Here is a 115343-nt window from a genome sequence, read left to right as displayed (position 1 = left end):
CTCTCCAACATCCATTAAGCCAACCCCTTGATCCCATTTACATTTTGTAAACATGCGCCCATTTGCATGCAAGAATCAAATCTATATATAGGCGCTACAGATAAGCGCGCCCCTATATATAGTTTTCAAGCAATCTGTGATGCCTTGGTTTCTGCGGCTTTTCCCATCAATTTGCGTTGACCTCCCATCAAATCCCATGGTATCCCATATTATCCCATCGAATAATAAGGGCGTCCCATCTCTTTGACATAGGTGCGCCTTGACCGCTTCGTTTTTTTAACGAGGGTGTCTCTTTTACTCAATGGGAATTGGTTTGGAACTCTTATTTTATAGGCAAAAGCCACCATGGCACTGTTTGTCGGAAGGCATCTAAATAAAATAGATAAAAAGGGACGCACCAGTGTTCCCAAGCCCTTCCGCGCGTCTTTTGACGGCCAATCTTTCCGCGGGATGTATGCCTATCCTTCCTTTAAATTCCCCGCTATCGCCGCTTGTGGTGAAGAGTTCATGACCCTTTTGTCAGACAGCCTGACAGCTGAAACCGACTTTTTCTCTGATGATCAGGACGATTTGGCCACTGTCATCCTTGAAAATGCAACGCAAGTAAGCTTTGACGGCGAAGGCCGTGTGATCCTGCCACAGGAATTGCTCGATCATGCAGGCATTACCGATCAGGCCCTGTTTGTAGGCCGTGGTCGTGAAATGTTCATCTGGGAACCTGCCGCATACGAAGCCCACGCAAAATCTGCGTTTGATCGGGCAAAAGCTGCAAAACGTACGCTAAAGCTAAAAGTAACGGGGGACGATTCATGAGCGGTCATATCCCTGTCCTGTTAAACGAAATCGTTGAAGCCATTGATCCACAGGATGGCGACATCATTGTGGACGGCACCTTCGGCGGTGGCGGATACACCAAAGCAATCCTCGATAAGGCGCGCTGCCGCGTCTTTGGCATTGACCGCGATCCTGATGCAATTGATCGCGGAAAAGAACTCTCCAGCCAACTGGATGAGCGTCTGACAATGTTGAAGGGCTGCTATGGTGACATGGCGGCCCTTGTGAATCAAAAGGTGAACGCTGTCGTGCTGGATATAGGAGTCTCTTCCTTCCAGATCGACGAAGCTGATCGCGGGTTCTCTTTCCGCGAAGATGGCCCGCTGGATATGCGCATGGCCCAAAGCGGGGAAAGCGCAGCCGACGTGGTCAACACATACGCTGAAAAAGACATCGCCGACATCATCTATAAATACGGGGAAGAACGCCGTTCGCGCCAGGTCGCCCGTGCGATTATTGAGGCGCGCAAAGAAGGCGACATCACCACAACCAACCAGTTGGCAAAGATCGTCCGTTCCGTCGTCTGGCAGGCCAAAGACAAGATCGACCCGGCCACCCGTACTTTTCAGGGCTTACGCATCTATGTAAATGATGAGCTGGGCGAGTTGGAACGCGGCCTTGCAGCGGCCGAAGAAATTCTGAAGCCAGGCGGGCGTCTGGTGGTTGTGACCTTCCATTCTCTGGAAGATCGCATCGTCAAAAAATTCTTTAAAGAACGTTCCGGTTCCATGCCACGGGGCAATAAATACGCACCGGATCTGGGTGATACAGGTCCGAAAGCCAGCTTCAAGCTGATCAACCGCAAACCCATCGCCCCAAGTGATCAGGAAAACCGGGCAAACCCGCGTGCGCGTTCCAGCAAGTTGCGCGCAGGGCTGCGCACTGAGGCACCCGCCTGGACAGGGGGTGATCAATGACCCGCCTGACCATTGCGCTGACCGCTTTCCTTGCCCTTGCCCTGTCCATCGGGGTGTTTCGCATCACCTATCAGGTGGATGAACTGGAAAAAGAACTGCACAGCCTGAACAAAGAGATTTTGAACGAACAGGAAACCATCCACATCCTGAAAGCGGAATGGAGCTACCTGAACGATCCTAACCGACTGGAAGCATTGGCGAAACGCTACCTCACCGATCTGGGGGAAATGGGCGGTGGTCAGCTGATCAATCTGGATGAATTCGATAAAAACTGGCAGAGCCCGGAAAATTCCGCTGCCAAACCTGTGAAGTTGGAGCAATAATCCATGGAACTTCGCGGGGCAAAAATCAAACAAGAGCGTAACAAACGCGCCATCGAAACTGGACATAACCGCACCATGGTGGCAGGTGCCGTTTTTGCTGTTCTGTTTCTAGTACTGGCCGGACGCGTGATCGATCTTTCCATGCTGAGCGGCAATCAGGAACCCAAGCTGGTCAAGACCCCACCCAGCGAAGCCATTGAAACAACGCGCGCCAATATCACGGATCGCAACGGCACATTGATCGCCACTTCACTTCCAACTGACTCCCTGTTTGTGGATTCAAAAGCCTTTCTGGATGCGGGTGAAGATGCGACCATGGCAGCGCGTAAACTCTCACGTATCCTGCCGGAACTCAGCCTGAATAAAGCCTCTAAAAAGCTATCTTCGGGCAAACGGTTTGAGTATCTCGTGCGCAACCTGACACCGGAACAGAAATATCAGGTGAACCTGCTGGGCATTCCCGGTCTGCATTTCCAACGCGAAGAACGCCGCACCTATCCGCACGGCCCGCTGGCTGCTCATGTTCTGGGCTACACCGATGTAGATGGCCGCGGCATTTCTGGTGTGGAAAAAAGCTTTGATCAGCAACTGCTCAGCCGTGATGGCGGCTTGCAGCTGTCCATCGACGTGCGTGTACAAGCCGTTATGCGTTCTGCCCTTTTAGATGCCATCGAAGAATTTAAAGCTATTGGCGCTGCAGGCGTGGTGATGGATATCAAGACGGGGGAACTTCTCTCCCTTGTCTCCCTGCCTGATTTTGACCCGAATGACACCAACACCATCAAGGGGGATGCCGGATTTAACCGTGCTTCCAAAGGTGTTTATGAGATGGGGTCCATCTTCAAACTGTTTAATACCGCCATGGCTCTGGACAGTGGTGTTGTTAACATCAAAGACAAGTTTGATGCGACTAAGCCGTTGAAAATCGGTCGCTTCCGCATCAATGATTTCCACGCCAAAAATCGCGTGTTGAGCGTGCCGGAAATTCTGGTTTTCTCTTCCAACATCGGCTCTGCCCAAATCGCACTGGAAGCAGGCACTAATCTGCAGCGTGAATATCTGGGCCGTTTTGGTCTTTTAAACACCGCTTCCATCGAAATCCCGGAAGTGGGTGCGCCGCTCATCCCGGCAAGATGGCAAAAAGCCAGCACTATGACCATTTCCTACGGTCACGGCATTGCCATTTCCCCATTGCAACTGACCAGTGCGGTCGCGGCGGTTGCCAATGGTGGGACCTTGACGCAGCCAACCTTGCTGAAAACACAGGAAGACGACCATCTTCTGCCCGGCCACCGCGTCATTAGCGAAGCCACATCGGCACAGATGCGCAAACTGATGCGCCTTGTTGTGCTTCAAGGGTCCGGCAAAAAAGCCAATTCTGAATTCTACCGTGTCGGTGGCAAGACGGGCACAGCCGATAAACAGCAAAATGGCCGTTATAACCGTCGCGCGCGGATTTCTTCCTTCGCAGGTGTCTTCCCCATAGAAGCCCCCAAATATGCCATCCTCGCTATGGTTGACGAGCCTGTGGGCAATAAAAAGACATTTGGCTATGCAACGGCTGGCTGGGTTGCCGCCCCGATTGCGAAAAAGGTCATTGATCGCATCGGTCCCATGCTGGGCATTGCTCCATCCGTTGGGGAAGAACAAGTCTATAAACCGGGCGATGCCCTTTTCATCAAGGTGAAAGGGTAAATCATGGTAATGTTGCAAGATCTCATCCCTGAATTTGATGCCAACGTCGATGTGGCTGGCATCACGGTAGATTCCAGAAAAGTCGAACCCGGCTTTTTGTTTGCCGCCCTGCCTGGTACGGCTGTGGATGGTCGCAATTTCATCCCACAGGCGATCAAGGCTGGCGCCAAAGTCATCCTGACCCTGAATGATCAGGAAATTGAAGCACCCGACGATGTGATCGTGGTTTATGACCCCAACCCACGTCTGCGCTTTGCCGATATCGCGGCCAGTTTCTATGACGCGCAACCCAAATGGTCGGCCGCTGTCACAGGCACCAATGGCAAAAGTTCGTGTGTGACCTTTATCCGTCAACTCTGGTCCATGCTAGGCCAGAAAGCAGCAAGCGTTGGCACATTAGGTATCACCGCACCGGATCTGGAAATCGCAGGCGGGCTGACCACACCGGATGCCGCAGGTCTGCATGAACGACTGGCTGAATTGTCTCGTCATGGCGTAACGCATCTGGCGATGGAAGCTTCCAGCCATGGACTTGATCAATACCGCATGGACGGGGTCGATGTGCGCATTGCCGCCTTCACCAACCTCAGCCGGGATCATCTGGATTATCATCCGGATATGGAAAGCTACCTCAAGGCTAAAAAACGCCTGTTCAGCGATATCCTGCGCATGGGCGGGGTTGCGGTTTTGAATGCAGATATTCCTGAATTTGAAGCCTTGAAAGACGCAACGGGTACTTACGGTCACAGCATTCTGACATACGGCAAAGAAGGCGAGGACATCAAACTGCTGGACGCCACGCCCTGCGAAGAAGGTCAGAAGCTGAAGCTGGAGGTGAAAGGGGAAACCTACACCATCACCCTGCCGCTTGCTGGCACCTTCCAGGTGGAAAATGCGCTGTGCTCGCTGGGCGTCGTGCTGGCTTCCAAATTTGAAGCCGATGATGTGGTCCCCCTGCTTGAAAAGCTGGAAGGTGTCCCCGGTCGATTGGAACTGATCGGACGTGGCGTCTATGTGGATTACGCCCATACGCCAGATGCGCTTGAAACAGTACTGAAGGCGCTTCGCCCCCATACCAACGGCAAGCTTTCTGTCGTCTTTGGCTGTGGCGGGGACCGTGACAAAGGCAAACGTCCTGAAATGGGTCGTGTCGCCAAAGAATGTGCCGACCAGCTGTATGTCACGGATGATAACCCACGCAGTGAAGATGCAGATACCATCCGTTCAGAAATCATGGTCGCCTGCCCGGAAGCAACTGAAATTGGCGATCGTAAAACCTGCATCGAAACCGCCATCGCAGATATGAAAGACGGTGATGTGCTGGTAATCGCAGGTAAAGGACATGAAACCGGGCAAATTGTAGGTGATGAAATTCTGCCCTTTGATGATCGTGCGCTTGCGCGGGAGGTAATCCATGGTTGATATCTTATGGACCAATTCCGAAGCCGCACTTGCAACAGATGGCACCCCGTTTGGCGAGTGGGAATGCACAGGCATTTCTATTGACAGCCGCAGTGTTGAAAAAGGCGATCTGTTTATCGCCATCAAGGGCCCGAGCTTTGATGGGCACGACTATGTGAAATCCGCCCTTATGGCCGGAGCCAGCGCAGCTATCGTTTCCCACATCCCAAAAGAATGTCGCCAGCATGATAACCTTCTGCTCGTACGGGACACCACCAAGGCGTTGGAAGATTTGGCCATCGCCGCGCGTGCGCGCAGCAAAGCCAAATTCATTGCTGTGACCGGAAGTGTCGGCAAAACGGGTGTGAAAGAAGCGCTTGCCAGCGTGCTATCTGAACAAGGCAAAACGCACGCAACCGTGGGCAATCTGAACAATCATTTCGGCCTGCCACTAACACTTGCACGCATGCCCAAAGATTGTGCCTATGGCGTAATGGAACTTGGGATGAACCACGCAGGTGAACTGACCCTGCTTTCCAACATGGCGAAACCTGACGCCGCAATCATCACGACCATTGCATCAGCCCATCTGGAACATTTTGACAGCGTGGCCGATATCACCAAAGCCAAGTGCGAGATCTTCAGCGGCCTTTCATCAGACGGCATTGCCATCCTGAATGCAGACAATGAATATTTTGACCAGATGAACGAGGCTGCCAAAGGCCATAAAGTCATCTCTTTTGGTCAGAAACATCATGCAGATTTCAAAGCATTGAGCGCACAAGTCACGCCGAAAGGATCAACCATCAAGGCCGATCTGGACGGGGAAGCTTTTGAATATGCCATCGCGCATAGCGGCAGCCATTGGGTGACCAACAGTTTGGCCGTCCTTGCAGGTGTAAAGGCCCTGGGCGCTGATCTGGATCGTGCAGCCCTGCATCTGGGTAAACTATCCCAGCTTAAAGGGCGTGGTGCGGTCACTGAAATCGATGTTAAAGGCGGCAGCGTCCATGTAATCGATGAAAGCTATAACGCCAATGAGGCTTCCATGCGCGCGGCATTGGACGTGCTGTCCCATCAGAATGGCCGCCGCATTGCGGTGCTGGGCGATATGCTGGAGTTGGGCCCCGATGAAATCGCCATTCACGAAGGATTGGCTGATGGGTTTGACAAAATCGATCTGGTCTTTACCTGCGGGCCGATGATGAAACATTTACATGACGCTTTGCCCATGGGTAAGCGCGGGGCGCATGCCTCAAATTCCGAACACCTCGCCCCCCTGGTTGTGCAAGCTGTACAGCCTGGTGACGTTATCAGTATTAAAAGTTCCAGAGGATCGCGTACCGATGTGGTGCTGGATGCTCTGTTAGATTTGGATGTGAAGAAAGAGACCTAGAAAACATGCTATATCACCTCCTCTTTCCAATGGCCGATGAATTTGCGGTCTTCAACTTGTTTCGCTACCTGACCTTCCGTACAGGCGGGGCGGTCATGACAGCCATGTTGATTGCCTTTGTCATTGGTCCATCCATGATCCGCTGGCTGCGTCAATGGCAGGGACAGGGCCAGCCAATCCGCGATGACGGACCAGAAAGCCACCTGAAAAAACAGGGCACACCGACCATGGGCGGGATTATGATCCTGCTGTCCATGACCATTTCAGTTTTGCTGTGGGCGGACCTGACCAACACTTATGTCTGGGCTGTCATGATGGTGACGCTGGGCTATGGCCTGATCGGTTTTGCGGACGATTACCTAAAAGTCTCCAAGAAAAACACCAAGGGCCTGCCGGGTAAAATGAAGCTGATCGGCCAGTTTGGTTTTGCAGGATTTGCAGCGATCATCATTGCCTCTGCGCAACCGGAAAGCCTGAACAGTCATCTGGCCTTGCCCTTCTTTAAAGACGTGCTGATCAATCTGGGCTGGTTCTTCCCGGTCTTTGCCATCTTCGTCATGATCGGCGCCTCCAACGCTGTAAACCTGACAGACGGACTGGATGGTCTGGCAACGGTTCCGGTGATCATCGCCTGCGGTGTTTTTGCCATTATCGCTTATCTGATCGGTAACGCCGTCTTTTCCGGCTATCTGCAAATCCACTATGTGCCGGGGGCTGGGGAACTGGCGGTCATCTGTGCGGCTGTTATCGGTGGCTGCATCGGCTTTTTATGGTTCAACGCCCCACCTGCCATGGTCTTTATGGGTGACACCGGGTCGTTGGCGCTTGGCGGTACGCTGGGGTCCATCGCGGTTGTGACCAAACACGAACTGGTTTTGGCAATCGTTGGCGGGCTGTTTGTGTTGGAAACCGTTTCGGTCATCGTTCAGGTCGCTTCTTTCAAGCTGACGGGCAAGCGGGTCTTCAAGATGGCCCCGCTACACCATCACTATGAAAAGAAAGGCTGGGCTGAACCCACCATTGTTATTCGTTTCTGGATCATTGCGGTCATTCTCGCATTGATCGGTCTTGCAACATTGAAATTGCGCTAAAGGAAAGTAAACCACGTGATCATTCCATCCACATATAAAGGGAAAACCGTTGCGGTTCTGGGTCTGGGTAAATCCGGCCTATCCACCCTTGATGCCTTGCAAAAGGCAGGGGCAACTGTGTGGGCATGGGATGACAAATCGGACCGCACAGACCTTGTGGATTTAACCAAAGCGGACTGGTCCCAGATTGACCTGCTGGTCATGAGCCCGGGCATCCCTCATACCTTCCCCAAACCCCACCCCGTTGCAGACCTTGCACGCGAACATGGGGTTGATATTGTTTGTGATGTGGAACTGCTGATCCAAGCCCAACCGAACGCGCAATATATCGCCATTACCGGCACCAACGGAAAATCCACCACCACGGCCCTGATCGCCCATATTCTGGAAGTGGCCGGGCTTGATATTCAGGTCGGGGGCAACCTTGGCATCCCGGTTCTGGACCTTGATCCACTGGATGAAGGTGGCATTTACGTGCTGGAAATGTCATCTTATCAGCTGGAACGCACACCTTCACTGCGAGCCGATGTCGCTGTCTGGATGAACATCAGCCCGGACCATCTGGACCGTCACGGCGGACTGAACGGCTATATCGCTGCAAAAAAGAATATCTTTGCCGGACAGACAGCCGAACAATTCGCTATCATCGGTGTGGACGATGATCACAGCAAAGCCGTGTTTGAAGATACAAACCTGACCAAGGCGCGCCGCATCGCCATTTCATCTGAAGGTCCTGTCGAAGACGGCATCTTCAGTGACGAAGACATCCTGATCGATGAAGCTTTTGACGTCGAAGGCGCACAGATCATGGATCTGTCATCCATCAAAACCCTGCAAGGCGCACACAACCAGCAAAATGCCGCCACCGCTTATGCCACGGCCATCGCCGTTGGCGCGGACCCGGAATGGATTGTGCGCGGGATTGCTAGCTTCCCGGGCCTCGCGCACCGTCAGGAAAATGTCGCAAATCATAACGGCGTGCAGTTTATCAATGACAGCAAGGCGACAAACGCGGATGCCGCTTCCAAAGCGCTTGGATCCTATGACGATATCTACTGGATTGCCGGTGGTCAGGCAAAAGACGGCGGCATTACGGAACTGACAGATAAATTGTCCGGCGTGAAGAAAGCTTACCTGATCGGAGAAGCAGAAGCGGATTTTGCCGCAACGCTGGATGGTGTTGTGGAATATGATCGCTGCACCACGTTGGATAAGGCTGTTCAACAAGCCTATCAGGGTGCCAAGGAAAACGGTGGGGTGGTTCTGCTGTCCCCGGCGTGCGCGTCCTGGGACCAGTTTAAGAGTTTTGAAGCCCGCGGGGATGCCTTTAAAGACATCGTCAATGCCCTTCTTGATGAAGAGGAGGCCACTGAATGATCAGTTTCTCCCGCGTTGATACAAGTATTCTGGGCCGTTGGTGGTGGACGGTTGATCGCTGGCTGCTGGCTTCCTTGTTATTGATTGTGGCTGTTGGGGCCATCCTGACACTGGCTGCCAGTCCGCCTGTGGCTGCACGCCTGAACCTCGGCACCTACCATTTTGCTCTGCGCCAATTTGCATATCTACCCATGGCGATGGCTGTCATGATTGGTGTGTCGCTAATGAGCCCAACCATGGTGCGCCGCCTGGCAACCGTGGCCTTTATCGGCTTTTTGATCCTGACCGCCAGCACACATTTCTTAGGTGCAGAAATCAAGGGTGCCGCGCGTTGGGTGTCCTTCGGTGGATTTAGCCTTCAGCCTTCTGAATTCCTGAAACCGACCTTTGCTGTGGTCGCTGCCTGGATGTTTGCAGAATGGCGAAAAGATTCATCCTTCCCCGGCCACTTCATCGCTATTGGCCTGTTTGCTTTGGTTGCCGGATTGCTGGTGACGCAACCAGATTTCGGAATGACGGCGGTGATTTCGGCTGTCTGGGGTATTCAGTTCTTCCTGGCAGGTCTGCCTGTCTTCTTTGTGGTGCTGGTGGCCTTTGTCTTTATGACCGGGTCCATGGTGGCTTATATGACGGTTGATCACGTGAAAAGCCGGGTGGATCGCTTCCTTGATCCCACAAGTGGGGACAGCTATCAGATCACCCGATCTCTCGAAGCCTTCCAGAACGGCGGTGTCTTTGGCACAGGCCCTGGCGAAGGCGAGATCAAGCATGTGCTGCCTGATGCCCATACAGACTTTATCTTTGCTGTGGCGGGTGAAGAATTCGGCATGATTGCCTGTCTGTTTATCATTGGCCTGTTTGCCACCGTGGTCCTGCGTGGCTTTACCCGCATGTTCCGTGAAGACAATCTGTTTGTTCTGCTGGCAGTCGGTGGCCTCGTCACCCAGTTTGGCTTGCAGGCGGTGATCAATATGGCATCGACCACACATCTGATGCCCACCAAGGGTATGACCCTGCCGTTTATTTCTTATGGCGGATCGAGCCTTCTTTCTCTGGCCTTAGGGATGGGCATGCTTCTTTCTTTAACCCGACGTCGCGCAGGAGGTGACCTATGAGTGATACCAAACCTCTTGTTATTCTGGCCGCAGGCGGTACAGGCGGGCACGTCTTTCCGGCTGAAAGTTTGGCGAGTGAGCTGCAAAAACGCGGCTATCGTCTGGCCCTCTTTACCGACAAGCGTGGCGGGAACTACAGTGGCGTTCTGGGTGGACTGGAAACCAAACGTATTTCTGCAGGTGGTGTGGCTGGTCGCGGTTTCTTCGGTAAAGTCATGTCAGCCTTCTCCCTTGCTTGGGGAACGTTCCAAGCCAAACGCCTGCTGGGAAAAATGGGCCCACGGGTTGTGGTTGGCTTTGGCGGATATGCGTCTGTTCCCACCATGATTGCAGCCTCGATTGGCGGCTATGCCTCCATGATCCATGAACAAAATGCGGTTCTGGGCCGGGCCAACCGTTTGCTTGCGCCCAAGGTCAAACGTATCTGCACATCCTATAAACATGTAGATTACATCAACGAAGTCGATCAGAAGCGTATCAACTTCACCGGCATGCCTGTACGGGCCAATATCATTGATGTGCGCGAAACGCCATACCCAGCACTGGATGATACAAGCCCGATTGAAATTTTGATCCTGGGGGGATCACAAGGGGCGCAGGTCTTTAGTGACGTGCTGCCCGAAGCTTTTGCCAAACTGTCCCCTGCCCTTCGCGCGCGTCTGCACATCACGCAACAATGCCGCCCGGAAGTGTTGGATGAAACGCGCGAAGCCTACAAGCGCAACGGGCTGAATGCGACGCTGGATAACTTCTTTGAAGATGTACCGGACCTGTTGGCGAAAGCCCATTTGCTAATCGCACGAAGCGGGGCCTCCACCGTTGCAGAAGCCACCACCATTGGGCGGCCTGCGATTTTGGTGCCCTACCCGTATGCCATTGATGACCATCAATCCAGAAACGCACATGCCATTGATGAAGTGGGTGCGGGCTGGTTGATGCCGCAGGATGCCTTTACACCTGAAATCTTAGCCGACCGTCTGGAAGCGCTGTTTGGCGAGCCCAGAACGTTAATTAACACCGCAGCGGCCAGTGCAAATGCTGGCCGCCCCGATGCCGCATCGCGCCTTGCCGATGCCGTCGAAGAATTGATCGAGGTTTGATAGATATGAAATCCCTTCCCCTTTCCATTGGCACCATCCATTTCGTCGGTATCGGCGGGATTGGCATGAGCGGGATTGCCGAAATCCTCCATAACCTCGGCTATAAAGTCCAAGGCAGTGACATGGCCGATAACGCCAACGTTCAGCGTCTGCGCGGTCTTGGCATTGATGTTTTTGTCGGTCACGCCGAAGAAAACGTTACCAACGCGCAAGTGGTGGTCATTTCCTCTGCCGTCAAACCGGATAACCCCGAAGTGGTGGCCGCGCGTCATAACCTAACACCTGTTGTGCGCCGTGCTGAAATGCTGGCTGAACTGATGCGCCTGAAAGCGTCTATCGCGGTCGCCGGAACGCACGGAAAAACCACGACAACCACCATCGTTGCAACTTTGCTGGATGCCGCTGATTTCGACCCGACCGTCATCAACGGCGGGATCATTAATGCCTATGGCACCAACGCCCGTTTGGGCGAAGGCGAATGGTTGGTGGCAGAAGCGGACGAGTCTGACGGAACCTTCATCAAAATCCCGGCGGCTTGCGCGGTTGTCACCAACATCGACCCGGAACATCTGGATCACTATGGCGATTTCGACACCTTGCGTGCCGCCTTTGATACGTTTGTTCAGAACATTCCATTCTATGGCTTTGCCGCCCTGTGTATTGACCATGCCGAAGTCCAGGCCATGATCCCACGGGTGTCAGATCGTAAAATCATCACATACGGTCTGTCCCCGCAAGCCGATGTGCGTGCCACAAACGTGGATATGAGCGGCGAAGGAGCACGCTTTGATGTGGTCATCACACCACGCGGTGAAGGCGAAGCGCGCACCATCGAAGGATTGCATTTCCCCATGCTGGGCAACCACAATATCCAGAATTCACTGGCTGCCGTTTGCGTTGGTCTGGAACTGGGCATGAGCGATGCGACCATCCGCAAAGGTCTGGCCTCCTTCAGTGGTGTGAAACGCCGTTTTACCAAAACAGGCGAAGTCGATGGCATCACCATCATCGATGATTACGCCCATCACCCGGTGGAAATTGGATCTGTCCTGAAAGCTGCGCGTGATGCAGGTCGCGGCAAGGTACATGCAGTCGTGCAACCACACCGCTACACCCGCTTGCGCGATTTGTTTGAAGAATTTTCCACCTGCTTTAACGATGCCGACACGGTGATTGTCGCAGATGTGTTTGAAGCAGGCGAACAACCCATCGAAGGGATCGATAAAGATCATCTGGCCGAAAGCCTGATTTCGCACGGTCATCGCCACGTCATCGCCCTTGAAAATCAGGATGCGCTTGCAGGTGTGATCAACGACATCGCAAGCCCCGGGGATTATGTGGTCTGCTGTGGGGCAGGCAGCATTTCTGCCTGGGCATATGCTTTGCCTGACCAATTAAACGCGGTTAAAGGGGAGAAATAGGGGAGTGACTTTGGGGATCACATTCAAAGAGGGGCTATTGGATCGACTGCCAGCTGTGCGCGGTCGTATCAGTGCCAATGCGCCTTTGGATAAGATCACATGGTTCCGCGTCGGCGGGCCAGCTGAAGTCATGTTTAGACCCGCAGACGCAGACGATCTTGCCCAATTTATCCAGAACAAGCCAGACGACGTGCCTGTCACCTTTATCGGTGTGGGATCAAACCTGCTTGTGCGCGATGGTGGTATCCCCGGTGTGGTCATCAGACTGGGGCGTAATTTTGTGAGTATCGAGGTTGAAGACAACCAGATTATCGCTGGCGCAGGGGCCCTTGATGGCAATGTCGCCAAGGTTGCGCTTGATAATTCTTTGAGTGGTTTAGAATTTCTTAGTGGTATTCCCGGCACAATAGGCGGTGCGTTGCGTATGAACGCAGGCGCTTATGGACGGGAGATGAAAGACGTGCTTGTTGAAGCCACAGCAATTTCACCAGAAGGCGAAATCAAAACATTAAGCCTTGAAGACATGGGTTATTCCTATCGTCATTGCGATTTAAGCGATGACTGGACTTTCCTGTCTGCCCGCCTGAACGGCCTGCTTGCAGATAAAACAGATATCGCCGCTGAAATGCAGAAAATTCAGGATGCGCGCGGGGGCAGCCAGCCCATCCGTTCACGCACAGGCGGGTCCACCTTTGCCAACCCCGAAGGTCATAGCGCCTGGAAACTGGTGGATGAAGCCGGATGTCGCGGGCTCAAGATGGGTGGTGCGCAAGTATCTGAACAACATTGTAATTTCCTGATCAACACAGGCGATGCCACAGCGGCTGACCTGGAAGGTCTGGGTGAAGAAGTACGCAAACGCGTTAAAGAAACTTCCGGCGTAGAGCTTCGCTGGGAGATTAAACGCATCGGGATTAATAAAGGAGAGAATTCATGACAACACATGTTGCAGTCTTGATGGGCGGATGGTCGTCGGAACGTGAAGTATCTCTGGTCAGCGGCGCAGCTTGCGCCAAAGCTTTGCAGGAAGCAGGATACAGTGTCACCACGGTTGATGTCCAACGTGACATGGGCCAAGTCCTGACCCGTCTCTATCCCAAACCCGATGTGATCTTTAATGCGCTGCATGGTCCATATGGTGAAGACGGTTGCATGCAGGGCTTCCTGAACATCATCAATATCCCTTACACACATTCCGGTGTAATGGCATCCGCAATTGCTATGGATAAGCCCATGGCCAAACGCCTGTTTGAAGAAGTCGGCATTCCGTGCGCGAAACACATCATGGCAAAACGCGATGATGTTCTGGCAGGGGATGTCATGCCGCGTCCGTATGTTATTAAACCAACCAACGAAGGTTCCAGTGTCGGGGTTAAAATTGTACTAGAAGGCGACAACGAAGGTCCTTTCACCCACGACGATTGGCCCTACGGCGAAGAAGTCATGGTCGAACAGTTTGTACCGGGTCGTGAATTGACCGTTGCCGTCATGGGCGATCGTGGCGCCTTGGGTGTGACCGAGATTTGCACCGATCATAAATTCTATGATTACGATGCCAAATATGTGGAAGGCGGGTCTTACCATGTGGTGCCTGCCGATATCCCGGCCGATGTCGAAGAAAAAGTCAAACGCATGTCTGAACTGGCCCACAACACATTGGGCTGTCGCGGTGTATCCCGCGCGGACTTCAGATATGACGATGAAAAAGGCGAACTATACATTCTGGAAGTCAACACCCAGCCCGGCATGACGCCTACCTCTTTGGTGCCGGAACAGGCAGCGGCTGTTGATATTTCCTTCCCGAAACTGGTTGCATGGATGGTAGAGGAAGCACAATGCGACAGCTAAGCGTTCAATCCAAAAACAAGCGCAAGCGCAGCACCCCGATCTGGCGCAAGACGGCGTTTAAGCCAATTGCGCTGAGTGCCGTTCTGGGACTGATGGCCGCGCTGATGACCTATGCGGTGAAAACAGGTCTGGCGGACCTGGCCTCCAGCCGTGTGGAACATGCTGCGATCAATGCAACTGCATCATCTGGTTTTATCCTCAAAGATGTGATGGTTGAAGGGCGCAAAAACACGCCGCTTTCTGATCTGCGCGCTGTGGTCAACCTGGAACTGGATCAACCTATTCTGGAAGCCGATCCTGAAACGCTTCGGGCACGCATTGAGGCTTTGCCCTGGGTGGCAACTGCTTCTGTTGAACGCCAGTTACCGGATATCATCCATATCAGCCTGAACGAACACCGTCCAACCGCCATGTGGCAGCATGACAAGACCTTTTCCCTGATCAACAAGGATGGGGACGTCATCCTGACAGGTGGTGATGACATCAATGTCTTTGCCCACCTGCCGTTGGTCGTTGGTAAGGGCGCACCGAAACATGCACAGGACGTGCTGGCAATTTTGCGATCGGAGCCAGAGTTGAACAAAAAAGTGAAAGCTGCCGTTCGGGTATCAGACCGTCGCTGGGACATCGTGATGGAAAATGACTTCACCATCCGCCTGCCGGAAGAGCACCCGGAAAAGGCCTGGTCTCGTCTGGCGATTTACACCAAGGAACATGCATTGTTTGAAAAGGAACTCGCATCCGTTGATATGCGTCTTCCTGACCGGATTTTAATAAAAATCGACGATTTGGAAACCATTCGTAAACCATTACTGGGGCAAGATACATAGGTTGGGCTCCGTAAAGCTCATCTAGTTTTGAATAATTTTGGAATGCAACACGTGACAAAAAAAACCAGAAACGGCCTGATTGCGGCCCTGGACATCGGCACCACCAAGGTGTCGTGCTTTGTCGCGCGCCAAGGTTCCGGCACGGATCCTGAAATTATTGGCCTGTCGCACCAAATCGCCAATGGCCTGCGCCGTGGCGTTATCGTGGATATGGAAGCGGCTGAAAAATCCATTCGCAGTGCGGTCCATGTCGCCGAAGAGATGGCAGATGACACCATTGACCGTGTCATCGTTTCCCTTTCTGGCGGACATCCACAAGCCAACCTGCATGATGTGGAAACCAATGTGCATGCCGCACAAATCAGCGATCCTGATGTACAGCGCCTGTTTACACAAGCACGCGCGCAAGGTCAGGTACCGAAAGACCATGTGTTGCTGCATACGCTGCCCACAGAATTTGCCATCAACGGCGAACATGGCGTGCGCGACCCACGCGGTATGGCAGGCGACCGTCTTGGTGTGCGTATGAATATGGTGTCAGCCAATTCAAGTGCGGTCCAGAATTTGAAGACATGTCTGGAGCGCTGCCACCTGGATGTGGAAGAAGAAGTGGTTGCGGCTTATGCCAGCGGTCTAGGCTGCTTGGTCGATGATGAAGTCAATCTGGGTGTCTGCGTCGTTGATATGGGCGGCGGCACCACGGACATCGCGGTTTTCATTGAAGGTGAACTGGTCCATGTGGACAGCATCCCGGTGGGCGGAACGCAAGTGACAAACGATGTATCACGTGGGCTGAACACACCGATTGCGCATGCAGAACGCATGAAAACCAAATTCGGCAGCTGCCTGCCAGCGCCAAGCGATGATCATGAAATTTTGCGCGTCCCTGTTTTGGGGGAAGAAGATGATGCAGAAGGAACCACAGCATCACGTTCCATGCTGGTCAGCATCATCCAGCCGCGCCTTGAAGAAACATTTGAGCTGGTCCGTGAACGTTTGGAACAAAGTGGTTTTGATAAAGCCGTCGGACGTCAGGTCGTTTTAACAGGTGGGGCGTCGCAATTGCGCGGGGTTCCCGAACTGGCGGCCCGTATCCTCAACAAAAAAATTCGTCTGGCACGACCACAAAAACTACCCGGTCTGGCAGATGCAACAAGCGGCCCGGAATTTTCAACCTGCGTAGGTCTTTTGAAATACGCAAACGAAAAACAGGGGATGTGGCCCATGGGCACAACCCAGTCCGGACCGGACCCGAACAGTCTTTTTGGAAAATTAGGCTTCTGGTTTAAACAAAATTTTTAGATTTAGAGAATAAACTACGAAGAATACCCCGATAACCCTCACCAAAAGAGGGATCGGTGAGAGCGATAACAAGGCAGTCACACACGTTGTTTTAAACAAAGGGCAGAAAAAAATGGCTATTAACTTTCAAGCACCGGAAAATCAACCGGCTCCGGTCCAGACAGGACCACGCATTTCCGTCATTGGTGTCGGTGGTGCAGGCGGCAATGCCGTCAACAACATGATCCAGTCGCAGTTGGAAGGCGTTGAATTCGTCGTTGCCAACACAGATGCGCAAGCACTGACACAATCCAAATCAGATCACCGCATTCAATTGGGTGAAAACCTGACATCCGGTCTGGGTGCAGGGTCAAAACCTGATGTAGGCCGTGATGCCGCACTGGAATCTATCGATGACATCATGCAGCAGATTTCCGGTTCCAACATGATCTTTATCACTGCTGGCATGGGCGGCGGGACAGGTACAGGTGCCGCACCCGTCATTGCACATGCAGCACGCGAAGCAGGCATTCTGACCGTTGGCGTTGTGACCAAACCTTTCCAGTTTGAAGGTGTGCACCGCATGCGTCTGGCAGAAGCCGGCATCGAAGAAATGCAAAAATACGTGGACACATTGATTGTGATCCCGAACCAGAATTTGTTCCGTATCGCGACGGAAAACACAACATTTGCCGAAGCTTTCCAGATGGCGGACGAAGTTCTGCACTCTGGCGTGCGTGGCGTAACCGACCTGATGGTTCGCCCAGGCATGATCAACCTTGATTTCTCTGACATCAAAACTGTCATGATGGAAATGGGTAAAGCCATGATGGGCACAGGCGAAGCCGAAGGCGAACGTCGTGCGATCGAAGCGGCTGAAGCTGCGATCTCTAACCCACTGCTGGACGACAGCACCATGAAAGGTGCCAAAGGCGTCCTGATCAACATCACAGGCGGCATGGATATTTCCCTGTTTGAAGTTGACGAAGCAGCCAACCGTATCCGCGAAGAAGTTGACGGCGACGCCAACATCATCTTCGGCACAACACTGGATGAAAGCCTGAACGGCAAGATGCGTGTTTCTGTGGTTTCTACTGGCATTGATGCGCAAGAAGCTGAAAACCCACAACCGCGCGTTCTGGACGTGACTGAAGAAACACCCGCCCCACGCATGATGCCAAAACCAGCGGCACCTGCGGCTGATCCGAAACAGATGACCGTTGCACAAACTGTGGCGTCCAAAGTTCTGTCCATGCAGTCTGTCGCACAGCCTGTATCCCAACCTGCGGCCCAAACGGTTGCGCAAGCAACAGCGGCGGCAGCCGTTATTCAGGAAGAACCCGTTGTTGAAGAAACGGTTGAAGAAAATGTTGCCGTAAACGCAGAACAGGTTGCCATGCGCATCCAGAACACCCTGCGTGAAAGCACCCCTGTTCAACAGGAACGTGCCCCGTTCATCCCACCGGCTGCAACTGAAGTTTCACATGTAGAAGAACCAGTGGAAGCACACAATCCTTTTACGGCTGAGCCAAAAGCAGAAGAAATTGACGAAGCGCCAAGTGCAGCACGTTCCCTGTTTGACCGTGTAACAGGTCGTGCCTCCAAAGCGCAAAAGCCAAAGCCGACAGCAGAAATTCACGAAATGTCACAGCCTAGCTTTGATGTATCGCCTGCTGATCGCACAACGGTTTCATCACAGCAGGCCGAAGACGACCTGTTGGATATTCCAGCCTTCTTGCGCCGTCAGGCCAACTAAGGGCCAGGACCTGTTAAACCAACAGGTCTGCCCTGAAGGGATCCGTTCTGCCTTAATTGGTCCCTTGAGATAACCACGGGTTATTTCGAAACAACGTGACTTGAAGCCGGTCTTTGTTTCGCACATGCGTGCGTACAACGAAGACCGGCTTTTATTTCAACAACTTACAACCATATTGCGTTGTAACAAAATGTAACAAAGCTTGATTTGAGTTCTTTCCCATCCTTGGTTAATAATTCAGTATAAGAATTATGGGTAATAACCTACCCGACAATCGAAAGGGGCGTCATGACCAAGATTTCAAACCAGAAAGCAGCTAAAGTTCTCCGTCAGAAAACTTTAAAAACACCGATCAATTGTTCGGGTATCGCGCTCCATTCTGGTGAGAAAGTGTCCATCACGCTCAAGCCCGCCGAAGCTGACACAGGCATCATTTTCAAACGGACCGACATTGCAGGGAACGGCGCGGAAATCGCGGCCACTTATGACAATGTTGTTGAAACCGTTCTCTGCACAAAAATCGGCAACAAAGACAGTGTCACTGTTGCAACGATCGAACATCTGATGGCCGCCCTTGCTGGCGTTGGCATCGACAATCTGCTGGTAGAAATCAACGGTCCTGAAATGCCTGTCATGGACGGCAGCGCTGCACCTTTTGTTTTCCTGATCGAATGTGCAGGCACAAAAGAACTGGATGCCCCACGCAAAGCCATTCGCATTGAAAAACCGGTCAGTGTTGAAGACAATGGCCGTTTCGCGGGCTATCAGCCAGGCGAAGGGTCTGTTCTGGATGTCACAATTGATTTTGATGATCCAACCATTGGCCGTCAGGAACAAACAATTCACATGGGCCGCGGCGTCTTTAAAGAAGAGCTGTCTCGTGCGCGCACCTTCTGCCGCCTGCAGGAAGTTGAATATATGCGTAGCCAAGGCTTGGCCCGCGGTGGCTCGCTTGATAACGCTGTTGTTGTCAGCGCCGATGGCGTGATGAACGAAGGCGGTGTGCGTTTTGAAAATGAATGCGTACGCCACAAAATTCTGGATGCAGTTGGCGACTTGGCACTGGCTGGCATGCCGATCATCGGTCACTTCACCGGGATTTGCACGGGCCACTATATGAACAACCAACTGCTGCGCGCACTCATGGCGGATCAGGATGCCTGGTCTATCGTTCCGATGACAGTTGAAGATCTTGATGCCGCTTACACAGAACAGCGCAAAAGCAAATCTGCTTGAGAAATCAATCACTCACTAAAACAACTTAGACCCTGGACCTTGCGTTCAGGGTCTTTTTTGTTAGATCACTACAAATGAATAGAGACAAAACCACCTTTCTTGGTATAGTCTCGGCTAATCTTCATAACACGGCCATAGATGATAGACTTTAGATGAAATATTTCTCTCAACGCTCGCTCAAATATATCGCCACACCGTTATTGGCATTGACCCTTTTAAGCGCCTGTTCTTCTACGGAAGAGGCTGAAGAATATGTCGAAAGCCCTGTCGAACAGCTCTATAACGACGGTCATAACGCTTTGCTGGCAAAAGAATATGAAGAAGCAGCCCAAAAGTTTGATGAAGTTGAACGTCAGCACCCTTATTCCGTCTGGGCAACCAAAGCCCAGCTGATGGCGGCCTATGCCCATTATGAAAACGAAAAATATGACGAAGCGGTGATCGCGCTTGATCGCTTTATCCAGCTGCATCCATCCAACAAAGACGTGCCTTACGCAACCTACCTGAAGGGCCTGTCGTATTACGAACAAATCTCGGATGTTGGACGTGACCAGTTGATGACAGATCAGGCGCAACAGACCTTTAAGGAACTAATCAAACGCTTCCCGACCAGCAAATATGCCCGTGATGCCCGCATCAAGCTGGACCTGACCATCGACCACCTGGCAGGTAAGGAAATGGAGATCGGGCGTTATTACACATCACGTAACCAATGTATTGCAGCGCTTAGCCGCTTTAAGGCCGTTGTACAGCATTATCAAACCACAACCCACGTACCTGAAGCCCTTCACCGTATGATCGAATGCTATATCCAGCTGGGCCTGGATGACGAAGCTAAACGCACTGCGGCTGTATTGGGCCATAACTTCCCGGGGTCTGAATGGTATGTAGATTCCTATCAGATTGTGGAACGCAAACGCGTCAAAGAAAAAGAAGAACCCAGCTGGTACTGGCCGTTTGATAAAAAGGACGCCCTTGAAGTCTTGGAAGAACAAGACGGTATCGCCGCAGAAAACGCTTTGCCCCCTGAAGAACGAGAACAACTTCAGGCAGAGCGTGAGAGTTCTTGGTGGAAATTCTGGGAATAAGCGGTCCTAACCATGCTGCATCGCCTTTCTATTCGCGACATTGTCCTGATCGACAAACTGAATGTAGATTTTAAAAACGGTCTGTGTGTCCTGACCGGGGAAACCGGTGCGGGTAAATCCATCCTGCTGGACAGCTTAGGCCTTGCCCTTGGTGCACGTGCCGACAGTGCCCTTGTGCGCCATGGCAGTGACAAAGGCAGCGTTAGTGCGGAATTTGACCTGCCCGCCGATCACCCCTTCTGGGACATTCTGGACGAAGCCGATATCGAACGTGACGACACACTGGTCCTGCGCCGTGTCGTCAACAGCGATGGGCGTTCGCGTGCCTATATCAATGATCAGCCCGTCAGTGTCAGCTTGCTGCGCCAGGCTGGTGCTGCTTTGGTAGAAATCCACGGACAATTTGATACCCAAGGCCTGATGAACCCGGCGACCCACCGTGGCCTTCTAGACCTGTTTGGCAATCTGACAGGCCTTGCTGGCAAAACCAAAGGCATCTATCGGGAATGGCGCGCAGTTGAAAAAGAACGTATCGAAGCCGAAGCAGCGCTAGAAAAAGCGCGCGCGGATGAAGAATATCTGCGCCATATGGTAGAAGAATTGACCCAGCTTGCCCCACAGGAAGGCGAAGAAGAAGACCTCGCCAACCAGCGTCAGATGATGATGCACGGGGAAAAGCTGCTGGAAGGGTTGAAACAGGCCCATAACGAACTTTACGCCCACAAGGGTGTGGAAACCATGCTGCGAAATAGCTTGCGCCATCTGGAACGGATCGCCGAAAAAGCCGAAGGCCGTCTGGATGAAGTGCTGGAAACGCTGGATAAAGCCTCTGAATATGCCTCCATCGGTATTCAGCAGCTGGAACGTGCCAGTAACGAAGTTGACCTGGACCCGCGCCATCTCGAAGCCATTGAAGAACGGCTCTTTGCCCTTCGCGGTGCGGCGCGCAAACACGATGTTCCGGTCACCGAACTGCCGGGCTTGAAAGACCGTTTCGTTGCGCAGCTTGAAGCCGTTGAAGCAGGCGACAGCGCCTTGCAGGACCTGCGTACTAAAGAAACAGAAAAGCGCAACGCCTATATTCAAATCGCCGAAGAACTGGGCGCGCAACGCCGCAAGACGGCTTCCGGTCTGGATCGCGCCGTCAATAACGAACTTGGCCCGCTGAAACTGGGGGGCGCAACGTTCGGGACCACCATTATCAAGCTGGATCAGGATGACTGGAACGAAACAGGGTGTGACAAGATCGCCTTTGAAATTTCCACCAACTTTGGCGCGCCGCTTGGCCCCATTGCCAAGGTCGCATCCGGCGGGGAACTCTCACGTTTTATGCTGGCCTTGAAGGTAGTTCTGGCCCAGGCCGACCCCATCCCCACCCTTGTCTTTGACGAAGTCGATGCCGGAATTGGCGGGGCGACCGCCGCAGCCGTTGGTGAACGACTGGGCGCACTGGCTGAAGATGTGCAGGTGCTTGTGGTCACCCATTCCCCACAAGTGGGCGCGCGCGGCAACCACCATTTACAGGTTTCAAAAAGCGAGACAGGCGGGTCTGTGACCTCGACCATTCGTCCGCTGAATGACAACGAACGTACCGAAGAAATTGCCCGGATGATTTCAGGTGAACATGTCACCACCGAAGCACGGGCAGCAGCAGACACACTTTTAAACGCGGTTTAAATAAATATGGCCATCAAAAGCTTACGTGATCTTTCAGTCGATGAACTGACTGAATTTGACGCCTATGCCGAACTCAAGGCATTGGCGAAAGAAATTCATGAACATGACAAACGCTACTATCAGAATGATGCCCCGACCATCAGTGATGGGGAATATGACGCCCTGCGTCTGCGCAACACGGCATTGGAAGAAAAATTCCCGCATCTAAAACGTAAAGACAGCCCAAGCGAAAAGGTCGGAGCCGCCGTGCAATCCGGCTTTTCCAAAATCACACACGCGGTACCCATGCTGTCCTTGGGCAATGCCTTTAACGAAGAAGATGTGCAGGATTTTCAGGATCGCATTCGCCGCTTCCTTGGCCTTGGCGACACAGATGATCTGGATATCGTGGCCGAACCCAAAATCGATGGGCTTTCCATTTCCCTGCGATATGAAAACGGCAAGTTCAAACAGGCTGCAACCCGGGGCGATGGCGCGGAAGGCGAAGATGTTACGCGCAACATCCTGACGCTGAAAGAACTGCCGCTTGAGCTGCCCGCAGGTGTGCCCCATGTGGTGGAAATTCGCGGTGAAGTCTATATGGCGAAAGATGAATTCCTCGCACTCAACAAAAAGCAAGAAGATGCAGGCGCCAAGGTCTTTGCCAACCCCAGAAATGCGGCTGCTGGATCACTGCGTCAACTAGATACCAGCATCACCAAGCAACGCCCGTTGCGTATCTTTGCCTATGCCTGGGGGGAGTTGAGTGCGCCGTTGTCTGATACCCAGATGGGCGTGATTGATACGTTCAAAGAATGGGGCTTCCCGGTCAATCCACTGACCAAGGTCTGCCACAACCTTGAAGACATCATGACGCTTTACAACCACATCAATGATGAACGCGCCAATCTGCCTTATGATATCGACGGCGTGGTCTATAAGGTCAACCGTCTGGACTGGCAGGAACGACTGGGATTTGTCTCACGCTCCCCACGTTGGGCCATTGCGCATAAGTTTCCGGCAGAAAAAGCCCAGACAGTACTGGAAGCCATCGACATTCAGGTCGGTCGCACAGGTAAGCTGACCCCGGTTGCTCGGCTGAAACCCGTCACTGTAGGCGGTGTGGTTGTGTCCAACGCGACACTCCACAACAAGGATGAGTTGGAACGCAAAGGCGTGCAGGTGGGTGACACGGTCGTCATCCAGCGTGCAGGCGACGTGATCCCACAGGTGGTGGAAGTCGTCATGAACAAACGCCCGGCTGACAGTGTGCCTTATGTCTTCCCGAGCGAATGCCCGGAATGTGGATCACATGCCGTGCGTGAAGAAGGTGAAGTGGACGTGCGCTGCACAGGTGGTCTGATCTGCCCGGCCCAAGCCGTTGAACGTTTGAAACATTTTGTGTCACGCAACGCCTTTGATATGGAAGGCCTTGGCACCAAGAATATCGAAAAATTCTGGGAGAAAAAGCTGATCACCACGCCCGCCGATATCTTCCGCCTAGGTGATCATGCCGACACCATTGCCACATGGGATGGCTGGAAAGAAAAATCGGTCAGTAACCTGAAAGCATCGATTGAAGAACGCCGCACCATCGGCCTGGATCGTTTTATCTATAGCCTCGGCATCCGTCAGGTGGGTCAGGCGACTGCACGTACATTGGCAAAGAACTACTTAAGCTTTGATGCTTGGTATAACGCCATGCTGGCCGCCCATGATCAAGAAAGCACGGCTTACACCGACCTGATCGCCATTGACGGCATCGGGGCCTCCATGGCGCAGGATATTATTGAATTTTTCGATGAACAGCATAATCGCGATGTGATGCAGGATTTGGATAACCAGCTCACCATCGAAGAATTTGAAGTGCCCAAAACAGACGGCAGCCCGGTTGCAGGCAAAACCGTCGTCTTCACCGGAACACTGGTCACCATGACGCGCGCCGAAGCCAAAGCAAAGGCAGAAAGCTTAGGGGCCAAGGTATCCGGGTCCGTTTCGAAAAAGACGGATTATCTGGTTGCTGGGGGTAGTGCCGGGTCCAAGCTTAAAAAGGCCGAAGACCTTGGTGTCAATGTGCTGACAGAAGAAGGCTGGCATGAGCTGGTGGGGAGTTAAGTCCCAAATAACACCGTTCCCCGGCGAAGGCCGGGGGCTGGTTAACAGCTAGCGCTGACTTCAAAAGGTCCCGGCCTGCGCCGGGACACAGGGTCACTCATCCAGGTCAATCACTTCAAAATCGTGCGTGATCTCAGCGGTTGCACCCATCATGATGGAGGCAGAGCAATATTTCTCAGCCGACAGTTCAACCGCCTGTTTGACCTTCTTTTCTTTCAGGCCATGACCCGTCACTTTAAAATGCGCATGGATTTTGGTGTAGACCTTGGGGTCTTCATCAGCACGTGTACCATCGATTTCGACTTCGCAATCCACAACATTTTCACGCATACGACCCAGAATATGAACCACATCGAAGGTCGTGCAGCCGCCCATACCCAGCAGTAACATCTCCATCGGGCTGGGGCCAACGCTGCCCTGATCTGCGCCTTTGGCTTCCATAACAACAGCATGGCCGCTGTTGGAGGTGCCGATAAATGTGCGGTCTTCAACCCATTTTACACGTGTGGTCATAGCTTCATCCTTGACTTAAAAGAAATTTGGCTTCTACATAACAAGAAAAAAGAGGGATTGCCATATGATTGATTGGGCGAAAGTTGCAAATGCCAAGGCCCCGCCGACGCTAGGCCAGGAAATTTTCCATGTTCGGGTTTCAGAAATCTGTCCCAATGGTTTATTTTCAATCTGCAGTGTTGCAGAATATCTGCAAGAAGCCGCCTTTCGAAATTCTACCCTTCTGAACCTTGGTATGGAAAGCCTGCAAGGCACCGACCTTGCCTGGGTGCTGGCCCGCTTGGCCGTTTTTGTGCGCCACTATCCACGCAAAGGTGACGCTATTGCCGTTGAAACCTGGTATGCGGGCCTGCAAGGCAAATTCGGCAATCGCTTTTATCGCCTGCGTGATGAAAATAATATGGTGATTGCAACCGCACTGACCACCTTCGCCTTGTTTGATCTGGAAGAACGCGCCATGGCAGACTGGCCGGAATTTGTCCAGGCGCGCATGCCGGACGCCGGACCCAAACCGATTGAATTCCAGAAACGATCCATTGATAAACCTTTTATCGGTATCCCTATGCCGCCCTTTAAACCGCGCCTTGGTGATATCGACCTTTACAATCACGTCAATAATACCACCTTAATAGAATGGGCGTTAAGTTCCGCAGCAGAAGGGTGTAAACATCCGTTTCAGCCCCGCGCACTTGACATCGTCTTTCGAAATGAATGTCGCTTAAATGACACCGTCGAAGCCGAAGTTCAGCAGCTTAACCCCAAAGAAAGCCTTGTTCTTTTATCCAATCAGGATAATCAGGAACTGATCCGCGCCCACATTACCCGTTAAAGGCCCCATAATGAAAACCGAACAGCCCAAAACAATCCGCCTGGAAGATTACGCAAAACCAAACTTTCAGGTCGATAGCCTTGACCTTGTCTTTGATCTGGAACCTGAAAGCACGCGCGTTTTAGCCGCAGCGACTTATTATCAGGACGGCGAGGGCACAGACCTTGTTCTGGATGGGGAAGATTTGAAGCTTCTAAGCATCGCACTTGATGGCCGCACACTTTCAGAAAATGATTATGCCATCGAAGGCGACAAACTAACCCTGACGGACCTGCCGGAACGATTTGAACTGGTTGTGGAAACAGAAATTGATCCGAAGGGCAACACGCAACTGTCCGGTCTTTATCAGTCCAGCGGGAATTACTGCACCCAATGTGAAGCCCAGGGCTTTCGCCGCATCACCTATTTCCAGGACCGCCCAGATGTGATGACGCGCTTTAACGTCACGATCATTGCTGATAAGGATACCTGCCCGGTCATGCTGTCCAACGGTAATCTGGTGGAAGAAAGTGAGGCTGAAGACGGCCAACACGTCTGCGTCTGGAATGACCCCTTCCCCAAACCAAGCTATCTCTTTGCGTTGGTTGCAGGTGATCTGGCCCGTGTGGATGACACCTTTATCACCAAATCCGGCAACACAGTTGATCTGCGTATCTTTGTCGAACATGGCAATGAAGACCGCTGTGACTGGGCGATGGAAAGCCTGAAAGCATCCATGAAGTGGGATGAAGACCGCTTTGGGCTGGAATATGACCTGGACCTTTATAACATCGTCGCCGTCAGTGACTTCAACATGGGCGCGATGGAAAATAAATCCCTGAACGTCTTTAACACCAAGTACGTTCTGGCGAAATCCGACACCGCCACCGATCAGGATTACGCCGGGATCGAAGGCGTGATTGCGCATGAATATTTCCACAACTGGACAGGCAACCGGGTGACCTGCCGGGACTGGTTTCAGTTATCGCTAAAAGAAGGTCTAACGGTTTTCCGCGATCAGGAATTTTCATCTGACATGCGGTCCCGTGCTACAGAACGGATCGGCAATGTCAAAGTCCTGCGTGGCGGGCAATTCCCAGAAGATGCTGGGCCACTGGCCCATCCGGTGCGCCCGGACCAGTATATCGCCATTGATAATTTCTATACCGCCACCGTTTATAACAAAGGGTCCGAGGTTATCAGAATGATGCACACGCTTTTAGGGGAAGAAAACTTCCAGAAAGGCATGAAGCTTTATTTTGAACGCCATGATGGGGAGGCTGTAACGTGTGATGACTTTGCGGCTGCCATGATGGATGCCTCCGGTATTGACCTGAAACAGTTTAAGCTGTGGTATTCCCAAGCAGGCACACCCGAAGTCACCGCCAGATGGAATTATGATGGGGCTGCCAAACAATTCACCCTCACCCTTTCCCAAACCCTTGCCCCGACACCGGGGCAGGATGTGAAAGAGGTTATGCATATGCCGATCGCCATCGGGCTTGTGGGCAAGGACGGATCAGACCTGTACAGTGAAGTTCTGTCACTGAATGAAGCAAGCCAGACCTTCACATTCAACAATATCACCGAAGAACCCGTGATTTCTCTAAATCGTGGTTTCTCTGCCCCCATCAAGCTGAAAGCCCCATACAGTCGCGATGATCTGGCTTTCCTGATGGCAAATGACAATGATGAATTTGCCCGTTGGGAAGCCGCACAATCCTATGCCACCGACCTGCTGTTAGAAATGATCAAGACCTTCCAGAACGCAGGTGAAGTACAGAAAGATCAGCGTTTCATTGATGCCTTGAAAGCCACACTGGAAGATGCAAGCCTTGATAACGACTATATCGCACTTTCCCTGCTGCTTCCGGCTGAAAGCTATCTGGCCGATCAGATGGAAATCGTTGATGTGGTTGCGATCCATGGCGCACGCGAAGCCCTGCGCATCTTTATCGCGCAGGACCTGAAAGAAACCTTGCAGGAAACTTATCGCAAACTTCGAAGCGATACTCCTTACAGCCCGGATGCCAAATCTGCGGGCGAGCGTGCCCTTAAAAATGTATGCCTTGGCTATCTGGGTGAATTGAATGATCCGGCCACAACATCCCTGATCACCGCACAATATCACAACGCGAACAACATGACGGATCGCATGGCCGCATTGACCATCCTGTCCAACAAAGAAGGCAGCGTGGGCGAAGAAGTGCTGGCTGATTTCTATAGCCGTTTCAAAGATGATCCGTTGGTGGTGGATAAATGGTTGTCCGTACAGGCCATGTCTTCAAAACCAAGCACGCTGGATAAGGTGAAATCCCTGCTGGATCACGAAGCCTTTTCCATCAAAAACCCGAACAAGGTCCGCTCCCTCGTCGGTGTATTTGCCATGGCCAACCCGCTGCATTTCCATGATGCAAAGGGACAGGGCTATGAGTTTCAGGCCGACCGAGTGATTGAACTGGACAAGATCAACCCGCAAATTGCCGCGCGCATGATTGCGCCGCTGGGTAAATGGCGTCGATTTGATGAAAAACGACAAGAACTGATGAAAGCACAGTTGCAGCGTATCATCGACACCGACGGCCTGTCCAACGACACGTTCGAGATGGCAACCAAGTCTTTGGGTTAAGTTCTAAACGTAGGCTTTCTTCGCCTTTAACACTTTATCCAGATAGCGTTGGCTTTCCTTGGGCATTTTTGTCTTTAAGCGCTGATAGACCGCAGCCGGGCTGCTTTGGTTTATCAGCGCGAAAGCCTGTTTGCGATCACCATGAAAGCTCCGTAACACATTGCCTGCTCCGCCGTTATAAGCCGCAATCACACAATAATGACGCGATAGCGGGTTGGACACATCCACCAGATAACGGGTCTGCAGGATATGCAGATAGGCACATCCCATGCGGATGTTATTCTTCGCATCAAACAGATATTGCCGGGACGGCGTGCCGGGACGCCCGTGAACAACCTCATGCGCATCACGTCCGGCCGTTTTTGGTACAATCTGCATCAGCCCATAGGCAGGCACCCAACTGACTGCATAGGGATTAAAGTTACTTTCCGTCTTGATGATGGCATAGACCAAAGCCTGTTCGATCTTATACTGGCTGGCATATTGGGAAACCAAGGGGCCATAACGATGCTGGCGCGTGGTGTTATGCGCCCGTTTTAGCGGGAATTCCACAAAGGTTTTGGTGACCGTTGATCCGTCATCCAGCTTAATCGATACCACCTGCTTTTTATGTTTGATCAGATAGTCCGCGTAACGGTTTGCCCGCCATTCCCAGCGGATCGATTTGCCGTCATGGTCCACCACCTGATTATACAAAAACGGCACGCCGCCCAGCTTGACGGATTTATCGGAAAACAGATCAACTGAACTGGGATCATCCGGTGACAAAAGCGTGACCCTGATGGCTTCTTTCAGATGATCCGGTACCAGCGTTTCCACCCGTACGAGCGAATTTTCAAAATCAATGATCCCGCGTGATTTATACTGATCGCCATATTTGACATAGACTTTCTCGCTTGGGGTCGCTGCATTTTCTTCGCCCCAGACTTCCACCACATCGCCCAGGAATTTCTTGGCGAATTCATCCAGCCGTTCAAAGTCCCGAATGATCGTTTTTGGGTTGCGTGCCCAGCTGTAGGCCTTGTTGGTTGCCACATTGCGAACGGCACCGCTTAGTGACCCGCCACGTGCTGCAGCCTCGATCGTGCGCACGATTTCATTGGTGGAACAGGCCGTCAGGGCAGCAGGTAAACATCCGGCCAGAAAGGCCCGTCGGGTGATCATGCAAAAACCTTCTTCTCAATCGATGGAAAGATCATCCCTAAGGTTATAGCGCGCAATCCCATAAAAATGGTAAACGCCGCCCATAATCCATGGTTTCCAAACTGATCAAGCAGGTAAAGGCTTAAGGGGATATAAAGTCCCAATGACAAAACCATCATATTGCGCAACGACTTGGTTTGGGTCAGGCCAAAGAAAATACCGTCCAGCTGGAAGCTCCAGACCGAGACAATCGGCAGCATGATCGCCCAGATCAGATAAGTCTCTGCCGTCATCACAACCGCTTCGATATTACTGAACCAGGAAATGATCAGCTCCCCACCCACAAAATAAACAGCACTGAAGATGAACGCGCACAAGGCCGCGAGCCTGGTTGATTGAACAACGACTTGCTTGAATTCCTTACGGTCCTTCTTGCCCGCCCCATGGCCACTTAAGACCTCGACCGCATGGGCAAACCCATCCAGCGCATAGGATGTAAATTGCTGAAACTGCAACAGGATCGCGTTGGCCGCCAGCGTCACATCGCCAAGCTTTGCCGCTTGCGCGCTGAACCAACCAAAGGCTGTCAGCAAACAGATGGTACGGATAAACAAATCAAGGTTCATCCCCATCAGTTTTTTCATTTCATCCAGACGGAAAATACGTGCGACCTGCCAGGACCCAGACAGACCATTCAAATTCTTTTTCAGGATCAAAAAGCCGATACCAAGGCCGACATATTGCGCAATCACGGTGGCAAGGGCCACACCTTCAACCCCATGCCCCAGGCCCATGACAAACCAGAGGTCCAGCACCACATTGATGATGTTGATGGCAACCTGCTGGATCAGCACCCCTCGCGCATCTTTCTTCGCCAGTATCCAGCCCATCAGCGCATAGTTCATCAGGGCCGCAGGGGCAGACCAGATACGGATATCAAAATATATCTCTGCCAGTCGTTCCACCTCGTCACTGGCTTCAAGAATTTCTTTAGCCGCCAGAAACAGGAAGGACTGGCTGATCCACAACAACAGGGCACCGGATACAGCGATCAAGGCAGCACGGCCAAAAATCGCGCGTGCTTCATCGCCATCACCACGGCCCAGCGCTTGTGCCGCCAGTCCGGTGGTCGACAGCCTTAAAAAGCCGAAGCCCCAATAGATATAATCAAAAATCAGCGCCCCGATGGCAACCGCGCCCAAATAGGCAGCTGTTTCCATATGCCCCATCACAGCCGCATCGACCGCGCCCAGCAATGGAATGGTGATGTTGGACAGGATAATGGGAAAGGCAAGTGCCCAGATATTCACGTTCGTTTAAAGCTCAGTCTTCATCGAGATCGAGGGAGAGGGAATTGATACAGTAACGCAAACCCGTTGGCGCCGGACCATCAGGGAAGACATGCCCCAGATGCGTATCACATTTGGAACAATGAACTTCGGTGCGGATCATCCCATGGGTTTCATCGCGGTGTTCTTCCACGCTTTCGCCGTTCATCGGTTCAAAAAAACTTGGCCAGCCACTGCCGGAATCATATTTTGTTTCAGACCGGAACAACGGTTCACCGCAACCCGCGCACTTATAGGTGCCGATGGTTTTGGCATCCCAATATTTCCCGGTAAAGGCCCGCTCTGTACCTTGTTGACGACAGACAACATAGGCTTCCGGGCTCAGCTGTTCACGCCATTCTTCATCGGTCTTTTTGATTTTATCGCTCATTTCAATGCTCCTTGCTGAGAAGATACTTATGGTGTTTTTACCATTTGGCAACCTTAAAGGGGTCTAATGGGCGAAAACAAAAGGACACAATGTCGTGATACTCAGCCGTAAACTCTTCAACCTCTTTCCTTTCGCCCTTATGACAGGACTGACTTATTGGCTGTTTATCACCCCGGATGCCCGGGCTTACATCCCTGAAGCCATCCTTGAAACAGCCCCATATGTCATCTGCCTGATCGGCGCTGGATTTGCCTGGTTTTTCAGACGGGGCAATATCGCTATTGCCTTTGGTCTAGGGGCTGCGAGCTATTGCATTTTGGGTGGATTTGCAAATGCAAGGCTGATCATGGTCGGGATCACCATCCTTTTACCTCTAAACATCTGGCTGCTGGCCTTCTGGACAGATCGCGGTGTGATTACGTCGTCCGGTATCCTTAAAATCTGTTTTCTGGCCGCCCAAATCAGCGCGCTGTTTTTCGCAGGCTACGGGGACGGAGGAATTTACGCCAAAGAAATCCTGATGCACCTGTCCTATCAACCACCGTTCTTTGACACGCCCCTGCCCGAGCCGTTCAAGTTCATCAGCCTGTGTCTGTTCGTCCTCTGCTTGATCTGGTTTGCTGTCTTCACCTTGATGAAAGACAATCCAACTGATCCCGCCTGGCTAACCTTCACCTGCAGCATCATCGCCACCCTTTATTTCCCCGAGCAAAAAGCCCTGTTTCTGAATGCCGGGCTTCTGTGTCTAATCTTAGGGGTCGTGCTGGACAGTTATCGCATGGCCTTTATGGATGAACTGACGGGTCTTCCCGGGCGACGTGCGCTGATTTCAGATATGAAAAAGCTAGGTTCAACCTATGTGATCGCCATGGCCGATATTGATCATTTCAAAAAATTCAACGACACCTACGGCCATGATGTGGGTGATCAGGTCCTGCGTATGGTCGCAACCAATCTGTCCAAAGTCACAGGCGGTGGCAAGGCATACCGGTATGGCGGGGAAGAATTCACCATTGTGTTCCCGGGCCGAAACGTTGATCACGCCCTTGACCACCTGGAACGGGTGCGCGAACGGGTAGAAAAAGCATCCTTCAAACTGCGCGCAGCGGATCGCCCCAAAAAGAAACCGAAGAAAAACGCCAAATCATCAGGGGCCACGGTTGTCAGGGTCACCAGCAGCTTTGGCGCAGCGGAAAGATCATCCAGCGCAAAAGACCCGATGGCAGTCATGAAACAGGCCGACCAGGCGCTATATCGCGCCAAAAAGGCCGGGCGTAATCAGGTATCCAGTTAACTTAACGATCACGACGCAGGAAAACAAAATCCCCACCTACGTCGTGGCCTGCAAAACGAATATTGGAATATTGCGGGGTCTGGCGCGCATTTAACAAAACCTGCTTTCTGACATCGCCAAACAATTGGGTGCCGTCCATCATCCCGGCATTTTCCTGCAGGCTTTTCAAGAACGCATGGGCAAAAACGGAATGTTTGCCCCCTCCCTGATCGCTGACAGGTTCCAAAGCGCCAGATGACAGAACTGTGCGTGATTTTCGCCCGATCAATGTTTCAAGATAGCCACTGGGTCGTTCCGTCAGTTTCAGCCCCCGCGTCCCGGCGACTTTATTGTCAATTGACCGCGTCAAGGTCCCGGCATAACAGCTATCGGCCACGACCATCACATGTTTGGCTTTTAACGCTTTCAGCGTATCGGTCACATCCGCATTGGACACCCAGCGCGAACGAGTGTTTTTATCAGCATCGACCGGAAGCCAGTAACCACGTTCACTTTCTTCATCCAGCCACCCATGACCTGCATAATAGATCAGCAAATTATCTTCTTTTTTCAGAATTTTGCGATATTCATCAAGTGCAGAGATAATCTGATCCCGGCTGGCATTGACCAGACTGGTCACTGAAAACCCATAAGATCGTTTCAGTACACGTGCGACCTCTTTCGCATCCCCAATGGCAGTCTTCAGATTATCCAGATGGGGATATCGGTTGTTGCCAATCACCAGGGCATAATAGCGCCCAAAACTCATCCCTTTGGATTTCACCATCTTTGCGTTGCGTTTAATCAGCGGAATTGTTTTAACCTGTTCGCGCACAGCCTGTTTTTGTGCGGGTCGTTTGGGTAATGTTTTTACAGCGCCCGGCAAAGTTTGATTGGGTCCGGGCAGCTGTGGCAAAGTCTGATTGTTGGTTTTAACGTTCTTATCTGATTTTAACGCAGGCGCGGCCTTGGGCAGGGACTTAACTTCACCTTCACATCCCTTGCCGCCATACTGACACCATAAATCCATAAAGCTGCTTTCGGCCCGAACATCCGTGCTCAGGCTCAGACATAAAACAGCAAGATAACAGACCGTCCTAACCACCATTCAACAGCTCAGCTTTTTTCTTTTCATAATCATCATCGGAAAGACCAAAGACAATATACATGGTTTCATTCCCCGTTGTTGCCTTTGCCGTACCATACGTTCTGCCCTGACGCATACCATCAACCTGAAAATCGCCCTCGCCTTTCATCGCCCCATTGAAGCAGGATAAAGAAAAATCACCAGACATGGTCAGCATATTGACACTATGTTTGCCATCACAAATCAATCGCCCTTCCTCATTATAGAAAGAGATGGGCAGGTCTTTGCCTATAGAACCATCATATTTAATAAACCCCTGAATTTCTTTGCCCTGCGTCTGTCCGTTTTCAACAATCATAGCCACAGCAGGTAAAGAGGAGCGATAGCTCATACGATCAGGATCAACAAAAACAACATCATTATAAGCAGTTACCTGACAGCCGCATTTAATATCCAATGCTTTACCAAGCTTTTCCACATTACCCAGACACTGTTGCAATGTTTTTTGAATAGCAAGATCAGCACTTTCTACCCCATACCAGCCTGCTCTCATTCCACAACGTTCAGGAAACCCATACGCAATTACCTTATGCTTCCGGCTCTGTGGCCATCTTCTGTAAAACCCTGGACCATGAGTGAATAAACTATATTCGGCTATCGCAACATTACTATTGGCAAGGGAGGCGGCAGACATCGCCTTCGTCGCTGCATTTGACAAACTATCACCCGGATAAACCACAATCGGTTCAGCATAGGACCTTTTCATCATGCCCGATTGCTGGATAGGGGAAGGTCGCCCGCCCGCACAAGCCGTCAAAAGGAAAACAATACCCAACGTTACGATTGCATTTCTCATGCACCCTATCCCCTTCATCAATCAAACCGATATATTTTTAGCATAACCAGCAGGCAATACAATTTTTAATGCGCAAGTCGGCCCTTAACTCTCTATGGCAAGCTTAGAGACTTTTTTCATCAAGGTCGGCAGGGCATGATCTTTCAAATCTTCAATCCGGACCCACTGACCGTTCACAGGGGGATTGCCCTGCACCCGCCCGACCAGAGGGTTCAGTTCCAGATGGAAATGAGTAAAGGTATGTTTGACCAGACCTTCCTTGCGTTTCCACAACGCGTCCGCCGGGGCCTGACGCAGCGCAGTTTTCTGATCCACCAGATTTTCAATCCAGTCACTGGAAGGGAACTCCATCAACCCACCCAGCAAACCTTTTTCCGGGCGTTTTCTCAACAACACCGCCCCATCTGCACGGGTCAGCCAAAAAACATACGCTTTCTTTGTTGGTTTTGGTTTCTTGGGTTCTTTTCTGGGATAATCAGTTGGTTCGGCCTTCAAGCGTGCTTCACAATCCTTCATCCAGGGACACAAACCACAGGCTGCTTTTTTCGGGGTACAGATGGTTGCCCCCAAATCCATCATGGCTTGCGCGAAATCACCCGCGCGTTCAGTTGGCGTCAGGGTTTGGGCCAGTTCGGTCAGTTCTTTCTTGGCTTTGGGCAGGGTTTCTTCCACCTTGAACAGGCGAGAGATCACCCGTTCCACATTGCCATCCACCGGCGTCGCCTTCAGCCCGAATGCGATAGAGGCCACAGCGGCTGCGGTATAAGGACCGATCCCCGGCAAATCCAGAAGCTTCTTTTCACTTTCCGGGAAGCGTCCGTTGTGATCGCGCGTCACCACCTGTGCGCATTTATGCAGATTGCGCGCACGGGCATAATATCCCAGTCCCTGCCAGGCATGCAGGACTTCATCCAGTTCAGCGCCTGCCAAATCCTGTACGGTAGGCCATTTTTCAAGAAAAGCTTTGTAATAGGATTTCACGGTCGCAACGGTGGTTTGCTGCAACATGATCTCACTCATCCAGACTTTATAAGGATCAGCCTTCTTGCCCGGAACCATCCGCCAAGGCAGATCGCGGCGTTCGCGATCATACCAGTCCAATAATTGTGCAGCACGCGTTGACATGAACTTCTTTCGTGTGTTTTTAACAGGTAAGGAGTATGCTTTGTGCATTCAGAATTCAAGGGCCTTTCATGAACCAGACCATCGAAGATTTCCTCAACAGAGAAGAAGGACGCAGAAATCGCAGCCTGTCCAAGCGCTTTCGCACTTGGTTGTTTTCTGAAAAAGCCCGCCTTCACGCCCAAAAACTGGAACGCTGCCTCGCCAAAGCTGGCAATGAGCATAAAGCCAGCCTGATTTTGCGCCAATGTGAGGAAGCCTATAAAACCGATGATGCGTACCGCAAACAGGACAACAAACGCAAAAAATCCTTAAAACAGTTTCGCGATGCGTTTGATAACTGGCTTAGAACAGATCGTGGCAAACCTTATCTGGATCAAATTCTGGAAACCACAACAGATACGGACAAAGAGATTGCGCGTGAAGATGCTGAAAAAGCCTTTGCACGCGCCAATCCACATTTGCTGCCTGAAGATTACCGCGATACTTCCAAAACCCGTATCCGCCCGGTACGCCATGCCCGCACCAAAGGCGTCGAAGATTTAAGCTTTGATGTGATTGAACCAGGCCTGAACCAGTTGGGTCTGGTTGGGGCGTCCATCGTTCGCAACTGGGAAGAAATTGTCGGGTCCGCCCTGGCTAAAAACACGCAGGCCGAACGGGTCACCTTCCCGCCCAAGGCGCGCAACAACGGGACCCTTTATGTCAAGGTACGTGCAGGCTTCAACACCATCATTCAACACCATACCCAGCAGATCATTTTCCGCATTAACAGTCACTTTGGTTTTTCGGCCGTTTCTGAAATTCGCATATCTAAACGTTTCTATGAAGATTTCGACAGTACGGGTAATCGGGCAGCGCGCAAGGTCATGGCCGCGCGCATTACACCAGCGGCTGAACTCTCCCCCAACATCAAAAAAATGATTGCCAATATCAGCGATCCGGACCTGCGCGCCGCTTTTGAAGGTCTCGGCAAGGTCATAAAAGGGCGCAACGGGTAAACTTTTTGTGATCAGATCACCCTTTTCTTGCCACAATCGGCCTCTAGCTTCTCCATAACTGAAGTAATTATCACACAGTCTGGAGCTTTCCACGTGAAGAAATTTGTCCGTTTTATCGCCCTCACCGTCGCTATGATCGGTGCATCCTTTGCTGCACAAGCCGAAATGGAATACGAGGAACGCGTCCTTGGTGATCCCAATGCGCCTGTCACCATGATCGAATATGCGTCCATGACCTGCCCGCATTGTGCTTCTTTCCACATTGAAACCCTGCCACAAATCAAAAAAGATTTTATTGATACGGGCAAGGTGAAGATGATTTTCCGTGATTTCCCATTTGATCGGGTTGGGGCAACTGCAGCTTTGATTTCACGTTGTGTTGCGCCCGAACGTTACAATGGATTTGTTGACCTTCTGATGAAGCAGCAATCCAAATGGGCACGTTCCGTCACCCCACTCGCCGATATTACCCGTCTGGCGAAACTGGCTGGCCTGTCTCAAGAAAAGGTCGATTCGTGCCTGGAAAACACCAAGTTGCTGGATAAAATCATCTCTGTGCGCAAAGAAGCCATGGATAACTATAAAATCCAGTCCACTCCAAGCTTCGTCATCAATGACGAGGTTGTCGTAGGTGGCGGCGATTATGAGAAATTCAAAAACATCATCGAAAGCAAGCTGTAAGCCACTTTCACAAGTTTGGATTTGCCTATCTGAAAACGGCCTCGTATATTCGGGGTCGTTTTTCTTTTTGGGACAGGTCATCCGCCCTTGATTCAGTTCAAGAAACTTCGCTTAACAGGGTTCAAGTCCTTCGTGGACCATTCCGAGCTTCTGATCAATACCGGTTTGACCGGTGTGGTCGGACCAAACGGCTGTGGAAAATCCAATCTTGTTGAAGCGCTGCGTTGGGTGATGGGGGAAACATCGGCCAAGCAAATGCGCGGCGGAGAAATGGATGACGTAATCTTTGCAGGCTCCGGCAACCGCCCGGCCCGTAATGTGGCCGAAGTCGCCCTGCTGCTGGATAATGCAGAACGCACAGCCCCGGCCCTTTTTAATGACGACGCCGAACTGCAGGTCACCCGCCGGATTGAACGATCCAAAGGGTCAAACTACAAAGTTAACGGTCAGGATGTGCGCGCGCGTGATGTCCAGCTTCTCTTTGCTGACGCAGCGACCGGGGCGCGCTCCACCGCCATGGTTTCCCAAGGCAAGATCGGGCAGATCATTAGCGCGAAACCTCAAGCACGGCGCATGATTCTGGAAGAAGCCGCCGGGATCACGGGACTACATTCACGCCGTCACGAAGCTGAACTGCGCCTTCGCGGGGCAGAAACCAACCTTGGGCGCCTGGATGACGTGCTGGTCACACTGGAAGCCCAGCATAAAAACCTGCAAAAACAAGCCCGTCAGGCCAGCCGATACAAAACAATCTCGGACCGTATCCGAAAAGCTGAAAGCCTGCTGTTCCATATGCGATGGGGCAATGCACTGGATGAACTGGACGGGGCACGCAAAGCTTTCAAGGAAGCTGAGAAACGCGTGAATGACTTAACGTCACGTGCCGCCGAAGCCTCCAAAGTTCAGGCTGAAGCCTCCACCCATCTGCCTGCCCTTCGTGAAGCCGAAGTGGCAGCAGCAGCCGAACTGCACCGCCTGTCCATTGCGCGCGAACAGTTGGATAACGAAGAAAAACGCCTGGGTGATGCGAAGGCAGAACTGACCCGACGCATCGATCAGGCGACACAGGATCTGGAACGCGAAAACGACTTTTCCAAAGATGCCGAAGCAGCGCATCGCCGCTTGGAAAATGAACGTGAAAATATTCAGGTTCAGGGCGAAGATGATGAGATGCTGCGCGAAGAAGCCCTTGAACGTCTGGAAATGATCAAGGAAGAAGTCTCTGATCGTGAAGAACGTTTGACAGCACTGACCGAAGAAGTCGCGCAAAGTGATGCCAAACGCAACAGTCTGCAAAACCGCATCAACGAACTGGATCGCCAGCTTCAGAAACTGCAAACCCGAAAGGCGGAACTGGCAGATCAGAAAACTGAACTGGAAGCCACCCGCGTTGATGAAGACGAACTGATGGAAGCCGAAGCCCTGTTGGAAGAGATGATGGAACGTCAGCTTCAACAGAGCGAAGCCATTGAAGAAGCTGAACAAACCCGCCTGCGCGCCCGCGAGGCTGTGCAAAGTGCGCTTGAATATGTCCGCGAAAACGAAGCCATCATCGCCAAGCTGGAAGCCGAAGAAGACGCGTTAGCCGAACTGCTGGACCCCAAAGAAAATGACGAAGGCCAGCCCATTCTGGATGAAGTCAGCGTGGAAGCTGGCTTTGAAGCCGCCCTTGGGTCCGCCCTAGGCGATGATTTGTCAGCCCCGCGTGATAAAGAAGCAGCTGTTCATTGGAAAGGCTTGCCACCACTGGATCAACCGCTTGATCTGCCGGGTGGAACCAAATCATTGGCAAGCATGGCCCAAGGCCCGGCGGAACTGACCCGGCGTCTTTCGCAAATTGCCGTGGTCGATACACCGGATGAAGCCGCCAGCCTGCAAAGCCAGCTGAAACAAGGCCAGCGTCTGGTCAGTCTTGAAGGCGGCATGTGGCGATGGGACGGTTTTGTCACCGCCCCCGGTGCCCCAAGTGCGGCGGCCATTCGTCTAAAACAGAAAAACCGACTGGCGGAAATCCGCGAACTTTGGGAAGAAGCGCGTGTTAAAACCGATGAAGCAGAAGAACGTCTGGAACAGGCCAAGGCCCTAGAAACACAGGCGGATGAAAACGAAAAGAATATCCGCGAAGACCTGCGCCTGACCAATTCCCAGATAGAAACTGCACGCAGCCAGCTTTCCACACTTAAAAACCAAATCACCACGCTGGAAGCCAAGCTGGAAACCCTGAATGAAACGCTGGAACAGGTTTCACAGGAAAGCGAAGATGTCGCAGAAAACCTGATGGAAGCCAAAACAGAACTGGAAGAACTGCCACAGGGTGATCAGGGGCGTGAACAACTGGCTATCTTGCGTGAAGAACTGGCTGATAAACGCAATCTTTTGATGGATCATCAGTCTGCCTTTGAACGCATCAAACGGGACGGCGAAAACCGACAGCGCCGCCTGAATGAAATCGCCGAAGAACTAACATCGTGGAAAAACCGATCTGAACGCGCCAGAAACCACATTCAGGACCTGACAGAACGACGCGAAAATCTGCTGGAAGAACTGGAAACGCTGGCCGAAGCCCCGGAAGAGATTGAAGGCAAACGCCAAAGATTGTTTGAAGGCATCGAACGCGCTGAAGAAAAACGCAAGCTTTGTTCAGACAAACTGGCCGAAGCGGAAATGCACCTGCGCGATGTGGATGCCCATACCCGTCAGGCCGAAGCCGAACTGGCAACCTGCCGCGAAGAACGCGTGCGCTTTGAAGCCCACGTCACCCAAGGCAAACAACTGTGTATGGCCTTGGCTGAACGTATCCGCGATCGTCTGGACTGCAAACCCGAAGAACTGGCTGAAATGGCAGAAATTGATGAAGGTTCTGAACTGCCGGACCTTGAAACAGCGGAAAAACGTGTGGATCGACTGCTGCGTGAACGCGACACCATGGGTCCGGTCAACCTGCGCGCAGAAACAGAACTGGAAGAACTCAACGAACAGGTTGAGACCATGAATTCAGAACGTGATGATCTGTTAAAAGCCATTGATAAGCTGCGCCAGGGAATTAACGAGCTTAACCGGGAAGGGCGCGAACGCCTGCTGACGTCGTTTAACGAAGTGAACCAGCATTTCGAAGATTTGTTCATCCGCCTGTTTGGGGGTGGGCAGGCGCATTTGGAACTGATCGAAGATGACGACCCGCTTCAGGCTGGCCTTGAGATCATGGCCTCCCCACCCGGCAAACGCATGCAAATCCTTTCCCTTCTTTCCGGTGGGGAACAGGCTTTGACAGCGCTTGCTTTGTTGTTCGGTGTATTCCTGACCAACCCTGCGCCCATCTGCGTGCTTGATGAGGTTGACGCCCCGCTTGATGATGCCAACGTGGACCGTTTCTGTACCATGCTGGAAGAAATGTCCGCCAACGGGTCCACTCGCTTCCTCATCATCACCCACCACCGTATGACCATGGCGCGTATGCACCGCTTGTTCGGGGTGACCATGACAGAACGCGGGGTTTCCCAGCTCGTCTCGGTTGATTTGCAGAAAGCGGAAGAACTGGTGGATAGTTAGTTCACCCTCACCGTCACCCCTGCGTAGGCAGGGGTCTCATGGATACATGGAAGATTCCTGCCTCCGCAGGAATGACAGTGGAAGAAAAATTAAGCCACCTTCACCACAAAATTATAGAAGGCCACATAGCCTTTGATCCCGGCAGCGGCTTCCTGTGTGGGTTCCTCATAAGCCCAGGCCGCATTTTCAGACTCTTTGCCATTCAGGGCAATTGTCCAGTAAGACGCATCCCCCTTGCGTGGGCAGTGGGTGGATTTATCGGTCTGGGTCAACAAATCCATGCGGATATCTTCTTTGGGGAAATAGACCACAGGCTTGAACGCCCCTTCGGTCAGATTTACCGCTTTGTTTGATTTGGCGATCACTTCCCCGTTGAAGGTTGCAGTAACGGTTTTGCCCACAGGCTCGATAACGACTTCACTCATAATTTTGTTCCTTGGTAAAAAAAATCTGTTGAAGCCAATGTAGGGAGCAACAGGCCATTTTGCCAATCCACGAAACTTCACATTATTGTGAGGAGATTGAGCATTATCATTGCCCTGCCATTTTTGTGAGAATTTTTATCTAGAATTAGTCAATTTTATAAAAATATTTTTACTATTTTCACCATAATTGGGCAAAATTCAAAATCATTTTTCAGCCATTATGCGTCATTCTATTCTCAAGTTCAAAACACGAAATTTGAGGAAGCCCCATGACACATTTTGATGCACACCCCCAAAAATCATCCTCCATGATTGGTCGCGGCAGAGTCTTTGACAATATCCTGCAGACTGTGGGCAACACGCCAATTGTCCGTCTGGAACGTCTCTGTGCCAATCACGGTGCCATGGCAGAAATCCTCGCGAAGATCGAAAGTTTCAACCCGTGCAATTCCATCAAGGACCGCAGCGCGCTTGCCATGATCGAAGGCATGGAAGCTGAAGGCAGGATCAAGCCAGAGACGGAAATCATCGAAGCCACATCCGGCAACAATGGTGTGGCCTGTGCCTGGGCGTGCGCCATGAAAAACATTCCCCTGACCATCTGTATCCCGGAACATATGTCCATTGAACGACGCAAGATGATGGCCCTGTTTGGGGCAAATGTGGTGCTGACCAAAAAAGAACTGGGCACGAAGGGAGCGATTGATAAAGCCAAGGAACTACTGAGCCAGAATGAAAACGCATTGATGCTGGGACAGTTTGAAAATCCGGCCAATCCAAATATTCACGCAAACACCACTGCCGAAGAAATATGGAACGACACCAACGGTCAGTTTGATGTGGTCGTGGCCGGAATCGGCACCGGCGGTACTTTTTCCGGACTTGCCAAACTGTTTAAATCACGCAATCCAGATGTCAAAATGATCGCGGTGGAACCTGCCTCCTGCCCGGTCTTATCCAAAGGCGAAGCCGGGGTTCACAAAATCCAGGGCCTCAGTTCCGGCCATGTGCCAGATGTCCTGCGCACCGACCTGATTGACGAAATTATCACCGTTGAAAATGAAACGGCCATTGAAATGGCACGCACCGTTGCACGCGATGAGGCCATTGCTGTTGGCATCTCTTCGGGGGCCGCGGCCTGGACAAGCCTACAGGTCGCCAAACGCGAAGACATGAAAGGCAAACGCATCGTCACCGTCTTTGCCGATTTCGCTGAACGTTATATCTCCACCGACCTGTTTGATTTTTGATGTTCTCCCCGGCTTGACGCCGGGGATTTTTTTGCCTGATCCTTTCATACCTTCTACATCAAAGAGAAGGAGTGAATAATGACAAATTACTTTGGAAAACTAGGTACAAACGAGGCAAAAATTCTTGAGCAATTCAATCCAACAATTATGAAATATATCAAGGCACAGAATTCGGCAGATGTAGATTTGTTTATTTCCTTGTTTGACGATAAGCATCAGCCCCTTTTGAACCCGGCCGCTTTTCACGAGTCTCAGACAAAACTGAAGACCGATCTGGGTCGCATCATTCAGACCTCTTTTCTCTGCAGCATCAGGAAAAAGGGAGATCCATGGCTGCTCTATAAGGTCGATTTCGACAAGTCTGAAGACGACCATATCCTCACAGTCATTATCAACGACGATGATCGTGACTGGCGTATCAAGGGCGTTTGGATCAGTTAACTATTGAAACCGCATGCCAAACCTTTCATAACGGGCTTAACAGATGAAAGGAAACACCCATGGATAATTATTTTGGCAAACTTGGCAAAGACCCGGTTGCAGCACTGGCGAAAGCGACCCCCATCGTTGATGGCATTCTAAAGGCACAGGACGAGGGCGATTATGAGGGTTTTTGTTCTTTCTTTGAAGGCCCCCTGGCGCAGAATGTTACCAAGGATGACTTCCACAAGAATCAACAGAATATTGCCAGAACCATGGGCACGCTGAAAGAAAAGCAGTTTGTAACCTCCATGAAACGCCAGGGATTGCTGGGCCTTGTCTACAAATGCAAATTCACCGGCACGGATGATGACTTCATCATCACCATTACGCTGAACGACAGCTCCGACCCGTTAAAAGCCACAGGCATCTGGATCAGCTAAGGCTCCGTGCCTTAGACATAATCAAGCGGCAGCTCGGTGGTGCATTTAATCTGTTCCATCGCAAAGGATGACGATACATCACTGAGCTCTACTTTTTGAATGAGCCGTTTATAAACACGGTCAAAGGCCTGAATATCAGGCACGACAATCTTCAAGAGATAGTCCACATCGCCACTCATGCGATAAAACTCCACCACTTCATCAATGGATGACACGGCTTCTGAAAATGTCTTGAACCAGTCAAGGTCGTGATGGCGCGTCTTCACCGCCACAAAAACTGTGGTATTCAGGTTCAGTGCTTTCTCATCCAGCAAGGCAACACGGCGTTTCAGAACCCCTTCTTTTTCCAGATTCTGTATCCGACGCCAGCACGGTGTGGTCGATAGATTCACCCGTTCCGCCACCTCGGACACCGACAGAGAGGAATCCCTCTGCAGAATGCGTAAAATTTTCTTATCCGTCTCATCCATGAGTATAATTTTCTTTCATTAAACCTAAATTGAAAAAAATATATCATGCCCTTTTCGGAATCTCAAAACCCCGTTTATACCCATTTTTACCGATTCCCCTACCCCGTTACCGCAAGGTGAGTGGTATTTCCACTTTTTCACATTTAAAATCAATGGCTTAAAAGGTGTTTTTCGGGCCTTGACAGGAAGGGTGCGCATATATATGTTGCGACGCACATTCGGCTTATGTGCCGAGAAGTGGGGGAAACGGTTGTTCTCTCTCATTTTTATCCCCTAATTTCTTGGGATTTTGATGATGAGTGATGAAAATAATCGTTCCGAACTAGACGAGTTCGATACCCGGCTGAAGAAGGCGCAAGAAACTTCTACAGCTCCACGTGGTTTGAAGGTGAAAACCAACGAACCGCCTAAAGGGTTTGGACTGGCCATTCGCTGTGGGGCGGACCTTGTTGCAGGGATCGCGGTCGGCGTTGGCATAGGGTATGCGTTGGACAATCATGTGTTCGACACAAAGCCCTGGTTGATGGTCTTGTTTTTCTTCTTGGGTGCTGCGGCTGGAATTATGAACGTTTTTCGTACCGTTCAGGGCCTCGGAATGGCTGCCGGCTATAAAGAGGACTACCTTGAACGCAAGAATAAAGACGATAATTTAAAGGGTTAGCCCATTTTTGGGCAAAGATGAGGGCACTGTGTCAAATAATCCGCTACATCAGTTTACGATCACAGAGATCGTGCCGGTTGAGATCGCTGGCATCAACGCTTCTTTCACAAACTCTGCTATTGTAATGGTTGCGACCGTTGCGGTTGTCAGCATTTTCCTGATCATGGGCATGGGCGGTCGCTCTTTGGTCCCAGGTCGCTGGCAGTCAATGGCAGAACTGACTTATTCGTTCATCGCGGATATGGTCCGAGATAACGTAGGCAACGAAGGCCGCAAATACTTCCCGATCGTTTTCTCCCTCTTCATGTTTATTCTGGTTGGCAACCTTCTTGGTCTGCTGCCTTACAGCTTCACCTTCACTTCACACGTTGCCGTGACATTTACACTGGCAATGGCTGTGTTCATCGGTGTGACGCTGATCGGTATCGCGCGCCACGGTCTGCACTTTTTCTCGTTCTTCGTACCGAGTGGTGTACCGGCTGTGATGCTGCCGCTTCTGGTGCCGATTGAAATCATTTCTTACCTGTCTCGTCCGGTTTCCCTGTCCATTCGTTTGTTTGCGAACATGACAGCCGGTCACACAATGATGAAAGTATTCGCTTCTTTCGTCGTGCCGCTTGGCGTATTCGGTATCCTGCCGTTTGCTGTTGACGTTGCGCTGACAGGTTTCGAGTTTTTGGTGGCGTTCTTGCAGGCTTACGTATTTGCCGTACTGACTTGCATCTACCTGAACGACTCCATCCACCTGCACTAAGCTTAAGCAACTTAGTATAGGTTTTCGCAAGACTGGTGAGCTGTTGACTTCAGGTAATGTCGAAGCTCGGCTCACACGGTCTTTCATTTTTACTTTTCATATAGGACTTAGATCTATGGAACTCGCTGCTGCTAAAATGATCGGTGCTGGTCTGGCTGTTATTGGCCTTTCTGGTGTTGGTGCTGGTATTGGTAACATCTTCTCTTCACTTATCGGCTCTGTTGCTCGCAACCCTGCTGCTAAATCTCAAGTATTCGGCCTGGCTATGCTTGGCTTCGCACTTGTTGAAGCGGTTGCTCTGTACGCACTGCTCATCTCTTTCCTTATCCTCTTCACCTAAGAAGTCGATAATCTAAGTTTTCAAGGGTCACTGACCTTTTCGTTTCAGTGACCTTTTGAACTTTCTTAAGGAAGGAGCGCAATATGCCACAGTTAGATGTGACCACATTTGCCCCGCAAATTGTATGGTTGGTCATCACCTTCTTAGCGATGTATTTCATCATGGCTAAGGTGGCGCTGCCGCGCATTGCTCAGGTTCTGGACGAGCGTCAAACACGTATCGACGATAACCTGGCAAAAGCTGCTGCTTTGAAACAAGAAGCAGAAGATGCTGCTGCTGCTTATGAAAGCTCTTTGGCTGAAGCACGTTCTAAAGCACAGGAAGAGGTGAAAGCCGTTCTTGATGCTGCAAACGCTGAACAGGCTAAAAAGCAGGATGAGCTGGCTGCCAAACTCAATAAAGAGTTGGAAGCCGCTGAAGCACGTATCGCGGAAGCAAAAGACAAGGCGCTCGCTAACATCAAAGAGGTTTCTGGCGAAGTTGCGAAAGCAACCGTTGAAAAACTTTCTGGTGTTGCTGTCGATGATGCAGCGGTTGACGCCGCTGTTGCTAAAGCAATGGAGACAAACTAATGATTTCTGTCGCACACGCCGCATCCGGCGCAGGCGCTGAAGGTAGTTTCTATACAGACCCGACTTTCTGGGTTGCTTTGGCCTTCATCATTCTGATCGTTGCTGTTGCCAAACCGGTTGGGCGTATGCTCGCCACGGCACTGGACGATCGCGCCGAAACGATTAAAGCACAGCTGGACGAAGCTGAAAAACTTCGTGAAGAAGCACAGGAAATGCTGGCTTCTTACAAACGCAAGCAACAGGAAGCAGAAGAAGAAGCTGCTAAAATCCTGCAGCGTGCGAAAGACGAAGCAGCTCGCCTGGAAGCTAAGTCGAAAGACGATCTGGCGAACGCACTGACGCGTCGTGAAGCCGCTGCTACAGCTCGTATTGCACAAGCTGAAGCCGCCGCTGTCGCTGAAGTACAGGCTCTTGCAACATCTGTTGCCCTGTCCGCAGCTGAAAAGCTGATGGCAGACAACATTTCTGCACAGAAAGCCAACGCTATGATCGATCGTGCTATTTCTGATTTGTCTGGACAACTCAAAAACTAAGCACATCAATCGACAATCGCGATTAAAAAGGAGTCTCCTTTCCGGGAGGCTCCTTTTTTAGTGGTCGGCTTTCAACGTCATACCTGTAGTTATCTCACAGAAAAGTGATGGATTGATTATTCGCAATGCATGGGTCAATATCATACCTTACATCACTACGACGTAATTTATCGTAAATTTCAGGATGATAAAGAGGCCCCTGATGTCAGAACAATCCGGCTGGCTACAACATTTCCCCATTACCATGTTCGCAACGACCATGGGCCTGTCTGGCCTGTCCATTGCGACTTATGAGATGGGCTGGATGCTGGGCAGCCCGAATGGCACCCTGTTTCAGACCATGGCCTTTGGCACACTGATCATCTATCTAGCCATCCTTGCGACCTACACCCTGAAATCGCTGAAATACCCGCAGGCCGTCCTGTCTGATTGGTCTCACCCCATCAAGATCAGCTTCTTTCCGGCCGCCAGCATTAGCCTGTTGTTATTGGGGGCTGCCTTCTTCCCTATTAACGAAGGACTATCGTTTGTTTTATGGGCAACGGGAACCTTCTTTCAGTTCTTCCTCTCCATGGCGATCATCAACAGCTGGATTGATCATGGGCGCTATGAAATCATCCACAGCACCCCTGCCTGGTTCATCCCTGCCGTTGGAAACATCATCGTCCCCGTGGTCGGTGTCGAACATGCAACGGCAGAACTTTCCTGGTTCTTCTTTGCCTGGGGCATTTTATTCTGGATGATCCTGCTGACCCTGATCATCAACCGCCTGATGTTTCATGCCGCCTTGGCTGACAAACTGCTGCCTACCCTCTTTATCTTGCTGGCTCCCCCCTCCATCGGGTTTGTGTCTTACATCCAATTGACAGGCGAACTCGATATCATGGGACGTTTGATCTATTACTGGGCAGCCTTCTTCTTCTTTCTGTTGCTCAGCCGTATTCACAAGCTGGCGCGCCTGAAATTCTCCATGGCATCCTGGGCCTTCACCTTCCCACTGACGGCCTTTACCAGTGCGACCTTTATCATGAGCAAGCTGACCGAATTGGAATGGTTCAGTTACGCTGCTCAAGCCCTATATCTCGCAACCTTCGCCATCATCTCCTTTTTATTCGTGCGCACCTTGCTTGCACTCTTTAAAGGCAAAGTCTGCCTTCCTGATTAATCCTGTTTAAGAAAGCATCCCCCAAATGACACCCTGCACCTGGGCGACCAAAACCAAACTTGACCTGCAATATCATAACGAAGAATGGGGCGTTCCCGTCTTTGACGATAACAAACATTTTGAAATGATCACGCTGGAAAGCGCGCAATCTGGCCTGAGCTGGACCACGATCCTTGCCAAGCGCGAAGGCTACCGCGAGGTCTTTTTAGGCTTTGATATTGATGCAGTCGCTGCCCTGGATGACAGTGTGATTGAAGACATGCTGCAAAATCCGGCCATCGTGCGTCATCGCCAGAAAATCGCCGCAACATTAAACAATGCGCGTGCCATGCAAAAAGTGCAAAACGAGTTCGGTAGCTTCAATAAATACATCTGGTCCTTCGTCGATTTCGAACCCCTCGACAATAAATGTCAATCCTTGGCCGAGGTCCCTTCCAAAACAGAACTCTCAGACAAGATCAGCAAGGATTTAAAAAAACGCGGTTTCAAGTTTATCGGCACAACGACTGTTTACGCCTATATGCAGGCCGTCGGGATGGTGAACGACCATGTGGTCACCTGTCCGCAGTATCAAAAGACATGCGAATTGCAAAAACAGGTGATTAATCACAAACAGACCTAATAGTCGTCAACTTTTTGCGGAATATAGGCCAAACGTAATCCACCCCAATGGCGCCCTTTCACATAGATTGGGGCAGAGGCATCGATCATCAAAACAGCTTCCCCACCACCCATTTTGCGGCGATAGGTCTGAACCAGAAAATCTTTTTCATTCTGCCCGGCATGTAAGCCCACACGGTCATCAAAGATGCGACGGTTGCGGCAATGGGCTTCATTCCAGACCGGATCATCAGTTTGAGGTTGCGAGAATTTATTGTTATGGGTCGGAAGATACCCTTGGGTATTCACACAGGCACAGAAAACAACATTGTCTCTGAATGCCAGACCTGTTTCCTGAATATCCGGCAGGATCTGATCGCAGAATTCGGTATATTTGGTCATCAATTGCGTTGGGTTACTACCTGGAATTTCCTGATAATTCTCGTTAAACAAATCAGCCTGACTGATCACCCCATCATCAACCGCATTGTCAAACGCAGCACTGACTTTTTGGGCCGCCTTTACCGCAAAATCCACATAGGGTTTATGTTCGGTTTCAACGCCTGTTTCTGCCGTCAGCATGATCAGTTTTTCACCGGTCAGCATCAAGTCATCCAGACGTTCGGTTGCACTTTCAATCACGCCATTAAATTCCCCCAGGCCATCCACAGCCTGATTGATCTCATGGATCAGGGAACTGGATTGAGAACTGATTTCGGTTGCATCCCCATTGATATAGGACATGCGATCCACAAAGCCTTTGATGGATCCTTCAATGGATGAAATTGTGCTACCGATGGATGATGTGCTTTCCCCCACGGTGGTGGAAAGCGCGACACTTTGGTCCCCCTGTTCAATCAGTTTTTCAGCCGTTACATTCAGATCATCCAGCGTTTTATCAATTTCTTCGGTGGCCACGCTTGTCTGATGGGCCAATTCCTTAACCTCGCTTGCCACCACCGCAAAGCCTTTGCCCGCATCACCTGCGCGCGCTGCTTCAATCGTCGCGTTTAGGGCCAGAAGGTTTGTCTTGCTGGCAATTTTTTGAATGCCGGATGCCACCTCCCCCACCTGTTCAAGGGCGGATTGCAGATCAATCAGCAAGGCTTTGCCTTCAGACACCATATTGGCCAAATTTTCAATTTGGCCTAAGGCCCCATTGATGGTTTCGCGTGAAGATTCGGCCTCATGCGCGGCGGCTTCGGCACTTTCAAGGGTTTCACCCACCGACTGCACAATGCTTTCATTGCTTTTGGATGTACTTTGAATGCCTGTTTGAAGGTCAGACAGCAATTGGTCCTGATTAGACACTTTGCCACGCACATCTTCCAGCGATCCGCCAACTTCAACAATTTTGATACCCAGAACGGAAGCCTGGGTTGCAAATTCACCCACAACTTCTTTTTCGACTTCCTGAGCCTTCAACATGGATTGCACACAGTATTTCACCACACGTGCGATGGAGGTCACTTCGTTTAACGGCCCTGCGATCCCCAGATTAATAACCCGTTGGCCCATGATATCAATGGCACTATTGTAGCCTTCCAGCATACCTTCGGATGCGGCAGCTTCTTCTGCTGTGACACTGATATCATCGACCTCGCCGGACATGACTTTGGCGGCACCGGCATGGATGGCACCAACACGTTCTCGTACACTGGAAGCAACAATGACCCCATCTTTCCCCATAAAGGAACAGATATAGCCAAGTTCGGCGGCTAAAATTTCGCAAAGTCCCTGCCCAAACTGGGCATCAAATTCAATCTCACGCATGTGACAAACACACCTCATCTTTTGAACACGAGAATCCCCATTACCGTCTTCAAAAAGCTTAAAAATGTATATCGTCTCAGCTAGGCCTAACGCCTAAAACCGGTCCCCGCTAGACCAATATGACTGAACATTAATTATCAGCAACGTGGGTTGTAAAATCAAGTACCAAGATTGCCTATCAATTTTTAAGTAAAAATACGCAGGTTTTACGTTAAATTCACGGCATTAATATCGACATCATCCTTTATGTGCTGTCACTGATGCAAACAACCATGGAACTGCAATAGGAAGAACCGGAAACCCAGCCCTATTCCCTGTGCTTTTCACAAAACAAACCCCATATGGATCAGATCGTTGCCGATTTTAACCGGGGCTTACGCCTGATCCGGTATAACAGCACCTGCCAATCCATATGGGATAGCTATCGTTAGGACTTGTTCTTTTCACGAAGCACGTGGGTATGGTCCACGTCATAAAGTTTGCTGTCGGTAAAATCTTCTGTCGCCAACACCTTGCCCACCAAAATCAGGGCCGTGCGGGTAATGCCGCTTTCCTTGACCTTGGCGCGGATGTCATTCAATTGCCCATGAATGAAGGCCTGATCCGGCCAGCTGACGCGATAGGCCACCACAACCGGGCAATCTTCGCCGTAATAAGGCGACAGCGTATCGACCACATGCTTCAGGTTATTAACTGAGAGATGGATCGCCAGTGTCGCGCCAGACTTTGCAAATGTTTCCAGATCTTCATTGTTCGGCATCTTGGAAGATCGAACGGCTGTGCGTGTCAGAATGATCGATTGCGACACATCCGGCAGGGTCAGTTCTTTCTTAAGCGCAGCTGATGCGGCTGCATAAGCAGACACACCGGGTACCACTTCATAATCAATGCCCAATGCATCAAGGCGGCGCATCTGTTCCGCAATTGCCCCATAAAGACAAGGATCACCGGAATGAACGCGGGCCACATCCTGCCCTTTTTCATGCGCCTTTTCGATCTCAGTAATGATTTCATCCAGATGCATGGGGGCAGTGTCGGTTACCACCTCTGCCTTTTCGGCCTGCGCAACAATTTCTTCTGGTACCAGCGAGCCTGCATAAAGGCACACAGGCGCCGTTTTAACGATATTCAGACCACGAACGGTGATCAGATCAGGGGCCCCGGGGCCTGCACCAATAAAGTAAACGGTCATGAGGACACCTTCATTTTCTTTTCATATCCACGTGGCGTGTAAACCCACGTATTGACACCACGATCAATCACCCGGCTTTGGCTTGAACCCACCAGAACCATGGTCAGCATGTCGGCATGATCCGATGTCAGCTCACCCAGTGTAATCACTTCCAGCGTCTCTGTTGCACGACCGAGATTACGACCAAGGACAACAGGCGTTTCAGCCGGACGCCCCGTCAGCAGGATATCGCGTGCTTTTTCAATCTGTGTCACGCGACGTTTGGAACGCGGGTTATAGAAGGCCACAACAAAATCACCGTCAGCCGCCGCTTTCAAACGACGCTGAATGTCATCCCAAGGTGTCAGCAGATCAGAAAGCGAGATCGTGCAGAAATCATGGTTGATCGGGGCACCAATGCGTGCGGCACAAGCCTGCAACGCAGAAATCCCTGGTGCCACGTCGATCTTGAGGCGGTTCCATTCCGGCTTGTCCTCTTTATCCAACAGCTCGAACGCCAGTGTGGCCAACGCATAAATTCCGGCATCCCCGGAACAGACCAAGCAAACCCGCTTGCCTTCTGCCGCCAGATCAAGGGCGATACGCGCGCGTTTTTCTTCGTTTGCAAGACCACTTTCATGACGATCCTTGCCTACGATCAAATCTTCCACCAAATCAAGGTAGAGGCCGTAGCCCACCACATCGGTTGCATCACGCAAAGCCTGTGTGGCCTGTGGGGATCGCCATTCGTCTGAACCCGGTCCAATACCGATGACAGACAGATACCCTTGCTGACGACCGACGGCTTCCGGCTGAATATCAACCGGGCTGCGACCAATGGCACAAGTGGCTTTATCTGTCTTTTGTTTTTCAACAACCAGTTCACCCAGACCGCCAACAGCAGCCAGTGCCGCACCTTCTGCCACACCGTGACAGCCGACTTCAGCGTAAACCACATCAGATGGATTTTTCAAGCGCGGATGCTGGGCGTCCAATTCTTGTGGAGTGAAGAAACGCGCAGGCACACCCAAGGCATCAGCCAGCGCATGCACAGCGGCTTCATTGGCTTTCACATCCACGGAAACCACACAAGCTACAGACTTCGCAGACAGGCCAGCGCTCTGCAGTGTGGACAAAGCATGTTCAATCAAATGATCGGCCGGACAGTCACGTTCACAGCCTACACCCAAGGCAAGAACTGGTGGATGGTAGAGCAATTCATTACCATCCGGTTCAACAGCACGATCAGAAACACGAATGCGCGGGAAACCGTCTTCCACAAAAGACAGGCCTTTTTCATCCAGCCATTTTGTCTCACCCGCTTCTGTTTCCAGCGCAACAGGATCGTCATTCAGCAAAGCAGCCGCAATGTCTTTAGCATTATCCGGATTGGCAATGCGCCAGCCGCGTGGCGGTTCATCCAAGGCGACACCGAAGTTCAGCTCACCCGCTGTCGTTACAGCTGCCGCACCTTCAAGGATATCAGCAATCCAGCGCGAAAGTTCGTTCGCACCATGATGTCCACCCAAAAGCGGTACAGCACAGGATGCATCTTCCGCCACAGCCACAACAGGGGGCTCTTTCCATTTATCGGCCAGCAACGGGGCCAAGGCGCGGATCAGGATGCCGCTTGCACAAATCCCGATAATGGGACGCCCGGAACGAAACAGCGACTGCACATGGGCAATGGTGTTTTCAAAGGTGATGGCGCAATCGGGCAGACGTTTTTTCAGGCCGTGGATTTCAACATCATCCATCTGGGCGGCAAGCTCTGTTGCCAATTGATAACCGCCTGTGCTCAGACACAGGATTACAGGGGATTGAGTATTCATTTCCACGCCTCGCCGCGTTTATGGACAATAATCATTGAGAAATACGGTGCCTTTTCAAAAGTCGCCTCAGACAGAGGCATCATGACCTGGTTTTCCATGGTCGCATGTTCAATATAATAAGCGTTATCGATCATCCCGAGGGTCGCAAGCACGTCACGTACTTTGCTAAAGTGACGCCCCACCTTCATAATGATCGCCGCATCACACAGCTGCAAACGCGATAACAAATCTTCAGACGGGATCGGGGCAGGCAGGACGGTCAACACATCGTAACGCGACGTAATCGGCATACCCAACTGACACGCACTTGCCATCGCCGAAGATACCCCCGGCACAACCACGGTCTCAAACCGTTCGGCAAGCCGCGCGTAGATATACATGAAAGAGCCGAAGAAGAAGGGGTCACCTTCGCAAAGAACAGCCACATCGTTGCCCTGTTCCAGTTCGGCTGCAATTTCCTCACTATATTTATCGTACACATCATTGGCGGGATAACGTCCGGGGACCATCGGGGTTTCAATGACAATCTCTTTTTGATTGCCCGGCAGATGGCCCGCCACAATAGCGCGTGCCAGACTGTCTTTCTTTTCCGGTGCAGGATAGGCAATCACCGGGGCCGCCTGAATGATCTTCAGCGCCTTCAGCGTAATCAAATCCGGATCGCCCGGGCCAATGCCCAGACCATATAACGTTCCTACCATTTTTTTCTATTCCTTCACGACGCACAGTTGCAGCACAGGGGCCATGGGCTTCATGGCTGTGAGCCTGCCGACATTTTCTTCCCGGGAAATGGCGATGCGGGTGAGCCGCCCGCCAAATTTGGACCGAAAATGCAACATTTCGCGTTCCGCCTCAAGTGTTACTGTGTTGGCAACCAATCTTCCCCCAATCGGCAGCATATTCCAGCAGGTTTCCAACAGACCCGGGATAGAAATCCCGCCCCCGACAAAGATCGCATCCGGCGTGGGCAATCCATCCAGGGCTTCCGGTGCGCGGCCATCCACAATTTCCAATGTCGGCACGCCAAGGGCGGCCCCATTATGCGCAATCATAGATCGGCGTTTGTCATTTTGTTCAATGGCAATGGCGCGACATTTTTTATCTGATCGCATCCATTCAATGGCAATGGACCCACAGCCACCGCCCACATCCCAAAGCAATTCACCAGCCTGTGGGGCAAGGGTGGAAAGGGTGACAGCGCGCACTTCGCGCTTGGTCAGTTGCCCATCATGTTCAAACAGGTCATCATCCAGACCGACCGTTTGCGGCAGGCGACGTGCATCACGTGCAGCAACACATTCAACCGCGATGGTGTTCAGATCGGCCGTCTGGGCTATCCATCCGATCGCTGTGCCTTCCAGACGGTTTTCTTTGTCCCCGCCCATATGTTCAAAGACGGTGATTTTTGATTGGCCGTAACCGTATTTTGCCAGCAAATCCGCCACCTCAATCGCCGACTTTCCATCCCGGCTGAGGATCAGGATTTTGGCGTTTGGTGCAATATAGCGGTTCAGGCTTTCAAGCGCGCGACCATGAATGGTCATGCAGTCACAATCCGGAATCGCCCAGCCCATACGTGCAGCTGCCAATGAAAAAGCACCGGAGGTGGGATGAACAGCAATGTGTTCTTTATCAATGCGTTTTAACAGCGTGGTCCCGATCCCGAACCAAAGCGGCTCACCCGTTGCCAGCACGACGATGGATTTATCTTTGTTGGCGATGATCTCATCAATGCCGTGGTTCAGCCCCACACCCCAGGAGATTTTGCGCGCCTCTGTTTCCACCATTTCCAGGTGACGTTCACCACCCACCAGAATTTCAGCGCTTAAGACGAGGCTCAGGACAACAGGACTGAGACCTTCAAGGCCATCTTCACCGATACCGACAATATGGATCATTGTGTAATCCCCTTTTTCGCCAAGGCGTTTAAGCTGGAAGCTGCAATCGCACTGCCACCGCGACGTCCACGCAGCGTAATATAAGGCACGCCCAGATCGTCGGCCAAGGCAATCAGTGTTTCTTTTGATTCCATGGCACCGACAAAGCCGACCGGGCAAGCAACAATCAGGGCAGGCTTTTTAAACCGTCCATCCAGTATACCCTGAATCAGATGGAAAAGCGCGGTCGGGGCATTGCCGATGACAACAACAGACCCTTCCAGCCATTCCCCCCAGAACTCAACGGCCGCCGCAGACCGGGTCGTGCCCAACTCCTCTGCCTTTGCGGGCGTGCGCGCATCATTCAGCGTACAGATCACCGGATTATTGTGGCTCAAACGCTTTCGGATAATCCCGTGCGATACCATTTCCACATCCACAAGGATCGGGCACCCGTCAGCCAAAGCTGCGCGCCCAATGTTTGCGGCACCGGGGCTGTAAGCGATATCAACGCCCACATCTACATCCCCACAGGCATGGATCATACGGATGGCCACATCCTGCATTTCTTCGTCAAAGCCGGAAACATCGATGTCATGTTCGATCATTTCCTGCGATTTTTTATAGATATCGTTCGGGCGTTTCAGGTAGGTATTGAGCCAATCAAGCGCCTGATCTTTATCACTTTTCCCCACACCAAGGACCCAGCCTTCATAGTCAACGGCAATGGTGCGTTCATCTTCGCTCAAATCCTGATCGCCAAGGAAGAGGTCACCCAGTTCACCCAGCTGATCCAGTTCCGCATAATGTTTCGCCATGGTGCGCACCTGAATGGCATCTTTGGGCAAATCCCCTAACGCAGAAACCTTGATCTGAGATGGATAAATCTCCGCCAGTGTGATCTCTCCCAGAATATCAGCCGACAATCCGGTTTCAAACGGCCAGACCTTCACCTGATCGGCAATCCAGGGGTGACGACGCAAGGCTTCCAGATGGGCAATCCCCATCATGGTTTGCGAACCCACACACCCCGTGCCCAACAACTGCCAGACAGGTTTGACACCCGAAATCCGCTGTTCACACAGGCGCATTTCATTAGTCAGTGGATTGAGATACGGCTTTTTGCTTTCCAGAAACTCTGTCTGCTTGGCTTTTGGGCAACCCCAGAAAGGCCCGGCCGTGCCGCTTAATCGTTTGTTGAATTCAGCGGCCACTTCAAAACGGTTGTTATGATTGTTCGCCCCGTCTGTAATGCGTGCTGACAATTCACGCCACACGCCATCCCATTTCAGGTTCAAGGCCTGTCCGAAATCACGTGGATAGCCAAAGGCAAAGTCACAGCCAACCAACACCTTTTGCCCGCGCGCAGACAGATCGCTTAACAGATCTGCCACATCTTTCATGGCCTCTTCGCGGGTGGTCGGGTTCTTAAGGTTAGTTTCGACCAATTTGCCACCCGTTCGTTCCACCAGGGCATACCAAATGCTGTCGGCACCTTTTTTAGGTGCCGAAGCCGCAGACCAGTCGATCATTAAGTAGCTGTCGAAAAGGTATGTCATGATGACACCCTCTTACTTATCATCCCCATGGTCGTGGTGATGATGGTGGTGATGGCCGTGATCATGGTGGTGATGGTGATGATGATCCCCATCGGTGCCGATGCCCATCACATGATGGTGGTGACCAACCTGAACCGCACCCACATCGCCTTCATAACCAATGATCTGTTCACGATATTTACAGAGCTGACAGTTCATGTTGTTTTCACCGGACAGCATTTCTTCAATCCGTTCCACAAAGGTGTCGATCACCAGCGGGTGGTCTTTCAGATAACCGGCTTTGACAAATTCGATATCCGGATAGTTTGCCGCCACTTCATCTGTCTGATCGTAAATACGGCGCACCAGAATGCCGGTAAACAGGAAGTAAGGAATAGCGATCACGCGCTTGTAGCCCATCTTGGCGGCATGTTCCATGCCTTCTGGTACACGCGGGAAGGCCACGCCGGAATAACAGACTTCGCCCCAGCCAAAGCCCATACCTTCCCACAACATACGCATCACTTTATGAACGTTGGAATTGGCATCACTATCGTTGGTGCCGCGACCAACAACCATCAGCAAAGTGTCTTTACGATCCACTTCGGTTTCACAGGCTGCTTCGGCCTCGATGATACGTTGTTTGCAGACTTCCAGAAGACGGCGGTCAATGGCCAATTCACGGCCAAAGCGCACGTCCAGGTCTTCATGTTCAGCTGCAAAATTATTGATTTCGCTTGGCAGGTCGTTTTTCACGTGGCCTGCGGCAAACAGCATGCCCGGTACACAAAGGATTTGTTTGGCGCCCTGGTCCACCAGCTTATCCAAACCTGTGCGGATAATCGGCTTGGCAAATTCAAGAAAACCGCTTTCCACCATACGATCAGGGAAACGTTCACGCAGGTTTTTTGCCAGCAGGTTAAATTCTTCAACAGCGCCATCATCACGGCTGCCATGACCACAGATCATAATTGCGGGGGTATCGGACATCAGTGTCTCCTATCAATAAAATCCTGCCTTCAAGCATCGGATCAAAAAGCCCTGCCCTACAGCATCAGGCCCACTTGAGAGTGATGTAGCGTTTTGAATGGTTTTAAGCAAGTGGATTGTTCGCTTGTGAAACCATTTTTAATGCCTACGTCATAAAGTGTAAGGAGAAAACCATCATGATTGATATCTCAAGCCTGCCGGACTGGACACCTGTTGAGGGCCGCGACGCCATTACACGCACGTTCCAGTTCGAAAACTTCAACGAAGCTTTCGGTTTTATGAGCCGGGCTGCGCTCAAGGCCGAACAGATGAACCATCATCCGGAATGGTTCAATGTCTGGAACAAAGTCGAAGTGACGCTGACCACTCACGATACGGGTGGGGTGAGTGAACTGGATATCAAGCTTGCGACGTTTATGGATGGGTTGGTTTAACCACCACGCAATGTGCCCCGGCGAAGGCCGGGGCCTTTCTCACGAAGTGCTTGTCATACAACAGGTCCCGGCCTGCGCCGGGACACAGTGTCCTTACTTCTGCTTCAGGCGTTTTTCCAGCGCTTCACACACAGCAGTTAGCACTTTCAGGCGGGCGAACTTTTTGTCGTTGCCTTCCACCAGTGTCCAGGGCGCGTTTGAGGTACTGGTCTTTTCCACCAGATCATTGACCGCTTCTTCATATTCGGCCCATTTTTCCCGGTTACGCCAGTCTTCATCTGTCAGTTTCCACTGTTTCCAGGGGGTCACTTCACGCGCTTTAAAACGCGCCAGCTGTTCGTCCGGATCGATATGAATCCAGAACTTCAGCAAGACGGTGCCGTGATCCACAATCTGATCTTCGAAGTCCACGATCTCCCCATAGGCGCGACGCCATTCATCTTCGCGCGCAAAACCTTCGCACCGTTCCACCAGCACCCGGCCATACCAGGACCGGTCAAAGATGGTAATCCGGCCAGCGCGTGACATATGACGCCAAAACCGCCAAAGGTAATGATGGGCACGTTCTTCATCATTGGGCGCAGCAAAGGGAAGAACCTTGTAACTGCGCGCATCCAACGCTGTCGTGATCCGGCGGATATTCCCGCCTTTACCTGCAGCATCACTGCCTTCAAAGACCAGAACGGTAGAAATGCCTTTCTCCGTTGCCTTGCGCGACAGTTTATTCAAGCGACCCTGCAGGGCTTTCAACTCTTTCTTATAGGCTTCTTTTTCCGCAACCTTGGTCATATCCAGACGGCTGAGCACGGTTGGATAAGGCAGCTGTTCAACAGGGGCATCTTTGTCGGTTTTCTTTTTCGCAGGCTTCTTCGCTGTCGCCTGTTTTTTCTTCAAGGCCGCCAGTGCCTCTTTCTGGGATTTGCGCATTTCCATATGACGCGTGATGGCACCGCGCACCTGTTGGGCAACGGTCAGTGATCCATACCGGTTATCCGCCCCTTCCACAATGGACCAGGGCGCATGACCTTTGGAGGTACGCATAATCAGTCGTTCAGCCGCATCAATGAAGCTATCGTATTTGCGCCAGTGTTCCCAGTCGGTTTCGGTGACCCGCCAAGATTGAAGTTCGTCTTTTTCCAGCTTTTTTAGGCGTTTTTTCTGCGCATCCTTACCCAGATGCATCCAGAATTTCAGGATCAATGCCCCGTCATCAGCCAGTGTTTTTTCAAAGGCTTTGATACGATCCAGACGTTCATCATATTCCGCCTGATCGATTTTATCATAGGCCCTGTCGATGAAAGGGGAGCTATACCACGAGCTTAAGAAAATCCCTATTTTGCCCTTGGGTGGCAGGTCGCGCCAATAGCGCCAATATGGCGGACGTTCTGATTCTTCATCACTGTGACGCACATAAGCATTGTTATCAATCCAGCGCGAATCCATCCATTCATTCAACAGGTTGACCGTGGTCCCCTTACCAGCGCCATCAACCCCTGCCATCACGATGATGACCGGAAAATCGCAATTTCGTAATTCCTGTTGTATTTCAAGTAGTTCAATACGCAGATCTTGTACTTTTTCTTCAAATTCCTTTTTGGAAACAGATCGCCCCAACTCAGCCGTTTCAAACATGCGCCCCTCCCGACGTGTAGTTATCCCTTTAACAATAAAAGGGTAACTCAAGTTGTTAGAAACAGCAAACAGCCATATGGCTTGAAGAGGCCTTGGCTTCCTTTTTAAGTTGAGCAATCGCGTTATCCAGATCTTCAAAGGTCGGGCCACCCACTTCGCGGTTTGATGGCAGAGAAAGAAGCGCAGCACTACAGCTCATAAGCGGGAACTGACGGGGATTGCCATCGCGGTCTTTGCCGTCCAGATAGCCTTGCTCGCGTGCCTTGGCATCATAAAAGCTTTCCACATCAACCGAGAAACACTTAAGCAAATCCACCACTTTTTCCTGCACATCTGCCAATTGGCTGTTGCGCATCCCGATGAAGAAATCATCCCCGCCCACATGACCAAGAAAAGCATTTTCCCCCTGAAAGACTTTGCGCATCAGTTCTGCAAATAGCAGAATGGCACGGTCCCCCTGGCGGAACCCATAGGCATCATTAAAGGCCTTAAAATTATCCAGATCCATATAGGCTAGAACGGTTGCATCCTGACTGTCATTAACCGCATCGCTGACAAAGGAAGAGATCGACGAATTGCCCGGCAATTTAGTCAGTGGGCTGCTGTCACGTGCTTGGGCTAAATTATTTTCATTAATGACCCGCAGCAAGGAGGAAGCGGATAGGAAACCAAGATAGCTGAAATCCTTGACCAGAATGATCCCTTCCGGGCTTTCCGACAGGCTGTAATTTTCAAGGATAGACTGTGTACTGGCCTGAATATCGGCTACCGGACACGCACTTAAAAATTTACGCAGCGTCAGGCCCGCCCCACGATTGGCGATCAGGTCTTTGCCAAAAGGTGAATAAGTATATTCTTTCAAAGCATGTTCGCGCACAATCCCAAGCGGGCTACCACTGGCATCCACAACCGGGAAGAAAGTCATCTCCTTGTTGCTGCGAAAAGCTTCGAACACGATGTTCATGTCATCATCAATACGCAGGACCGGGCGATATTCAATCTGTTCGTAGATAATGCTGGTTTCTTCATTTTCCTTATGTTCCTTGCGCCGCCCGGTGGAGACAACGCAGGGGTAACTGGTAGAAAAAGCGCCCGGGTCCAGCTGCGGGCGACAGACAAAATAGCCCTGCACCAGATCACAGCCAATCTCTTTACAGACCGCCAGCTGCGCTTCAGTTTCCACCCCTTCCGCAATGACAAAAATCCCCAGCACATGGGCAAGGTCCGTCATGGTAGAAACCATCAGTTTCAGTTTTTTATCTTTATCAATCCCGCTGATGAGGGAGCGATCAATTTTGATATAATCCGGCTGATGTTCATGCAACAGCTTCAAGCCCGAATAACCTGCACCGAAATCATCAATCGCTGTGCTGTAATCTTCGCCGCGATAACGCGCAAGGTTGTTTTCCGCCATTTTCATGGAAACTTCATGGCGTTCAGAAATTTCCAGACACAAGATTGAGGCTGGCAAATTGCTTTGTTTCAGCAACGCCTTGGTACCACCCCGGAAATAATCAGGTGAGGTAATGATCCGGTTATCCAGATTATAAAACAAGCGAGTGCGATGATTACGCGGCAGTTTGGAAAATTTACTGATCACATGGGCCCGCACCATCATATCGAACCGGTGCAGGATGTTAAACTGATCTGCTGTATCAAACACATCAAAGATGGTTTCAACACCCAGTTTGTCATGATGTCGCATCAAAGCTTCATAGCCAAAGACCGTACCGTTATGAATATCTACGATCGGCTGAAAGGCGTAATCCAGCACACGCCGGGCATTTTCCAGAAAAGCTTTTGCGTCATCCGACGGATCTTCATGGCCAAGGGGCGCTATATCATTAAAATCGAACATCTGAATATCCACCGTATGATGCGTAGAAAAATCCAACTCACCCTCAACCAAATTATACGTAGCGATAACTGGTCCTAAGAATGTTCATCTTCGCGCCCGCGTCAATTGCCAGACGGGCTTTGTCACAAGACTTTAACGAAACTGAAACAGTAACAATTCAACTTCCCGAAAAGATTGTTCGAAAAATACCCAAAGAGGCCCTTTTCCTTTACAGATAATTTGGTCATAGTAGGGTCCATGGAACAGCAAACAGACGAATCGATACCTGTTGGTATCAACGAACAAGTTAACCTTCTTGCCAGCATGACGGCAGAATTCGCCAACACCTTAAATGTGGACGAAACCCTGCTCTCTGCCTTGCCCCAAATCACCGATTATCTGGGGGCCGAAGGTGCGGCTGTCTTTCTGCTGGATGAAACCACACAAATCATCACCTGCGTTGCCTGTTATGGCGCGACCGAAATCACCGGACTGACCCTGCAATATGGGCAGGGTATCGTCGGTAAATCCGTTGCCAAAAACGAAGGCGCTTTGGTGCGCGATGTGCAAAATGATCCGAACTTTTATGGCGCGGTCGATGACCAGACAGGCTTTACCACCCGGTCCATTCTCTGTGCGCCCCTAAGCGTAAAAGACCGCTGTGTTGGCGCAATCGAATTGGTGAATAAAAAGAACCAGGATGACCTGTTTGAAGCAAACGATCTGAAAATTCTGGAAACACTGGCGGCATCTGCGGCACTTGCCGTAATTAATGCGCGCATGGCAAAGGCCCTGGTGGAACAAGAACGGGTCAAACGTGAACTTGAACTGGCTGCCGAAATTCAACGCCGCTTCCTGCCCGAAGCCTCAGATTCCAAAGGGGAAAATGCGCAAATCACCGGGATCAACAAGGCCGCGCGCGGGGTATCCGGCGACTTTTTTGACTATTTCACCCTGCCTGATGGCCGTATCTATTTTGCCCTTGGCGATGTCTCCGGCAAAGGCATTAACGCAGCTCTTTTGATGGCAAAGACCGCATCACTATTCAGATGTCTTGGCAAGACCGTGCGTGATCCGGGTAAACTATTGGGTCGGATCAATGCAGAACTTTGCGAAACGGCAGCCCACGGCATGTTCGTCACGATGGTGGCTGGCATTTATGATCCGCGTCCGGGTTGTGAAGGCTTGATCCGGATTTCCAATGCAGGTCACGAACCTGTTTTGCTTCATTGCGATGGGGAATTTAAGACCTTTGGCGCAGATGGACCACCGCTCGGGATTGTACCGCCGTTACCTGGTGAAGACGGGGCCTATGAAGAAGCGCAGATTTTCCCAAACCATGGTGCCCTTTATATTTATACAGACGGGCTGACCGAAGGATACACCCACACAGGTGCCCCACTGGAAGATTCCGGGGTTCAGCAAATCCTGACCACCCACAAAGACAGCAGCCTGAACGTGCAATTAAACACACTCGTGCAAGCAGTATCGCATACAAACATGAAACTGCGCGATGATGTAACCGTACTGGCGCTCACCGATTCGCAACGTCTCAAGGATGTGGAAACGGCCAAACAGGTGCAGGACAGTGATATTTCCAACGAAGAAATTGATGGCGACTGGCTGATTGATTTCAAGTTCCCGGCACAACCGTCCTGGATGAAATTGGCCAGAGCCTGTGTGCGCGAGGCGTGCATCAAGGTGGGCTGTGATGATGGCCAGATCAACGATGTGGTCTTGGCCCTTGATGAAGCTTGCCAGAACGTCATACGCCATGCATACGGCGGGCCGAGCGATGAAGAAATTGAACTGACCGTGCGTCACAGACCGGGCCGTTTGGTCTTTAGACTGCGGGATTTTGCCCCCCTTGTGGAACCGAGCAAAATCAAGCCGCGTGACCTGGAAGATATCCGACCAGGCGGGCTTGGAACGCACCTGATTCAGGAAGTTATGGACGATGTCCAATATCTTCGCCCCACACAAGGCGAAGGAAATCTGTTAAAACTTGTAAAAAATATCGAAATCAATAAGGGCTAAAAAATGAATCTCGATACACGTGAAGAAAATGGCGTTGTGATCTTTGAACTCGATGGGGAAGTCGATCTGGAAACATCGCCACTTTTACGTCAGGCATTGCTGGAACATGTAAATGCCGGAAAGGCCGTCTGCGTGGGCATGGCAGACGTGGCATATATCGACAGTTCCGGGATCGCAAGTCTGGTGGAAGCCTACCAGACAGGTCGTCGCAACAGTTCCGGCTTTGCACTGGCCGCCATCAGTGACAGCGCGTTGCGCGTGTTGCAACTGGCGCGTCTGGACAAAGTCTTTACAATTCACGACACCATCGATGCAGCGGTTGCTGATTTAAGTACCTAAGGGTCATTTTCGGGGATAACGACATGAGCGAGAATGAGGCCAAACAAGGCCCGATCGCACAAAAGGTAGAAAACATCGGGCGCACCACCATGATGGGGGTGGGTGTTATCGGGTATTGCGCGACCCTGATCTGGGAAACCCTTTATTGGGCTATTCGCGGCAAATCCATGGGCCAGCCCATTCGTTTATCTGCCGTTGTGGATCAGATGATGGAAATTGGCATCCGTGCCATTCCCATCGTTGCGCTTTTGGCTTTGGCCGTTGGCATGATGCTGGCTATTCAGGGGATTTACACCCTCAGCATTTTTGGCGCGGAATCACAGGTGACTTACGGGATCGCCTTTTCCGTTGTGCGGGAATTCTCCCCACTGATCACAGGTATTTTGGTTGCTGGCCGTTCAGGATCAGCGCTCGCGGCGCGCATCGGGATCATGACCATCAACCAGGAAGTAGATGCACTTTCGGTGATGGGGATTAACCCGGTGCGTTTTCTGGTCGCCCCTGCCATGTTTGCCATGCTGATCATGATGCCATGTCTGACCTTCTTATCCGACGTGGTTGGCCTTTTGGGTGGTGGCCTTTATGTGGCGCTTGATCTGAAGATCAGTCTGTCTGCCTATTGGGCCGATATCCTGAAAATCATCAGCAATGGAGACTTGACCCACGGATTGATGAAGAGTGTCCTCTTTGGCGTTTTGATCGTCATCATCGGTGTTGCCAATGGAGCGGGCGTTCAGGGTGGTGCGGAAGGCGTTGGTAAAGTAACGACGCGCGCCGTTGTTCAATCCATCTCTGCCATTGTTATTACGGATATGTTCTTTGCATTTATGGTGACGCGATGACAAAACCGACACGCGAAGAAATCCTGAGCCGGGACAAGGTGATCGAGGTTGAAGACCTGGTCACCCATTACGGCGAGCGCATGATCCTGAAGGGCATCTCCATGGATGTGCGCGAAAGTGAGATCATGGTCATCATGGGCGGGTCCGGTTCGGGTAAATCCACCCTGCTGCGCCACCTGATGAGCCTGGAAAGTGCAACATCCGGCAAAATGAGCCTGCTGGGTAAGAACATTGCCGATCTATCGCTCAAAGAAACCTATGATCTGCGCAAAAAGATCGGGGTGGCGTTTCAGGGCGGGGCGTTGTTCAGTTCCATGACCATTGGGGAAAATATCAAGCTGCCGCTTCGTGAACATACCGATCAAGATGAAATGATCATGGACATCATGATGCGCATGAAGCTGGAAGTGGTGGATCTGGCAGGCTTTGAAGACCTGGCCCCATCAGAACTTTCCGGCGGGATGTTAAAACGTGCCGCTGTCGCACGTGCCATCATCATGGACCCAAAGCTGCTGTTCTTTGATGAGCCCAGCGCCGGACTTGACCCGGTGGTTGCCGCGCAATTGGATGAATTGATCCTGCGTCTGCGCGATGCCATGGGCATGTCCATCGTCGTTGTAACCCACGAACTGGACAGTGCGTTTCGCATTGCTGATCGCATCACCATGCTGGATCGCGGAAATATCTTAATGGTTGGCACGCCTGAGGAAATGAAAAACTCGGACAACCAACGTATTCAAAACCTGTTAAATCGTCGGATCGAAGAAGAAGAACTTGATCCAGACGCTTATCTTCGTCGCCTAACCGGAGAGGACCCGAATTATGAGCGCCCTTAAGAACGCCAAGATGAACTATATGATCGTCGGATCTTTTGTCATCGCCAGTATTGTCTGTCTGATCATTGCTGTTGCGTTGCTGACCGGGCGTACCGGGGCGGTTGATACGTACTATGTGGTCTATGACCGCGTACAAGGCATCAAGTACGGCACCCAAGTCGTCTATGAAGGTTATCCGGTAGGACAGATCGAACAGATCATCCCGGAAAAACAAGACGGCAAGATGCGCTTCAAGATCGAACTCAGCATCGCCCAGGGCTGGGACATCCCGAAAGACAGTTTCGCAGCCGTTTCTTCAGCAGGTCTTCTTTCAGCCCTCACCATCAATATCCGCGCCGGGGAAAGTTCAACCGCGCTGAAACCGGGTGACACCATCGCCGGGATTGAAAATGCCGATATGTTTGCTGCCATGTCTTCGCTGGCGGAACAAATCAGCTCCCTGATGGAAACAGATGTGCGCCCATTGCTGCTGAACCTGAACACGGCGGTAAACAGTGCTGCGCTTTTGCTGGCCGAAGATGGCAACGAAATGGCGGGTCAGCTGAAAGGCATCCTGCGTGAGATTGAAACTCAAACGCCAGAGATCATGACAAACGTAAATGCGTTTAGCCGTTCTCTTGATGCATCAGGCAATCAGCTGACGCAAATTCTGTCTGCCAAAAACCGCAAGAAAATTGACGGGGCGATCAATGATCTGGACAAACTGGGCGGCACACTTCAAAAAGCCGATCGCCTGATGGGCAATGTGGATAATCTGGTCACCGACAGCAAACCAGAACTGGAAAAAGCTGTGGCTGATCTGCGTTTCGTGATGGAAACTCTGTCACGTCATATCGACACGATTTCACAGAATTTGGAAGGCACAAGTCGTAACCTTTACGAATTCAGCCGCCATATTCGCCAGAACCCGGGCCTGCTTTTGGGCGGTACACCCCCGACCAAAAAAGCGGAATAAGATAAAGGGATAAGGAAAAGACCATGAAAGCAACCTTCTTAAAATCCATCTCTTTCGGGGCTGTGGCCCTTGGATTGGCAGCTTGTGCCCAGCCTGAACTGCCACAGGATAATTATTATCGCCTGGCCGTCACCCCGCCTGCTGCAGGGAACACATTGTTTGACGGGGTTGTCGAGGTTGATCGTTTCCGTGCGGACGGTCTGATTTCCGGTCGCCCCATTGCCTATACCGAAGGCAAGGGACATCTGTCTGAATATCACTACCACTTCTGGGTCGAACCACCTGTGGACCTGTTGCAGGATGCCATGGTCAAGTTCCTGCGCGGTGCCAATGTGGCAAAACATATCGTCACGCCTGAATTGCGCATGGATGAAGATTACTTGCTGACCGGCAAGATCAAACGTCTGGAACGCGATCTCGCCGATGGTAAAAACATTGCCGTGGAAATCGAGATTGGCCTGAAACGTACAAGTGATGACCAGATTTTGGTACTGAAAACCTATAACCGGGTGCTGGCGCAATCGGCGCGCGGCGTCAATGGTGCGGTTCAGGCCATCAATGGCGCCCTCGCTGAAATTTTCAATGAATTCCTGACTGACGTGAGATCGTAAAACAAGTGTCCAAGAAACCCGTTCGCCGCCGCCGTGGCCGCCACACATCGCGCCCCAAAGCCCCCAGCCTGCCCAAAGAGGTCACCGAAGTCGCGGTTTCTGCCGTAGGCGCAAAAGGCGATGGTCTTGCCAAAAATGACGCCGGGATCGATTACTTTATCCCTTACAGCGTGGCTGGCGATGTGGTTGCGGTCAAAACCGTTGATAAGCGCGGGTCTGCCTATGTCGGGGACATTCAGCACATCATCACACCGGGCGACACCCGCGTTGATGCGCCGTGCCCACATTACACCAAATGCGGGGGTTGCAGTCTGCAACATCTGTCAGCCAGTGCCTATGAAGCCTGGAAGAAAGAGCGCGTGCAGGAAGCCTTAAGCCGCAGCGATATTTCCAATCCGGTGGAAGACCCGATCCTGATCGGCCCCGGCCAACGTCGTCGTGCGTCTTTCGCGGTGATGAAAAAGGGCAAAAAGATCGTCTTTGGTTTCAACACCCGGTCCAGCCATCGCATTGAAGAAATCGATCACTGTCTCTTGCTCACACCCGCACTTGATAAAATGATTGGCGCGCTGCGTACCTTGATGCCCGCCATCATGAAACAGGAAGGCCGTGGGGATGTGATCATCAATTACCCGGACGGCCCCTGTGACATCACCTTTGCCCTTCCCGGACGGCTTGAACTGAAAGCCCATGAAGAACTGGTGCGTTTTGCCGAAACCCATGATGTGGGCCGCCTGTCCTGGCAGGAAAATGGAAAGGGTGAGCCGGAAACCATCCTTCAACGCGCAGTTGTGACCACCACATTCGCCAGTACATCGGTTGAACTGCCGCCGTCACCCTTCCTGCAACCGAGCAAAGAAGGTGAAGATGCCCTGGCTAAATTCGTTCTGGGTGCATTGGCAGGGACAGAAAAGAAAATCCTCGACCTCTATGCAGGATGTGGCAGCTTTACCTTTGTGCTGGCTGAAAAAGCCATTGTGCATGCTGTTGAAAGCAATGGGGCTGCCCTCAAAACACTGGAACTCTCAGCTGGGCGTAACAAAATGGGTGGGCGCATCACCACCGAAGTACGTGACCTTTCCCGCCAGCCTTTAATGGGCAAGGAACTGGAAAAATATGACGCTTTGCTGTTTGACCCACCACGCGCCGGTGCCAAGGAACAGGCCGAAGAAATCGCCCAAAGCGACATCCCGCTGGTCATCGCCATTTCCTGTAATCCGGCAACCTTCGCCCGTGATGCTGCGGCCCTGATTGATGGCGGTTATAGTCTGGATAAAGTCATTCCGGTCGATCAATTCACCTGGTCTGCCCATGTGGAAGTTGCGGCTATTTTCACAAAAAACAAATCCTAAAAGGTATAGAATAGATGAAAAAACTCATCGCACTTTTTGCGCTAACCCTCAGCCTCACAGCCTGTCAGGCCCATCAAAATATGGAATTCAGCGCCTGGCACGATGTTGATAAATCCAAAGCAGATATCAACTTTCCTGACATTTCACCCGTAAGTGTGACAAGCGTCTCACATCAAGACCGCGACAATGCAGTGCGCAACAGCAAATACACCCTTGAATACCAAAATGGACTTATTCACGTTCAACGCGTCATCGGTGCCTGGTTCAATGCCCAAACTGATACCGCCGTCAATCAAAAAGAAGCCATTTTCAAACTGTCAGACTCACTGGGAACAAAAATTAATATTGACCAAAGCTCATTCCACAAAATCGATCACCGTAATGTAAGATCTACTGGCTATTATGCCTATGGAACACATGCCGCAACAAACCGCGAATGTATTGTTGCACGGGGCGGTTATCGTTTACGCCCAACTGCCTATGACAACGACATGAACTATGTGGACACCATTGTCGATCTGTTTTACTGCGACAAAGAGGTCCGTTCAAAAGACTTCGATACCATGTTTAGAAACTTAAAACTGAACGGCTATTAATCCGCCTTGGAACAAGACCCGCCACCCAGCACGCAGAATTTGGAACAATGGGGGTGATTTAATTTCACCTCCTTGTCCGCCTTTGACAGTTCAGCACCCATCTCAAATTTCTCGTCATAAGGCAGCAAGGTACAGGGCATGACAACCGGGCTATCTGCCCCTTTGCGTTTGACGATCATGCGCGAGGTTGCGCACATCATTGCATCGGGCTGCACCCCTAAAATATCCCAACAGGCAACGGTGATTTCCGGCACATCTGCCTGTTCATCCATTTCAGGGAAGAGAACCAAGCCCATCGGATCATTATGATCAACCGGGATGTTTTCACGTTCAAACATCGCCTTATAGCCCGCACGTTCTGAATGCTCTTCTTCCCCCCAGAGCGTACGTCCGGCAATCGCCAGCTTAAAACCATTTTGCGCCAACCAGGAAAGACCTTCAATCATCGGTGCCCAAGTATCAACGCCGCGCAGTTTTTCATGTTCTTCACGGCGATAATGATCTACCGAAACACGAATCCCCAGCTGGTCGCCATAACGTTCCTTCAAATCAAGCAGGGCTGCCTTTTTATGGTGCAGCGGTTTCATCGCATTGCTTAGGACCAACACTTCAAACCCGGCTTCCAGACAGTCGGTCAGAATTTCGATGATGTCCGGGTTCATGAAAGGCTCACCGCCCGTAAAGCCGATTTCCGTCACCCCCATCTGATGGGCCTTGATCTCATCCAGATAAGTGCGAACTTCAGCTGCCGTAATATAGGCCAGACGATCATTCTGCGGGCTGGATTCCATATAACAGCCCTGACAAGTGATGTTGCACAAACTCCCGGTATTGAACCAGAGCGTATGCAAGTGGGTCAGCGCCACAAGCGCGCGTTCTTCCCCTTTGGCTGTAATGTCAGGATGTTCGAATTTTTGATATTCAATATTGGTATCCACGTTTCGTCTTGTCCTTCATGGCATTAGGTCTTTTTTGTAGAGTATCCAGAACCGCGCTGATATCCAATTCAAAAAAACGTGAACGACCATTCGACACTCTGATGAAACAGAAAGGTACACACGTGCACCAAAAGGTGCCCTCATCAATTCACCACTGTTATCATTGTCTCTTTATATTTCATATCTTCGACCAGAACATGGCCTTCCCACCATTTGCGCAGGAACTCGACCAGACGCACCTTGTTTTGACGGTCATCATCTTGAATGGTTATGGCGCCGATTTCATCAACAAATTTCTTGTGGTTCGCTTTGTGGATCTGGACATCTTCGTAACTCATCTTTGTCAGCAGGTCTTCTTCGTAGGTCAGATGAAATTCGATATATTTTTTCAGTTCTGCCAATATATAATTATACCCCTTCAGGTCATCCGTTGCATGCTGATATGATGCCTGGTGGGACAGGGAATTAATCAAATTAAACAAAATCTTATGCTGTTCATCCAGAATCGGGTGCCCCACACTATGCACCTTGTCATCCCAGCATAGATCACGCACTGTCTTCAGCATTTTACCTCCCTACATTCTGTTTCGATTATTTTATCGATTCTCTTTATATTAACTTATCAAAATGTAGAAAGCGTCCCTCAAACGAGTGAAGAGCGGGAGTTGTACTTTTCTTAAAGGAGTTAAAGTGACTATATCTAAGCACGCCTTAAGAACTGTTCTTCTGTGTGATTTTTTCTTCCAGCAGCTCAAGGAAGGCCGGGACATCCAGCGGTTTGGTCAGATAGGCAGAAAAACCTGCCTTAAGCCCCGCTTCCACATCACATGGCATCACATTGGCACTGAGAGCCATGACTTCGAGGTCAGTAGTTCGTTTGTCCGTTTTTAAAAATTCCAACGCTTCCAGCCCATTCATGCCCGGCAAATGAATATCCATCAGGACCAAATCCGGCTGATGGGCAATGGAAAGCTGCACGCCAATTTCCGCCGTAGGGGAACTCATCAACTGCACCCCTTCCACCCTCTCCATCACAGCCTCCATCAGTTGAAGGTTGCTGGGGTTATCTTCAATATAAAGTATGGTGAAATCACCCATACGTTTCCGTCGCACATCACCATTGCGATCCGGTATTTTTTTCGAAGCCGCAGGCATCTTTGCAATGGGCACATCGACCCAGAAACAGCTACCTTTGGCCACCACACTTTCCACACCGATCTTTCCCTGCATCAACTCAATCAGTTGTTTGGCAATCGTCAGGCCAATGCCCGTCCCTTCAATCGCGCCACCTTCTGCGCCCAAGCGTTGAAAAGGTCTAAACAACTGACCAATATTTTCTGCACTCAATCCCGGCCCCGTATCAGAAACCCTGAAGCGCAGAAAACCATCTTCGCGGACCTGACAGTCCACCGCAACCTCACCACCCATCGGGGTATATTTGATTGCATTGGAAAGCAGATTCAGCATCACCTGGCGCAGGCGTGTTAAATCAGCCTGCAGAATAATCTGTTCGGTCTGCCCATCCACCCTGTTAAGAAGCCGTATTTTCTTTTGTTCAGCAACCGTATCCAGTAAGTCATGACAATGGCTACTGACCTCACTCACCGCAATCTCTTCCAGAGACAAAGACAGATTACCCGATTCAATCTTCGCCAAATCCAGAATATCATTGATCAAGGTCAGCAGATGTTCCCCTGCCTTTAAGATATTCTGCGCACAATTCTGATGTTTTTCACTTAAGTGATCCCGGGGGTCCGATAACATCAATTGAGAAAAACCAATAACGGAATTCAGCGGTGTTCTCAATTCATGGCTCATCGACGACAAAAACTGCGACTTGGCTTTATTGGCTGCATCCGCCTTTTTCTTTGCCTGATAGAGCGTTTCCTCATGACTGATAAATTGGGTGATGTCATGCGCTGCACCCAGATAGCCGACGAATTCCCCGTCTTTATTAAAACTGGGCTTTCCGCTGAGGCTGAGATACTGGGTTTCCCCCTTCTCGTCAGTGACCACTGCTTCCATATCCAGAAAAGGAATGTGCTGGCTTAAAGCATTCTTGAAGAAACTCTCCGGGTTACCGTCCGGGCGCTGAATAAAACAGCCTTCGATTAATTCCGGCAGACTGAGCTTCTGGGCAAAGGCTGCTGGTTTTGACACATAGACAAAATGATGGTTTTCATCGGTTTCCCAAAACAGATCGTATGAAGCCTCAATGATCCCCTGTAAGCGCATTTCATTAGATCGCAACTTGTGGGTTCTGTCTTCAACCAGGTCTTCCAGTTTCTGTTTATCCAGTTTTCGCTGTGTCACATCTTCCAGAACAGCAACATAACCAATACCACCAGCTGTGGCCGGAATGATCTGGGCGTCAAAAAACCGTGCCTTTCCCTCGGCATCGCGTGAGGGAAAGCTAAAGGTCGATCCTTCGCCTGCCAAACCTTTATCGCTGACGGGTTTGACCTTGCGATAGTTTTCCAGCCCCAATACTTCGCTGATATGCTTGCCGACAATCTCTTCTTTTGACACACCAAAATGACTGGCATAAGCTTCATTGGCATAAAGATAATGCCGATTGCGATCAATATACGCGATAAGATAGGGGAGAATATCGTAGACAGCCTGAAAGGCTTTATCATTCAACAGCTGTTTTTCCGTGTCAGCCACTTCAATCTGCGTCACCATCACCTCAACCTGCATGAAATCATAAAAAATATCATTCATCACATGGGGAGCAGACGGAGCACTGTCCAGCATTTTTATAAATACATAGTAGAAGTACTTATAATACAAATCAACTAAATAAATAGTTTTTGCCGCCTGCATAAAGAAACCAGTTGAAACCTTCGCCCAAACGCCATACAAAGTGCCTCACACAATTGAGCGGGCGTAGTTCAATGGTAGAACGACAGCTTCCCAAGCTGTACACGAGGGTTCGATTCCCTTCGCCCGCTCCAGCTTTTCCCAAATAATTAAACCTGATATCTGCACAATAGAGATTGTGTAGGGGCTCGTTTTCAACGTGCTAATTTCACTTCCAGGTATCTCCCTAAACAAAAATGCACTTAAGACAGCAAAAACATCCGCTTTTTTGAAGAAGTAGAGACATAATTGTCATGAATGCTGTACATAGTTAAGGAAGATCGTATCCCAACAGAAGTTACTTCGCGCACATGAAACAGAATGTCCTTCTCATTGAAGATGAAAAATCGATTGCAGATACATTGACCTACGCATTGGAAAGTGATCGTTTCAATGTGAACTGGAAGACGGTGGGAAGAGAGGGCATTCAACATGCCAGAGAATTCCCGACGGATCTGATTATTCTTGATGTCGGCTTACCTGATTTAAGCGGTTTTGAAGTTTGCAAAGAAGTCCGTAATTTTTCGGAATTGCCCATCATTTTCCTGACCGCCCGAAATGATGAGATTGACCGGGTTGTGGGTCTTGAGATTGGTGCAGATGACTATGTTGTTAAACCCTTTAGCCCACGCGAAGTTGTTGCCCGTGTAAAGGCAATCCTCAAAAGAACCGGAAACACACCTCAAACATCGGCAGGCGTTTTTAATGTTGATGAGATCAAGGGGCGCATCACATACTTAAACACCCACCTGGAATTGACAAGGTACGAATATCGTTTGCTGAAATATCTATTGTCTCAGCCAGGGAGAATCTTCAGCCGTGAACAAATCATGGCACATGTCTGGGATGCCCCGGAAGCCAGTATGGATCGAACGGTTGATGCACATATAAAAACCCTGCGTGCCAAACTGAGAGACGTGAGTGATGAAACCAACCTCATTAAAACCCATCGTGGGATGGGGTACAGCATTGAGGCCTAAATGAAACTCAATCACCGGATATTTCTAGGCTATTTTCTGGTCATTGCCATTGCTGGGCTTTTCTTATTAAAAAGCGTGAGCGATGAATTCCGTCCCGCAGTCAGGCAATCCATGGAGGAAACCATGGTTGATGTCGCCAATTTATTGGCAGAAATTGTCAAAGATGATGTTTTAAGGCGCAATGTAACCGAAAGCCCTATTGCAGAAGTCATGCAAAACTTCTTGGCACGTAAAATGAATGCGGAGATATGGGGACTTCTTAAAGAAGATACATCTTTTAACATCTACATTACGGATCATCAGGGCATCGTACTATATGATTCCGGCAATCCCGATGCTGTTGGACAAGACTATTTCCGTTGGATTGATGTACGTCGAACACTGCAGGGAAAATATGGGGCCAGAACCACTCACGCACTCTATGATGATGAAAAATCATCCGTTATGTATGTCGCTGCACCGATTATAAACAACGGTCAGATCATTGGTGTACTCAGTGTTTATAAACCCAGTATCAGTGTTCTCCCCTTCATACAGTTGAGCCAACAAAATATTACTCAGGCGGCCACCGTATTATTTCTGTTTACACTTGCCCTAGGCTGGTGGTTATCACACTATCTGACCCGCTCGACACGAACACTTCTTGAGTACGTCAATCTTGTAGAACAGGGTGAAAAAGTCACTTTACCCCCTATCAAAGAAAAAGAATTGGCTCAGTTGGGAAGCGCCATTGAAGATATGAAACAGGCTCTTGAAGGCAAGGAATATGTTGAAAATTATGTCCATGCTCTGACGCATGAACTTAAAAGCCCTCTGACAGGAGTTAAAGGCGCTGCAGAATTACTCAAAGAAGACCTGCCCAAAGAGGACCAAGTCCGTTTCATCTCTAACATTCAAAATGAAACGCAGCGCATTCAAGACATTGTTGACAAGCTTCTTGATCTGGCAAGACTTGAAAAGCAACAACAACTGGAACAACGAGAAACAATCGACTTACCGCTTGTCCTTGCCGATCAACTGCAATATTTCGACCTGCCCTGTGCTGACAAAAACATTCAATGGGCCATAAACTTGCCAAAAGATTTTCGCATTCAGGGAGACCCTTTTTTACTGGGTCAGGCCATTCACAATATTCTGGATAACGCCCTGGATTTTTCACCCGATAATAGTCACATCACAATTTCTGGTAACTGCAACGAACACAGCCTTTCTTTAACCATTACGGACGAAGGAACGGGTATTCCCGACTACGCAAAAGATCGTGTCTTTGAACGTTTTTATTCCTTACCACGCCCTGATACAGGCAAAAAAAGCACAGGTCTCGGATTAAGCTTTGTCAAAGAAGTTATGTCGCTACATCATGGTTCCATAAGTATCGAGACAATCCAGACAGGCTGCCGGGTAACTTTAAACTTCCCCGTTTAATCTAGGGTCCTGACCCTAAACGATTTCACACGGATTTCACATTCAGCGCATATTGCCTTCGACTACTCAACATATCCTCTCTTCAAGTTAATTTTGAAGGAGAAAAACATGTTGGAAACATTTGTGCATCAAGCCTCTCGCCTAAAGGATTTTATAGTCTCCCCAACCCTTCCCATGGTTATGACCTATTTCATAACTGATCAAAATTTTGAACCACTCACTCCCCTCAATTGGGTCACGATTTCAATCTGTATCATCGGTTATTCTCTGCTCTGTGAGGCAAAAAGCCAATGACGTGTGAAGAATTGAAAATCAGCCTGGCCAACGATATTCAAACTGTCCCTGTCAAAACAAAAACAGGCACCTTCAAGAACGGAGAAGACGCCTTCTGGTGGATGTGTATCACGTCTTTTCTCGAGCGTTTGAGCGCAACATTAAACATGGACAATTTATACAGTCCACGTTGTTGCATGCCCGCTGACATTAAAGCGATTATTCTGAAAAATCATCTTGAAGGAACAATCTGTCTCGACACATTCCAAGTGTTAACAGAAATAGAAACCCGACTGTCCTTTACCTACCTAGATACAAAACAAATCGACTTATACGACCAGGCAATCATCATCCTTGAAAATGAATTGATCGAAGCAGGTTATATTTAAACAACGCACATTAACAAAAACATCTCCTTCAGCTGAAGCCTTTATCCATCATGGTCAGTCCTGACTGTGATGGATAAAATTCGCCCGTTCCAGATTTTTTCTGGGCTACCCTTGACAGCCCGGATTTCACTTTATAGGCTTAGTCGCAACGGACTTACATATGTTAAGTCCTTTTTTTGTGCCTATTTTTTTTAAAGATTAGACCAATTCTGGGCACGCCAAGGGAGACAAACATGAAAACGATTATCGGTATAACCGCCGCCGCCCTGATGGGGCTGGCGATGCCTGCGCATGCCTCAGACTGTGGCAAAGTGACCATCGCGGATATGAACTGGCCATCAGCAACATTAATCGCCAATGTGGATAAATTCATCCTCCAGCACGGTTATGGCTGTGAAGCCGAACTGATCACCGGCGACACCATGCCCACAGGCACATCCATGGTCGAAAAGGGTGAACCCGACGTTGCGCCAGAATTCTGGACCAATAACTTCAAGGCGGCGCTTGCCAAAGGGATTGAAGACAAGCGCCTGCGCATTGCAGGTGACGCTTTGATCGATGGCGGGGAAGAAGGTTTCTGGGTGCCGGACTATCTGGTCAAGGCAGACCCGAGCCTTGCCACCCTTTCCGGCATCAAAGCCAAGGTTAAAATCTTTAAACATCCGGAAGACCCGGATGCGTCTGGTTTTATGACCTGCCCGGCAGGCTGGGGCTGTCAGGTCACCAACGACAATCTTTATAAAGCCCTGAAACTGGAAGAAGCCGGATTTGATCTGGTTGACCCGGGTTCAGGCCCCGCCCTTGCCGGGTCCATCGCCAAAGCTTATGAGCGTCAGGAAGCCTGGTTTGGCTATTACTGGGCACCGACAGCTGTGCTTGGGAAATATAAAATGGTCAAAGTCGATTTTGAAAGCGGCGTGGATCAGGAACATTTCTCCAACTGCCTGACGCAGGAAGTCTGTGACGATCCAAAACCATCCATGTATCCGCCATCGCCGGTTAAAACCATGACGACAGAAGATTTCGCCAACCGTGCACCTGCCGCTTATGCGTATCTGTCCAAACGTGGCTATAAAAATGCGCAGATGAACGAACTGCTCGCCTGGATGGAAGATCAACAGGCTGACGGCGATATCATTTCTGAACATTTCCTGAAAACTCACGAAGCCACCTGGAGCCAGTGGGTGCCCGCCGATGTGGCCGCCAAGATCAAGAAAGCCTTGGCTGAGCTTTAAGCATCCCCATCTATAGTTTATGCCCTCTTACCACTGGTTAAGAGGGCATAAACATATTCAAGAATAATAAAACCGAGGGCAAAATGGCTGAGAAATCCTGGTTAACCGAATTCCCCGCGATGGAACGAAAAGAACTTGTCGGCATCCGCAAGTCTCTGGATGGCCTCTATCGAGACTTTTCACGCGAATATGGCGACATGATCGAAAGCCTGTTTGATCCTTTGCTTTATTTCCTCATCTGGTTTGAAAAACTGTTGCTCAACAGCCCCTGGTGGGCGGTTCTTCTGGTGGTAACCGGACTGGTTTTTGCCGCCACACGATCCTGGAAAATGTCGGGTGCAACCGTCATCGCCTTTATGCTGATCGGTTATTTCGGCATGTGGGATAACACCATGCGAACCATGAGCATTATTCTCGTCTGCACCTTACTCTCCATTGTCATCGGCATCCCCATCGGCATTGCCATGGCAAGGTCTGATCGGGTTCAGGCCATTGTCACGCCCATACTGGACGTCATGCAGACCATGCCCGCCTTTGTCTATCTGATCCCGGTGGTGATGTTGCTGGGCATTGGTAAAGTGCCGGGTGTCATCGCCGTAATCATTTATGCCATCCCCCCTGTCATCCGCCTGACCAATCTGGGTATCCGCCTGGTGGACAAAGATGTTTTGGAAGCAGCGACCGCCTATGGGGCAACACCATTTCAGCGGCTTTATCAGGTGCAATTGCCCCTTGCCATGCCAACAATCATGGCAGGCATCAACCAGACCATCATGATGGCCCTTGCCATGGTGGTGATTGCCTCCATGATCGGGGTGAAAGGACTGGGACAACCCGTTTTGAAATCCATCACCAATCAGTATTTCACCATGGGTCTGCTAAACGGTCTCGCCATCGTGGTGCTTGCCATCATCTTTGATCGGGTCTCTCAAGCTTACGCCAAACGTACACAAAAACATCTGGAGAGCGGCCATGCCTGATCCCATCATTGAAATCTCCGGCCTTTATAAAGTTTTTGGCAGCACGCCTTCCCAAGTTATGTCCATGGTCCATGACGGCAAATCAAAAGATGACCTACTGGCCGAAACTGGCCACACGCTCGGCTTGAAAGACATCAATATGTCGATTGAGCGCGGTGAGATTTTCGTGGTCATGGGCCTGTCCGGGTCTGGGAAATCCACCTTGATCCGGCACTTCAACCGCCTGATCGACCCGACCGAAGGCGTCATCAATGTGGAAGGCACCAATGTGATGGATCTGAACCAGAAAGACCTGGAACATTTCCGCCGCCACAAGATGTCCATGGTCTTCCAGCGCTTTGGCCTTTTGCCCCATCGCACGGTGATTGAAAATGTCGCTTACGGGTTGACTGTACAAAATGTCGATAAAGACACCCGTCTTTCCAAAGCAAAGGAATGGCTGGAGACTGTGGGATTGGCTGGATATGAAGAACAATATCCAAGTCAACTTTCCGGTGGTCAACAACAACGCGTCGGCCTTGCCCGCGCCCTTTGCACAGATGCTGAAATCCTGCTGATGGATGAGGCATTTTCCGCCCTTGATCCACTCATCCGATCTGAAATGCAGGATCAACTGATTGAACTGCAGGAAAAACTGCACAAGACCATTATCTTCATCACCCACGACCTGGATGAGGCTCTGCGCATCGGGGATCGTATCGCGATTTTGAAAGATGGCGAACTGGTGCAACAAGGCCCCCCTGCGGAAATCTTGCTGGAACCCGCCACCGACTATGTGGAAGCCTTTGTCAAAGACGTCAACCGGGCCCGTGCGCTTACAGTGGATACCGTCATGAAGCCACCCATCTGTCGCATTTCAGCCGAAACCATTGGCGAAGCGCTGAAAGAAATGCGCAAATCCAAAGGCGATTACGGCTATTACGTCAATGATAATGGCTATCAGGGTGTGATCCTTCAGGAAACACTGGAAGAAGAAGTCAGCAAAGAAAATGCTGACGTTCAGGTCTGCGAAGAAGTCTTTGAAGATGTGGAAGCCATCTCACCAGACAGCGTGCTGGAAACCGTTATCCCCGATACACTGGAAAATGACTTCCCCCTGCCTGTGGTAGATGAAGATGGTGACCTGCAGGGTCAGTTGTCACGGGCATCTGTTGTCAAGGTTCTGGGCAGCACATAAAAATCTTGTACTGCACTGCAATATCCCTTAAGGCTGTTGCAGTGCATTTTTATGGGGGTTGGCATCATGAATATTGTTTTGATTGGCATGCGCGGCGCAGGTAAGTCCAAGGTTTCACGCCGTCTGTCCTTATTGATGAAACGTGATGTTTTATCATCGGACCTTTTGATCCAATATGACAATAGTGGCAAGTCCATCCCGGAAATTCAGGCTGAAAATAACGGCGACTGGCGCATTTTCCGCGATATGGAATATGCAACCATCCAGAAAATCACTGCCCTTGACGGCAACATCATTGACTGTGGCGGCGGCGTGATCGTCGATGTCGGCAAAGATGGCAAAGAGATTTATTCCGAACGTAAAGTCGATCTCCTGCGCAAAAACGGTACCATCATCTGGTTAAAAGGCGACATCCCTCGCCTGGCCGCGAAGGTAAAGGGCGATGCCAAACGTCCAAGCCTGTCTGAAACCCAATCAGCCGAAGACGTCATGCGCTCACGCCTGCCATTCTACGAGAAGGCCGCAGACATGGTGATTGATATCGAAGGCAAATCACGCAAAGAAGTTGCTGAAATCATCCATGAGAAAATCACCAAACTGCTGTAGGCGATTGTCGTTTCTGCCGAACACATAATCTAGTACACTGTTGATATTCTTGCTTTTACACATAGGGTAATCATGATCAAACGCGGACTGCTTTCCTTTGGGTTTATACTGGCACTGACTGCATGTGGGGAACCTGCACCGGCAGGCTGGAATGCCAATATCGATATTGATTGCAAACCCCATGATCCTTACGACAAGCTCTATGCCATGATCTCCCCCAAAAAATTCTGGCGCGAACAGGAATATGATATCGGCAGCCTGAAAGCTGCCGGCACGAAAAACCTCGAACTCAGCAAATCCGTCCTGCAGGACAGTCTTGCCCAGAAAGGGGAATATTTCCAGCGTGCAGATAAAGCAGCGCGTGATCTGGGCCTCACGGGCAAAGCCAAGCGCGACCATGTCAAAGACAATATGGATCGCTACGATAAAGAAGTGAAAGCCATCGAAGAGCGCCTGAAGATGCAGGAAACAGCCATTACCTGGATCAAAAAATGCGAACCCAAGGTTCAGCAGGAACTGCGTAAACTGAAACTGGCTCCGGTCGAATACGACCCAGAAAAACGCCCGATGTAAGCCGAATTGATGACTGATCTAACAGACAAATTGCAGGATGTGTCCTATTGGCGCACCCTGAACCCGCATCTTTCCATTTCAGAGGTGCCAACGTTCAGCCCGCCTTTGGATTTAAGCGAACGGTTTGACGCAATTTCTGACACGCTGCATCACGATGGCTACCTCCATCAATCCCCGTTGCTGCCAGAAAAAGACATCAAGGCCCTTCGCACAGGCATTGAAAACCTGGTGGCAGAAGGCTGGCCTGCAGCTTTTATCTATGTTTATGACGATGTCTGGAATCTGTTTCATCAACTGAATGGCTTTCTATCGCACTTCCTGGGCGATGATTTCGGCCTGCTGCCCCATTTCTGGGCCTGGCATATCGATAAAGACGAAGGTGGCGCCACATCCGGCTGGCCGCCCCATGTGGATTACCCGGGGGAATGTGCCTTCTTTGATGACTTCCTTGTAAGCCTGTCTCTCTGGATCCCCTTAACGGACGCCACCCCTGAAAACGGCTGTATGAATATCCTGCCGCTGTCTCGTCAGAAAGAATATGATCCGCCGATTGTGGAACCCACAGATATCCTGTTGCAGGATGTGCGCTGCCTTCCTGCCAAAGCCGGATCCTTATTGGGTTGGCGACAGGATTTATGGCACTGGTCAGGGCGCAGTTCCCGCTATGCTGCTGATCCACGCATGTCTCTGTCTTTGGAATTCCAGAACCGGGCCTTTGACCCATTATGCCCGCCCCTGTTTGACCTGACCAACCCGCCCGAACCGCTGGAACGGGTGCGTATGATCTGTGCGCAATTCGCCAAATATGACCATATGGAACGGGTTTCTCCCGAATTGGAAGCCGCTGGCAAAGAATTCGCAACTGCACAGGCTTGACTCTTCAACCAGAACTGACGACATTAGGACAGTCGCAGTGCCTATGAAGGGCTGCGAAGACTTTATATCTCGCTTTTGATAAGGAGAGCACATCATGCCTCGACTGTCTGTCTTTAACAGTCCCCTCCTGCTTGGTTTTGACCACTTTGAACAGGTGCTTGACCGGGTATCGAAATCCAGTGCGGAAGGCTATCCGCCCTATAATATCGAACAGACGGCTTCCAACAGCCTGCGTATTTCATTGGCTGTCGCCGGATTTTCAATGGAAGACCTGGCCGTTACCATCGAAGATAACCAGCTGATGGTCCGTGGTCGCAGCACACAGGATGACAGCGACCGTATCTTCATCCACCGTGGCATTGCCGCACGTCAGTTCCAGCGCAGTTTTGTGCTGGCTGAAGGTGTGGAAGTCAAAGCTGCCCGTCTTGAAAAAGGCCTGCTGCATGTGGACCTGGAACTGCCGATTCCGGAAACACAGGTGCGCACCATCCCTATTGAGGATGTGGAAGCCCCGCAGGTTCCCGCGAACACCAAAACCATCGATCTTAAAGCCGAATAAGCACTTTAAAAAAGTCCTATCACTGATTTGTGAGCGAATATTTTCCCAAACTGTTCAATTTTTGGGTATAATGACTCATGTGAAGTGGAAATTTGTCCTGACAGAATGTCACATAGGACAAAAGGGCTGATAAGAATGGAGGCCATTATGACCAACTATATCAACAGCGAAGAACATGCGCTGATCTCTTATGATCGCGATGAAGCCATCAAAGCATTTGAACACGAACGCCTCGCGTATGTCATCGAAGAAACCGTCGAAGGTTTACCCGGATATTCAATCTACAGCGGGGCTGGCGAACACCTCGGGCATCTGGATACCCGCGACATCGCTTTTGCAACAGCTGTGCAGTACGACATGCATGCCCTGAGTGTGCATTAAAACCTCATTGTCATCCCCGCGAAAGCGGGGACCCAGATCAATGGCTGAAACACACCAAGACCGTCATGGCGCACCCGTTGCGCCATCAGAGTAGATGCAGGAACGTGACTTCCACCCCTTAGCCCGCAATAAGTGCGGGCTGACGAGAGATGAGTACCATCTCCCCCCTGTCATCCCGGATTTAATCCGTGACAAGCCATGGCGGAAGGCTCAAACGTTTCGAACACCAAAAGGAACGTGCACACAAGGAGTATCCTTTGAAGCTGGCTCCAGGTGACCAAGTTGATCATCAAAAAATATCTGAGGTTTCAGAATATCAAGATAGTTCTTCTTTTCAATTCCACCCGTTAGAAAAAGCTCGTCCGTTTGAATATCATAATTCTCCAACGTCGTAATTAGCCGCTCATGGGCAGGTGCATTCCTCGCCGTCAAAATGGCAACCCGGACATGTTTTTCAGGATTATTTGTACCGTAAGGCTTAGTGGCCTCAAGTTTTTGAAGGTCCGAAATTTTCTTCAGCAGCGGGAACATTGGGCCAGAATTAAGAGGCTGCTCTCTCTTCAATTTTTCATGATGGTGAAACAGAGGCAAATCTCCATCTGCGTATACTTTTTCAGCCTCATCATCCACAATCACACCATCAAAATCAAAAGCAATCCTTAATTGCTTGTCATCATCATCGGGAATAGCTGAATGTGGTAATACATGTCCCGCTGGATAGCCATTCTCTACAGCTTCACGCACTTCTTCTCTATCTGTACTCAGATAGAGAACTGCTTTAGTAGCTTGCATGTAAGGATACGGCGGATCTCCTGCCGTGAATGATGCACGTGTGATATTAAGCCCATAATGTTCGACTGCATCCATGACCCGCAAACTTGCTTTAGGATGATTTCTGGACAAAATTACCACTTCCACAGGCTGTTCTTCAGAATAAATTTCATTCAGCCCAAGCAGTCTTTGAATAAATGGGAAAGCAGCACCTGCCGCAGGTGGATTTGACCGATTCTGCTCTTGATACTCCAAAAAAGCATCCAAACCTGCAGTTCTATAAACTATATCAGCTTCCTGGAGGTCGAATAATGCCGTCGAAGAAACAGCCACTACTAATTTTTGGTCAATCGGATATGGCATACAGTTACTCTAAATAGTGAAATGCAATCAAAAGATAATAACTAATACCATCAAAATTCTATTTACTCTATATACATTAGAAAAATCAGAATAGAAACTGACTGCTAACTGCAATCAAACCTCGATGCGTTCAATCAACGCACCGCTGTTTTCAAAGCAAACAGCCACCAGATTGCCACCAAAGCCGCAGCCGGCATCGATACAAAGCTGGTGTTTGGCCATGTGATAGCCTTCCTGGCGGTGATCATAGCCACGGATAGTGCGTTCAAACCCGCTGTAGGGGTGGTCGAGCTCGCGGAATTCCTGTGTGCCCCACCAGAACGCATCGCTTTGTGCATCAAGCGGCATATCGGGCACCACATTTGCATTCACGAACAGAAGCTTTTTATCATCTGTGTAAGCGGCACGTTTCAGGGCGTCCATATATTGTTCGTGACCATCGAACTTGTGCATTTCCGCTTTCAGGGTATTCATCCAGTTTGAAACCGCGCTCATGCCTTCGTGTGCGGCGCGAATACCTTCTTCACAGGACGTTCCATAAGCACGCAGGGTGCTTTCCACGCCTTGTCCCTGCATCCAGGCCAGAACCTCTTCCGGTTCTTTTGCAAACGGGATGTGACGCAGCTTGTAAAGCATCTCTTCCTGACAGCCGCGCAGGAAAACCACATCTTCGACCTCTGCACCTTCCTGCAGAATGACGAGGCGGCGGAAATTCAGGATTTCATTCAGGCAGCCACCCACATTAGGGCCGCGCCCCATGACATTGCCCATATAGATCAGGGCATCACCGGGAAGAAAGTGATTCGCCAATTGCCCGTGCAGGTCTTTCAGCTTTTCAAGCTCTCCATGCACGCTGGCGACAGCCCAGATGCGTCGTTTTCCAACAATTTCAGCAAATTTTGTGTCTTTCGACATACTTGCACACTTCCTTATAGGCGGTCACAAAATAAAAGGCAGAAGGATCGCTAAATCCATCCTGCCTTTTAAAAAGACGTTATGCAAGAAAAGCTTACGCAGCTTTTTCTTTCTGAAGCACATCTTCCAGCTTCTCAGTCGCAGCATCTTTGTCGATATTTTCGACCGCAGCTACTTCATGAGCCAGACGTTCAAGGGCAGCTTCATAGATTTGGCGTTCTGAGAAAGATTGATCAGGCTGACCAACGTTGCGGTACAGATCGCGCACAACTTCTGCAATCTGAACCGGGTCACCGGAATTGATCTTTGCTTCGTATTCCTGAGCGCGGCGGCTCCACATGGTGCGTTTTACCTTAGCTTTCCCTTTAAGGGTGGTCATGGCGCTTTCCATGACTTTACCAGTGCTAAGCTTACGCAGGCCAGCCGCTTTGATTTTACCAACGGGAACGCGCAGTGTCATGCGTTCATGTTCGAATGTAATCACAAACAATTGCAACTCGTGACCACCGATTTCCTGTGTTTCCACGCCAACAACGCGGCCAACGCCGTGAGTAGGATAAACAACGAAATCGCCTGAATCGAACGGTAAGGTTTGAGCCATATTTTTTCTCTCACTCATCATTAATAGCATTCAAAGTCAAAAAATCGGCGACAAAAAACCCCTCTGCAATCGCAGCAGAAGGTCCGAAGAATGACTTTAAACGTCTATGTGTTGTTTAGTTGGCCGCACCAGAGAATATCGAGGTTTGACAGGTCTGTAAAACCCTGGACGGTCAAAAACCGGCCCTGCATGGAACCGGCTGTTGCGTCAAGTATATAGCACAAGATTGGGCGAAAAAACAGGCCTAAGTTACAAAAACATGACAGACACCCGCTTCTTTGGGGTAAGAAGCAGGTCTATCTGTCTGAATTCATTGCCGCAATGCAGCAAAAAAATTAATCGCCTTCGCCAGGCTTTTCGCTGAGCTCGGCTTCCTTACCAGCTTTACCGTTTTGATCGTCCGCACCGTCCATCGGAGACTTCTGCGACGTGATGTTCGGCCAGATTTCAGCAAATTTCTGGTTAATTTCCAGCCACTTGTCAATACCGTCTTCGGTATCAGGCAGGATCGCTTCTGCAGGACATTCCGGCTCACATACACCACAGTCGATACATTCGTCCGGGTGGATGACCAGAAAGTTTTCACCTTCATAGAAACAATCGACCGGGCAGACCTCGACACAGTCAGTGTATTTACATTTAATACAGTTTTCCACGACAACGTAGGTCATCAGAATCTCCGTTTTTTGATTGCCTGATTGTTGAAACAACCGAATCGGTTAGCACAAAAAGGCGAATCGTTTTAAAAATTTCCACCACATGGATTTCTTTAAAATTTCCATGCGTTGAGTTTCAGATAGCACGATCTCAAAGGGACAGCAACCATATGAATATTGTGGGTAATCTTTTTTTTCACCTGCTATTGCACCTTAGAGGTAATCTAAAGATTGCGATTTTGACGGCACATAACTATCTTATTGAAAAAGAAGGATTTTAAACAATGGATCAACGGCTTTTTTATCCGGCAACTGAACGAAATCGCGATGTTATTTTAGATGTGCTGAAAGATTTTTTTCCAACAAAGGGCCAGTGTCTGGAGATAGCAAGCGGCAGCGGCGAACATGTTGTCCATTTTGCCAGCGCCTTTCCCGATGTCACCTTTCATCCCAGCGACCTTGAAAAAGACTGCCTCAACAGCATCACTGCATGGACGGCCCATCAAGGCCTCACCAACATCCAGCCCCCGCAAATGCTGGATACGACGCAAGATAACTGGGACCTGCCACAGCTTGATGCCATTCTCTGCATCAATATGGTCCATATCAGCCCGTGGGAAGCCACAATTGGCTTGATAGAGAAAGCAGGCACTTTTCTGAAAGAAGGGGGCTGTCTCTACCTTTATGGCCCCTATCGTCGCTTTGGCAAACATACCGCACCGTCCAACGAATCCTTTGAAGGCTGGCTCAAATCCAAAGATGAACGTTTCGGCGTGCGCCATATGGAAGAGGTGGAAGCCGAGGCCGATAAGAACGGGCTGAAACTGTCACAAATTGTTGATATGCCCGCCAACAATTTTTCCTTGGTTTTCAGGAAGGTTTAACGGTATATCCTAGGACCATGAATAAACGACCCGAATTCAAAGCAGATATGGCGGTCTTCGCCATCATAATTTTCCTGCTTGGCATCGCTTTTTCCATGTTCGTCATCGAAAAAGACCCGGATGCCCGCCTCGGCATGTTCGGCATCAGCGTCTGGGTCCTGATTATCGTTGGTGCCCTCTACATGCGCAAAAAACGCGCCCGCCAGGATGAAGAAAAATCTCAGGACGACGAGAAGAAATAACCTATTCCACCTCTTCCAACCATTGATCCATCTTGCGCCGTTCCCGCTTGGTTGGACGGCCTGATCCGGGGTCGCGTTCAGCAACGACCGGGTCTTTGGGCTTTTTCGGCTTGGGTTGAGGCGGATCGAGGTCTTCGTAAAGGGTCCGTGCTTCTGGTGCGGGCCCACGACGTTCCCCCATTTTAACCACGCGGATCAGACGGATGTAGGGGCCGGAAGGAAAAGTCAGCACGTCTTCGGGTTTCAGGACCACGTGGGCTTTAGAAATATGTGATCCATTCACCCGGACCTTGCCGGATTGGACAAATTTGGCTGCCAGTGTGCGGCTTTTGAAAAAGCGCGCGTGCCACAGCCATTTATCAATTCTCAGTGTCTCGCTCATTTATTCCAGTTCTTCAGTTCAGCAAAAGGCGAGTCGGGAGAAACGCGTACCCTTGGTTTCTTCTTTTTCGACACAGCCTTCTTTTTCATATGGGACTTCTTGCGCCCGACTTTAAGGTCATCGCCTTGTTTTTCAACAAAATAGCCAAGCCGTTTCAGAATTTCAGCCATGGCAGCATGGGAACATCCGGCGAGCGAAACAAAATCCCCATCAATAACGACTTTGGATTTTTTCGTGCGTTCCCACGCCAGTTCGGCCACCCGTTCAATCATGTCGTGGCGCAGACAGAGGTTATCAAAACGGCGATACCCGATGGCTTCATAGAAACCATGCGGCATACCTTTTTCATACGCAAAAGACATCATGCCTTCGCCCGGATAGGCGGGAATGATTTCCGGCTGGTAATATAGGGTCCATAGATCAGCGCGCAAGCGCACGGCAGCAGCTTTCAGCAATTTCGGGCAATAAAGACTGTGACGTCCGAAGATCAATCCGGCCTTGCGCAGGGCTTTGCGGTCTTTGAGCGGTAAATCCTCAATCAATCCGGCGACCTCTTTACGCGCCAGAGACCCGAGATTTTCACGGACCTGAAAGGCAATCCCACGTGCCGCGCCCCCCACATTCGCCTTTTCCAGCTTAAAGAGCGGGGCAAGCGTTCCCTGAATGGTCTGATCCAGCCAGTCCCGCAGCTTCGCCTTCACCCGTATGCGTAAAGGCTCATCAATCAGATCAAAGGTCAGCGTTTCAAGGCGGGGATGGAGAATATCGCTGCCTTTGAACAAACGCGCACAAGCATGACCACGCCATAGGATAAAGCCATCATCACGCAGTGAAAAAGCATCTTGTTTTTCTTCTTCAAACAAGGCAACGCGGCGATCCATTTCCTGGCGCAGCGCTTTAAGCGCAGCGGAATTCACCGCGCGCTTGGCATGGGGATTATCAGTTTCATCAGCTGCAAAATGAAAACCTTCCAACCGTCCGACAAAATGGCCTTCCACCAGCACATCCCCTAACTTGGTCACGGCGGCCAGCAGATCTTCGCGGTCCTTCAGCTTTTTCATCAGGGTCGATGTCCGGCGATCCACAAACCGTTTGGTCAGCTGTTCATGAAGCGCATCGGAAAGCTTGTCTTCAATCTCCCGCGTAATGCCCTGCCAGTGGGCCGGGTCATGCAGCCATTGGCCGCGCTGCGAAATATAGGTCCAGGTGCGAATGTTCGACAGGCGTTGTGTAAGCGTATCAATATCCCCGTCCGTGCGATCCAGGCGCTGCACATGGCCTGCCACCCAATCGGTCGGCAGGATGTTTTTATGGGTGCAAAGATGCATATAAATCTGACCAAGCAAGCGTGGATGGCTGTCCGACATGGTCTTGGCAAAATCCGGGATCTGGCACACATCCCACAACAGCTTCACCCGCTTGGGGTGGCTCGCATAGGCCAGAACGTCCGGGTTCTTGACCAGAAAATCCAGCGTGATCTCATCTTCGGGGATGCGCGGGCGGATCAGGTTTTTGGACTTGGGCGCCGCGCGCAGGTCCATCTGCAACGTTTCGACAGAGGTAAAACGGATGCGGGAATTACGCCAGTAAATCTGTTCCACCACATCAAATTCATGGGCTTCCAGACGCTCAATAATCTCCGGGTCCATTTCGGGGCAATCGCCTGTTACCCCAAAGGTCCCATCACGCATATAGCGCCCGGCCCGGCCCGCAATCTGTGCAGTTTCCGGCAAAGTCAACCCACGCATCTGACGGCCATCAAATTTGGAAAGGGCGGCAAAGGCGACATGGTCCACATCCATATTCAGCCCCATACCGATGGCGTCTGTGGCCACAATATAATCCACCTCACCCGCCTGATAAAGTTCCACCTGGGAATTGCGCGTGCGTGGGCTCAGTGCGCCCAGTACCACAGCCGCCCCGCCCTTTTGACGGCGGATCAGTTCGGCAATGGCATAAACTTCGGATGCGGAAAAAGCAACGATGGCAGACCTGTTGGGCAAACGGGTGATTTTCTTGGAGCCCGTATAGGTCAGATTTGAAAACCGCGGGCGTTCTTCAAATTCCACCTCATCCACCAACTGGCGGATCAACGGCGCGATGGTGCGCGATCCCATAAACATGGTTTCAGATCGCCCGCGCGCATTGAGCAATCGATCGGTAAAAATATGACCGCGATCTGGGTCACTGCAAAGCTGGATTTCATCAATAGCGATAAATTCCACGTCCCGTTCCAGCGGCATCGATTCCACGGTACAGAGGAAATAACGTGCATGCGGCGGCACAATCTTTTCTTCGCCTGTGATCAGGGCGACCTGTTCCGGTCCCTTGATCTCACAGACCCGATCATAGTTTTCACGTGCAAGAAGACGTAACGGAAAGCCGATCATACCCGTTGCATGCGCCATCATCCGTTCCAGCGCGAGATAGGTTTTTCCGGTATTTGTGGGACCGAGCACGGCAGAAATGCGGGCTCGTTGCGACGTATCAATTTGCATAGTGGGCCAGACAATGACCGACTTTTTGAAAAAGCGCAAGAAATCAAAAAACACCAGATACGTGCAGACACGATCACGTTAACGTTTATTTGATGATTACTCCTTATAGATGTAACCATCAGTATAAATGTGCTTATAAAAACTTAAGGATCGGTAATGAAAAAATTACTCCTGCTGGCGACGGTCTTTGTCACCGCCTCGTCAGTCAGCCTCGCAGATGGTTATAAAACCAAACCCGGTGCTGAATTATTCTATCTTGGTGCGTCATTTGGCCAAAGTACCTTAAATACCGGCATCTCAGAAGGCACATCCACGCTGGATGAAGATGATAGCGCTTTCAAACTTTATGGCGGTCTTCAGCTTAACCAATACTTGGGCACAGAACTCCATTACGCCAATTTGGGCGAAGCAACCCTTTCCGGGAATAATGGCTCAACCTTCTCGCTGGATGGGACCAACTATGCCTTTAATCAAAGTGCTGACATTGCCATTGGCGCACAAAGTTTTGGGGTCTCCGGCCTATTAGGCACAAAGATCGGTGCTGTTCGTCCCTTCATCAAAGGCGGACTGCATCGCTGGAGCGCAGATGCGAAATACAGCTCGGCCACCAGCAGTGCGGATGCTGAAAGCTCTGGCTTTGACGCCCTTTTTGGTGCCGGTGCTGAACTGACGATCCTCGGCGGCCTAAACGCCCGCGCGGAATACGAAAGATACATCGTCGGTAACATGGACGTGGATGTCCTATCTGCGGGCCTGAACTACCGTTTCTAAGAGGCTGTCTTTCACAAACAGAAAAAGCACACGGTCCAAGGACGGTGTGCTTTTTTTCTTGGGATTGCTCCCGAAGATTTAGCGCGAGAAAAAAGGAGTGCACACAGAAAAGCACTTCTCTTTTCTCGCACTTTTCCCAACGATGAAAGTGCCTTAAAGAGGTGGCAATTATATAAGGTCCTCTCACCCTTGAGGGGGAAACCTTATACGTATGGCGGGGCGCGTGGTGCAGACGGACGGGCCTGTATATCAAGGGCAAACTGTCCGTTATCCACTCCTTCTATGGACTGGGGGAGTCCGCTTAAAGGGTGGCTTGTAACAACTTCGGGAAGAAGTGCACTATCTGTTTTGATATCAGCGGAACAAAGCACACACCAGTCACAGACAAACCCGTCGGTATGAGCAGGTTGTGCGGGGCTTTGTTCATCAGCTGCAGCAACATCAACGCGGCAAATGCTGGTACGCAGCGCGTTTTCAAAGCTGCCATCAAGGGATTTCTCACCTGCCAGAACGACAATCGGCGTTAAAATCTGAAACAGAAATGCAATGAGCAACATCGCTGAGATATCAGCGCGCCCTGCTTTCATCAGTTGTTTCAGTTTAGAAGCCATCTAAAGACATTCCAGTAGCTGTAAAGTTTGATTTCCCTTATACGCTTTTCTGTCCAAAAGGCAAAAAGAAAAACACCCCGCCAAGCGCTATCTGGACGGGGTGTTCTTAAAAAGCGACCATGAACAGTTGATCATGGGGGGGATTATTCAGGGCCGCTTCGCGTTTTCTATTGTGACTTAGCGTTCAACGAACGCGCGTTCGATCACATAATCCGCTGCATGACCTGTGCTTTCAGAAGCCTGGAAGCCAAGGCTGTCGAGGATTTTACAGGTATCTTCGTTCATCACCTGTGAGCCACAAATCATGGCGCGGTCTGTTTCCGGGTTCAGCTGCGGCATGCCCAGGTCTTCCGCCAGTTTACCGTTTTCAATCAAATGCGTGATCCGGCCCTGGTTACGATAAGGCTCACGCGTTACCGTTGGGTAATAAACCAGTTTCTCGGAAATCATCTCGCCGAGATATTCGTGATTCGGCAGTTCGTTCATGATGTAATCCTGATAGGCCAGCTCGTTCACATAACGCACACCGTGGCACAGGATAACCTTGTCGAAACGCTCATAAGTTTCAAAATCACGAATGATGCTGAGGAATGGTGCAAGACCCGTCCCTGTCGCCAGAAGGAACAGGTTTTTCGCAGGGGTCAGGTCATCAAGAACCAATGTGCCCACAGGCTTTTTGCTGACCAGCAGCTTGTCACCTTGCTTCAGGTGCTGCAGACGAGACGTCAGTGGCCCGTCCGGCACTTTGATGCTGAAGAATTCAAGGTGTTCTTCATAGTTGGCACTGGCAATACTGTAAGCGCGCATCAAAGGCTTGCCTTCGACTTCCAAACCGATCATGACGAAGTGACCATTGTGGAAACGCAGAGCGTCTGAACGGGTTGTCTTGAAGCTGAACAGGGAGTCATTCCAATGTTTTACTTCTAAGACGTCTTCCTGGAAAAATGCCATTTTTTCTCTCTTAAATTTGCGCGTATTGCTTAGTCAGTTAACACAAGTAAAGGGCGACACCAGAATCCGGTGCCCCAAAATTTATATGCACAATAATGTGTGTTATTTATTTGTCAATTACAAATATTTTGTGTCAATTAACAAATGGAGTTAAACCCTCAGCTCAGAACACACTCAAAATCATGATTTCGCAAGGGTTCCTACTAAATTAGTAAGTTATTGTAAAGAAATATCGCTCACGCAGTTGTGAAGGAACCCTTCCATTTTCAACCCCGAACACAGCGCGCGTAATTATAAACCCGTCTGACATCACCTTGCGGCCCATGCCCCCAGACCGGATAATCGCCTATGTCACCGCTCTTAGGGTCAGAGCGTTGCGCCCCCGCCCCATGAACATCAATAATAGAAGCTTTGCTGCCACGCTCACTTCCGCCTTGGGGGCGTTCATGAGGGTGACTGCCAGGCCCTCTCATATGCCCACCAGGTGGTGGCGGTGGACGCCGTTTCATCATATCGCCGCCACCTGGACCAGAAGGCAGCGAGAAAGCCCCAAGCGCTTCACCAAAGAAAACAATAATCCCTTCATCTCCGGGATTTTTACCATCCAAAAGCGATGTTGAGGACCAATAGGCTGGGAAATTCGTCTTTCCTCTGACATCCTTGAACTCTGTCACCGCAAAGATAGGATCAAGTGCTGCCGAACTGGTTCGTTGCGGTGAGCGGGTATAATCAACCAAGCTCTGAAGCTCTTTCGAGCTGGGCAAGCGCCAGTCTGAAAATCCATCCAACTCCAACCCTTCACAAAAACTCAAAGCCTCCCCCCAGTCAACCCGGCCGTCTTTGGATTTTGTCTGTTGCAGCTTGTCCACAAAATGGCCTGTGTCCGCCTTCATCCAGGTCAACCCTGTTGCCGCGTCCATTACAGCGTTTTCGCTGGTTGTCGCAAATTTATTTTTGCCATATTCAGGATTGCCCCGCACAAGGCGCAGATAAAAACCATCACCGCCTTTCTGACCAAAAACCGGATAGCCCTTGATCCGACCATCGGCAAAATTCACCCCAAAGAAGGTCTTGTTCCGCCCCATGGTGAAACCTTCATAAATGGTCGAGGTGATATATTGGGAATCGATATAGCGAATATGACTGGAATAAGTCCCGGATGGTGCCTCTGGCGGATATTCAAAATCAAAATATTCGGTATTGAGATAGGGAACGGCATCTGATGGCTTCTCTCTGGAGTTGGGATCCATCCTTCCTGTCGCTCCACCATGATTAATCAGGGAATAAAGCTCCTTGATCGTAGGCACGCGCCAGTCCTTATGCCCCCCTTCCGTTGCGTTTCGCGCGATGTCTTCTGCAGTGTTCCAATGGGTATTTCGATAAAATCTCTTTTGCCACATCAAACCGCTGACCAGATCAGATACAGTGCCATCACCATTGTCTTTATAATGGGGCGCATTGATGGTGTATTGGGCATCCTGTCCGAAGAAATCACCAGAAGCCGGGCAATCCATATTCGGTGTACCCCAACCATCACCCGCATCATAACATTTGGTCTGCCCCGTATCGACAACCCTATAGGTCGTTCCAATTTTGCGGCCTGCCTCACTTGCCTCAGCAACGTTCAAAGCAGCCCATCCAATCGTGAAGATTGTTCCCGCTGTCAAAAACCATGTCAATTTCATGAACCCGTTCCCCAGTAATCTGAACACCACTGAAAACTGTAATTCAACAATTGGCTGAATCAAACAACAAAAAAGCCCGCCTCTTTTTCAGAGACGGGCTTTTTAAATTCTGTAAGCTTTAAAGCTTAGCCAACCGCAGCATCGCTGTGGCTTTTGACTTCACCGCGATTGCGTTGAACCCATTCTTTGATCTGGCGACGTGCCGCATCAAAGGCATCACGGATGGTGACGTAAACGTCTTCGTGCGCGTGGTCGTCATTGTGTGTTTTGTCCACGATGATTTCTTCGCCAGGCAGAGAAACGTCAAGGCGGATGTCAAACAGCTTGCCTTTTGTTTTGCTTTTATGTGGTGCGCTAACTGTTACGCGGCAGCTAACGATTTTATCTGAATGTTTTTCCAACATTTCTACTTTTTCGCGGATACGCGCTTCAACAGCGTCGGAATGATCTACATCGCGAAAAACGATTTGCAAAGGAGACTGCATTTTAACTCGAGCCCTAATAGTCTTTAATATGATGCGCGGCAGCCCAATTGAGGCGCCACAAATGACGAAATTCCCCCTCTCATACCCGCTAAATTACCGAATGGCAACATAAGAGATGTTTTTTTACAGAATCTTTGCATTAAAGGCTTGCATCCTGCCCATTTTTTGAACATATCCATCCACACCATTATTCTACTTAAAGGCATATGGAAGAAATTATGACTGAGGAAAAACTTTCGTTTCAGGCAGAAGTAAGCAAGCTTCTGCATATCGTAACCCACTCGCTTTACAGCAATAAAGAGATCTTCCTGCGTGAATTGATCTCTAACGCATCAGACGCCTGCGACAAGTTACGCTATGAATCACAAACAGATTCCAGCCTGACAGAAGGCGATTCGGATTTCCGCATCACCCTTGATCTGAATAAAGAAACCAAGACACTGACCATTGCCGATAACGGCATCGGCATGAACCACGATGACCTGATCAACAATCTGGGTACCATCGCCAAGTCCGGCACCGAAGCTTTCTTAAAAGCTGCTGAAGAATCCGACAAAGGAGATGTCAACCTGATCGGCCAGTTTGGTGTGGGTTTCTATTCTTCCTTCATGGTTGCTGAAAAAGTCACCGTGACTTCGCGCAAAGCTGGCGAAGACAAAGCCTGGGCCTGGGAAAGCAACGGCGAAGGTGAATATACCATCAATGATGCGACGCGCGACGGCCACGGTACATCCATCACATTATATATGCGTGATGATCAGGAAGAATTCCTCGAAGATGCGCGCCTGCGCAACATCGTGACGACCTATTCTGATCACATCAATATTCCAATTGTCCTGCTGGGCGGTGAAGAAGAAGAAACATTAAACAGTGCCTCTGCCATCTGGACACGTCAGGCCAAGGACATTTCTGAAGAACAGTATAAAGAGTTCTATCACCATGTCGCCCATGCCTTTGATGACCCATGGCTGACCATGCACAACCGGGTTGAAGGGGTGATTGAATATACCAACCTTCTGTTCATCCCAGGTTCACGCCCCATGGACCTGTTTACGCCAGAGCGTAAAAATCACCTGAAACTTTATGTGAACCGAGTCTTTATTACGGACGATTGTGATGAAGTGATCCCACAATACCTGCGTTTCGTGCGCGGTGTGGTCGATAGTGGTGATCTGCCTTTGAACGTATCTCGTGAAATGTTGCAGCACAATCCGGTTCTGGCAAAAATCAAAGCCGGCCTGACCAAGAAAGTCCTGGGTGAGCTGAAGAAGAAGGCAGAGAAAGACGCAGAAGGCTATGCTTCGTTCTGGGAAAACTTCGGCGCAGTCATGAAAGAAGGCATCTACGAAGACTTCGCCCATCAAAAAGAAAACCTCGCCCTTGCCCGCTTTAAGTCCACCAATATTGACGGCTGGGTAAGCCTGGCGGAATATGTCGAGCGCATGAAAGAAGGTCAGGAAGAAATTTTCTATATCTCCGGCGATGATCTTGAAGCCCTGAAACGTTCCCCACAGCTGGAAGGCTTTAAAGCCAAGGGTGTGGAAGTGCTGTTCATGACCGATCCGATCGATGAATTCTGGATCCCGGGCGTCGGCCAGTTTGAAGAAAAGAAATTCCAGTCCATCACCAAGGGCGGTGCCGATCTTTCCAAAATCAAGAAAGAAGGTGACGCAGAAGATGAAGCTGACAAAGAAGATGCCGCTGATAAAGACGGGATTGATCGTCTTTGCGCTGCCTTCAAAGCTGTGCTGGGTGACAGCGTACAGGAAGTACGATCTACGGACCGCCTGACTGACAGTGCCGTTTGTATCGTTGCCAGCGAAAGCGCGATGGATCGCAACCTGCAACGCATGCTGAAACAACACGGTCAGGCCGTGCCGGACGAAGCCCCGATCCTGGAGCTGAACCCAACGCATTCTTTGGTTAAAAAGCTGGTTGATCTGTCTGCGGACGGCACGAACCAGACCATTGACGATGCCGCACACCTGCTGCTGGATCAGGCTCGCATTATTGAAGGGGAAAACATCCCGGATATGACGGCTTTTGCCAAACGTATGACAAGTGCGATGGAAAAAGGATTGGTTTAACCTTCGCCGGAGAACAATAAAAAAAGGACCGCCTGATAACGTCAGGCGGTCCTTTTTCTCGCTCTAGACACGACCTCTATTGCCCTCATCCCATGTGCCCTATGTGGGAAGACAAAATCGAATTTCAAGACTTAGTTTGTCAGACGGATGGCCGTCAGAATTTTAAGATCATTGGCACGCTGTAAGAAAATTGCGTGGCCATGGTTGGGATCAAGATCAGCAACATCATAGGTAAAGGTCTGATCACCACCGCGCCAGTTACCCACATGCACCAGATCAGAAACGATATTATAATCGGTCAGGGTTTTGCCACGATTTTCCCCGCGTCTGACCTTAGTCTTTTCTTCCTTGATGAAGCTAACACGGTAGACATGAATATTCTGGTTCTGGGCCGGGCCGGACACAGCGATTACTCCGTCTGCGGCACGGATATCCAGATCAGAAGCCTTTGACAATTCCTTTTCTATCGCACGCACCACATTGCGACGGGAATTGCCTGATGTTTCGTAATCACCTGCCACCACCATCTGCGGCGTATAGACATAACGCAGATTAAAAGCAGAAGCATAATTGCGTTGCCGCTGGGTATATTCCGGGCTCGCGTGGATATCTTTCCAACCGATATAATCCCAGTAATCCACATGGAACGCCAGTGCCAGCACGTCATTACGCATGGAGAGTTCGCCTAAAAACGCATCGGCAGGCGGACAGGAAGAACAGCCTTGCGACGTAAAAAGTTCAACCACGGCCAAACGTTGGTTGGCTTTTGCAGAAAGAGGCAACAGCAGCAGGCTGACAAGCAGAATAAATGTAATCTTTTTCATGCCCAAAGAATGGCAGTTTTCCTGCTCACAGGCGAATCACATCATAGTGAACACCGCGCAGATGCGCCATCATGCGACCCACCAGACCAAAGCCACCCAGACACAAAATGACACCGTCTTCAGATCGATGATCTTTGGCCAGTTCCAAAGCTTCTGCGATATCAACAGCTTCGTCTTTTCGCGACGCCTGAAAGGCCTTTAGCATCTCATTGGCCGGGTGCATATCATCTTCCACCTGCAAGGCGATGACATGATGGAAAGATTGATCGAATGCACCCAAATCTTTGTCATTTCTAGCCGCACAGATCAGACTGATATCTTTACCTTTAAAATGATCCAGCACGGTTTCCACCGCTTTGGCACTATGGGCCACATCTACATAGATCGGTGGATTGCTGGAAAGTTTCTGTAAACGCCCCGGTACACGCACGCCAAAGGTTTCCGGCAGATCATCCAGATCAAAATGCATCTTCAAGGCATGTGCGGCCAGTCGGGCATTGCTTTGTAACGGAGACAAAGGTGGATTTGAAATATCCAGGTAACACACCCCCTTTGGCATACAATCTTCCAGCCCGCCAACCGCGCTGATCAGACAATCCCCAGTCTTGCAAACTGCTGCTTTTTCTTTCGCAATGGCTTCGATGCTGTCCCCTAAAATGGCGGTATGTTCCAGATCAATGGAGGTCAGAACCGATATCTTTCCATCTGCTGCACGCACCGGATCAAAGCGCCCTCCAAGACCGATTTCCATCACGGCCAGATCAAGATTACAGTCGGCGAAATGCTTCATAGCGGCCAGTGTCAAAAGCTCAAACCGACCTATACCTTTTACCCCCCCTGCCCGGTCACAGGCCCAGTTGAGAACCACATCTAGTTGATCGTCCGAAATTTCCCGCCCATTCACTTGTATGCGTTCGTTAACCCGCAGCAAATGGGGTGAGGTATAAAGCCCGACAGATTTGCCAAGTCGCAACGCCATTTCCGCCATCATATGGGCCGTGGTGCCTTTGCCGTTGGAGCCAACGATTTTGATGGCCGGGACCTGCTGTAATCCGTCACACAGGACCGCCATCCGTTCATTCACACCTTGTTCCCCAAAGCGTGGGAAGCTAAGTAATCTTTCCAAACCCCTCATGAGAAATACGCCTGTTTGATCAGTCGCAAATATGTTTGCGTGCCGATGAAATAGCGAACAGCATGGTCCCCAAACTTCAGGCCTGCGCGCAAGCCCGCCACATCATCATAGCCGCCGCTATAGACCACATCCCTGGACTTGGCTTCTTCATATGACAAAAAGCCCCGTTCTCCCCTCAAGACGATATGGCGAACATCCGCGTCCAGTTGGTCAAGCAGATCGCACACGCCTTTGACGTCCTTGTCATCCGGCAGGGAGACATAAAAACAGACCGAGCCTTCATGGCGATCAACAAGCTTTTTCAGGAACGACATATCCGCACTTTCCGCAGCAATCATCCCTTCATAGAAACTGTTCTGCTGCTGGCCGAATGATCCACAAATGGCATCGGGCAGAACAACGGTTTTCTGCAACAAAGCTTCCACGGCCTGTTGCGCCAGATTTTGAGAATGCGCATACCAGCCCGGCACAACGTCACCTGCCGGGATAGTTCCCTCCGCCACGATCACCTGATCACATGTCTCACAGATCGATAATTTATCAGCACGGATTTCTTCAAGAGATGGCCCCAAGTATGTTGCATGTTCCAGAAAGACAGAGGTCACCACCCCAACCTGGGTCGGGACTTGCCCGCCTTCGTCATATTTAACACCGCGCCCGGTTTCCAGAACGCAATAATCCACACCTTCATCCTTGAACCACTGAAGCGCGCTCAGAAGAAACAAGCCATAAGGTGATAGATAGGCAGGTGGTTCAGGAACCATCACGGCCGCCCAAATCTTTTCAAAACAGACGATGAACTGTTTTTCAGAAATAGACACACCATTGATGCGCATGCGGTCCAGATGGCTGATTTCTTCCGGGGAAATCACAAGACCCGTCTTGCCATGATCTGACAGACTTTGCGCACACAATCTCGCAACCGTGCCCTTGCCCTTACTGCCCGTCACTTTAATGGTGGAGGCTGGATCAGGCAGGAGATCAAACTTTCGTGCCACCTCCAGCAAGATGGCTGGATCACGCACATCACGGTCAAACTTTCCGGCAATATAGGGCTTGGCCCGCAGATAGCTCTGGAAAATCAGATCAAGCGTTTTCGTGTAAGTCATAGAAGGCACTTAAGAGATAGAGCGAGCCACAAACCAGAACGCGGGCATTTTTATCTTTGCGTTCCGCCTTGATCAGTTCAAAAGCCAGGGCCAAATCTTCGCACGCTGTGGCAAGACCGCCTGCATCCTGCACCTGACCTGCGAGCTTCGATGGTTTCTTGCTCTTTTGATCGGGGATTTCAACCGTATAGACATGATCGGCAATGCCTGCAACTTCTGCCAAAAAGGCCTTGCTGTCTTTGCGCTTCAACATGCCAAAGACCAGATAGATCGGCTGATCATTCCATTTTTTGATCTGTTTGCGAAGCACTTGGGCCGCAGCCACATTATGCCCGCCATCCAGCCACAGTTCCCAATTTTTCGGCAACAGTTTTTTAGGATCAACCTGTTCCAGACGTCCCCGCCAGTCCACGGTCTGCAAGGCACTTCGCACCGCTTCAGAAGGCAACTGGAAACGATCCTTCAAGGCTTCCAGGCAGGCCAAGGCCAGCCCGGCGTTATGGATTTGATGTTCGCCTGCAAGGTTTGGCAACGGCCAGGCGTAATCGCCATCCCAGCCTTCAAACACCATCTGGCGTCCGGTCCGTTTCACAAACCAGTCGCGCCCTTCGCGATAAAACGGAATATTCAGTTCTTTGACACGGGCGCGCACGGCCTGATAGGCCTCTTGATCCTGCGCGGCCATCACGCAAGGTACGTTCTCTTTTAAAATACCCGCTTTCTGGGTCGCAATCTCGCCCAGTGTTTCACCTAGAAATTCCGTATGGTCCATGGAAATCGGGGTGATGACCGTAAGGGCAGGTTCTTCCACCACATTGGTGGTATCGCCCAATCCGCCAAGGCCTGTTTCCAGCAAGACAATGTGACCTTTCGTTCGGGCAAAAGCCAAAAACGCCACAGCGGTGATGGCTTCAAACACCGTCAAGGAGGCACCATCATTTACACGGATGACTTCTTCCAGAAGATCAGTGAATTCTTTTTCAGAAATTTCTTCTCCATCCACAATGATCCCGTCATGTGGGGTGATCATATGGGGGGAGGTAAAAGCGTGGACGCGATAGCCCACGGTTTCGAACATCGCGCGTAAAAACGCGATGGTCGAACCTTTACCATTCGTCCCTGCCACGTGAATGACAGGGGGAAGGTCGTCTTGTGGATGCCCAAGTCGCAACAGCAGGTCCTGAAACCGTTCAAGACCCAAATCAATGTCTTTGCTGTGGAGTGTCTCCACATGTGCAAGGAGCTGTTGACTATTCAGCGGGCTTCTCCTCATCCTTGGAAGACGATGAAGAGACTTCTTCATTTTCCTCAACAGGGACACCATCCGGGCGACGGATGTCCGGCGGTGGGGGGATGTCGTTGATGTTATCCACTTCTTCCGTCTCAATCGGGTCATCCTGTGGCAATTCCAGCAGATCACCCGCTGGCTTTGTGTTGCGCAGGAGACTGAGAACACGGATCAAGGTCGGGCGCAATTCGTTACGGCGCACAACCATATCGACCATACCATGTTCATACAGATATTCTGCTGTCTGGAAATCATCCGGCAATTGTTCACGGATGGTTTGTTCAATCACGCGACGCCCGGCAAAACCGATAACCGCACCGCTTTCCGCAATCGCAACATCACCCAACATGGCGAAAGAGGCTGATACCCCGCCTGTTGTTGGGTCAGTCAGCACAACAATGTAAGGAAGACCTGCTTCTTTCACACGTTCCACACCGATTGTTGTACGCGCCATTTGCATCAGGGACAAAATCCCTTCCTGCATACGCGCGCCACCCGAAGCAGGCACAACGATCAAGGCTGCATCCTGCACAATCGCGAGCTTGGAAGCCGCAACCAAACCTTCACCCACAGCGGTACCCATAGACCCGCCCATATAAGCAAAGTTAAAGGCTGCGATCACGACATTTTGGCCGCCCATCTTACCGTGACCAACAACCAACGCATCTGTTTCCTTGGTTTTGGCATTCGATTCCTTGATGCGGTCTTTATATTTGCGACGATCAGAAAATTTCAAAGGATCAGAGGGAACTGCTGGCAGTTCTGCGCGGGTATATTCCCCGTTGTCAAACATCATTTCCAGACGCGCGGTCACAGAAAGGCGCATATGGTGACCACAGTGCTGACACACGTGATGATTTTTATCCAGATCACGGTGGAAAATCATCTGGCCGCATTTTGTACATTTGTGCCACAGGTTATCAGGGATTTCCTTTGGGCGTACAAGGTCGCGCAGTTTCGGTTTGACGTAGTTGGTTAACCAGTTCATGCCATTTATCCTTTAAGCATTGGCAGCTTTTACGCCGCCTGCCAATTCACTTACATAAGAGAGAACGTTTGTTGCCAGGTCATCCTTGGCTTTACCGTCTTCATCCAAATTCTGTGCAATTGTTTTTACAATCGCAGAACCCACAACAGCGGCATCACTGACGCTGGCCATTGTCTTTGCCTGATCCGGGGTGTTGATCCCGAAACCAATGGCAACAGGCAGGTCCGTATGTTTCTTGATCCGTTTCACAGCCGCTTCCACATCAGACGCCACAGCAGAGGCCGTCCCCGTCACACCTGTGATCGACACATAATAAATAAAGCCGGATGCCTTGGACGCGATCTTTTCAAGACGTTCATCATCGGCTGTTGGCGTGGTCAGGTAAATAAAGTCCAGACCGCCTTTTTGTGCCGGGATCGCAAATTCAATTTCTTCTTCCGGCGGCAGGTCAACGATGATGAACCCATCAACACCAGCTTCCTTTGCATCCACAACGAACTTGTCCACACCATATATATAGATCGGATTGTAATAACCCATCAGAACGATTGGTGTTTCGTTATCTTGCGTGCGGAAATCACGCACCAGATCCAGAACACCTTTCAGCGTCATGCCGGCAGCAAGGGCGCGTTGAGATCCCAACTGGATCGCCGGACCATCCGCCATCGGATCAGAAAACGGCATGCCGATTTCCAGAATATCCGCACCAGCTTCGGGCATACCCGCCAGAATCTCTTTGGATGTTTTAAGGTCGGGATCACCTGCGCTCACGAACGTGACGAACGCAGAACGCCCCTCTGCTTTCAGGGCTTCAAATTTCTTTGCAATACGGGTGCTCATAATTCTGTCCCCATCGCTTTGGCAATTGTGTTGACGTCTTTGTCACCACGACCGGACATATTGACCACGATGATCTGGTCCTTATCCATTTTCTTCGCCAGTTTTTCAGCTTCCGCCAAAGCATGTGATGATTCAAGTGCCGGGATAATCCCTTCAAGCTTGGTGCAGAGCTGGAACGCATCCACTGCTTCACCGTCTTTGATGGAATGATATTCTACACGCCCCATATCAAACAGCCAGCTATGTTCCGGCCCGATGCCCGGGTAATCCAGACCAGCGGATATAGAATGGGCTTCTTCAATCTGACCGTCGTCATCCTGCAACAGGTACGTGCGGTTACCATGCAACACACCCGGGCTACCACCTGTCAGGGACGCTGCATGTTCATCGGTATCCACACCCAGACCAGCGGCTTCCACACCGATGATCTGCACGTCTTTGTCATCCAGGAACGGGTAGAACAGGCCCATGGCGTTTGATCCACCCCCCACACAGGCGATCAATGTATCAGGCAGTCGACCTTCCTGTTCCATGATCTGCTCACGTGTTTCTTCCCCGATGATCTTCTGGAATTCGCGCACCATCACCGGATAAGGGTGTGGGCCTGCGACAGTGCCGATCAGGTAATAAGTGTTGTGAACATTGGCAACCCAGTCACGAAGCGCTTCGTTCATCGCATCTTTCAGCGTGCCGGAACCCGCCGTTACCGGGCGAACTTCTGCGCCCAGCAGTTTCATGCGGAACACATTGGGCTGCTGACGTTCAATGTCGGTCGCGCCCATAAAGATCACACATTCCAGACCAAACAGTGCACAAACTGTCGCCGTAGCCACACCATGCTGGCCCGCGCCTGTTTCTGCGATAATACGTTTTTTGCCCATCCGTTTTGCAAGCAAGATCTGGCCGATACAGCTGTTGATCTTGTGCGCACCCGTATGGTTCAAATCTTCGCGTTTGAAATAGACTTTGGCCCCGCCACAATGTTCGGTGAACCGTTCAGCGAAATAAAGCGGGCTTGGACGACCCACATATTGGGAAAGGTAACCGGAAACCTGCTTTTGGAATTCAGGATCGTCTTTGGCTTCGTTGAAGTGTTTTTCAACATCCAGGATCAGCGGCATCAGCGTTTCAGCAACGAAACGTCCGCCAAAAATGCCAAAGCGGCCATCTTCGTCCGGTCCTGCCATAAATGTATTGGGTGTGTTCATTATCGACTTCTATTTCAAAATAGGAAATTTCGGGTGATGTTATAGCGCACTTGCAAAAGGGCTTGCAAAGGAAATGCGCAATTTTCTTATTCTTTTACGGCCTTGACAAAGGCTTGGATCATCTCGGGGCTTTTGACGCCTTTTTCCGCTTCCACACCGCTGGAAACATCCACAGCTTCAGCCCCGCTTTGCGCGACGGCATCCTCAACGTTTTCAACCGTTAAGCCGCCTGCCAGCATCCAGGGCACCGACCATTTGGTATCGGTCAGCAAGGTCCAGTCAAACGCAATGGCGTTGCCACCGGGGCGAGTCGCGCCTTTGGGGGGCTTGGCATCAAACAGAAGTTTATCAGCCACACCATCATATTTTTTCGCCGATTCCACATCTTCTGCGGTCTCAATCGGCAAGGCTTTCATGACGGGCAGTGCAAAATTCTGTCGCACGTCTTCGACCCGTTCCACGCTTTCTGAGCCATGCAGCTGGATGATATCCAGACGCACATGGTTCAAAACAGCCATCAGTTCTTCGTCTGTCGGGTTCACAAACAGACCAACACGCTCCACATCGGCATCGCCAATCATGTCAAAGACTTCGGCTGCGACTTCAGGGGATACATCACGCGGGCTGGGCGGGAAGAACACACAACCCAAAAAATCGGCGCCTGCCTGAATGGCAACATGGGCATCTTCGGGTGTTTTCAAGCCGCAGATTTTAACCAAGGTCATGAGGCAGTTCCTTTAAAACGTCCATAGGCCAATGCCCACAACATAGCGAGCAAACCGCCCGCAAGAAAGATTTTCAGACTTTCAAGGGCGAAAAAGATAAGGTTCCAGGCCAAGGCCGAGGCTTCATCCGCCATGGCCATCTGGGTAAAGAACGGCGTATGCAGCACCAGCCGCACCATGCCAATGAACAACCAGACAGGCAGAACCACCAACAAGGATGCTGCAAACAGGCGGGAGAAATCTTTGCGCAAGGCTTCAAATGAATGGGCAAAAATCGCAATCATCTTGCGTTGATCATCCATGGCAATGGCAGGTAGCACACAAGCAAACAAGGCCGTTACCCAGCCAACAAACAAGCTTGCATACAAAAGCTCCCCGGTTCCTTCAATCGCCGTCATACCGCCCATCACCACCAGATCGGGCTGATGGAAAAACAGGGGCTGATCATACCAGAAAGCAAAGGCACTAAAGGGTGCTGTCACGAAAACAGACGCGAGCGCATAACGGGCTTCGCGCATATTCAGTTTAGGCAGGAATGAAACTGCCCCATCCATCGGACCTTTCAGAATAAAACGCTGCAATTGACCTGCATAAAAGGTCCACAAGCCCAGCATCAGTACCCATTCAACCGAGCGCATGGCCTGAAAGCCGACCGCGCCCCATTCTTCTGGCGTCTGCCACAGACCGATGGTCAGCAACAGCAAAAACGGCAAAAGCCCGGCGCGAAACAGAACCATCGGGTTTCGAAACAGGGTGGCATAGACACTGTTTACCAGCGGCAAAATCGGCATCTGTTGTGTTTTGATTTCTTCCATAAAGGGATATGTAGAGCGCTATCGCCGCGCCGCAACCTCCTGATAGATTTTTGCCAGCACGAGTGACAGCCACATCATACAAAAGATAGTCAGAATATGATGAAAGATCAGCTGCGGCATCGTCCCCCAAAGATTTTCCGCTTCTGGTGCGAAACTCGACACCTGCAAAATCATCATAAAAAAGAACAACACTGGTGAGTAACAGACCATAAAAGCGACAATAATTTTTATATTATTGCCGTTGGTCCAGATAAATGATTCCTTGAGATTATCCAGCAAGGAACCGGGGTGATCCATCGCTAACGCAGGAAAGGCGAGTGATGTTTTCAATCCAAGCCAAAGACCAATCAATACGACCATCAGAATGACAATATACATGGAAGGCGGCAGCAAAAAGAGAACCCCTAACATCTGAGTCAGGGCATTTACCATAAAGGCCAAAAAGAAAAACCGTGCAAAAGGCCTGTTTGCCCCTTCCGCCACGGCATCGGCATTTTTTAACAAATAGAACCGGGTGGCTGACACCCCGACCAACGCCACCGCAACCGCAACCGCATTCGCAATCACAGACAGGGCCAATCCGAAACCAGGGATTTTTCCCAAAAACAAGGAGAGGATTGCAAAAAAAATCGGTAAAAACAGATATTTGCGAAACACCCGGGCGTTTTCGCGCATAAAGGCCAGGGCATCAAAGACCACTGTGCCGATATTTGGTTCCATTCTTACAGACCTTCCAGTTCTTCTGCGATTTTACGTGCCGCGTCAACCGGATCTTCAGCTTGCGTGATCGGGCGACCAATGACCAGAATATCCGCGCCTGCTTTCACTGCATCAGACGGGGTCATGACCCGTTTCTGATCACCCTTGGCGGCCCAAAGGGGGCGAATACCGGGAACGATCAGTTTAAAGTCTTCGCCACACGCCTTGCGGATCGGTTCAATCTCTTTAGCAGAACAAACCACACCCTGCAGACCATTTTCCTGTGTCAGTTTGGCCAAGCGCACCACTTGATCTTCGATGGCATCTGTCACACCGATGGCACTCAGATCATCCTGATCAAGCGCTGTTAAGATCGTGACAGCAATGGTCATGGGAATGCCAGCTTCCTTACCCGCAGCCGCTGCCTGGCGCAACATTTCAGGACCACCTTGCGCATGCACATTCACAATCTTCGCACCTGTCTTGCCAGATGCGCGAATGGCACCAGCGACCGTATTGGGGATATCGTGGAATTTCAAATCAAGAAACACCGGCATGCCGACAGCGGTGATTTTTTCCACCCCTTGCGGGCCATTGGCGGTAAAGAATTCCTTCCCCACCTTCATCCCCCCAACAAGGCCTTTTAACTTGCCTGCCAGTTCGACAGCATACTCAACATCGGTTGTATCCAGGGCAACATAAATGCGCTCAAAAGCTTTCATGGCGGGGGCTCACTTCATCGGTGGAAAATCGTTGCTTTTGGATTAGGGGATTTGGCGGGGGATGTCAAAGAAAAGCGCATTGGGGGATGTCAAAGAAAGCGCATTATTGTGCGATCACTATAAAGCCACCATCAGTACATCATACCGCACCCTTTGCGGCATAAGGGGCGGAAGCAGGAGCCCGGTTTTTCCCGCAGATCGCGCAACGCGTGCGCGATGACGAATAATATCGTTGTCATTCCTGCGCAGGCAGGAATCTTTCATTGCACCCCCGAATTCAATGACCTAAAGTCTTGTAAATAATAATATAAACAAGGAAAAGACATGAGCATCCAGGGCAACAATCTTCTAGATCACGACGAATTTGCACTCTATCACCCTCTGGCGATGGAATGGTGCAATGTAATTGAACAATATACCGTGCGCACCGGAGAAGCTCCCTATTGGTTCACCGAAATGGCAGACGTCGGCCTCTTGCTCGCTGCCGCATGGCGTAGCGGATGGGTCGGAGTCACCGAATTCCAAACAGAAAAACGTAAAGAAGACAAAGAAGTCCATGGCCGCGGTGATCTGTGGTTATCCAATGATGATATTCAAGTTTATCTAGAAGCTAAGTCTGCTATGCACTCAGGAGATGATCTAGAGGGTTTTGTCGAAAAAGTCGGGAAACGAATTGCCGATGCTAAAAACGATTGCGCGGCAACGCGGGCAAACAGCAAAACGACAGCATCATGTAAATATGTGGCCGCAACCTTTATCAGCGTAAAATTTCAAATCACACCAGATATTGATTTGGAAAAATTGGTCTCAAGTTTCCTGTCAACGGTCGCTGGAAGCAAATTAGGAAAATACGCATACGCCTGGTCGTTTCCATTAGATGCTGATGCTAAATACGTCACCCGAAAAGCCATAGATGACGCGTATCTTTATCCCGGTGCTTTTTTGTTCCTGGACAGAGGGTAATCAGATTCCTGCCTTCGCAGGAATGACGATTGGGACCGCTTCTGTCATTGCGCACATGTTGCGCGATCTGCGTAGGTAGCAGGATTCCAATGGTTTAAAGATTAGGTCTCGCATTAACCGCAGGCCCCGCAACATGTGCGGGGTGACGGGTATAGAGGGCCTTAAGCCGCGTCCGTTTTCACCGCAGGCAGAACCTCTTGCACAGGTTCTTCTTTTTTCTCAAGGTCTTTGATCTTGGCATTCAAACGTTCGATCTCAGCTTCGGCATATTCGGTGTCTTTTTTGCGGCTGATGGCGACCACGCGCCATTTGGCAACTGACATCCATGTAAGAAGCGCACCGAAGAAAAATCCAAAGGCCAGTGTGCCCAGGCTCAAGAGATAGAGCGGGACATCCTGTGAAAATGGCAGGGGCCAGAAATCAACGGCGATGGGGCCGCGGTTTGACACGGCAAAGATCACCACAACAAGGGCAAATGGCAGGAAGAGAAGCCAGGATAGAAAACGCACGGTCAATCGCTCCGGAAGTCACACACAAAAAAGGTCGATTTGTGCAGACAGTATAGCCTGCACGTCCTCAACCTTCACGTCTTTCTTTATATAAAAAGCCCAAAAACAATTAGTTGTTCAGGCGTTCACGCAGCTTCTTGCCTGTTTTAAAGTAAGGGACAGACTTTTCGCCCACATCCACAGATTCACCTGTGCGAGGGTTACGCCCGGTGCGTGATCCGCGGGTTTTAACAGAAAAAGCACCAAAGCCGCGCAGTTCCACACGGTCACCATCGGCCAGCGCCTGTGTGATCTCGTCAAAGATTGTCGAGACAATCCGTTCCACATCGCGTTGAAATAGGTGGGGGTTCGCTTCAGCCAAACGTGCAATCAGTTCTGATTTGGTCATGGGCACCTGCTCCTTCTTCTCTATAAAGTGGGGTCTGATAAACCCGACAAAATGCCGCTACTGAAGATTAGGTTGCCAGACAGAAACCAAACCGTCAAGTCTAAGTCCTTCTGAAATCAACGTTTTATCAAAAAAACTGCGGATCAACGCACTTTCTGCATGCCCCCAGAATTCCTCTTCGCCGTAAAGCGCATCAAAAACTTCCAGACCCTTGGTTACCTTTTTCTCATCCTGCAGCCACTTGATCGCCTGCGATTCACTGCCCGTTTCATCCACCAGCCCGGCCTGTTTGGCCTGACGTCCGGTAAAGATACGACCATCGGCAAGCTTGCGGGCGTCATCAATAGCGAGGTTGCGGCGTTCCGCCACCATCCCTAAAAACATATGGTACATATCCAGGATTACAACCTCGGTTGCTTTCAAAGCTTCCGGCGTGACTTCTTCGAGAGGATTCGGTGCTGCTTTCAAAGGCGCACTTTTCACCACAATCGGCTTTACGCCCACTTTATCCAGAAGCCCGGTGACATTGACCGACTGCATCAAAACACCGATGGAACCTGTAATGGTGCCTTCACGCGCCACAATATGATCTGCTGCAATGGCTGTCATATATCCAGCCGATGCGGCCACTTCGCCCATGACCGCCACAACCGGTTTCTTGGACGCCAGACTACGCAGGTTTTTATAAAGCGCTTCACCGCCCACAACCGTGCCGCCCGGCGAATTGATCCGCACAATCACAGCCTTCACACTGTCATCATCGCCCAGTTCTGCAATCAGTTCGTCGCGTTCAATATCGTCCTGAATGACACCTTCCACCCACAAACGTGCGATGTGATCCTGATGACCAAATATGTCCAAACGGGCACCAATGGCCACAAGGGCACTCACAACAGCCAGCACGCCTATACCCTGCCAGATACGAAGGCGGCGTTTCAGGCGGATACGGTCCAGAATATGGTCGGAAGAAAAAGTCATTGATACCTCGTCATTCCTGCGAAGGCAGGAATCTGGTCGAAAAAGATTCCGGCCTTCGCCGGAATGACACCTGATAAATATAAAAGAAAAACCCCTCCCTGCAAGAACAGGAAGGGGTTTTCAGAGCTTTTTGGTTAAAGACGTCTAAATTAGTCGTCTTTCTTCGCCAAAGCAGCACCCAGGATATCACCCAGAGATGCACCAGAGTCAGAAGAACCATATTCAGCCATGGCTTTCTTCTCTTCTTCAACTTCCAAAGCTTTCACAGACAGAGAAACCTTGCGGTTTTTCTTGTCGAATTGTGTCACTTTAGCGTCAACCTTTTCACCTTCGTTGAAACGATCAGTGCGTTGGTCACCACGGTCACGTGCCAGATCGCCGCGACGGATGTAACCAGTCAGGCCACCTTCGATTTCAACTTCCAGACCGTTTTCTTCAACAGCTGTAATTGTACAAGTCACAACCTGGTTCTTCTTGATGTCGCCAGCAGAAGATTCAAATGGATCTTCAGACAGCTGCTTGATGCCCAAAGAAATACGTTCTTTCTCAACGTCAACATCCAGAACGCGTGCTTTAACAACGTCGCCTTTGTTGAAGGAAGCCAGCGCTTCTTCAGGTGTGCCTTCCCATGCCAGATCAGACATGTGAACCATACCGTCGATTTCGCCGTTCAGGCCGATGAACAGACCGAATTCGGTGATGTTCTTGATTTCGCCTTCAACTTCAGTGTTTTGTGGGTGTTCAGCCAGGAACGCATCCCATGGGTTAGCTAGGCACTGTTTCAGGCCAAGGGAGATACGGCGTTTAACCGGATCAACGTCCAGAACCATAACTTCAACTTCCTGAGAAGTAGAAACGATTTTACCTGGGTGTACGTTCTTCTTGGTCCAAGACATTTCAGAAACGTGAACCAGACCTTCAACACCTGGCTCCAGCTCAACGAATGCACCGTAGTCAGTGATGTTTGTAACACGACCAGAGAATTTGCCGTCAACTGGGTATTTGCCGTCAACGCCTTCCCATGGATCAGCTTCAAGCTGCTTCATGCCGAGGGAGATACGTTGTGTGTCAGAGTTGAAGCGGATAACCTGAACTTTAACAGTTTCGCCAATCTGCAGCGCTTCAGATGGGTGCGCGATACGACGCCATGCGATGTCTGTAACGTGCAGCAGGCCGTCAATGCCGCCAAGATCAATAAATGCACCGTAATCCGTGATGTTCTTAACAACACCATCCAGGATTTGACCTTCTTCCAGACCTTTGATCAGATCGCCGCGTGCTTCAGCACGTGCTTCTTCAAGAACAGCACGACGTGAAACAACGATGTTGCCACGCTGGCGGTCCATTTTCAGGATTTGGAATGGTTGTGCGTTGCCCATCAAAGGAGTCACGTCGCGAACCGGACGGATATCAACTTGTGAACCAGGCAGGAAGGCAACAGCGCCGTTAAGGTCAACTGTGAAGCCACCTTTAACGCGACCGAAGATAACACCGTTAACACGCTCTTGAGCTTCGAACTGCTTCTCGAGATTTTTCCAGGCTTCTTCACGTTTCGCTTTTTCGCGAGACAGAACAACTGTGCCGTCTTTGTTTTCATAACGTTCAACGAAAACATCAACATTGTCGCCAGCGGACAATTTTTGTGCTTCTTCGCCAAAACCGAATTCTTTAAGAGGGATACGGCCTTCAGATTTCAAGCCGACGTCAACCATCGCGAAATCATTTTCAACACCGATGATTGTACCGGTTACCACTTGGCCTTCAAACAGGGCTTCTTCACCGTAAGATTCAGCAAAGAGCGCTGCAAAGTCTTCAACTACTGGAGCTGCTTCAGTCATAATATATAAGTCCTATAATAATATTGTTACATGCCAAACGGTTGGTTCCGTTGGTCTGTCACCAGCAATTGCGTCGAAGATCCCACCAACCGCGCGGTGACTAACGGCCAGTATCTTCATATTTAAGTGCAAAAAGACCTTCGACGCGCCCTATCAAAGGGAACGTTGAAAATCAAACTGCAGACGTATCTATTCAGGTTTTATCGGCGATGATTGATTTAGCCTCAGCAATCACTTCTTCAATGTCCATTTCAGACGTATCCAAAGTCACGGCATCCTCAGCTGCCTTTAATGGCGCAGCAGCCCGTTGGCTGTCACGCGCATCGCGGTCTTTCATATCCTGCAAAACCTGCGCGTATATAGCTTCAAGACCACGATCTTGCAACTCTTTTAGTCGTCTTTGTGCACGCACCTCTGTTGAGGCCGTCACAAACAGCTTTACCGGTGCATCCGGGCAGACCACAGTCCCGATATCACGACCATCCAGAACAGCCCCTGCCTTACCTGCTGGGGGGGTAGCCGCAAAGCGACGCTGGAAGTCCAGCAACTCGTCCCTAACCATTTGAATAACCGCAACTTTTGATGCAGCTTGGGCCGCTTCATCATGGCGCAGTTTTTCATTTTCCAGGTCTTCTGGTTTCAGGTTTTTTGCAGCCTCAGTTGCCACTTTTTCATCACTCGGATCACCACCTGCACTAACAACAGAAAATCCGGTTGCGCGATACAAAAGCCCCGTATCCAGATAGGCAAAATCCAAATCCTTTGCGACTCGACGCGCTAATGTTCCTTTGCCCGCTGCTGCCGGGCCATCAATTGCTACGACAATTGTCATCTCAGAAGTCTCCTGTTCCCCGGTGACGGCCGGGGCCTCTTGGAAAAAGATTCCGGCCTTCGCCGGAACACAGATTAAGAAATATTGGCACCCAGACCATTCATCAGATCAATAAAGCCGGGGAAGCTGGTATCGATGGGACTGCCATCATCAATTTTCACAGGCTCTTTTGACGCCAGACCAAAAACAATAAAGGACATGGCGATACGGTGATCGAGACGGGACTTGATCTCCCCCCCACCCAATGCAGGCTCGCCTGTGCCATTCACAATCATAAAGTCTTCGCCTTCGGTGACATCCACACCGCAGGCTTTCAGGCTTTCCACCACAACGGCCAGACGGTCGCTTTCTTTCACGCGCAGTTCTTCCAGCCCTTCCATATGGGTCGTGCCTTTGGCAAAGCTTGCGGCAACCGCCAGCACTGGATATTCATCAATCATGGATGGCGCGCGCGACGCCGGAACAGTAACGCCTGTCAGTTCAGAATATTCCACCTGCAGGTCAGCCACTTCTTCACCTGCTTCAATACGTGTATTAAGCGCAGTAATCTTGCCGCCCATTTCTTTCAATGTCGTAAACAGACCTGTGCGCAGTGGGTTCATGCCCACCGCTTCCACTGTGATTTTGGAACCAGGTGTAATCAAGGCAGCCACAACCGGGAAAGCAGCGGAGCTTGGATCGGTTGGCACCACAATATCGCTTGCCACCAGTTCAGGTTGGCCTGTCAGTGTGATAACACGCCCGCCGTCTTCGCGCTCTTCAACAACAACCTCGGCACCGAAATGCTGCAACATTTTTTCTGTATGATCGCGGCTTGGATTCGGTTCAATCACCACAGTTTTACCCGGTGCATTCAAACCTGCCAGCATCACAGCTGATTTCACTTGCGCAGAAGCCACGGGCAATTCATATGTAATCGGCATTGGATCGTCTGTACCCTGAATGGCGATCGGCATGCGGCCCTTGTCACGGGAGACAAAGTTCACGCCAATGGGGCGCAGCGGTTTCATCACCCGTTCCATCGGGCGCGAACAAAGCGACGCATCGCCCGTCATAAAAGTGGTAAAAGATTGTGTGGCCAGAACGCCCATCAGCAAACGCGCGGCTGTCCCGGAATTCCCCATATCCAGCACGCCTGTGGGTTCTGAAAAACCACCAACACCACGACCCCTTACGACCCATGTGCCATCCTCAAGACGGTCCACTTCAGCGCCCAGGCTGCGCATAGCTGCGGCTGTGCACAAAACATCTTCACCTTCCAGCAGACCTGTAACGCGGGTTTCGCCCACAGCCATCGCCCCAAACATCAGGGAACGGTGCGAGATGGATTTATCACCAGGGACACGAATGGAACCGCTTAACGGGTTGCTTTTGGGGGACAGAACAGGTTTCACGAGGATTGCCTTCATCAGAGATATTGAATTTGGCTGCACTTTCGTACAGCTGGGCGCGTAAGTCAACGAAAGAAGAAATGTAAAAAAATCACTTTGGCATCACTCTAAACGAGACATTTTTCAAATTTCGTTTTACAGTATCGGGGTAATGAACATGTACATGTAAGCGAAGTCAGCCTTTGCACGATGTGAATGTTGACTTCGGTTCGATAACAACAAGAGACACTTTCAAGATGTCTCAGTATCTGGCAGTCCACAGATACGCTTGTCTGTATCTGTCGGTGCCAGCCTTTGAAGTTTCGAAGGGAGGGCCGAACATGAAACCCGAATGGGGAACCAAACACGAATGTCCAAGTTGTGGCGCGCATTTCTATGATATGCGCAAACCGGATGCGTCCTGCCCCAAATGCGGCACGCCCGTCAATGACGAAGCCACCCTGGCCGCCAAAACCGCAGAAGTCGATGACCCACCACCGGCGGCAGAGCTGGAAGCAGATGATCTTCTGGAAGAATTCGATGATGTGGATGGGGATCTGAGTGTCTCTGAAGATGACGATGATTTCATGGAAGATGCAGATGACTTGGTCGGAAGCGATGAAACCGACATGTCAGAAATCTTCGAACATGTGGACGAACCTGTGGTCGATCAAAACCTCTGACAAATAATTTTACCATAAACTGCATTTTTAACTTGCAAGCCCCAAAAAATCGGCTACATTCTCGCCACCCAACCAAGGGGCCTTAGCTCAGCTGGGAGAGCGCAACACTGGCAGTGTTGAGGTCAGCGGTTCGATCCCGCTAGGCTCCACCAAATTCCCTGCGAGGGGGGAGAAACCCTCGCTTTCCTTTCTTTTCAATGTGTTAGATTTACCTGTGGCTCACAATTGTGGTATACATTTGGGCTATGGAAGAGATGAAAAAGAAACCCGGTGTCGTCTTGCACAGCAGTGGCGGTTACCGTTATCAAAAGCGATATCCAAAAGATGTTCTGGAAGCGATTGCATATCTGAGTACGCATTCGCAGTGGCAAGACATATATTTCCAGTACGCTGATCTGACGTTCTATCGATACGACTTTCACACAAAGGACATTAGAGAAGCAAATAACGCACACGCCCATGTCGCTTCAAAGGCACAAGCGTTCTTTGATCAAGTCCGTGTTGATTATGCAACAGCCCAGAACACTTCCGTTCCGAAAAGAACCGCCTTATCTCTGGAACTAGCTACCGAACTCGCTGATGAAATACGTGAGCGGGAGAAAAGGCGCGAACTGAAAGAGTTTGCAAAAGACTATGACATCGTCAAAAAGCTCCCAGCAGGTGAACAGGATGAACGGTTGCAGGATATACTGATTGACCTGACAGAACAGGCCCAAAACTATGGAATAAGCGAACACCCTGATACAATTCGGGAGACACAGCGGACAACTACACAAGCTCTTGAAGATGCGCACCTTTCTCATATAACTTATGACCAAGAGGGGTATGGCCTCCTATATGGAATGATCCAGAACGCACTTAAAGACGCAAGCGAATACGCCGTTTCTCTTTACGAAAACCCTAACAAGACCTTATCTGCTTCACAGACAAGCAACTTGCAACCCGTTGCACATGTTAATGCCCCTGTATTGTCGAGTGAGAGAACTGTAGACGCGATTGAAAGGGTTTGGGAAGAGTACAAGGTTCGATACACCAACCTGGTCCCGTCCCTATAAAATAGAGGATACTTTCTGTTAGACTGAGATCAACAGGAGGAACTTATGAATCTCAAAAAATCAGACGCGTTT

General features: G+C 50.5%; 112 protein-coding genes and 2 tRNA genes (1 of these 114 running past the window's edge). 66 read left to right on the top strand and 48 right to left on the bottom strand.

Annotated elements, in window-relative coordinates:
• From RYZ26_RS10600 to ligA, 21 genes are all read left to right on the top strand, one after another.
• A protein-coding gene (locus RYZ26_RS10600) for a substrate-binding periplasmic protein (RefSeq protein ID WP_317683178.1) crosses the window boundary here: on the top strand, positions 1-18 show its 3' portion. It extends 717 nt beyond the left edge of the window; only the last 18 of its 735 coding nucleotides appear in the window; the start codon falls outside the window, past its left edge; the stop codon is at positions 16-18.
• 327 nt (positions 19-345) lie between these two features.
• Positions 346-813, top strand: a complete 468-nt coding sequence (locus RYZ26_RS10595) for a division/cell wall cluster transcriptional repressor MraZ (protein ID WP_317683177.1) — start codon at positions 346-348, stop codon at positions 811-813.
• Positions 810-1751, top strand: a complete 942-nt coding sequence (gene rsmH / locus RYZ26_RS10590) for a 16S rRNA (cytosine(1402)-N(4))-methyltransferase RsmH (protein WP_317683176.1) — start codon at positions 810-812, stop codon at positions 1749-1751. Before RYZ26_RS10595 ends, rsmH begins: the two co-directional genes overlap by 4 nt.
• Positions 1748-2074 carry a cell division protein FtsL gene (gene ftsL, locus RYZ26_RS10585; RefSeq protein WP_317683175.1) on the top strand — a complete coding sequence of 109 codons (327 nt, stop codon included), beginning with the start codon at positions 1748-1750 and terminating at the stop codon, positions 2072-2074. Before rsmH ends, ftsL begins: the two co-directional genes overlap by 4 nt.
• Before the next feature lie 3 nt (positions 2075-2077).
• On the top strand, positions 2078-3769 hold the full coding sequence (locus RYZ26_RS10580; protein WP_317683174.1) for a peptidoglycan D,D-transpeptidase FtsI family protein: 1692 nt from the start codon (positions 2078-2080) through the stop codon (positions 3767-3769).
• Between the two features lie 9 nt (positions 3770-3778).
• On the top strand, positions 3779-5191 hold the full coding sequence (locus tag RYZ26_RS10575; protein WP_317683173.1) for a UDP-N-acetylmuramoyl-L-alanyl-D-glutamate--2,6-diaminopimelate ligase: 1413 nt from the start codon (positions 3779-3781) through the stop codon (positions 5189-5191).
• The gene (locus RYZ26_RS10570; RefSeq protein ID WP_317683172.1) at positions 5184-6566 is read left to right on the top strand and encodes a UDP-N-acetylmuramoyl-tripeptide--D-alanyl-D-alanine ligase; all 1383 of its coding nucleotides are present in this window, start codon (positions 5184-5186) and stop codon (positions 6564-6566) included. The genes RYZ26_RS10575 and RYZ26_RS10570 overlap by 8 nt, the downstream gene beginning before the upstream one ends.
• A 29-nt stretch (positions 6567-6595) precedes the next feature.
• Positions 6596-7657, top strand: a complete 1062-nt coding sequence (gene mraY, locus RYZ26_RS10565) for a phospho-N-acetylmuramoyl-pentapeptide-transferase (protein ID WP_411576866.1) — start codon at positions 6596-6598, stop codon at positions 7655-7657.
• Positions 7658-7672: 15 nt separating this feature from the next.
• Complete coding sequence (murD, locus tag RYZ26_RS10560; protein ID WP_317683170.1) at positions 7673-9034, top strand: UDP-N-acetylmuramoyl-L-alanine--D-glutamate ligase; 1362 nt, start codon at positions 7673-7675, stop codon at positions 9032-9034.
• On the top strand, positions 9031-10149 hold the full coding sequence (gene ftsW, locus RYZ26_RS10555) for a putative lipid II flippase FtsW (RefSeq protein WP_317683169.1): 1119 nt from the start codon (positions 9031-9033) through the stop codon (positions 10147-10149). Before murD ends, ftsW begins: the two co-directional genes overlap by 4 nt.
• Positions 10146-11249 (top strand): undecaprenyldiphospho-muramoylpentapeptide beta-N-acetylglucosaminyltransferase, encoded by a 1104-nt coding sequence (murG, locus tag RYZ26_RS10550; protein ID WP_317683168.1) that lies wholly within the window; start codon positions 10146-10148, stop codon positions 11247-11249. Before ftsW ends, murG begins: the two co-directional genes overlap by 4 nt.
• A gap of 5 nt (positions 11250-11254) precedes the next feature.
• The gene (gene murC, locus RYZ26_RS10545; protein WP_317683167.1) at positions 11255-12670 is read left to right on the top strand and encodes a UDP-N-acetylmuramate--L-alanine ligase; all 1416 of its coding nucleotides are present in this window, start codon (positions 11255-11257) and stop codon (positions 12668-12670) included.
• 4 nt (positions 12671-12674) lie between these two features.
• On the top strand, positions 12675-13607 hold the full coding sequence (gene murB / locus RYZ26_RS10540) for a UDP-N-acetylmuramate dehydrogenase (protein ID WP_411576862.1): 933 nt from the start codon (positions 12675-12677) through the stop codon (positions 13605-13607).
• Positions 13604-14518 carry a D-alanine--D-alanine ligase gene (locus tag RYZ26_RS10535; protein ID WP_317683165.1) on the top strand — a complete coding sequence of 305 codons (915 nt, stop codon included), beginning with the start codon at positions 13604-13606 and terminating at the stop codon, positions 14516-14518. The genes murB and RYZ26_RS10535 overlap by 4 nt, the downstream gene beginning before the upstream one ends.
• Positions 14506-15348, top strand: a complete 843-nt coding sequence (locus RYZ26_RS10530; RefSeq protein WP_317683164.1) for a cell division protein FtsQ/DivIB — start codon at positions 14506-14508, stop codon at positions 15346-15348. Before RYZ26_RS10535 ends, RYZ26_RS10530 begins: the two co-directional genes overlap by 13 nt.
• A gap of 42 nt (positions 15349-15390) precedes the next feature.
• Positions 15391-16650: a cell division protein FtsA gene (gene ftsA / locus RYZ26_RS10525; RefSeq protein ID WP_411576861.1), complete on the top strand. Its 1260-nt coding sequence runs from the start codon at positions 15391-15393 to the stop codon at positions 16648-16650.
• 112 nt (positions 16651-16762) lie between these two features.
• Positions 16763-18385 (top strand): cell division protein FtsZ, encoded by a 1623-nt coding sequence (ftsZ, locus tag RYZ26_RS10520; protein ID WP_317683162.1) that lies wholly within the window; start codon positions 16763-16765, stop codon positions 18383-18385.
• 288 nt (positions 18386-18673) lie between these two features.
• Positions 18674-19621, top strand: a complete 948-nt coding sequence (gene lpxC, locus RYZ26_RS10515; protein ID WP_317683161.1) for a UDP-3-O-acyl-N-acetylglucosamine deacetylase — start codon at positions 18674-18676, stop codon at positions 19619-19621.
• Between the two features lie 152 nt (positions 19622-19773).
• Entirely contained in the window at positions 19774-20709 is a 936-nt protein-coding gene (locus RYZ26_RS10510; protein WP_317683160.1) for an outer membrane protein assembly factor BamD, read from the top strand.
• A gap of 12 nt (positions 20710-20721) precedes the next feature.
• Complete coding sequence (gene recN, locus RYZ26_RS10505) at positions 20722-22386, top strand: DNA repair protein RecN (protein WP_317683159.1); 1665 nt, start codon at positions 20722-20724, stop codon at positions 22384-22386.
• A 6-nt stretch (positions 22387-22392) separates the two neighbouring features.
• Entirely contained in the window at positions 22393-24480 is a 2088-nt protein-coding gene (gene ligA, locus RYZ26_RS10500) for an NAD-dependent DNA ligase LigA (protein ID WP_317683158.1), read from the top strand.
• A 93-nt stretch (positions 24481-24573) separates the two neighbouring features.
• On the opposite strand, the gene RYZ26_RS10495 is transcribed toward ligA, so the two are convergent.
• Positions 24574-24993 (bottom strand): OsmC family protein, encoded by a 420-nt coding sequence (locus RYZ26_RS10495; protein ID WP_317683157.1) that lies wholly within the window; start codon positions 24991-24993, stop codon positions 24574-24576.
• Between the two features lie 64 nt (positions 24994-25057).
• Between RYZ26_RS10495 and RYZ26_RS10490 the strand changes: the two genes are divergently transcribed.
• The gene (locus RYZ26_RS10490; protein WP_317683156.1) at positions 25058-25822 is read left to right on the top strand and encodes an acyl-[acyl-carrier-protein] thioesterase; all 765 of its coding nucleotides are present in this window, start codon (positions 25058-25060) and stop codon (positions 25820-25822) included.
• 10 nt (positions 25823-25832) lie between these two features.
• Positions 25833-28430 carry an aminopeptidase N gene (gene pepN / locus RYZ26_RS10485; protein WP_317683155.1) on the top strand — a complete coding sequence of 866 codons (2598 nt, stop codon included), beginning with the start codon at positions 25833-25835 and terminating at the stop codon, positions 28428-28430.
• A gap of 3 nt (positions 28431-28433) precedes the next feature.
• On the opposite strand, the gene RYZ26_RS10480 is transcribed toward pepN, so the two are convergent.
• Genes RYZ26_RS10480 through msrB form a run of 3 tightly spaced genes read right to left on the bottom strand, consistent with a single transcriptional unit; the run spans position 28434 to position 31292 of the window.
• Positions 28434-29594 carry a murein transglycosylase domain-containing protein gene (locus RYZ26_RS10480; RefSeq protein ID WP_317683154.1) on the bottom strand — a complete coding sequence of 387 codons (1161 nt, stop codon included), beginning with the start codon at positions 29592-29594 and terminating at the stop codon, positions 28434-28436.
• Positions 29591-30883 carry an MATE family efflux transporter gene (locus RYZ26_RS10475; protein ID WP_317683153.1) on the bottom strand — a complete coding sequence of 431 codons (1293 nt, stop codon included), beginning with the start codon at positions 30881-30883 and terminating at the stop codon, positions 29591-29593. The genes RYZ26_RS10480 and RYZ26_RS10475 overlap by 4 nt, the downstream gene beginning before the upstream one ends.
• A 13-nt stretch (positions 30884-30896) precedes the next feature.
• A complete protein-coding gene (gene msrB, locus RYZ26_RS10470; protein ID WP_317683152.1) occupies positions 30897-31292 on the bottom strand; it encodes a peptide-methionine (R)-S-oxide reductase MsrB in 396 nt (131 codons plus the stop codon).
• A gap of 94 nt (positions 31293-31386) precedes the next feature.
• On the opposite strand from msrB, the gene RYZ26_RS10465 reads away from it, so the two are divergent.
• Positions 31387-32586 (top strand): GGDEF domain-containing protein, encoded by a 1200-nt coding sequence (locus RYZ26_RS10465; RefSeq protein WP_317683151.1) that lies wholly within the window; start codon positions 31387-31389, stop codon positions 32584-32586.
• A 1-nt stretch (position 32587) separates the two neighbouring features.
• Here the strand turns inward: RYZ26_RS10465 and RYZ26_RS10460 are convergent, their stop codons facing one another.
• The 3 genes from RYZ26_RS10460 to mutY form a co-directional block, all read right to left on the bottom strand.
• Positions 32588-33673 (bottom strand): caspase family protein, encoded by a 1086-nt coding sequence (locus RYZ26_RS10460; protein ID WP_317683150.1) that lies wholly within the window; start codon positions 33671-33673, stop codon positions 32588-32590.
• On the bottom strand, positions 33663-34508 hold the full coding sequence (locus tag RYZ26_RS10455) for a hypothetical protein (RefSeq protein WP_317683149.1): 846 nt from the start codon (positions 34506-34508) through the stop codon (positions 33663-33665). The genes RYZ26_RS10460 and RYZ26_RS10455 overlap by 11 nt, the downstream gene beginning before the upstream one ends.
• Before the next feature lie 84 nt (positions 34509-34592).
• Positions 34593-35633 carry an A/G-specific adenine glycosylase gene (mutY, locus tag RYZ26_RS10450; protein ID WP_317683148.1) on the bottom strand — a complete coding sequence of 347 codons (1041 nt, stop codon included), beginning with the start codon at positions 35631-35633 and terminating at the stop codon, positions 34593-34595.
• Positions 35634-35701: 68 nt separating this feature from the next.
• Between mutY and RYZ26_RS10445 the strand changes: the two genes are divergently transcribed.
• From RYZ26_RS10445 to smc, 3 genes are all read left to right on the top strand, one after another.
• Positions 35702-36631, top strand: a complete 930-nt coding sequence (locus RYZ26_RS10445) for a DUF721 domain-containing protein (RefSeq protein ID WP_317683147.1) — start codon at positions 35702-35704, stop codon at positions 36629-36631.
• 93 nt (positions 36632-36724) lie between these two features.
• Positions 36725-37312: a DsbA family protein gene (locus RYZ26_RS10440; protein ID WP_317683146.1), complete on the top strand. Its 588-nt coding sequence runs from the start codon at positions 36725-36727 to the stop codon at positions 37310-37312.
• Between the two features lie 87 nt (positions 37313-37399).
• Positions 37400-40861 carry a chromosome segregation protein SMC gene (gene smc, locus RYZ26_RS10435; protein WP_317683145.1) on the top strand — a complete coding sequence of 1154 codons (3462 nt, stop codon included), beginning with the start codon at positions 37400-37402 and terminating at the stop codon, positions 40859-40861.
• An 89-nt stretch (positions 40862-40950) separates the two neighbouring features.
• Here the strand turns inward: smc and RYZ26_RS10430 are convergent, their stop codons facing one another.
• Entirely contained in the window at positions 40951-41286 is a 336-nt protein-coding gene (locus RYZ26_RS10430; RefSeq protein WP_317683144.1) for a DUF427 domain-containing protein, read from the bottom strand.
• A 269-nt stretch (positions 41287-41555) separates the two neighbouring features.
• Between RYZ26_RS10430 and cysK the strand changes: the two genes are divergently transcribed.
• The 3 genes from cysK to RYZ26_RS10415 all read left to right on the top strand — a co-directional run bounded on the left by cysK (position 41556) and on the right by RYZ26_RS10415 (position 43399).
• On the top strand, positions 41556-42536 hold the full coding sequence (gene cysK, locus RYZ26_RS10425) for a cysteine synthase A (protein WP_317683143.1): 981 nt from the start codon (positions 41556-41558) through the stop codon (positions 42534-42536).
• 78 nt (positions 42537-42614) lie between these two features.
• Entirely contained in the window at positions 42615-42977 is a 363-nt protein-coding gene (locus RYZ26_RS10420) for a hypothetical protein (RefSeq protein ID WP_317683142.1), read from the top strand.
• A 59-nt stretch (positions 42978-43036) separates the two neighbouring features.
• Complete coding sequence (locus RYZ26_RS10415; RefSeq protein WP_317683141.1) at positions 43037-43399, top strand: hypothetical protein; 363 nt, start codon at positions 43037-43039, stop codon at positions 43397-43399.
• Positions 43400-43410: 11 nt separating this feature from the next.
• Here the strand turns inward: RYZ26_RS10415 and RYZ26_RS10410 are convergent, their stop codons facing one another.
• Positions 43411-43869 (bottom strand): Lrp/AsnC family transcriptional regulator, encoded by a 459-nt coding sequence (locus tag RYZ26_RS10410; RefSeq protein ID WP_317683140.1) that lies wholly within the window; start codon positions 43867-43869, stop codon positions 43411-43413.
• 295 nt (positions 43870-44164) lie between these two features.
• On the opposite strand from RYZ26_RS10410, the gene RYZ26_RS10405 reads away from it, so the two are divergent.
• From RYZ26_RS10405 to RYZ26_RS10375, 7 genes are all read left to right on the top strand, one after another.
• Positions 44165-44530 carry an AtpZ/AtpI family protein gene (locus tag RYZ26_RS10405; protein WP_317683139.1) on the top strand — a complete coding sequence of 122 codons (366 nt, stop codon included), beginning with the start codon at positions 44165-44167 and terminating at the stop codon, positions 44528-44530.
• A gap of 28 nt (positions 44531-44558) precedes the next feature.
• Positions 44559-45284: a F0F1 ATP synthase subunit A gene (locus tag RYZ26_RS10400; RefSeq protein WP_317683138.1), complete on the top strand. Its 726-nt coding sequence runs from the start codon at positions 44559-44561 to the stop codon at positions 45282-45284.
• Between the two features lie 115 nt (positions 45285-45399).
• On the top strand, positions 45400-45624 hold the full coding sequence (locus RYZ26_RS10395) for an ATP synthase subunit C family protein (RefSeq protein ID WP_317683137.1): 225 nt from the start codon (positions 45400-45402) through the stop codon (positions 45622-45624).
• A gap of 83 nt (positions 45625-45707) precedes the next feature.
• Complete coding sequence (locus RYZ26_RS10390) at positions 45708-46196, top strand: F0F1 ATP synthase subunit B family protein (RefSeq protein WP_317683136.1); 489 nt, start codon at positions 45708-45710, stop codon at positions 46194-46196.
• Positions 46196-46729, top strand: coding sequence for a F0F1 ATP synthase subunit B family protein (locus RYZ26_RS10385; protein ID WP_317683135.1), 534 nt, complete (start codon positions 46196-46198; stop codon positions 46727-46729). Before RYZ26_RS10390 ends, RYZ26_RS10385 begins: the two co-directional genes overlap by 1 nt.
• A gap of 202 nt (positions 46730-46931) precedes the next feature.
• Positions 46932-47894, top strand: coding sequence for an SLAC1 anion channel family protein (locus RYZ26_RS10380; protein ID WP_317683134.1), 963 nt, complete (start codon positions 46932-46934; stop codon positions 47892-47894).
• Between the two features lie 25 nt (positions 47895-47919).
• A complete protein-coding gene (locus RYZ26_RS10375; RefSeq protein ID WP_317683133.1) occupies positions 47920-48516 on the top strand; it encodes a DNA-3-methyladenine glycosylase I in 597 nt (198 codons plus the stop codon).
• On the opposite strand, the gene RYZ26_RS10370 is transcribed toward RYZ26_RS10375, so the two are convergent.
• The 7 genes from RYZ26_RS10370 to RYZ26_RS10340 form a co-directional block, all read right to left on the bottom strand.
• Complete coding sequence (locus RYZ26_RS10370) at positions 48513-50267, bottom strand: methyl-accepting chemotaxis protein (RefSeq protein ID WP_317683132.1); 1755 nt, start codon at positions 50265-50267, stop codon at positions 48513-48515. The two genes, RYZ26_RS10375 and RYZ26_RS10370, sit on opposite strands and share 4 nt — an antisense overlap.
• 427 nt (positions 50268-50694) lie before the next feature.
• Positions 50695-51459 (bottom strand): precorrin-4 C(11)-methyltransferase, encoded by a 765-nt coding sequence (gene cobM / locus RYZ26_RS10365; protein WP_317683131.1) that lies wholly within the window; start codon positions 51457-51459, stop codon positions 50695-50697.
• Positions 51456-53270, bottom strand: a complete 1815-nt coding sequence (gene cobJ / locus RYZ26_RS10360; protein WP_317683130.1) for a precorrin-3B C(17)-methyltransferase — start codon at positions 53268-53270, stop codon at positions 51456-51458. The genes cobM and cobJ overlap by 4 nt, the downstream gene beginning before the upstream one ends.
• Complete coding sequence (gene cobI, locus RYZ26_RS10355) at positions 53267-53971, bottom strand: precorrin-2 C(20)-methyltransferase (protein WP_317683129.1); 705 nt, start codon at positions 53969-53971, stop codon at positions 53267-53269. The genes cobJ and cobI overlap by 4 nt, the downstream gene beginning before the upstream one ends.
• A 6-nt stretch (positions 53972-53977) precedes the next feature.
• Complete coding sequence (cbiE, locus tag RYZ26_RS10350) at positions 53978-55168, bottom strand: precorrin-6y C5,15-methyltransferase (decarboxylating) subunit CbiE (RefSeq protein ID WP_317683128.1); 1191 nt, start codon at positions 55166-55168, stop codon at positions 53978-53980.
• Positions 55165-56706 (bottom strand): precorrin-8X methylmutase, encoded by a 1542-nt coding sequence (locus tag RYZ26_RS20010; RefSeq protein WP_317683127.1) that lies wholly within the window; start codon positions 56704-56706, stop codon positions 55165-55167. Before RYZ26_RS20010 ends, cbiE begins: the two co-directional genes overlap by 4 nt.
• A 12-nt stretch (positions 56707-56718) precedes the next feature.
• Positions 56719-57675, bottom strand: a complete 957-nt coding sequence (locus RYZ26_RS10340) for a sirohydrochlorin chelatase (protein ID WP_317683126.1) — start codon at positions 57673-57675, stop codon at positions 56719-56721.
• A 152-nt stretch (positions 57676-57827) separates the two neighbouring features.
• Between RYZ26_RS10340 and RYZ26_RS10335 the strand changes: the two genes are divergently transcribed.
• Positions 57828-58109, top strand: coding sequence for a 4a-hydroxytetrahydrobiopterin dehydratase (locus RYZ26_RS10335; RefSeq protein ID WP_317683213.1), 282 nt, complete (start codon positions 57828-57830; stop codon positions 58107-58109).
• A gap of 93 nt (positions 58110-58202) precedes the next feature.
• On the opposite strand, the gene pap is transcribed toward RYZ26_RS10335, so the two are convergent.
• Both pap and RYZ26_RS10325 read right to left on the bottom strand, forming a co-directional pair.
• A complete protein-coding gene (gene pap, locus RYZ26_RS10330) occupies positions 58203-59741 on the bottom strand; it encodes a polyphosphate:AMP phosphotransferase (RefSeq protein ID WP_317683125.1) in 1539 nt (512 codons plus the stop codon).
• 55 nt (positions 59742-59796) lie between these two features.
• A complete protein-coding gene (locus tag RYZ26_RS10325) occupies positions 59797-61599 on the bottom strand; it encodes a GGDEF domain-containing protein (RefSeq protein ID WP_317683124.1) in 1803 nt (600 codons plus the stop codon).
• 237 nt (positions 61600-61836) lie between these two features.
• Here RYZ26_RS10325 and RYZ26_RS10320 point away from each other — a divergent pair, with 237 nt between their 5' ends.
• Genes RYZ26_RS10320 through RYZ26_RS10285 form a run of 8 tightly spaced genes read left to right on the top strand, consistent with a single transcriptional unit; the run spans position 61837 to position 69146 of the window.
• A complete protein-coding gene (locus RYZ26_RS10320) occupies positions 61837-63615 on the top strand; it encodes an ATP-binding SpoIIE family protein phosphatase (protein WP_317683123.1) in 1779 nt (592 codons plus the stop codon).
• Between the two features lie 3 nt (positions 63616-63618).
• The gene (locus RYZ26_RS10315; protein ID WP_317683122.1) at positions 63619-63954 is read left to right on the top strand and encodes an STAS domain-containing protein; all 336 of its coding nucleotides are present in this window, start codon (positions 63619-63621) and stop codon (positions 63952-63954) included.
• A gap of 23 nt (positions 63955-63977) precedes the next feature.
• On the top strand, positions 63978-64796 hold the full coding sequence (locus RYZ26_RS10310; protein ID WP_317683121.1) for an MlaE family ABC transporter permease: 819 nt from the start codon (positions 63978-63980) through the stop codon (positions 64794-64796).
• The gene (locus RYZ26_RS10305; protein ID WP_317683120.1) at positions 64793-65632 is read left to right on the top strand and encodes an ABC transporter ATP-binding protein; all 840 of its coding nucleotides are present in this window, start codon (positions 64793-64795) and stop codon (positions 65630-65632) included. Before RYZ26_RS10310 ends, RYZ26_RS10305 begins: the two co-directional genes overlap by 4 nt.
• The gene (locus RYZ26_RS10300; RefSeq protein ID WP_317683119.1) at positions 65619-66587 is read left to right on the top strand and encodes an MlaD family protein; all 969 of its coding nucleotides are present in this window, start codon (positions 65619-65621) and stop codon (positions 66585-66587) included. The genes RYZ26_RS10305 and RYZ26_RS10300 overlap by 14 nt, the downstream gene beginning before the upstream one ends.
• Positions 66588-66610: 23 nt before the next feature.
• A complete protein-coding gene (locus RYZ26_RS10295; RefSeq protein ID WP_317683118.1) occupies positions 66611-67198 on the top strand; it encodes an ABC-type transport auxiliary lipoprotein family protein in 588 nt (195 codons plus the stop codon).
• Between the two features lie 5 nt (positions 67199-67203).
• Entirely contained in the window at positions 67204-68550 is a 1347-nt protein-coding gene (locus RYZ26_RS10290) for a class I SAM-dependent RNA methyltransferase (RefSeq protein ID WP_317683117.1), read from the top strand.
• Positions 68551-68564: 14 nt separating this feature from the next.
• On the top strand, positions 68565-69146 hold the full coding sequence (locus RYZ26_RS10285) for a hypothetical protein (protein WP_317683116.1): 582 nt from the start codon (positions 68565-68567) through the stop codon (positions 69144-69146).
• Here RYZ26_RS10285 and RYZ26_RS10280 read toward each other — a convergent pair.
• From RYZ26_RS10280 to RYZ26_RS10270, 3 genes are all read right to left on the bottom strand, one after another.
• Entirely contained in the window at positions 69143-70084 is a 942-nt protein-coding gene (locus RYZ26_RS10280; RefSeq protein ID WP_317683115.1) for a radical SAM protein, read from the bottom strand. The two genes, RYZ26_RS10285 and RYZ26_RS10280, sit on opposite strands and share 4 nt — an antisense overlap.
• A 143-nt stretch (positions 70085-70227) precedes the next feature.
• The gene (locus RYZ26_RS10275; protein WP_317683114.1) at positions 70228-70650 is read right to left on the bottom strand and encodes a bacteriohemerythrin; all 423 of its coding nucleotides are present in this window, start codon (positions 70648-70650) and stop codon (positions 70228-70230) included.
• Positions 70651-70795: 145 nt separating this feature from the next.
• The gene (locus tag RYZ26_RS10270) at positions 70796-72841 is read right to left on the bottom strand and encodes a hybrid sensor histidine kinase/response regulator (RefSeq protein ID WP_317683113.1); all 2046 of its coding nucleotides are present in this window, start codon (positions 72839-72841) and stop codon (positions 70796-70798) included.
• 126 nt (positions 72842-72967) lie between these two features.
• On the opposite strand from RYZ26_RS10270, the gene RYZ26_RS10265 reads away from it, so the two are divergent.
• The 12 genes from RYZ26_RS10265 to RYZ26_RS10210 all read left to right on the top strand — a co-directional run bounded on the left by RYZ26_RS10265 (position 72968) and on the right by RYZ26_RS10210 (position 82400).
• Positions 72968-73041 (top strand) — tRNA-Gly (locus tag RYZ26_RS10265).
• 216 nt (positions 73042-73257) lie between these two features.
• On the top strand, positions 73258-73926 hold the full coding sequence (gene creB, locus RYZ26_RS10260) for a two-component system response regulator CreB (RefSeq protein ID WP_317683112.1): 669 nt from the start codon (positions 73258-73260) through the stop codon (positions 73924-73926).
• On the top strand, positions 73927-75351 hold the full coding sequence (gene creC, locus RYZ26_RS10255) for a two-component system sensor histidine kinase CreC (RefSeq protein ID WP_317683111.1): 1425 nt from the start codon (positions 73927-73929) through the stop codon (positions 75349-75351).
• A 290-nt stretch (positions 75352-75641) separates the two neighbouring features.
• Positions 75642-76013 carry a hypothetical protein gene (locus RYZ26_RS10250; RefSeq protein ID WP_317683110.1) on the top strand — a complete coding sequence of 124 codons (372 nt, stop codon included), beginning with the start codon at positions 75642-75644 and terminating at the stop codon, positions 76011-76013.
• A 233-nt stretch (positions 76014-76246) separates the two neighbouring features.
• Entirely contained in the window at positions 76247-77248 is a 1002-nt protein-coding gene (locus RYZ26_RS10245; protein WP_317683109.1) for an ABC transporter substrate-binding protein, read from the top strand.
• Between the two features lie 83 nt (positions 77249-77331).
• On the top strand, positions 77332-78228 hold the full coding sequence (locus RYZ26_RS10240; protein ID WP_317683108.1) for an ABC transporter permease: 897 nt from the start codon (positions 77332-77334) through the stop codon (positions 78226-78228).
• Positions 78221-79405: a quaternary amine ABC transporter ATP-binding protein gene (locus RYZ26_RS10235; protein ID WP_317683107.1), complete on the top strand. Its 1185-nt coding sequence runs from the start codon at positions 78221-78223 to the stop codon at positions 79403-79405. The genes RYZ26_RS10240 and RYZ26_RS10235 overlap by 8 nt, the downstream gene beginning before the upstream one ends.
• Positions 79406-79471: 66 nt before the next feature.
• Positions 79472-80011, top strand: coding sequence for a shikimate kinase (locus RYZ26_RS10230; protein ID WP_317683106.1), 540 nt, complete (start codon positions 79472-79474; stop codon positions 80009-80011).
• Positions 80012-80083: 72 nt separating this feature from the next.
• On the top strand, positions 80084-80584 hold the full coding sequence (locus RYZ26_RS10225) for a hypothetical protein (RefSeq protein WP_317683105.1): 501 nt from the start codon (positions 80084-80086) through the stop codon (positions 80582-80584).
• 9 nt (positions 80585-80593) lie between these two features.
• Positions 80594-81460: a phytanoyl-CoA dioxygenase family protein gene (locus RYZ26_RS10220; protein WP_317683104.1), complete on the top strand. Its 867-nt coding sequence runs from the start codon at positions 80594-80596 to the stop codon at positions 81458-81460.
• A gap of 94 nt (positions 81461-81554) precedes the next feature.
• Positions 81555-82019, top strand: coding sequence for an Hsp20 family protein (locus RYZ26_RS10215; protein WP_317683103.1), 465 nt, complete (start codon positions 81555-81557; stop codon positions 82017-82019).
• A gap of 147 nt (positions 82020-82166) precedes the next feature.
• Entirely contained in the window at positions 82167-82400 is a 234-nt protein-coding gene (locus RYZ26_RS10210; RefSeq protein ID WP_317683102.1) for a hypothetical protein, read from the top strand.
• A 210-nt stretch (positions 82401-82610) separates the two neighbouring features.
• Here RYZ26_RS10210 and RYZ26_RS10205 read toward each other — a convergent pair whose 3' ends face one another.
• The 4 genes from RYZ26_RS10205 to fdxA all read right to left on the bottom strand — a co-directional run bounded on the left by RYZ26_RS10205 (position 82611) and on the right by fdxA (position 85721).
• Positions 82611-83534: a 5'-nucleotidase gene (locus tag RYZ26_RS10205; protein ID WP_317683101.1), complete on the bottom strand. Its 924-nt coding sequence runs from the start codon at positions 83532-83534 to the stop codon at positions 82611-82613.
• Positions 83535-83648: 114 nt separating this feature from the next.
• A complete protein-coding gene (locus RYZ26_RS10200; protein WP_317683100.1) occupies positions 83649-84449 on the bottom strand; it encodes a hypothetical protein in 801 nt (266 codons plus the stop codon).
• Between the two features lie 94 nt (positions 84450-84543).
• Positions 84544-85050, bottom strand: coding sequence for a CarD family transcriptional regulator (locus tag RYZ26_RS10195; protein ID WP_317683099.1), 507 nt, complete (start codon positions 85048-85050; stop codon positions 84544-84546).
• A gap of 335 nt (positions 85051-85385) precedes the next feature.
• Complete coding sequence (gene fdxA / locus RYZ26_RS10190; RefSeq protein ID WP_317683098.1) at positions 85386-85721, bottom strand: ferredoxin FdxA; 336 nt, start codon at positions 85719-85721, stop codon at positions 85386-85388.
• A 269-nt stretch (positions 85722-85990) separates the two neighbouring features.
• On the opposite strand from fdxA, the gene RYZ26_RS10185 reads away from it, so the two are divergent.
• Positions 85991-86590: a DUF938 domain-containing protein gene (locus RYZ26_RS10185; protein WP_317683097.1), complete on the top strand. Its 600-nt coding sequence runs from the start codon at positions 85991-85993 to the stop codon at positions 86588-86590.
• A gap of 17 nt (positions 86591-86607) precedes the next feature.
• Positions 86608-86832 (top strand): hypothetical protein, encoded by a 225-nt coding sequence (locus tag RYZ26_RS10180; RefSeq protein ID WP_317683096.1) that lies wholly within the window; start codon positions 86608-86610, stop codon positions 86830-86832.
• A gap of 1 nt (position 86833) precedes the next feature.
• On the opposite strand, the gene RYZ26_RS10175 is transcribed toward RYZ26_RS10180, so the two are convergent.
• The gene (locus tag RYZ26_RS10175) at positions 86834-87214 is read right to left on the bottom strand and encodes an RNA-binding S4 domain-containing protein (protein WP_317683095.1); all 381 of its coding nucleotides are present in this window, start codon (positions 87212-87214) and stop codon (positions 86834-86836) included.
• Positions 87211-89712, bottom strand: a complete 2502-nt coding sequence (locus RYZ26_RS10170) for a helicase-related protein (RefSeq protein WP_317683094.1) — start codon at positions 89710-89712, stop codon at positions 87211-87213. The genes RYZ26_RS10175 and RYZ26_RS10170 overlap by 4 nt, the downstream gene beginning before the upstream one ends.
• Before the next feature lie 156 nt (positions 89713-89868).
• Here RYZ26_RS10170 and RYZ26_RS10165 point away from each other — a divergent pair, with 156 nt between their 5' ends.
• Complete coding sequence (locus RYZ26_RS10165; RefSeq protein ID WP_317683093.1) at positions 89869-90483, top strand: outer membrane beta-barrel protein; 615 nt, start codon at positions 89869-89871, stop codon at positions 90481-90483.
• A gap of 203 nt (positions 90484-90686) precedes the next feature.
• On the opposite strand, the gene RYZ26_RS10160 is transcribed toward RYZ26_RS10165, so the two are convergent.
• The 4 genes from RYZ26_RS10160 to RYZ26_RS10145 all read right to left on the bottom strand — a co-directional run bounded on the left by RYZ26_RS10160 (position 90687) and on the right by RYZ26_RS10145 (position 94215).
• On the bottom strand, positions 90687-91094 hold the full coding sequence (locus RYZ26_RS10160; protein ID WP_317683092.1) for a DUF2946 family protein: 408 nt from the start codon (positions 91092-91094) through the stop codon (positions 90687-90689).
• A 177-nt stretch (positions 91095-91271) separates the two neighbouring features.
• Positions 91272-92045: a ferredoxin--NADP reductase gene (locus RYZ26_RS10155; protein ID WP_317683091.1), complete on the bottom strand. Its 774-nt coding sequence runs from the start codon at positions 92043-92045 to the stop codon at positions 91272-91274.
• 266 nt (positions 92046-92311) lie between these two features.
• Positions 92312-93730, bottom strand: a complete 1419-nt coding sequence (locus tag RYZ26_RS10150; protein WP_317683090.1) for an Lcl C-terminal domain-containing protein — start codon at positions 93728-93730, stop codon at positions 92312-92314.
• 125 nt (positions 93731-93855) lie between these two features.
• A complete protein-coding gene (locus tag RYZ26_RS10145; protein WP_317683089.1) occupies positions 93856-94215 on the bottom strand; it encodes an HPF/RaiA family ribosome-associated protein in 360 nt (119 codons plus the stop codon).
• A 218-nt stretch (positions 94216-94433) separates the two neighbouring features.
• On the opposite strand from RYZ26_RS10145, the gene htpG reads away from it, so the two are divergent.
• A complete protein-coding gene (gene htpG / locus RYZ26_RS10140; protein ID WP_317683088.1) occupies positions 94434-96302 on the top strand; it encodes a molecular chaperone HtpG in 1869 nt (622 codons plus the stop codon).
• Positions 96303-96433: 131 nt separating this feature from the next.
• Here htpG and RYZ26_RS10135 read toward each other — a convergent pair whose 3' ends face one another.
• From RYZ26_RS10135 to pyrF, 11 genes are all read right to left on the bottom strand, one after another.
• Complete coding sequence (locus RYZ26_RS10135) at positions 96434-97126, bottom strand: DUF1223 domain-containing protein (RefSeq protein WP_317683087.1); 693 nt, start codon at positions 97124-97126, stop codon at positions 96434-96436.
• A 25-nt stretch (positions 97127-97151) separates the two neighbouring features.
• Positions 97152-98252, bottom strand: coding sequence for a bifunctional folylpolyglutamate synthase/dihydrofolate synthase (locus RYZ26_RS10130; RefSeq protein ID WP_317683086.1), 1101 nt, complete (start codon positions 98250-98252; stop codon positions 97152-97154).
• 5 nt (positions 98253-98257) lie between these two features.
• Positions 98258-99370: a Mur ligase family protein gene (locus RYZ26_RS10125; protein ID WP_317683085.1), complete on the bottom strand. Its 1113-nt coding sequence runs from the start codon at positions 99368-99370 to the stop codon at positions 98258-98260.
• A complete protein-coding gene (locus RYZ26_RS10120) occupies positions 99348-100601 on the bottom strand; it encodes a bifunctional folylpolyglutamate synthase/dihydrofolate synthase (protein WP_317683084.1) in 1254 nt (417 codons plus the stop codon). Before RYZ26_RS10120 ends, RYZ26_RS10125 begins: the two co-directional genes overlap by 23 nt.
• A 19-nt stretch (positions 100602-100620) precedes the next feature.
• Positions 100621-101646 carry an acetyl-CoA carboxylase, carboxyltransferase subunit beta gene (gene accD, locus RYZ26_RS10115; RefSeq protein WP_317683083.1) on the bottom strand — a complete coding sequence of 342 codons (1026 nt, stop codon included), beginning with the start codon at positions 101644-101646 and terminating at the stop codon, positions 100621-100623.
• 12 nt (positions 101647-101658) lie between these two features.
• Positions 101659-102486, bottom strand: coding sequence for a tryptophan synthase subunit alpha (gene trpA, locus RYZ26_RS10110; protein ID WP_317683082.1), 828 nt, complete (start codon positions 102484-102486; stop codon positions 101659-101661).
• Positions 102483-103694, bottom strand: a complete 1212-nt coding sequence (trpB, locus tag RYZ26_RS10105; protein WP_317683081.1) for a tryptophan synthase subunit beta — start codon at positions 103692-103694, stop codon at positions 102483-102485. The genes trpA and trpB overlap by 4 nt, the downstream gene beginning before the upstream one ends.
• Positions 103695-103780: 86 nt before the next feature.
• Positions 103781-104419, bottom strand: a complete 639-nt coding sequence (locus RYZ26_RS10100; RefSeq protein ID WP_317683080.1) for a phosphoribosylanthranilate isomerase — start codon at positions 104417-104419, stop codon at positions 103781-103783.
• Positions 104416-105234, bottom strand: coding sequence for a hypothetical protein (locus RYZ26_RS10095; protein ID WP_317683079.1), 819 nt, complete (start codon positions 105232-105234; stop codon positions 104416-104418). The genes RYZ26_RS10100 and RYZ26_RS10095 overlap by 4 nt, the downstream gene beginning before the upstream one ends.
• A gap of 18 nt (positions 105235-105252) precedes the next feature.
• Entirely contained in the window at positions 105253-105933 is a 681-nt protein-coding gene (locus RYZ26_RS10090; RefSeq protein ID WP_317683078.1) for a hypothetical protein, read from the bottom strand.
• Positions 105934-105956: 23 nt separating this feature from the next.
• On the bottom strand, positions 105957-106655 hold the full coding sequence (gene pyrF / locus RYZ26_RS10085) for an orotidine-5'-phosphate decarboxylase (protein ID WP_317683077.1): 699 nt from the start codon (positions 106653-106655) through the stop codon (positions 105957-105959).
• Between the two features lie 324 nt (positions 106656-106979).
• Between pyrF and RYZ26_RS10080 the strand changes: the two genes are divergently transcribed.
• Positions 106980-107618 carry a hypothetical protein gene (locus RYZ26_RS10080; RefSeq protein WP_317683076.1) on the top strand — a complete coding sequence of 213 codons (639 nt, stop codon included), beginning with the start codon at positions 106980-106982 and terminating at the stop codon, positions 107616-107618.
• A gap of 161 nt (positions 107619-107779) precedes the next feature.
• On the opposite strand, the gene RYZ26_RS10075 is transcribed toward RYZ26_RS10080, so the two are convergent.
• The 6 genes from RYZ26_RS10075 to aroA all read right to left on the bottom strand — a co-directional run bounded on the left by RYZ26_RS10075 (position 107780) and on the right by aroA (position 113575).
• Positions 107780-108127, bottom strand: coding sequence for a LapA family protein (locus RYZ26_RS10075; protein ID WP_317683075.1), 348 nt, complete (start codon positions 108125-108127; stop codon positions 107780-107782).
• A 109-nt stretch (positions 108128-108236) separates the two neighbouring features.
• Complete coding sequence (gene ihfB, locus RYZ26_RS10070) at positions 108237-108515, bottom strand: integration host factor subunit beta (protein WP_317683074.1); 279 nt, start codon at positions 108513-108515, stop codon at positions 108237-108239.
• A gap of 57 nt (positions 108516-108572) precedes the next feature.
• A complete protein-coding gene (gene sppA / locus RYZ26_RS10065) occupies positions 108573-109493 on the bottom strand; it encodes a signal peptide peptidase SppA (protein WP_317683073.1) in 921 nt (306 codons plus the stop codon).
• Between the two features lie 149 nt (positions 109494-109642).
• Positions 109643-111331, bottom strand: coding sequence for a 30S ribosomal protein S1 (gene rpsA, locus RYZ26_RS10060; RefSeq protein ID WP_317683072.1), 1689 nt, complete (start codon positions 111329-111331; stop codon positions 109643-109645).
• A 193-nt stretch (positions 111332-111524) separates the two neighbouring features.
• Positions 111525-112163, bottom strand: a complete 639-nt coding sequence (gene cmk, locus RYZ26_RS10055; RefSeq protein WP_317683071.1) for a (d)CMP kinase — start codon at positions 112161-112163, stop codon at positions 111525-111527.
• Positions 112164-112237: 74 nt separating this feature from the next.
• A complete protein-coding gene (gene aroA / locus RYZ26_RS10050; RefSeq protein ID WP_411576864.1) occupies positions 112238-113575 on the bottom strand; it encodes a 3-phosphoshikimate 1-carboxyvinyltransferase in 1338 nt (445 codons plus the stop codon).
• A 299-nt stretch (positions 113576-113874) separates the two neighbouring features.
• Here aroA and RYZ26_RS10045 point away from each other — a divergent pair, with 299 nt between their 5' ends.
• From RYZ26_RS10045 to RYZ26_RS10035, 3 genes are all read left to right on the top strand, one after another.
• Complete coding sequence (locus RYZ26_RS10045) at positions 113875-114216, top strand: FYDLN acid domain-containing protein (protein ID WP_317683069.1); 342 nt, start codon at positions 113875-113877, stop codon at positions 114214-114216.
• Positions 114217-114292: 76 nt separating this feature from the next.
• Positions 114293-114368, top strand: a tRNA-Ala gene (locus RYZ26_RS10040).
• A gap of 102 nt (positions 114369-114470) precedes the next feature.
• Positions 114471-115271, top strand: a complete 801-nt coding sequence (locus tag RYZ26_RS10035) for a hypothetical protein (RefSeq protein ID WP_317683068.1) — start codon at positions 114471-114473, stop codon at positions 115269-115271.
• The last annotated feature ends 72 nt before the right edge of the window (positions 115272-115343 follow it).

Origin of the sequence: Terasakiella sediminum (genome assembly GCF_033100395.1) — a bacterium.
Lineage (GTDB): Bacteria > Pseudomonadota > Alphaproteobacteria > Rhodospirillales > Terasakiellaceae > Terasakiella.
This window is presented reverse-complemented; position numbering and strand designations above follow the sequence as displayed.

Bases quoted from the DNA above. Each gene is read 5' to 3' on its own strand.
- RYZ26_RS10595 (WP_317683177.1), top strand. From the start codon at position 346: ATGGCACTGTTTGTCGGAAGGCATCTAAATAAAATAGATAAAAAGGGA.
- rsmH (WP_317683176.1), top strand. From the start codon at position 810: ATGAGCGGTCATATCCCTGTCCTGTTAAACGAAATCGTTGAAGCCATT.
- ftsL (WP_317683175.1), top strand. From the start codon at position 1,748: ATGACCCGCCTGACCATTGCGCTGACCGCTTTCCTTGCCCTTGCCCTG.
- RYZ26_RS10580 (WP_317683174.1), top strand. From the start codon at position 2,078: ATGGAACTTCGCGGGGCAAAAATCAAACAAGAGCGTAACAAACGCGCC.
- RYZ26_RS10575 (WP_317683173.1), top strand. From the start codon at position 3,779: ATGTTGCAAGATCTCATCCCTGAATTTGATGCCAACGTCGATGTGGCT.
- RYZ26_RS10570 (WP_317683172.1), top strand. From the start codon at position 5,184: ATGGTTGATATCTTATGGACCAATTCCGAAGCCGCACTTGCAACAGAT.
- mraY (WP_411576866.1), top strand. From the start codon at position 6,596: ATGGCCGATGAATTTGCGGTCTTCAACTTGTTTCGCTACCTGACCTTC.
- ftsW (WP_317683169.1), top strand. From the start codon at position 9,031: ATGATCAGTTTCTCCCGCGTTGATACAAGTATTCTGGGCCGTTGGTGG.
- murG (WP_317683168.1), top strand. From the start codon at position 10,146: ATGAGTGATACCAAACCTCTTGTTATTCTGGCCGCAGGCGGTACAGGC.
- murC (WP_317683167.1), top strand. From the start codon at position 11,255: ATGAAATCCCTTCCCCTTTCCATTGGCACCATCCATTTCGTCGGTATC.
- RYZ26_RS10535 (WP_317683165.1), top strand. From the start codon at position 13,604: ATGACAACACATGTTGCAGTCTTGATGGGCGGATGGTCGTCGGAACGT.
- RYZ26_RS10530 (WP_317683164.1), top strand. From the start codon at position 14,506: ATGCGACAGCTAAGCGTTCAATCCAAAAACAAGCGCAAGCGCAGCACC.
- ftsA (WP_411576861.1), top strand. From the start codon at position 15,391: ATGCAACACGTGACAAAAAAAACCAGAAACGGCCTGATTGCGGCCCTG.
- ftsZ (WP_317683162.1), top strand. From the start codon at position 16,763: ATGGCTATTAACTTTCAAGCACCGGAAAATCAACCGGCTCCGGTCCAG.
- lpxC (WP_317683161.1), top strand. From the start codon at position 18,674: ATGACCAAGATTTCAAACCAGAAAGCAGCTAAAGTTCTCCGTCAGAAA.
- RYZ26_RS10510 (WP_317683160.1), top strand. From the start codon at position 19,774: ATGAAATATTTCTCTCAACGCTCGCTCAAATATATCGCCACACCGTTA.
- recN (WP_317683159.1), top strand. From the start codon at position 20,722: ATGCTGCATCGCCTTTCTATTCGCGACATTGTCCTGATCGACAAACTG.
- ligA (WP_317683158.1), top strand. From the start codon at position 22,393: ATGGCCATCAAAAGCTTACGTGATCTTTCAGTCGATGAACTGACTGAA.
- RYZ26_RS10495 (WP_317683157.1), bottom strand. From the start codon at position 24,993: ATGACCACACGTGTAAAATGGGTTGAAGACCGCACATTTATCGGCACC.
- RYZ26_RS10490 (WP_317683156.1), top strand. From the start codon at position 25,058: ATGATTGATTGGGCGAAAGTTGCAAATGCCAAGGCCCCGCCGACGCTA.
- pepN (WP_317683155.1), top strand. From the start codon at position 25,833: ATGAAAACCGAACAGCCCAAAACAATCCGCCTGGAAGATTACGCAAAA.
- RYZ26_RS10480 (WP_317683154.1), bottom strand. From the start codon at position 29,594: ATGATCACCCGACGGGCCTTTCTGGCCGGATGTTTACCTGCTGCCCTG.
- msrB (WP_317683152.1), bottom strand. From the start codon at position 31,292: ATGAGCGATAAAATCAAAAAGACCGATGAAGAATGGCGTGAACAGCTG.
- RYZ26_RS10460 (WP_317683150.1), bottom strand. From the start codon at position 33,673: ATGGTGGTTAGGACGGTCTGTTATCTTGCTGTTTTATGTCTGAGCCTG.
- RYZ26_RS10455 (WP_317683149.1), bottom strand. From the start codon at position 34,508: ATGAGAAATGCAATCGTAACGTTGGGTATTGTTTTCCTTTTGACGGCT.
- mutY (WP_317683148.1), bottom strand. From the start codon at position 35,633: ATGTCAACGCGTGCTGCACAATTATTGGACTGGTATGATCGCGAACGC.
- RYZ26_RS10445 (WP_317683147.1), top strand. From the start codon at position 35,702: ATGAACCAGACCATCGAAGATTTCCTCAACAGAGAAGAAGGACGCAGA.
- RYZ26_RS10430 (WP_317683144.1), bottom strand. From the start codon at position 41,286: ATGAGTGAAGTCGTTATCGAGCCTGTGGGCAAAACCGTTACTGCAACC.
- cysK (WP_317683143.1), top strand. From the start codon at position 41,556: ATGACACATTTTGATGCACACCCCCAAAAATCATCCTCCATGATTGGT.
- RYZ26_RS10420 (WP_317683142.1), top strand. From the start codon at position 42,615: ATGACAAATTACTTTGGAAAACTAGGTACAAACGAGGCAAAAATTCTT.
- RYZ26_RS10415 (WP_317683141.1), top strand. From the start codon at position 43,037: ATGGATAATTATTTTGGCAAACTTGGCAAAGACCCGGTTGCAGCACTG.
- RYZ26_RS10410 (WP_317683140.1), bottom strand. From the start codon at position 43,869: ATGGATGAGACGGATAAGAAAATTTTACGCATTCTGCAGAGGGATTCC.
- RYZ26_RS10405 (WP_317683139.1), top strand. From the start codon at position 44,165: ATGAGTGATGAAAATAATCGTTCCGAACTAGACGAGTTCGATACCCGG.
- RYZ26_RS10395 (WP_317683137.1), top strand. From the start codon at position 45,400: ATGGAACTCGCTGCTGCTAAAATGATCGGTGCTGGTCTGGCTGTTATT.
- RYZ26_RS10390 (WP_317683136.1), top strand. From the start codon at position 45,708: ATGCCACAGTTAGATGTGACCACATTTGCCCCGCAAATTGTATGGTTG.
- RYZ26_RS10385 (WP_317683135.1), top strand. From the start codon at position 46,196: ATGATTTCTGTCGCACACGCCGCATCCGGCGCAGGCGCTGAAGGTAGT.
- RYZ26_RS10380 (WP_317683134.1), top strand. From the start codon at position 46,932: ATGTCAGAACAATCCGGCTGGCTACAACATTTCCCCATTACCATGTTC.
- RYZ26_RS10375 (WP_317683133.1), top strand. From the start codon at position 47,920: ATGACACCCTGCACCTGGGCGACCAAAACCAAACTTGACCTGCAATAT.
- RYZ26_RS10370 (WP_317683132.1), bottom strand. From the start codon at position 50,267: ATGCGTGAGATTGAATTTGATGCCCAGTTTGGGCAGGGACTTTGCGAA.
- cobM (WP_317683131.1), bottom strand. From the start codon at position 51,459: ATGACCGTTTACTTTATTGGTGCAGGCCCCGGGGCCCCTGATCTGATC.
- cobJ (WP_317683130.1), bottom strand. From the start codon at position 53,270: ATGAATACTCAATCCCCTGTAATCCTGTGTCTGAGCACAGGCGGTTAT.
- cobI (WP_317683129.1), bottom strand. From the start codon at position 53,971: ATGGTAGGAACGTTATATGGTCTGGGCATTGGCCCGGGCGATCCGGAT.
- cbiE (WP_317683128.1), bottom strand. From the start codon at position 55,168: ATGATCCATATTGTCGGTATCGGTGAAGATGGCCTTGAAGGTCTCAGT.
- RYZ26_RS20010 (WP_317683127.1), bottom strand. From the start codon at position 56,706: ATGACATACCTTTTCGACAGCTACTTAATGATCGACTGGTCTGCGGCT.
- RYZ26_RS10340 (WP_317683126.1), bottom strand. From the start codon at position 57,675: ATGTCCGATACCCCCGCAATTATGATCTGTGGTCATGGCAGCCGTGAT.
- pap (WP_317683125.1), bottom strand. From the start codon at position 59,741: ATGTTTGAAACGGCTGAGTTGGGGCGATCTGTTTCCAAAAAGGAATTT.
- RYZ26_RS10325 (WP_317683124.1), bottom strand. From the start codon at position 61,599: ATGTTCGATTTTAATGATATAGCGCCCCTTGGCCATGAAGATCCGTCG.
- RYZ26_RS10320 (WP_317683123.1), top strand. From the start codon at position 61,837: ATGGAACAGCAAACAGACGAATCGATACCTGTTGGTATCAACGAACAA.
- RYZ26_RS10315 (WP_317683122.1), top strand. From the start codon at position 63,619: ATGAATCTCGATACACGTGAAGAAAATGGCGTTGTGATCTTTGAACTC.
- RYZ26_RS10310 (WP_317683121.1), top strand. From the start codon at position 63,978: ATGAGCGAGAATGAGGCCAAACAAGGCCCGATCGCACAAAAGGTAGAA.
- RYZ26_RS10305 (WP_317683120.1), top strand. From the start codon at position 64,793: ATGACAAAACCGACACGCGAAGAAATCCTGAGCCGGGACAAGGTGATC.
- RYZ26_RS10300 (WP_317683119.1), top strand. From the start codon at position 65,619: ATGAGCGCCCTTAAGAACGCCAAGATGAACTATATGATCGTCGGATCT.
- RYZ26_RS10295 (WP_317683118.1), top strand. From the start codon at position 66,611: ATGAAAGCAACCTTCTTAAAATCCATCTCTTTCGGGGCTGTGGCCCTT.
- RYZ26_RS10285 (WP_317683116.1), top strand. From the start codon at position 68,565: ATGAAAAAACTCATCGCACTTTTTGCGCTAACCCTCAGCCTCACAGCC.
- RYZ26_RS10275 (WP_317683114.1), bottom strand. From the start codon at position 70,650: ATGCTGAAGACAGTGCGTGATCTATGCTGGGATGACAAGGTGCATAGT.
- RYZ26_RS10270 (WP_317683113.1), bottom strand. From the start codon at position 72,841: ATGCTGGACAGTGCTCCGTCTGCTCCCCATGTGATGAATGATATTTTT.
- creB (WP_317683112.1), top strand. From the start codon at position 73,258: ATGAAACAGAATGTCCTTCTCATTGAAGATGAAAAATCGATTGCAGAT.
- creC (WP_317683111.1), top strand. From the start codon at position 73,927: ATGAAACTCAATCACCGGATATTTCTAGGCTATTTTCTGGTCATTGCC.
- RYZ26_RS10250 (WP_317683110.1), top strand. From the start codon at position 75,642: ATGACGTGTGAAGAATTGAAAATCAGCCTGGCCAACGATATTCAAACT.
- RYZ26_RS10245 (WP_317683109.1), top strand. From the start codon at position 76,247: ATGAAAACGATTATCGGTATAACCGCCGCCGCCCTGATGGGGCTGGCG.
- RYZ26_RS10240 (WP_317683108.1), top strand. From the start codon at position 77,332: ATGGCTGAGAAATCCTGGTTAACCGAATTCCCCGCGATGGAACGAAAA.
- RYZ26_RS10235 (WP_317683107.1), top strand. From the start codon at position 78,221: ATGCCTGATCCCATCATTGAAATCTCCGGCCTTTATAAAGTTTTTGGC.
- RYZ26_RS10230 (WP_317683106.1), top strand. From the start codon at position 79,472: ATGAATATTGTTTTGATTGGCATGCGCGGCGCAGGTAAGTCCAAGGTT.
- RYZ26_RS10225 (WP_317683105.1), top strand. From the start codon at position 80,084: ATGATCAAACGCGGACTGCTTTCCTTTGGGTTTATACTGGCACTGACT.
- RYZ26_RS10220 (WP_317683104.1), top strand. From the start codon at position 80,594: ATGACTGATCTAACAGACAAATTGCAGGATGTGTCCTATTGGCGCACC.
- RYZ26_RS10215 (WP_317683103.1), top strand. From the start codon at position 81,555: ATGCCTCGACTGTCTGTCTTTAACAGTCCCCTCCTGCTTGGTTTTGAC.
- RYZ26_RS10210 (WP_317683102.1), top strand. From the start codon at position 82,167: ATGACCAACTATATCAACAGCGAAGAACATGCGCTGATCTCTTATGAT.
- RYZ26_RS10205 (WP_317683101.1), bottom strand. From the start codon at position 83,534: ATGCCATATCCGATTGACCAAAAATTAGTAGTGGCTGTTTCTTCGACG.
- RYZ26_RS10200 (WP_317683100.1), bottom strand. From the start codon at position 84,449: ATGTCGAAAGACACAAAATTTGCTGAAATTGTTGGAAAACGACGCATC.
- RYZ26_RS10195 (WP_317683099.1), bottom strand. From the start codon at position 85,050: ATGGCTCAAACCTTACCGTTCGATTCAGGCGATTTCGTTGTTTATCCT.
- fdxA (WP_317683098.1), bottom strand. From the start codon at position 85,721: ATGACCTACGTTGTCGTGGAAAACTGTATTAAATGTAAATACACTGAC.
- RYZ26_RS10185 (WP_317683097.1), top strand. From the start codon at position 85,991: ATGGATCAACGGCTTTTTTATCCGGCAACTGAACGAAATCGCGATGTT.
- RYZ26_RS10180 (WP_317683096.1), top strand. From the start codon at position 86,608: ATGAATAAACGACCCGAATTCAAAGCAGATATGGCGGTCTTCGCCATC.
- RYZ26_RS10175 (WP_317683095.1), bottom strand. From the start codon at position 87,214: ATGAGCGAGACACTGAGAATTGATAAATGGCTGTGGCACGCGCGCTTT.
- RYZ26_RS10170 (WP_317683094.1), bottom strand. From the start codon at position 89,712: ATGCAAATTGATACGTCGCAACGAGCCCGCATTTCTGCCGTGCTCGGT.
- RYZ26_RS10165 (WP_317683093.1), top strand. From the start codon at position 89,869: ATGAAAAAATTACTCCTGCTGGCGACGGTCTTTGTCACCGCCTCGTCA.
- RYZ26_RS10160 (WP_317683092.1), bottom strand. From the start codon at position 91,094: ATGGCTTCTAAACTGAAACAACTGATGAAAGCAGGGCGCGCTGATATC.
- RYZ26_RS10155 (WP_317683091.1), bottom strand. From the start codon at position 92,045: ATGGCATTTTTCCAGGAAGACGTCTTAGAAGTAAAACATTGGAATGAC.
- RYZ26_RS10150 (WP_317683090.1), bottom strand. From the start codon at position 93,730: ATGAAATTGACATGGTTTTTGACAGCGGGAACAATCTTCACGATTGGA.
- RYZ26_RS10145 (WP_317683089.1), bottom strand. From the start codon at position 94,215: ATGCAGTCTCCTTTGCAAATCGTTTTTCGCGATGTAGATCATTCCGAC.
- htpG (WP_317683088.1), top strand. From the start codon at position 94,434: ATGACTGAGGAAAAACTTTCGTTTCAGGCAGAAGTAAGCAAGCTTCTG.
- RYZ26_RS10135 (WP_317683087.1), bottom strand. From the start codon at position 97,126: ATGAAAAAGATTACATTTATTCTGCTTGTCAGCCTGCTGCTGTTGCCT.
- RYZ26_RS10125 (WP_317683085.1), bottom strand. From the start codon at position 99,370: ATGACTTACACGAAAACGCTTGATCTGATTTTCCAGAGCTATCTGCGG.
- accD (WP_317683083.1), bottom strand. From the start codon at position 101,646: ATGAACTGGTTAACCAACTACGTCAAACCGAAACTGCGCGACCTTGTA.
- trpA (WP_317683082.1), bottom strand. From the start codon at position 102,486: ATGAGCACCCGTATTGCAAAGAAATTTGAAGCCCTGAAAGCAGAGGGG.
- trpB (WP_317683081.1), bottom strand. From the start codon at position 103,694: ATGAACACACCCAATACATTTATGGCAGGACCGGACGAAGATGGCCGC.
- RYZ26_RS10100 (WP_317683080.1), bottom strand. From the start codon at position 104,419: ATGACCTTGGTTAAAATCTGCGGCTTGAAAACACCCGAAGATGCCCAT.
- RYZ26_RS10095 (WP_317683079.1), bottom strand. From the start codon at position 105,234: ATGGAAGAAATCAAAACACAACAGATGCCGATTTTGCCGCTGGTAAAC.
- pyrF (WP_317683077.1), bottom strand. From the start codon at position 106,655: ATGAAAGCTTTTGAGCGCATTTATGTTGCCCTGGATACAACCGATGTT.
- RYZ26_RS10080 (WP_317683076.1), top strand. From the start codon at position 106,980: ATGAGCATCCAGGGCAACAATCTTCTAGATCACGACGAATTTGCACTC.
- ihfB (WP_317683074.1), bottom strand. From the start codon at position 108,515: ATGACCAAATCAGAACTGATTGCACGTTTGGCTGAAGCGAACCCCCAC.
- sppA (WP_317683073.1), bottom strand. From the start codon at position 109,493: ATGACTTTTTCTTCCGACCATATTCTGGACCGTATCCGCCTGAAACGC.
- rpsA (WP_317683072.1), bottom strand. From the start codon at position 111,331: ATGACTGAAGCAGCTCCAGTAGTTGAAGACTTTGCAGCGCTCTTTGCT.
- cmk (WP_317683071.1), bottom strand. From the start codon at position 112,163: ATGACAATTGTCGTAGCAATTGATGGCCCGGCAGCAGCGGGCAAAGGA.
- RYZ26_RS10045 (WP_317683069.1), top strand. From the start codon at position 113,875: ATGAAACCCGAATGGGGAACCAAACACGAATGTCCAAGTTGTGGCGCG.
- RYZ26_RS10035 (WP_317683068.1), top strand. From the start codon at position 114,471: ATGAAAAAGAAACCCGGTGTCGTCTTGCACAGCAGTGGCGGTTACCGT.